This window comes from Paractinoplanes atraurantiacus (assembly GCF_900215205.1).
GTDB classification, from domain to species: Bacteria; Actinomycetota; Actinomycetes; order Mycobacteriales; family Micromonosporaceae; genus Actinoplanes; species Actinoplanes atraurantiacus.
Map to the genome: position 1 here is coordinate 269,708 of NZ_OBDY01000004.1, position 109,849 is coordinate 379,556.

Sequence of the window (109,849 nt, forward strand, 5' to 3'; positions counted from 1 at the left end):
CGACACTTCCACGCCCGCCATGCCCGCTTTTTTCATGGCCTCGGCGGCGATGTCGCGCGGCGGCCGGCCGAGTTCCTTGGCCAGCCCCAGGGCGACCCCGGACTGGAAGTCGGCGTGCTGCGACGCCCTCACCAGCGGATCGACCGGCCGCCCGGCCACAGCTTCGAAGGCCGCGGCGAGCCGCGCAGTGAGAAGAGCTTCAACATTCATGACCAGACCCATCGACGTACGGCGAAGACGGGTCGACCGGTCTCGTGAAACGATCCGGCGGGCTCGACCCGCCGGAAGAAATGCAGAGATCAGCGGCGGTCGTCGGAACGCCGGCGTCGCTCACTGAAGGTCTGCATGGCCGCCACTGTAACCGATCACGACCGATCTCTGCGGCGGCGCGGCCGGGATAGCAAGATGTGAAGCGTGAAGAAGCTCATCAACGACCCCGCGGGTGTGGTCGGCGAATCCCTGGACGGACTCACCCGGACGGCGGCGCCGGTGGCGCGGCTGGGCGGGTCGACCACCGCGATCCGCTCCGACGTCGGTGAGCTGCGAGACAACGGCCACGTCGCGGTGATCTCCGGTGGCGGGGCGGGGCACGAGCCGGCGCACGCCGGCTACGTGGGCGACGGCATGCTCACCGCGGCCGTGTCGGGTGAGGTCTTCACCTCGCCGTCGGTCGACGCCGTGCTCGAGGCGATCCGGGCCGTCGCGACGCCCGGCGGGGTGCTGCTGATCGTCAAGAACTACACCGGCGATCGGCTCAACTTCGGGCTCGCGGCCGAGCTGGCCCGGGCCGAGGGCATCGAGACGGCGATCGTCGTGGTCGCCGACGACGTGGCGCTGGCGGCGGGCGGGGCCGGGCGCCGGGGCATCGCCGGCACCGTGCTCGTGCACAAGGTGGCGGGTGCCGCGGCCGCCGCCGGGCTGCCGCTGGCCGAGGTGGCGCAGCGGGCCCGGCGGGTGGCCGACACGGTCGGGACGATGGGCGTGGCGCTGAGCGCCTGCACCGTTCCGGCGGCCGGGCAGCCGGGCTTTCTCCTCGACGGTGACGAGGTGGAGTGGGGTCTCGGCATTCACGGCGAGCCGGGGGTGGAGCGAGGGGCGCTTCTTCCCGTACGGGACACCGTGGCGCGCCTGGCGCAAGCGATCGTCGACGATCGCCGCGTCGCGTCCGGCGCCCGGGTGGCGGTACTGGTCAACGGCCTGGGCGCGACCCCGCCGATGGAGTTGTCCATCATGGCCGACGCGGCCGCCCGTGATCTCGGTGGCCGCGGCATCCTGGTCGAGCGGCTCTGGGCCGGCAACTTCCTGACCGCCCTCGACATGGCCGGGGCCTCGCTGAGCATCCTGCCGGTCGACGACGACCTGCTGGCCCTGCTGGACGCGCCGACGTCGGCCCCGGCCTGGCCCGTCGTGGTCTCCCGGCCCGGCCCGTCGACGATTCCCGCGCCGCCGGCCGCCGAGAGCCCGGCCGGCGAGCTGGGCGTGACCGATCCGCTGCGCCGCGCGCTGGAGGCGGTGGCCGAGACACTGATCTCGGCCCGTGACGAGCTGACCGACCTCGACCGCGAGGTCGGCGACGGCGACCTCGGCATCAGCCTGGCCCGCGGCGCCGCCGCCATCCTGGCCGAATGCCCCGGATATCCCGGCGCCGACGGCCCCGGCGCGGTCCTGCGCGCCGCCTCGGCCACGGTCCGCCGTTCGGTCGGCGGCACTTCGGGTCCGCTGTACGCCGTCCTGCTGCTCCGGGCCGCGTCGGCGCTACCCGGCTCCCCCACCCCGGCCGACTGGGCCCTGGCCTTCCGCGCCGGCGTGTCCGGCGTCCGCGAGGTGGGCGACGCCGCCATGGGCGACCGCACGATGGTCGACGCCCTGCAGCCCGCGGCCGACGCCTTCGCCGGCAGCCTGGAGGCCGGCAACGACTGGCCGGCCGCCCTGGAGTCCGCGGTGGAGGCGGCCAAGGTGGGCGCCACCGCCACCGCTGCGGTCCCGGCCCGCCTGGGCCGCTCCAGCTACTTGGGCGACCGGGTGCTCGGCCACCCCGATCCGGGTGCGATCGCCGTCTGGACCTGGCTGGCCACCCTGGCCACAACCCTGCGACCATGAGCCGATGGACATGGCCGTGGAGGGGCAACTGTGGCGGGCCGGTGAGGCGGGAGTGTTGCGGCTGCCCTCGGGGCGGCTGGTGCGGGGCCGTGGGCTTCGGGAGGCCATGCCGTCGGGGCATCCGCCCACGTTCGGGGTCTACCTGCTCGGGGGTGCGCCGCCCGAGTTCGGGTGGGAGAGCCGGTGGGTCCGGTGGCCGGATTTTCGGTTGCCGGCGGACAAGGCGTACGCGGAAACGGTCTTGATCGAAGCTCTTGACCGCAGCGCGCGGGACCGGGTCGAGATCGCCTGCGGTGGTGGGCGTGGGCGCACCGGAACCGCCCTGGCCTGGCTGGCCGTGCTCGACGGGGTGCCGCCGGACGAGGCCGTCGCCTTCGTGCGGGAGGGCTATCACCGGCGGGCCGTCGAGACGCCCTGGCAGAAGAGGTTCGTCGCACGGCTTTCGCCGCACAGCTGAGGCACGGAGCAAACCCAGGGCGATGATCAGAAGCGGCCATTACGCTAAGAGCCGCACGCCGAGGCCCTGGGGGGTTTGATGATCGTCGTGGAGCGCACCTTGGCCGTGACCGCCGCCGCCGGTCCGGTGCTCGGATATCTGACCGATTTCGGTAACACCGCTGCCTGGGATCCGGCCGTGCAGCGGACCACCCGGCAGGACGGCGGGCCGATCCGGCCGGGCGCGAGCTGGCTGCAGGTCTGCCGGATCCTCGGTCTCACCACCGAGATGGTCTACACGCTGGTCGCGGCCGAGCCCGGCCGCCTGCTCTTCCACGGGCGCAACGAGGGCGCCACCTGCACCGACGCGGTCACCGTGCGGCCGCTCGCCACGGGCGCCGAGGTGACCTACCGGGTGGAGCTGGAGATGCACGGCCTGGCCAAGCTGGCCACACCGCTGATGCGGGTCGAGTTCGAGAAATTCGGCACGGCCAGCGCCGTGGCGCTGACCGGTGCCCTGAACGCGCTGGCCGGCATGCGGACGGCCGAGGTGCAGTTCCCCCCGGCGCCGTCCACAGTGCTGGGCGAGCTACCGACGTAGAGCCACCACCTGCAGATACGTCGACGGGATCTTGCAGGTGCCGTCGGTGGCCGTGTTCGATCGGCCGGCCAGGGCGACCAGATCGTCGTAGAGCGGCTTGCCGCCGTCCGGGCCGAGCGCCTCGAACGCCTTCAGCGTCGGGCCGTAAACCTGCCGGAAGTAGTCGGTGAAGGCTTCCGGCGAGGCGAACCGGAAGACGAACGTCTTCACGGTCGCGGTCACGTCGGCCCGGTCGCCGAACAGCTCGCGCACCCGCGCTTCGCTGCCCCACTCGACCGGCCCGCGGATGCCGGGCGGCGGCGGAACCCGCCGGCCGACGGTGCGGAACATCTCGCCGATGAAACCGTCCGGCGTCCAGTTGGCCATGGCGATCGTCCCGCCGGGCCGGCACACCCGGGCCAGCTCGGCCGCGACCTTCTCCTGGTCGGGCGCGAACATGGCGCCGACCACGGAGAAGACGGCGTCGAAGCGGGCGTCCGGATACGGCAGGTTCTCCGCGTCCGCGACCTCGGTGGCGATCGGCAGATGCTCGGCCGCGGCCCGCTCCCGGGCCCGATCGAGCAGGGCGCCCACATAGTCGGTGGCGAGCACGTCGGCCCCGCAGCGGGCGGCCGCGATCGACGCGTTGCCCGTCCCGGCGGCCACGTCGAGCACCTTCGCCCCGGCCGACAGGTCGGCCGCCTGCACGGTCTCCTCGGCCATCGGATGGATGAGGGCCGCCACCGCGCCGTAGTCGCCGCTGGCCCAGGTCTTCTGCTGCTTGGCCTTGATACCTTCGAGTACGAGTTCTGTCATGCCTTCGACGCTAGGAACTTCCCTGGTCAGGCACATGGGGAGAGCTCCCTATGTTGGGTCTCGCAGCAACCCGCGCTCCCTAGCCACGGCGGCCGCCTTACCCCGGGAGCCCACCCCAAGCTTGCCCAGGACCGCCGAGACGTGGTGGTCGACGGTCTTGGCCGAGACGGTCAGGCGGGCGGCGATGTCGGCGTTGCTCAGGCCCTCGGCCAGCAGAGCCAGAACCTCGTGCTGGCGGGCGGTCAGGCCGGTCTCCGAGGGGCGGCGGGGGCCGCGCGGCACCGGGAGCCCGCGCTCGCGCAGGCCGGCGCGCAGCACGTGGGCGCGGGCGGCGGCGCCCAGCCGGTCGAAGATCCGGAGGGCCTCGGTGACGGCGGTTTCGTCACCGTGGGCGAGGGCTTCGGCTTGGGCGTACGGACAGTCACGCTCCCGCCAATACGCGGCGGCGCCGCGCCAGTCGCCGGCGATGAGCATCCGGAACGGCGTGGCCGCGCCGGCGATCTCCCCCGAACCGCAGCGCCACAGCCAGAACGCCAGCTCGCCGACGAACCACTGCTGACCGAACCGCTCGGCGACGGCCAGGCCCTTCTTGGCCTCGATCGCGGCCCGTTCGACATCGCCGGCCAGCCAGTGCGCCTCGGCCAGGGCGATAGCGGCCGGGCACAGGAACTGGGCCTCACCGGTCGGATAGCCGTGGTCGGCGGCCACCTGAGCGTCGTCGAGCGCGCCCGGCGCACCGCGCCGCGCCTTGATCACCGCCCGCACGACCATCGCCGGCACCACCGCGCCGCCCGGCTGGGGCGGCCCGTCCAGGGCCTGCTCGGCGTCGGCCAGGGCGGCGTCCCAGTCACCGCGGGCCAGACGCAGCCGGGCACGATGTCCGAGCAGGTGGCGCACGTAGCCGTCGAGGTCCCGGGCCACCAGGAACGGGATGATCCGTTCGAGGGTCTCCTCGGCGATCGTCAGCTCGTAGCCGTCGACGGCGAAGCTGGCCAGATTGACCAGCGCCCGCCCCGCGTGATCGTCGAGGCCGGCGGCCAGCGCCAGCTCATGCGCCCGCCGCAGCTCGGCGATGCCGTCGAGATCACCGGACAGCGTCTTGGCCGAGCCGATGTTGACCAGCGCGTGCACCTCGGTGTCGAGGTCACCGAGGCGCCGGGCCAGCCCGGTCGCGCGCACGCCCCAGCCGATCGCCCGCTCGACGTCGTGGCGAAGCATGAACAACTGCGAGAGATTGCTGTACGCCGCGGCAAGCTCCCGCCCTTCCGGCTGCGCCTCGAGAACTTCGACCGCCCGAAAACCGGCGTCCCGCGCCTCCCCCGGCCGCCCCAGCCACCAGCTAAGCCGCGAGATCCACCGCAGGTTCTCCCCCACCCGCACCTCGTCACCGAGCCCGGTCCGCAGGGCGAGCGCTTCCCGCCGCGCTTCGAGCGCTTCAGGAGTGAGCCCACCGTGATAGGCGGCCAAGGAGTACTCCTCAAGCATCGCCGCCCGATCCCGATCTCCTGTGGAGCCGGCGAGAAGCAGGGCCTGCTGGAAGTGGGCGGCGGCCTGGCGGTAGGCGCCCAGGGAAGCCGCTCGGCGGGCGGCGATCGGGGCCCAGTGCAGGACGGCGGCGGTGTCGCCCGCGTGGTGGGCGTGGTGGACCATGCGGGCCGGCTCGACGCTGGCGCGGCCCGCGTGGCCGGCCAGGATCTCGGCGTGCAGGGCGGCCCGGCGTACCGGGGAAAGCGACTCCTCCACCGCCCGCCGCAGCAGCTCGTGCCGGAAGGCGACACCGTGGCCGCGGGCCGTGAGGACGCCGCGGTCGATGCACTCCTCGACCGCGTCCAGGCGGTCGATCACGAAGCCCGCCTGTGACGGCACCACCGACACCAGATGGGCCACCTCGCGCGCCGGCGGGGACAGGGCGGAGATCCTGGACAGGACCAGATCGCGCACGGTCGGCGGCACCCCGGGCGCCGGGGCGGCCAGCACCTCGGTCACCAGCAGCGGGTTGCCGCCCGTAACGTCGTACACCTCGGAAGCCTGTCGCCCCGCCCGCCGGGCCAGCTCACCGACCGCCTCCGGTGTGAGAGGCGGCAGGCTGACCCGCCGGACCAGGCCCCGCGGCAGCCCGGCCAGGACGGCCCGCAGGCGATGGTCGGCGCCGATCTCCTCTTCGCGGTACGTGATCAGCAGCAGCGCCCGGCACAGCGCCAGCCGGCGGCCCAGGAACACGACCATGTCGAGCGTCGCCTCGTCGGCCCAGTGCAGATCCTCCAGGACGACCACCGGCCGGGCGGCCTGCGGCGGGCGGTCGAGCGCCTCGAGCAGCAGGTCGAACACCTCGGCCCGGGCGCCGGCGGTGATCCGCTCGCGGAGGGCGCCGCCGAGGCGGCGGGCGATGTCGTGCAGCGGGCCGAGCGCGCGCGGGGTGAGCAGCGGGTCGCACGCGCCCCACAGGGTCTGCGCGCGCGGGCCGGCCGCCTCGGCGAACGCGGCGGCCAGCGTGGACTTGCCGGCCCCGGCCTCGCCGCTGACCACGGCGACGCGCCCACCGGCGGCGGACTCCGCGAGCAGGCGGTCCAGCGCGGCGAGCTCGCTCGAGCGCTCGAGCAGGTCCGTCACGGCCCCAGGCTAAGTACGGCCCGCGGTCAGGCCAAGCGTTGAGTCGGAAGTCCGTCGTCGGATCTTGCGAACGACCAGACGGCGGGGAATCTGTCCTTCCTGACCCGAGGCCTAAGTTATCGAACGCATGTTCTGATTCGCTGGCCAGGGGGTGACGTTCATGGGGAACGAGGCACAGGTCGAGCGCCGCACTCGGGGCAAGTCGAAGTTACGAAACTGGCGGCGTGCGACAGACGCGGGAGCGGGAGGCTTTTGAACGGGCCGCGTACAAGATGATCGAACGAGCTGGGTGGCTGCGGCATCATCTGACCAAGGCGTGAGCCATGCATCTGGCCGACGAGGTGTGGCAGACCGTGCACAGACATCTGTTCGCCGATAAGTCCGGCCGCCGGCACGGTCGGCCGAAGGTCGGTGCGTGGTGGAATTCGACACGGGTCCCCGGCCGAGCTCGCTCGCACATGGCCGCGCGCAATGGGAGACCTTCCGCTTGCACGGAACTCTAGCCGGGCATCAGGGCGCCTACCCGGGTCACCAGGCCGGGTCCGCTCACAGTGGTGTTCACCGGCTGCGGCGATGAACTGATCCTGCCGGTCCGGTTGCCACAGGGCGCTGCCCGGCAGCCACGGCTGGAGCACTTTCTCGGCCGGCCAGAGGCTTGGCACAAGATCGACCTGGTCCGTCTCGAGGATCCAAGGGCTTGAGTTCCCCCCGTTTCGACGGAGCGGTGTCGATGCCCGCTGAGCCGGCCGTCGAGGCGGGGCTGCTTATTGATCAGGTCACCGTCACCGCGCAGCAGCGTGCTGCTGCCCAGAACGCCGCTGCCGTGGCCCGGCGTCGGCAGCGGGCGCTGGACCGGTCACGGCGCAACAACAACCGGGAGCAGTACCAGCCGTCGATCAGACAGCGGAAGCGCGCGAAACGCCGCGCGGACGCCGGCCTCAGGCCACGCACGGTCGACCAGCCCGGCGGAGCCCGTCTTGCCGACGCCGCCGGCCGTCCCAAGAAGGCATACCGGCGCGATAAGCTTTCGGCCACCTACCGTCGGACACGCGGTGAGCACGCGGCTGCGGCCCGGTCCGCGTCGCAGGCAAAACGGGCTCGCGCGCGAGATCTGGCCGCATACATCGTCGGCGTACATGGTCCGCACCTCGTGGTCGAGCACACCGACATCCGCTCCTGGACCCGGCTGTGGGGACGCGGGATCGCTCTTTTCTCCCCAGGAACCGCAGAATGTGCCGCAGCTGGCGGGCGGCTGCTACGGGCCGGGACACGGCAGACCGCATTGTCGCAGCAATGCCCATGCGGACGCCGGAGGAAGAAACCTCTTGGGCAGCGCACGCACACCTGTGAGGCCTGTGGCCTGATTGGTGACCGCGACTTGGTCGCGGCAGCAATGGCCGCTTGCGTCACTCTGACCGACTCGGACGATCCAGTATCAGCACGTATCGACGACGCAGCTCGGGCAGCACTTGCGGCCCGACTACAAGGGCAGCAAGCGGCCCTGATCCGGTCAACCGCGCCCACCAACTCAGGCCGTCGCGGCCGGAACATGGCAGGGACGGCAGCTCACTACGACACGCGCTTATATGACAGGAGTGGTGTGCCGGTCGACGGTGTTGAGGCCGAAGACGTCCTCGACCAGGTCGAGGGCCTTGATCCACGGGAAGTCGGCGTTGTTGCCGGGCACCCAGCCGTCGACCGGGCCGAACAGCACCCGGACGCCCTCGGCGCGCAGCTCGTCCAGCGAGCGGCGGAACGGGCGGCGGGCGGCCAGCGCCTCGTTGACCGCGGGCACGACCACGGTGGCCACGCCGCGGCCGATCACGTCGGCGACCGAGCTCAGCGCGTACGTGTCCGCGATGCCCAGGGCGAGCTTGTTGATGGTGTTGAAGGTCGCCGGGGCCACGATCAGCGCGTCGGCCGGCGGCGAGATCCTGGTGCCGTCGGGCGCGAACTTGTACGTGGTGCGCACCGGTTTTCCGCTGACCCGGGCGACCTGGGCCGGGTCGATGAACTCGAGCGCGTTCTGTGTCGCCGTGACGTCGACCGACCAGCCGCGCCCCATCGCCGTCTCGATCAGACCGAGCACACCCGCGGCCGCCGATCCGCCGCAAACCACCACCCGTAAGTCACCCATAGCTTACGATTCTGTCGGATGATCGGCATCCGCGGGCTTCGTATCGCCTTTCACGATTTCAGCTTTCGGGGTCTCGCCGTTCGGGGTCTCGCCCTTCGAGCTGTACGAGCGGTACGCCAGCCAGAGCGCGAAGACCGCGGCCACCGCGGCGGCCACACTGGACAGTTGGTCGGCCAGGCTCGTGCCGAGCGCCGCCACGAAGACGACCACGGTGAGCAGCACGAGCATCACCAGCAGGGCCGTACGCCACCAGCCCGGCAGCGACAGCTCGGGAAGCTTCTTGCGCAGCAGGTAGACGCCGGTCTCGATCAGAATGATGGCGGCGGTCACCACGATGCAGATCTGCCACGCCTCGATGCCGCTCATCGCAGCTTCCCCTGGATGTCGGTGATGAACTGCTGGGTGAGCTGCTCGCCGTCGTACAGGAACCGGTGCATGTGCCCGGCGAACGTCTCGGCGAACGCCGCGTAGTCGCGGTGCATGGGCCGCGGCCGCGACGACTCCACCCCGTTCCGGATGACCTTGAGGTGCGGCATCGTCTCGGTCACGACCGGGTCGATGTACGCGTCGAGGCCGGTGGGCGCGAAGCCGTACTTGGCCAGCAGCAGTTGGGCATGCGCGTCGGTGAGGAAATGGATGGCCTCCACGGCCTCGTCGCGATGGTCGCTGTCGGCCGACACGGCGAGGCTCTGCCCGCCGATGATGCCGATCGGCAGGCGGCCCAGGCGGATCTCGTCGGTGGTCGGCTTGGTGCGCTCGGCCCGGTCGATCGCCGGGTAGTAGACCGGCCAGTTGCGCATGTAGCGAAGGCCGTTGCGCTGGTACGTGCGGTTGGTGTCGTCCTCGCCGGCCTCGGCCCCGACACGGCGGCCCCGGATGGCGGCGGCCAGCGGGCCGAGCGCCGATCGCCACTGGCCGAGGCTGAAGGACAGCTGCCCGGTCTCGTCGAGGATCGCCTCGTCCTGCGCCAGCGCCTGCTCGAGCACGTTGACCAGGAACGCCTCGTCGGTCTGCGAGCCGACCGTGTCGAGCTGGCCGACGAAGCCGCGCGAGCTGCTCGACATGACCTGGGCCAGCGTCGGGTCGGGGCCGGCCTCGGACTTGTCGGCGATGCGCCGGTAGAGCACGCCGACGTCGGTGTTGAACGGCACCGCCCAGAAGTCGCCGGTGTCCTCGCGCACGCTCAGCCGCCGCACCGGCGGCAGCAGCGAGATGTCGTTGCGCGGGGTGATCGGCACGACCCTTTTCTCGGCCGCGAACTTGGGGATGTGGATGACGTCGAGGTTGAAGATGTCGGCCCGGCTGGAGATGAATTTCTCGTACTGGTCCCGGGTCGAGCTGTTGATCTCAACCGTTTCGATCTTGATGTACGGGCTGAGGTCGTTCCACATCTGCACCAGCAGCCGCCGCCCGCCGGTGGCGTCGGCGCCGGTGACCAGCGTCAGCTTGACCTCCTCACGACGGGTCAACAGGTAGCTGGCCGAGGCCGACACCATGCCGGCTGTGAGCGCCCCGGCCAGAAACGACCGTCGTGAGTAGAGCTCCGTCATCCGCGCCTCCGTTCGCGCTTACCGACGGTACTCGATGAATGTCGATCTCGTGATCCCGGTCACTCCCCGAACCTCAGCAGCAACAGCTGCCTCGTCTGCCGACCCGCACACGTGAGGGCGGCTTCGCGCCTAGGCTGGAGGGCATGCACGCGGTCGTCGACGTGGGCAGCCAGTTGAACCCGGACATCAGCTGGCCGGAAGGCGCTGCCCTGTCCATGTTCGCCGGCGAGCCGGTCCAGCTGATGCTCTTCCTGAGCCATCCGCACGAGCTCGAGATACAGGCCGTCTCGACGCCGCCGACCCAGTTCGCGTGGGTCGACGGTGAAGAGGTGGGCCTGCTGCTCTACCGCCTGGGGCCGCTGCTGACGTGGTCGTTCACGGCGTACAGCCCCCATCTGTTCGATCCGGCCGACGGCCTGCCCGGCGTCGACGCCGACCCGCTCGTGCAGATCGTCCTCGTCGACTGCGACACCAACGTCGTCAAGGCCCTGCACACGGTCCGCTGGCCCACCGACTTCGCCGCCACCGTGCGCGCCTCGGTCGTCAAGATGCGCGAGACCCCGTTCCACCAGATCGCGTACGACCACGCCCTGGCCGCCCTGCACCGCCGCTTCCCCACCCCGGAAGACCTGATCGTCGACCGAGCCGAGGCCAGCTGCACAGCCACCCCGGTCACCGACGGCGAGTGAGGTCAGCCGGCCGCCTCACGGCGTCGGCGCACCACCTGTAGCTGGTATCGGGCGTAGAAGTCGCCGGCCGCGTCCCGGCGCTGAAGAAACGCGATCGCTTCGTCGAAGCGGCCGAGCTCGGTCAGCAGGCGCACCAGCTCGCGGCCGGCCCAGCTGTCGCCGCTGTCGGCCGGCCGGCGCAGGACGGCCACCGCCTCGTCGAGGTTGCCACGATCGCGGAACAGACCGACCAGTTGGTCACGGGCATACGTGTCGCCGCCCGCCGCGAGGCGCCTGAGCTCGTCCACGCTTCCCCGCGCCCGCAGGAGCTCGAGCAGCCACCGGAAGCCGTAGATCCCCAGGCGTTTGTCGTGACGCAGCAGGTCGACCGCGGCGTCCAGGTCGCCCCGATCCTGAAGAAGTTGCACCAACTGTTCCAGCGCGAAATCGTCACCCTTGGCCGACAGCCGCCTGAGCTCGGGCTCGTTCCCCTGCTTGCGGAGCGACACCAGGAGTTGCTTTCGCTCGTCGTAGTCCTCCTCGTGCGAGCGGTGCTCCACCTCGACCACCCACTCGGGCAGGACGACCGGCGGGGCGGGCTGTTCTCCTCGCGGCCTCGACATGCCTTTCAGCCGGAGCTGTGCGTCGCCGTCCCCGAGGTCCGCCCTGCGCGTGAGGATCTCTTTAGCGGCCTCGGTGTCGCCCTGGTCGATGAGGAGCTCGGCCAGCTGACGCTCGGCGAAGTCGTCGCCCGCCGCCGCCAGGCTCCGGAGCACGGTGATCGCCTCGGCCTCGTCGCCCCGGTCCCGGAGCAACCTCACCAATTGCTGCCGGGCATACCCGTCGCCCCCAACGGCGCGCCGCCGCAACTCGGCCGCGTCGCCCATCTCCCGGAGAAGGTCGGCGACGCGGTGCCGCGTCCACTGCGCGCCCGCACCGAGCCGGGCCAACACCATGATCGCTTCGTCGTGCAGGCCCTGCTCGCGCAGCAGCTGGAAGGTGTTCTCGGTCGCTTCGAGCACGCCGGAACGGGCCCGGCGGCGCAGCAGATCGATCTGCGTGGTCCGCAACAGGTGGTCCTGGATGTTGGCGTGACGGAACTGCCAGGCCGTGCCGTTGACCCGCAGCGTGGCCCGGTCCGGGTCGGTGCCGTCGGTCAGGAACGCGATGAGACGCACGGGGAGAGCCGCCGGCGCCCGGCCGGTGCGTACCGCGAACAAGAGCTGGTAGACCCGGAACCGCAGCCATGTGTGTTCGGCCCCGGCCAGAGCCGTCAGCCCGAAGACGGCCAGGCCGGCGCCGGCCCAGCGGACGGGACCGGCCGTCGAGCCGAGGCCGGCCAGACCGAACACGGCGGCCGCGATCGCTGCCAGCCGGAGTGCCAGCATGGCGGCCGTGAGGTGATTCGCGGCCAGAGTGCCGCGCGGCCCGCCGGTCGAGCGGCTGCCCGGTACCGGCGCGATCAGCGACAGGGCGGCGCAGGCCAGCCCGGCCAGAGCTCCGCGGACGAGACCACCGGAGATCAGTCCGGTCAGCAGACCACCGGCCAGGCCGTAGAGGACGTGCCCCACCCGCCATCGGTCACCCGGCGGCGCGGGCTGGAAATCGTGCGCGAAGACGCGGCGCAGCGGCCCACTGGCCGACACCACGAGGAACGCGCCGGCGAACAGCCCCCAGACATGGCGGGCGAGCACGAAACCCGCCACTCCGGCCACCACCGTCGTGAAGAACGTCAAAAGGCTTCTCAGGCGCTGGGGCTGAACCGCCAGCTCGGGCCAGCGCAACTGCCACCAGCACAGGTCTCTCGTATCACCGAGATAGCCGAGGTAGGACAGGGAGCTCAGCCATCGCGCGGCCCGCCGGCTCTGGCCGCGATAGACGATGTCGACATAGCCGTCGATCAGCCGCTGCTCGATATCGAGGTGGGTGGTGAGACCGACGAGGACACCGGGGTCGCCCAGCCGGAAGGTGTCCTTGGCCAGGCCCGCCATCAGGGGCGACGCCAGCGTCGTGGCCAGGACCCCGGTGGGCCGTTCCCGCATCTCGGCGAAGACGGGTGCCCATAGACGTTCGCGCGTCTCGGAGGGATCGGCGAGGAACTCGGTCACCTCGTCGACCTCGAGCGGCTCCATCTTGACGACGGCCGCGCGCGCGAGGGCGCCCGCCTGCGACTCGGCCCACAGATATTCGCGGAGGCGGCAGGTCAGCACGACCGGGCGATCGGCGGCGGCGAACGCCTCCACACGTTCCAGTGCCCGCGTGTACAGGGCGGCGTCGATCTCGTCCAGTCCGTCGAGCACCGGCATGACCCACCATCGGCCGGAGGCGCGTGGATCGTGGGCGAGCTGCCGGGCGGCCTCCCGGTCGACGCCGAAATCCTCGGCGATGCGGCGGGCCACGAAGTCGGCCACCGATTCGGTGGCCGGATTCCACGAGGAGACGCTGAGCAGGATGGGGACAGGGTCCCCGTCGGGCCTGTTGTCGAGCAGCTGGTCGACCAGCATCATCGCCAGCACCGTCTTGCCGGCGCCGCGCTCGCCGATGACCACCAGCTGACGCCACGGCAGGTCGCGGAGCACCGAGGCTATCTCACCGACGTGACCGGTCAGGGGCGCCGCCTGCCAGGACTGTCCCGGCTCGCCGGTCACCGCGGGGCGGGTCGCGCCGGCGCCGCCGACGGTACGGAAGCGGACGCGCAACGGCATCGGCCGGTGAAGCCGGGCGCGCAGGGAACTCACGCGGGTCAGGGTCAGCATGCGGACGGCAAGCCGGTCGGCCAGCTCGGCCACGTCAGCGTGCGGGTCTCCGCGTGACCACAGGAGACCGACGAGTGTGGGCGCGAACGCCCCGGCGACGGCCGCTATCGCCGCCGTCACGACGGTCAGGCCGACCTTGTGATCGGCGATCGAGGCCCAGGAGGCGGCTACGGCCAGCCCCGCCACGATCAGCCCGGAGGACAGGCCCCGCCACAGTCGACCGGACACGCCGACACGATACTGCGGGCCGGCCCGGCCCGGGAGTCACTCGCCCGGGCCGGGCCGGTCACTGATCAGCGCGCGAGGGCGAGGCCCTGCTTGTCGGAGAACTTGCCGACGGCGATCATGATGAAGTCGATCAGGGTCCAGATGCCGAAGCCGCCGAGGGTGATCAGCATGAGGATGCCGGTGCCGACCTTGCCCACGTAGAAGCGGTGGATGCCGAGCGTGCCGAGGAAGAAGCAGAGCAGCAGCGTGGCGATCCAGGACTTGGAGCCCGTGGCCGCGGCGGTCTGAGTGGCGGTCATATCGCTATGTCTCCTCTATGGAGGGGGTATGCACAAAAATCGATGCACGATAGCGGATGCCCGGGCAACTATCATCACCAGGGTGGACATCCCGGTGATCGTCGACTGCGATCCGGGTCACGACGACGCGCTGGCCCTGCTGCTGGCCGCCGGCGACCCCCGGCTGCGGCTCCTCGGCGTCACCACCGTGGCCGGCAACCAGACCCTCGACAAGACCACCCGGAACGCGCTGCGGATCCTCGCCCTGGCCGGCGTCACCGGTGTGCCGGTGGCCGCCGGCTGCGACCGGCCCCTGGTCGGCGACCTGGTCGTGGCCGACGACATCCACGGCTCGTCGGGGCTGGACGGGCCCGATCTCGACGGCCCCACCGCCGAGATCGAGCCGGTGCACGCGGTCGAGTTGATGCGGCGGCTGATCGCCGAGTCGGGCGAGTCCGTGACCCTGATCGCGACCGGGCCGCTGACCAATGTCGCGCTGCTGCTGCGCCGGCACCCCGAGGTGGTGCCGGGGGTGCGGCGGATCGTCTTCATGGGCGGGTCGACCGAGCGGGGCAACACCACCCCGTACGGCGAATTCAATGTCGTCACCGACCCCGAAGCGGCCGACATCGTGCTGCGCTCGGGCCTGGAGATCACGATGATCGGGCTCAACGTGACCCATCAGGCCCTGGCCACCGACGAGGTCATCGCCGAGTTCCGTGGCATGGGCACGCGGGTGGGCGCGGTCTGCGCCGAGCTGATGACGTTCTTCGCTAGTACGTATCGTGGCGTCTTCGGTTTCGACCACCCGCCCGCGCATGATCCGATCGCCGTCGCGGCCGTCGCCGATCCGTCGATCCTCCGCACGGTCGCCGTGCCCGTCGCCGTCGAGCTGACCGGGAAGCACACCCGCGGGGCGACCGTAGTCGATCTTCATGACCGCAGCGGCCGTACGCCCAATGCCGAAGTCGCCGTGGGTTTGGATGTCGATGCCTTCTGGCGGATGTTGATGGCGGCCGTGGCGCGCGGTCAGCCCTGCTGAAGGACCCGGATCGCGTTGCCGGACGGATCCCGCAGGCCCATGTCGGTGCCGTAGAAGTGCTGGGCCGGCTCCTGGGTGAAGTCGGTGAAGCCGCGGGCCTTCAACGATTCGTACAACCCCTGAATGTCGTCGGTGTTGAGAACGAGCCCGTTGAGGGCGCCCTTGGCGATCAGCTCACGGAGTTGCCGGGCCGTCGCCTCGTCGTGCAGCGGTGCGCCCGGCTGCTCCAGCGAGATCTCGGTGCCGTCGCCGCCCGGCACCCGGACGGTCAGCCAGCGGTAGTCGCCCTGCTGGACGTCGTTGCCCTTCTCGAGCCCGAGCATGCCGACGTAGAAGTCCAGTGCCTCGTCCTTGTCGAGGACGAACAGGGTGGTGACGTTCAGCTTCGTAATCATGACCTCAGGCTAGGGAACCGGGCTCGGCGGCGGCTTCTCCAAATGTGCTTTCTTCGTGGTCCGGAAGCGACGCTGGTAGGCGGCCGGGCTGATGGAGAGGGTCCGGGCGAAGACGCGCCGCATGCTCTCGTAGCTGGGAAAGCCGGCCTGGGCCGCGGCCTGTGTCGCGGTGTGGCCCTGGTCGAGCAGCGCCCGGGCCAGGTCGAACCGGATGGTCTCGACGTAGCGGGCCGGTGTCGTGGACAGCTCGTCGTGGAAGATCCGGGTGAGCTGCCGGGTGCTGACGTTGAGGTGCCGGGCGAGCGCGTCGAGCGAGTGGTCGCCGCGCGGGTCGGCGGTGACCAGGTCGGTGATCTTGCGGAGGGCCGGTGAGCGGGGCGCCGGCCCCTGCAACGGCGCCGAGAACTGCGACTGGCCGCCGGCCCGCTGCATGTAGACCACCAGCATGCGGGCGACCTCGCGGGCCATGTCGGGCCCGTGGTCCTCCTCGACCAGCGCGAGCGCCAGGTCGATGCCGGCCGTCACCCCGGCCGACGTGTAGGTGGCGCCGTCCCGGACGTAGATCGCGTCGGGCTCGACCCGGCAGGACGGGCAGCGCGCGGCGAGCTCGTGGGCGACCCTCCAGTGGGTGGTCGCGCGTTTGCCGTCGAGGAGCCCGGCCGCGGCCAGGATGAACGCGCCGGTGCAGATCGACGCGACCCTTTTCGCCTCTTGACCGCGGGCCGCCCCGGCCAGCGCGGCCGGGACGGGCGTCCGCGGGAAGAGATCGGACCCGGGCACCAGGAGCGTGTCGGCGGGCGGGCCGGGCGGGCCGTCGACCGCCATCCGGAACCCCAGATTCGGCACCACGCCGGCGCCGTCCGGCGAGACGAGTGAGATCAGGTATTCGGCGCCGAACCGGTTCGCCTCTTTGAACACCTCGGCCGGACCGGCGACGTCCAGCAACGTCACCCCGTCGTAGACGAGAATCGCGACCCGATGCACCGTCTCTTGGTAGCACACGGCTGTCCGGATTCGAGTGGTTCCCGGCCGGACGAAGGCGGCGCCGGCCACCGCCCGGCGAGCACGATGAGGTCATGCCAGAAGTCATCGCGGGCCTGGCGGTCCCGGAGACAGCGGCGGCCGCCGAGGCCACCGAGCTGATCCGGAAGACCACCAGCCCCCTCATCTACCACCACTCCCGGCGGATCTTCTTCTTCGGCCTGATCCACGCCCAGCGGCTCGGCCTGGAACCGGACCCGGAGTTGCTCTACCTGTCGGCCCTGTTCCACGACACCGGCCTGTTCTCCGGCGGCGTCCAGCGCTTCGAGCTCGACAGCGCCGACACCGCGCGATCGTTCCTGCGGGAGCGCGGATTCCCGGAGGCCGCGGCCGAGACGGTCTGGACGGCCATCGCGCTGCACACCACGCCCGAGATACCGGCCCGGATGGGACCCGAGATCGCGGCCACCTTTCTCGGCGTACTCACCGACGTGATCGGTTTCGGGCATAAAGACCTAGAGCCTTCCCAGGTGTACGGGATTCTGGACGCTCACCCGCGAGGGGATTTCAAGAACGGGTTCCTTCAGGCGTACGTCGAGGGGATGCGGCACCGGCCGGAAACGGCGAACGGCACGGTGAACGCCGACGTCCTCGAGCATTTCGTCCCCGGTTTCCGGCGCACGACAACCGTCGAGCGCGTCCTCGACTCACCCTGGGCGAGCTGACATGCGAGCGATCACCGCACCCGGCCTCTCCCTCACCGAGATGCCTTATCCGTACGCGGCCGAGAACGACGTCATCGTCCGCGTTCACGCCGCCGGCTTCACTCCCGGCGAGCTGGACTGGCCGGCGACATACAAGGACCGCGCCGGCCGCGACCGGGCGCCGAGCATCCCGGGGCACGACCTGTCCGGGGTGGTGGCCGAGCTCGGCCCGGGAACCACCGGCCTGACCGTGGGCCAGCGGGTGTTCGGGCTGACCGACTGGGCCCGCAACGGCACCTTGGCCGAATACACCGCGGTCGAGGCCCGCAACCTGGCCCCGCTCCCGGCCGGCATCAGCCACACCGTGGCGGCGGCGCTGCCCATCTCGGGCCTGACCGCGTGGCAGGGGCTGTTCGACCACGGCCACCTGCGAACCGGCCAGACCGTCCTCATCCACGGCGCGGCCGGCAGCGTCGGCTCCCTCGCCGTGCAGCTGGCCCGCGAGGCGGGCGCCCACGTGATCGCCACCGGGCGGCCGGCCCATCGCGACGGCGCGCTCGGCCTCGGCGCGCACACCTTCGTCGACACGGCCGACCTGGAGAAGGCGGGCGAGGTGGACGTGGTGTTCGACGTCCTCGGCGGCGACGTCCTGGCCCGGTCGGCGGCCCTGGTCCGCCCGGGCGGGACAGTGGTCTCGATCGCCCAGCCCTTCCCCGGGGCCGTGTTCTTCATCGTCGAGCCGGATCGCGCCCGTCTGGCCGACCTGGCCGAACGAGTCCGAACAGGACGGCTCACGCCGCTGGTGGGCACCGTGCAGTCGCTCGCCACGTTCACCGACCGCGTCCGGGGAGTGGTCGAGGTGCTCGAGGGGACTTAACCCCACCGGCGGCCCGGGGGCCAGCGGGATGTCCCGGCCGAAGCCACCGGCCGAGACTGAGGGCCATGGTTGCAGACGTCCTGGTGGGCTTGCGAGCGGCACTTCTCGACCCGGACCACGCGCCGGCCCACGCACCCGCCCGGCGACGGCCTGCCCTCACCGTCGCCGCCGAGCGGGGGCCTGCCCTTTTCGTCGCCGCCCGATGGTGGCCGGGCGTCTCCGTCGCGGTCGCGATCTAGGTCCTCGCGGAGCCCTCACCCGCGCCGCCACTGGTTCGTCTCGTCCTGGCGGTGGCGGCGGCCGGGCCGGTGGCTCTCGTACACAGCAGCCCGATCATCGCCTGGCGTCTGGCCTTCCTGGCCACGCTGGTGACGGTCCCGCCCGAGGTCGTCCCCGGAGGCCTGGCGTGGCCGTGGCACCCGATCGAGCTGCTGGTGCTGCCGGGCACGGTCCTGGCCGTGGCGCTGCGGCATCGCCCGTCCGCGGTCTCCTGGGCGGCGGCCCTGTCGTGCGTGGCGATGCTCCTCCGGGTGTCACCACAGGATGCCGTGACGGTCATCGTGCTCATCACCTTGGTGGCCGTGACGGGCGTCCAGGTCCGCCGCCGAGTGGTGGCAAGGCAGACGGCCGAGCAGACCCGGCGGGCCCTGGCCGAGCAGCGCACCCTGCTGGCGAGAGAGCTGCACGACGTGGTCGGCCACCACATGTCGCTGATTGCGGTACGGGCCGAGTCGGCCCCCTACCGCCTGGACAGCCACCCAGAGGCCCGGAACGCCGAGTTCACCGCGATCGCCGGCGCTTCCCGCGACGCCCTGAACGACATGCGCCGCCTGGTCGGCCACCTGTCCACCACTTCTGATCCCGGCGGCGTCGGCTCGCTGGTCGACCGGGCCCGCGCGGCGGGCATGAAGGTCTCGGCTCATCTGGATTCCTCGGTTGAGTCCACTGTGGTCGCCGTCCGCGTCGTACAGGAGGCCCTCACCAACGCGGCCCGCCACGCCCCCGGCAGCGAGGTCACCGTCAATGTCGCCCTCGTCGACGGCGCCATCCACATCGACATCAGCAACACCGCAGCGACCCGCCCCGCCCTTTCAGGCCCACCCGGTGGGAACGGCCTGCCCGGCATGCGTCATCGCGTGACTTCGCTGGGCGGCACCTTCCACGCCGGCCCCACCTTCGAGGGCGGCTACCGAGTGGAGGTGATCGTCCCCCTGTCATAGGAGAATCATGGAACTAGGATCCGCGCTGCCCACCGCCGGGCCGCAGACCTCACCGGAGGCGATCGCCAGCGTCGGGCGGGAGGCCGAACGGCTCGGTTACGCCGCCCTCTGGACCTTCGAACGCCAGCTCCGCCCGATCGACAAGGTGGTGCTGTGTACGGGCGGCGAACCGCAGATGCTGCCCGAGTTCTACGCCTCGGCGCACGAACCGCTGGAAACCCTGAGTTAGGTCGCCGCCGTGGCCGACCCCGCTCACCCGCGAGCCGCTCGGCCGGGGCCGCCCCTTCCTCGGCGGTTCACCGCGCGAGGTGGCCGAGGATCTGCGAGTGGCCCACGAGATCGGCGTGACACAGGTCTACCTCGCCGGCGGTCAGGGTCTCGGCCTGGACGTGGGCCTGCAAGCCGCGGACATCGACCAGTGGCTCGACCTGCTCGGCGAGGTGATGGCTCTGGCGCCGCACGAGTTATGGTGCTAATAATACTAGCACCATGAGATGGACTGTTGATCATTCATCGCGGGAGCCGCTGTCGTCGCAGATCGAGGCGTGCGTCCGCTCGGGCGTCGCCTCGGGCGAGCTCACCGTCGGCGAGCAGCTGCCGCCGGCGGCCGAGCTGGCCGGCGCGCTGTCGGTCGACCGCAACACGGTGCTGGCCGCCTACCGGCACCTGCGCGACGACGGTGTCCTGGAGTTCCGCCGCGGCCGAGGGGCCCGGGTCGCCTCGGCCGTGACCGAGCCCCTCCCGGTCACCGAGGCCGCCCAGACCCTCGTCTCCGTCGCCCGCGCCCACGGCCTGGGACGCCAGGACCTGCTACGACTCATCGAGAGGCTGACGTGATGACCAGCTATTCGATCTACACCGGCCGCTCGGCCAACTGGCCGCTGGTGGCAGCCCTCAGCGCCGCCCTGCTGGCGCCGCTGCTGCTCCTGGGCGGCCTGTCCCACGGCAGCTGGCTCGACCCGGCCGGCCCCGCGCTCCCGGCCGCACTCCTGCTGGTGGTGGCCCTGACGGGTTTGAGCGTCCGAACGGCGGCCGGCCCCAACGGAGTCTCGGTCCGCTGCGGCATCGCCGGTTGGCCGCGCCACACGTACCGCCTGACCGAGATAGACGACGCCGAGGTGGTCGACTTGCAGCCTTCGCTGTGGCGCCTGCCCCTCGGCTTCTGGTGGACACCCAACGACACTTATTACGCCGTACGCAACGGCCCGGCCCTGCGGTTGACCCTGCGCTCCGGCCGCCGCGTGACCATCACCGTGCCGGACCCGCACGCCGCCCTCACGACCCTGCGCGAGGCTTCGAAGCACTGATTCACCAGTTCGAGGGCTCGAGATGCCGCCGCACCTCGGCGGAGAATCGGGGGGTGCCGATGGTGGCGTCGTACAGTCAACCTACGGCACCCGTTCGTGACCGTTGTCGCACTCGGAGGGCCGCCGCGCCGGCCGATGGCCCAGACGTGAACAGTCGTCTCGCCGGCCGCCTCGGCGGCATCATCCTCACCGCTGCCGCCGCTCTGGCCGCCACGCTGGCCGGGCCGGCCACCGCGGTCGCCGCCGACCCGGGGGCGCCGCTCAAGGTGATGCCGCTCGGTGACTCGATCACGTGGGGCAGCGGCAGCGCGGACTCGCGGGTCGGCAACCGGACCGGTGCGCTCACGGCCAGCGGCTACCGCATCGACTTGCGGGAGCGGCTCGAAGCCGCCGGCATGGACGTGGACTTCGTCGGCTCCCGGCAGGCCGGCCCGGCCGGGACGGACCGCGACAACGAAGGCCACCCCGGCTGGCGCATCGACCAGATCGCCGCGAATGTCGACGGCTGGCTCGACACCTATCAGCCCGACGTGATCCTGCTGCACATCGGCACCAACGACATGGCACAGAACCGGAGTGTCGACGCTTCGGCCGCCGGCCTGTCCGCGCTGATCGACCAGATCCGCGCCGCCCGCCCGGCCGCCGACCTCTTCGTGCAGCAGCTCGTCCAGGGCCACATCGAGCCGTACAAGAGCCGGATCGCCGCCTACAACAAGACGATCCCCGGCATCGTGGCCGGCAAGGACGCCAAAGTCCACCTGGTCGACCAGTCGTCGATCGGCGGCCTGTCCCTGTTCGACAACCTGCACCCCAACGACGACGGCTACGCCAAGATGGCCTTCAACCTCTACCAGGCCATGGCCGAGGTCCACGCCGGCTACAGCACGCGGCCCACCGGCACCGACCCGTACGCCGCCACCTCCGCCACCCTCTGCTTCCGCATCAACAAGACCGTCGCGGGCAAGCAGACCTGGCACGCCGAGTGCAGCCCATGGACGCTGCGCACGGTGTGGCAGCGCCCCGACATCGCTCCCGAGCACTACCTGGTCTACGTCAAGCCGCACTACACCACCAAGAAGGTCCACGGAACGGCCAAGGTCTGGATCAAGGGCCGATACATCAAGACCAAGAAGACCCGGGTGTGGGCGAAGCCCCACTACGAGACCCGGAAGGTCATCAAGACCGTCAGGGTCTTGATCGCGGCCCACTATGAGACCCGCACGCGCATCGTCGCCACGTGGCTGTCCGACGACCCGTACCTAACGAACGCCAAGAAATAGCACCGTGAGGTACTTTGGTACTTCGGTACCACGCACGGGAGGATGTCATGGCTGCGTCTGCTCCGATCAAGGTCGATGTCGACACCGACCAGCTGATCTCCCACGCTGCGCACTTCCTGGGCAAAGCGAAAAAGGACGTCGTTGAGGCAGCTGTTCGCGAGTACATCGAAGCCCACCGCGATGAGATCAACGAAGGCGTCCGGGCAGCCCTTGCGCAATTGGACGGCTCGTCAGCCTCCGCCATCTCGCTGCTTACCGACATACCGGTCGACCAACTCGAGGAGTACGGTGGGATGCCCGCGCCCGGTGACGACCCCCTGCCGACGCGCAGGTGATCCGCAGCTGACGATCAGCCGGATCCGGCTTGGATCCTGATCATCGCGCACACGCCGTCCGCCACCCTTCTAGAACTCTCCCTATGCTTTGGCCGATGAGCGGTGAGCCCTCTCCCGTCCGGCCGACCCGAGCCGCCCTGACGGATCTTGATCTACCTGTTCCCCCGATCAGCGAATCCCTGTGCAAACTTGATCATCCATTGGTCCGTGAGGCCCAACGGCTACCCGAAACCTATGCGGCCGGAGGCGCCGAGAGAGTCCTCGCCCTCAGAGATCGCGTGTGGTTCAAGGTCAAGACAAGGCGGTGGCGGGGCGCTTCGACCCGCCTGCCCGAGGCTGATCGCCTGGATGCGCGGGCCCAGGTCAGGCGGGCACCCTGGTGGCTCGGCGCCGCTGGGTATCGACGTGAGGGTGATCCGAGTGACTTCTACACCGCGCTGGCGTCCGCATGGGCCCGCGCCGGGGGCGACTCCCGCCAGTGGCTTCCGTCCGATTGGGACTGGAAGCGGATGGAACTCGAGGACGCGTATGGCTGGGAGTTCCGAATACGAGAAATCGTTCGCGAGCTGATCGGACGATCGATTCGCACCGGCCACCCCTATCAGGCGGAGTTTCACCATTACCGCGTGACCGCGCTCGCTCGTGCTCGCGGCGAGGAGACTTACCTCATCATCGGTACGGAGAACGTAGCCGACCCCAGAGTATTCGCCATCATTCTCAACGCCGTGCCCGGCGTGGAACACGACAGTTGGCTACCAGAGCCGAGCGAGGTCGTCGGCGTCCATCCCGGGCCGGGCGAAGTCGTCTGGTCAACGGTGTTGCCACTGAACGTAGTAGCCGAACTGCTCGACGCCGCTCCAGACGAGGACTAGGCAAGTGAGGCCGGTTGAAGTGGCCGCCGGGTCGAGCCCCAGCCACCCGCCACCTGGCGCCGGGCCGCCGAAGGGCGACCACGACACCGTGGGGTCCGGGGGTCGCCCCCGGAGTAGGTACGGTGGGGCGGGCGGGACTCGAACCCGCGACCGAGGGATTATGAGTCCCCTGCTCTAACCCACTGAGCTACCGCCCCTTACCGGCGGCGATCCTAACCCGTGGGCCCTGTTCACAGCCAGCGATCTCCCGAGCTTATGCAGCGCTGCATCATCGGGCGGCTCCGACGCCCGCGCCCAGCCAGGACAGGACGGCGCCGGCCGTGCGCCAGCCGCCGGCCAGGGCGCCCTGGATCGACGGGCTGTCGCGGTGGTCGCCGGCCACGAAGAGGCCGTCGCCCAGGTCGACCGGCTTGCGGAGATTGGCCTGCGGCACGCGGGCCGACGGGAGGGCGTTGGGGATGCTGATCACTTCGAGCAGGTCCCAGTCGTCGGTCGGGGTGCCGTAGAGGCGGGCCAGCTCGACCCTGATCACCGCCTCGGAGGCGCTGGACGGGGCCGAGACGCCGACGACCGAGGCCGCAATCAGGGATTTGCCGGTCGGCGCGTATTCGGGGGCCGCGTTGCTGACCACCACCGTGTTGGCGATGATCTCGCGGCGGTCGCCGTCGAGGACCAGTGTGGGCTCGTCGAGCGGGGCCTTGTCGGCGCCGAAGTAGAACGTGGTCAGGCCGTGCATGTCCGGCACCGGCAGCCGGCCGGGCAGCAGGGCCGCCGCCGCGGGCGGGTCCGTCGCGACGATTACGGCGCGGCAGTTGATCTGGCCGCCTTCGGTGACGACCATGCCGGGGCCGATGGACAGGGTTCGGGCGCCGATCAACAGCTGGGGGTACGGCAGTGGGCCCGCGATCGCCGCCGGGAACGCGGCCATGCCCGCGGCCGGCACGCCCATCCGCCCTCGCGCGAACGAGCGCAGGATCATGGCGAAGACGTGGCTCGACGTGTCCAGCGAGCGGTCGCCGAAGACGCCGGACAGGAACGGCCGCAGGACCTCTTCGATCATGCGGTGGGACATGCCCGCCTTGCGGAGGAACTCCTGCGTGGTCGTCTCGCGCGCCTCCAGCAGTTTGGCCGCCGGCACTGTCGCGCATTTGGTGGCCAGCGCGGCGAACTTCAGCCGGTCGCTGAGCGTGCCCACCCCGGAGGTCAGCGCCTGCGCCGCGGCCAGCGGGTCACGGGCCGGGTTTTCCAGGCGGTGCAGGTCTCCCCCGCGCCGCACCAGCACGCCGGGCGTGAAGTAGCGCATGTCGAGGGCGGCCACGTCGACCAGGGCCGGCACCCGCGGATAGGCCGTGTTGAGGATCTGGAAGCCGCGATCGAGGTGCCATCCGTCGACGGTGTCGGTGGTGACGCGGCCGCCGATGCGGTCGGACGCCTCGACCAGCAGCCACTCCACGCCGGCCCGATCAAGGCGGCGGGCTGCGGAAAGGCCGGCGAGACCGCCGCCGACGATGACGACGTCCACCTCAATTGGCTGCGACACGGGCACCTCACAAGGGGACGAACCAGGCAAGCTCAGACTAACGGCGGCGGTGGGTCCGGGCAGGCGATTCGGTCACGCTTGCGCTTGCCGTACGCACGTGGGCGCGTCCCAGCCGCACGCGAGCGGGACGTGCCTGTCTTACCCATCCGCCGCGACCTCACTCCCGCGGGAGGATTTCCGGACCGGATTCGCGATCTAGCGTGCCGGGCATGGCGGACGACGAACACGAGCGGCGGGAGCTGCAACAGTTCCTGCTCTATCTGGGCAGCGCCCTGACCGCCTGCGGCGAGGCCGTCAACCGGATCGAGGAGCGGCTCCGGCGCGTGGCCGCCGTCTACGGCGCGCCTCAGGCCCGGGTGAGCGTGCTCCCGACGTACACCGTCGTCTCTTTGGAACCCGGACGGCCCGCCACCCTCGAACCCACCCGTCAGCTCCGCGGGGGTTTGCGGCTGGATCAGACCGCCGCCGTGTATGACCTGCTCAAGGAGGCCGAACGGGGACAACTGGAACCGGTCGACGGGGTCGCTCGGATAGAGCAGATCCTCGCCATGCGGGCACGTTTCCGCCCGGCGATGCAGATCGGCTCGTACGCCGTGCTGACCGGCGGTATCTGCCTGGTCCTGCAGCCGACCTGGGGTGACCTGCTGCTGTCGATGATCTTCGGTGCCATGGTCGGCGCTCTCAAGCTGGTCGGCGCCCGGTGGGTCAGCGTTCAGATGATCATGCCGGTGGCGGCCGCGTTCGCGGTGTCGGCGGTGACGTTCCTGCTGGCCGACACAGGTTGGGCGCACGCCGACCTTCGGGCCATGGTCGCGCCGCTGGCGACCTTCCTGCCGGGCGCCATGCTCACGATGGGTGTGGTGGAGATCTCCGCGGCCGAGATGGTCACCGGCGCCAGCCGCCTGGTCACCGGGGTGCTCCAGTTGCTGCTGCTCGCGTTCGGCATCGTCGGCGCGGCGCAGACGGTCGGCCTGCCGAGGGTGGAGACCCAGACCGAGGCCTTCCAGCACTCGCTGGGCCCATGGGCGCCCTGGCTCGGCGCCTTGATCGTCGCGATCGGCAGCTACCTGGTGCATTCGGCGCCGCGCCGCTCGCTCGGATGGCTGTGCCTGGTCCTGTACGCGGCCTGGATCGGCCAGTATTTCGGAAACATCCTGCTCGGCGGCTATTTGAGCGGTTTCGTCGGCGCCCTGGTCCTGACCGTGGTCGCCTGCCTGGTGGAACGCCTGCCTTCGGGCCCACCCGCCCTGGTCAGCTTTCTGCCGGGCTTCTGGCTCCTGGTCCCCGGCGCCCTGAGCCTGATCGGCGTCACCGAGTACTTGGGCGCCGACAAGGCCCAGGCCTCCCAGGACCTGCTCAGCGCCTTGGCCTCCATGCTCGCCGTAGCCCTGGGCGTCCTCTGCGGCCACCCCGTCTACCGAGCCATAGCCCGCTCTTTGGACAACCTGCACCCAAGAGAAGTACCAACACCAAAGGCAAGGTAGCCGCACCCTGCCCGCTCACCGCAACCACGACGCCGTGGGGTTTCCGGGGCTCGGCCCCGGAGTAGATACAGAGGCGGGGTCCTACCGGTCCGCGCATTTTGCGGACAGGGGGACCCCGGGACTCGCCGCTCCCCCGATTGGACTCGAACCAATAACCTGCCGGTTAACAGCCGGCTGCTCTGCCAATTGAGCTACAGGGGATCGTGCCTGGCACCTGTGGTTCCTGGTGCCGGGGAACAGAGTACATGACGATCCCCGGTCTTCGCGAAGGGGATCCCCGGCTCGCCGCGACCGGGCGAATCGCCGGAATCAGGAATGAGTGACCGGCAGGATGGGTATGCACGGTCACATCGACGCAAGCGCGCGTCACGAACGGAAGGAGCCGCCATCATGCGCGGAAAGCTGATGTTCATCACCGGTCTCGCGGCGGGCTTCGTCCTGGGCAGCCGTGCCGGCCGGGAGAAGTACGAGGAGATCCGGGCCAACGCGAAGAAGGTGTGGGAGCACCCGACGGTGCAAGAGGCCGCCGGTGTCGCCCAGTCGCAGGCCAACAAGCTTTACTCGGAGAGCAAGGACAAGCTGCAGTCGTCGAAGCTCGGCGAGAAGCTGCACGTGACGGCGGAGTCGTCCGACTCGTCGACCACGCCCAGCAGCACCTCGACCACCGCTTCGACCACGTCCTCTTCGACGTACTGATTCTCATAGGAAACCGCCCCGGGCCTTCAAGGTCCGGGGCGGTTTCTTGTCGTACGGGGTCAGGACGCCGACGAGAAGGCGGCGTCGAACGCGGCCGTCGGGGCGTCGAACGCGAGCCGCCGGACGAACTGCAACGCCTCGGGCGCGCCGACCAGGCGGTCCATGCCGGCGTCCTCCCACTCGATCGAGATCGGGCCGTCGTAGCCGATCGCGTTCAGGGCGCGGAAGCAGTCCTCCCACGGCACGTCGCCGTGCCCGGTCGAGACGAAGTCCCAGCCGCGGCGCAGGTCGGCCCAGGGCAGGTGCGAGCTGAGCCGGCCGCGGCGGCCGTCGCCCGTACGGACCTTCGCGTCCTTGCAGTCGACGTGGTAGATGCGGTCCTTGAACTCGAGGATGAAGTTGACCGGGTCGAGCTCCTGCCACACGAAGTGCGACGGGTCCCAGTTGAGCCCGAAGGCGGGCCGGTCCCCGATCGCCTCCAGGGTCCGGCGGGTGGTCCAGTAGTCGTACGCGATCTCGCTGGGGTGGACCTCGTGCGCGAAGCGCACCCCGACCTCGTCGAACACGTCGAGGATCGGGTTCCACCGGTCGGCGAAGTCCTGGTAGCCGCGCTCGATCATGGCCGGCGGCACCGGCGGGAACATGGCGACGGTGTGCCAGATGGACGAGCCGGTGAAGCCGACGACGGTGTTGACACCGAGTTTCGCGGCGGCCCGGGCGGTGTCTTTCATGCGGTCGGCGGCCCTGGTCCGTACGCCCTCGGGCTCCCCGTCGCCCCAGATGGCGGCGGGCAGGATGTCCTGGTGGCGCTCGTCGATCGGGTGGTCGCAGACGGCCTGGCCGACGAGATGGTTGGAGATCGCGAAGACCTTGAGGTTGTACTTGGCGAGCTGCTCGCGCTTGCGGTCGACGTAGTCGGGCTCGGCGAGCGCCCGGTCGACCTCGAAGTGGTCACCCCAGCAGGCGATCTCGAGCCCGTCGTACCCCCACTCGGACGCGAGCCGGCACACCTCGTCGAAGGGCAGATCGGCCCACTGGCCGGTGAAGAGCGTGATCGGACGTGCCATTGCCGTTTTTCTCCCTCGGGCAGCCGTGAATTAGGCGGGCGGCGAGGGAGGCCGCCCAAGGTGGTGCCAACGCACGGCGTTATTGCGCCGGACCGGGATTGCGCCTCCCGATGACCGGCTCGCCATCACCGACTCTAGCCACCTCAGCGGGCGGCGCAAGGCTCGTTTTCCGGCTGCAGGCCGAGGGCGGCCAGCTCGGCCAGGAGGTACGTGACGTCGTTGGTGATCTGGTCGGGCGTGGGGGTGCCGCTGACCAGGGTGAGGTTCTCGGTGAGGGGACCCTCGGGGCCGAACAGCTGGCGGAGGCCGTCGCGCCAGCCGCTCGTGGTCGCGCCGGGGACGGCGACGACGCGAACCTCGACGATGGCCAGACCGGCGTCGGTGATGGTCTCGATGCCGGCGGCCGGGTCGTCCCAGGTGCGAGCGGCATGACCGAGGTCGAGGCAGACGCCGAGACGGTCCTTGTCGACGCGGCTGAGGGCGGCGACCGTCTGCTCGGGGCTGTCCAGCACGTACCCCTCGGCGGGCTGGAAGCCGACGCGGACGGCGCGGCCGTTCTGCCAGGCGAGGTCGGCCAGGCCGTGGGAGAGGCGGCGCAGGATGCCCAGGGCGGCCTTGTCCTCGGCTTCGGCCCAGCCCTCACGGGGCCCGAGACCGATGGTGCTGACCGTTCCCCGTACGGCGTCGTCGTCAAGAAGATCGAGCAGCACGCGAGCCAGGTCCAGCGTGTACTCGCGCCGAGCCGGGTCCGTCCAAGGTTTTTCGGCGGCCTCCGCCGCGCCGCTGTTGGGGGGAGCGGCGACGGCGGAGGCGCCCGCGGGGGAGGCACCCGCGTGTGAGTCAGGTCTTGAGGTCTCGCCGCCGCCCTCGGCGAAGGGCGCGCCGCTCAACGTGACGACTTCGAGCCGGCGGGCGTCGAGTTCGGCACGAAGCCGGGTGCGGGCGCGGCTCTCGACGGCGAGGGCGGCGGCGAGTGCGGGAGGAAGCCAGAGGTTGACGCCGAGCGCGTCGGCGCCGAGGCGAGCGCGAACCGCGCCGTAGGTATCGAGCTGCCGGACGATGCCCGGTAGATTGCTCGCCGATCCACTCGAAGATCGCGTGGCGATCTCACAACCGAGGTGCACGATCCGGCCGGAGGGGTGTCTCAGCCGCATACGAGTCCTCCCCGGACCAGAGCCCCGGCGCATCTGCACGTGCATCCGCACGTGCTCACCGGTCCAGTATGGACCATGCGGCCGCCGGTGCTCGACGCGCGCGTTGCCGGCCGTCGCACTGCCATGACGCCTCCATCCGTGGAAACTCCTGCCCTCGGATACGAGAGTCATGCGTCCACAGGATCAGCGGCGTACCCGTCGTGCGACGCGATGACCCGCACAAACATGATCTCGCCGCCGTCCATCAATCGGCGATCACCAATGCCTCAGCCCTTGGTGACCAGCCAGTAGACCCCTCGAACCCCCACCCCATGAGGTTCCCAAGGCGTTCATCTATGTGCGCCATATGCAATTTCGGGCATGCACGAAACGATCACCCATGCACCCGCACGCCAGGCTGCACCAGGCATTCGCCGCCCTGCCGCCTATGCCAGTCAGCATCGACGCGCCGTCGCCCGGACGAGTGCATTTTCAGCGCCACGCATAGATGAACGCCCTTGTGAGCCTCGGCTTGTCGGGAAGAGGCCGCTATGACCGGGAACCGAGATCGCCCTCCCGCGGCGGGCCCGGAGACGACGGAACGCACCCTGACCGCCCCGGCCACGGCAGCCATACGGGCCGCCCGGATGGGCCGGACAACGTGGCCGAAGCGCAGGAGGAGGTGGTCGCAGGGCTCTCGGCGACGGGCCGCCGAGCCCGGACCGCGAGCACGGGAGCTGGAGCGGACGGCGTGGATACTCGACGCCGGGTCGGCTGTTCCCCGTTTGGTGACCATCTCATTCCCGTAGCGGAGGCGCTGTGGAGCTGTACGACACGGTCCGGCTACTGGTGGACCTGCCCGAAGAACAGCTGAAGGCCGGTGCGGTAGGCGCCGTGGTGCACGTGTTCGACAGGCCCCGGCTGGCCTACGAGGTCGAGTTCACCGACGGCGACGGCCGGACGGTAGCCCAGGTGGCACTAACACCCGACCAGGTCCAGTTGATCAGCTGATCTCGTGGCAAGTTGACAGAAGGTTGCCACGGTCGGTGAGGGCGGGCTGCAATTGGGGGAACGACGGCAGCGTTCCGGAGTGGGCCGAGCATGAGTGGTGATCTTCGAGGGTTTGCTGATGATCTCAGGCGGCTGCGGGTTAAGGCCGGGATCACCAGTCAGCGGCTTCTGGCGCCTCGGGCGTTTCTTTCTCATACGACTGTGTGGGCTGCTGAGCGTGGCGAGGAGTTGCCCTCGCTCGATGTGACTCTGGCGATCGTCAAAGCGTGCGGTGGCGATCAGGAAGAGTGGGATCGGCGGTGGCGGCTGGTCTATGCGGCCGGGCGGGAACGTGCCGCTTCGCCGTGGCCCGCTCAGGATGTGGCCGATGGCAGCGATCCGGTGGATGCGGGATGTGACTCGGATGCGGTCACTGTGCAGGTGGCGCGGATCTCGCTGGCCGCGAAGCGCCAGATCATCGGGCGGATCGAGTTGCGGTACTCGCCCGGGTCGCATGCCGCTTGGGGGCGGTTCGAGGGGGAACGAGGGCTGGACTGGCTGGCGGCGCATCGGCATCGGGTGGATCTCACGGTCGGTGTGGGGCGCGAGGCCGATGACCGGCGGCTGGGGTTCGAGACCGAGTACGGGGCCGACAGCCATTGGGGCGACATTCTGATCACCGGGGATGGGGCTTTCTTCGCCTGGACGGCCGTGCGTTTCGACGGGGACGAGGTCGCCTATCGGGAGACGGAACGCGTCGTGCTTGATTGATGGCAGGCGATTGGCAAGTGACAGCGGAACCCTGGCGGCGGAATTCGGGCGTGCTCAGCCTGGAGACAGACCGTGCGCGAAAGGGGCCCGTGACATGCGACGTCTGGCAGCCATCGTGACTTTGACTCTCCTCGCCGGGTGCGATCTCGGCAGCACCCCTCCGGAGGACGTCGACTGGGGTTGGGTCCGCCAGGCGGACGTCAGTTGCGCCGGACCGGCGAAAGCGGAGGCGAGTTTCCACGACCTGAACAAGGACGGGAAAGCCGAGATCTTTCTGATCATGCGGTGCCAAAACCCGGCCGATGTGCACGGTGAGCAGCTCGAATTCATCACCGGGGGCTCGGAACCGGAGTCGGCCCGGCCCACCAAGCTGGTTCTGCAACTGCCGACTCCGGCCGACGTCAAAGGGTTGCACTTCGTCGGGCGGTCCGCTTACTACCAGGTCACCGGCCGCGGTGAGCCTACCTTCCACGAGGTGAAGTGGGACGACGACAAGGGGACGCCGGTGAATACGGTCTTAAAGACTTCCGGGTGTGCCGACGCGGCGTAAGTCGTCCTGGAGGCGGCGCAGGCGGCGGCGTAGGTCGGCGGTCGTCTCGGCCGCGGGCACGCCCTCTCGGGTGGTGACAGAGCGGCGGAGCTCGGCCAGCAGCAGGTCTTCGAGCATGTCGGGCATCATGTGCTCCTGTCAGCGGCCGCAGTACGCCGGCGCGGACCACAGGTCCGGCCGGGTCAGGTCGGTTGTCCTGACGGTGTGCAGGTGAGCCCCGGTGAGCAGGGGCGACAAAGGACGGTCAGGGTCTTTCATCCATCGGCGTACGGCGGCGACGGCGGCCACCGGCGCAAGACGGTCCTCGACCAGGTGCAGGTGGAGCATGAACAGCGCCAGCGCGGCCACCGGCGGGGGAACCGGGCGCAGCCAGCCGACCACCCCGGTGAAACCCGCGTCCAGCAGCGACGGGTCGGCCGGGCCCTCGCCGAGGATCAGCACACCGCCCTCGGCGTGCAGGGTCGCCAGGTCCAGCAGCGAACCGTCGGCCAGTTCCGCCTCGGTGCCGTTGACACCGCACGCCAGGTGGGTCAGCCCGGCCGTGGGCAGGTGCTTGAGCACGTCCTCGGCGGTGCCGGGAACATCGACCGGTTCGAGGGCGCGCCCGGCGCAGAGGGACTGCGGGTAGAACAGCCGCCGTATCGCCATGATCTCGGGCATCGCCGGATCGCGGTCGCCGCGCGGGTTCACCACGAAGAGAGGGTCACCGGAGGCGACCTCCCGGGTGGCCAGCCGGATCGTCTGGGCGCCGGACGAGACGTACGAAATCTCGGAAGCAGAAGGGTGCGGCAGAAGACCAGCCACCAGAAGCTTTTCCGCGGGAACGGAATCCGGCACGTCGAGCCGGGCGGTGGCGGCGTCGAGGCGCAGCAGGGTGCCGGACGGATGCGCGTAGAGGAGCGCCGCCGCACCCAGCTTCCGCACCGCGGCCGCTACCTCGTCCGGGGTCGGCGCCGGAGTCTCGGGCTGGGACGACGGCGTGACGCCGGTGACCGCCGCGACGGCGTCCAGGGCGGCCGGGTCGGGCATCGAGATCTCGAAGGCGGTGAAGGCGTCCCGGGCACGGCCTTCGCGGGCGAGCTTCTCCCAGGCGAGGGCCGGCTTACGGCGTACATCAGCAAGCAGTTGGCAGTGTGAAGCCGCGGTGGTCAGCATGGCGTGCCACGGGTGGGCGGCCGGCACGGTGACCTGGAAAGGCTCGCGGCGGCAGAGCGCCGCGAGATCGGCTGCGGCGGGGGTCAGGGAGGAGATCTTTTCCGCGTACGAGGAGATCTCCGTGATCGCCCCGGCCAGCGGGCGCTCCCCGTCGAGCACTCCCCCGACGGCCTCCACCACCACGACCGCGGCCGGATGGTCGGGCGGCACGTCGGCCATCGCCGCCCTGAGCTCGGCCCGGGCATCGTCGAAGGCGCTGTCGTCGGCGTCGCCCCAGCCGTTGCCGTCGCGCTGCTCGCGCAGGGACAGGCCGATCGCCAGCAGCAGCCGGTCGACGCCGCCGCCCGCGGCCGCGTTGGCCGCCGCGCCGACGAAGGCGTCCAGATCGCCCGGCGCCACCGCCGACGGGCCCGCCAGCAGCAGGTCGCGGGCCTGATCCCACACGGGCCGGCGGGGATCGGGCACCAGCGACGCGAGCCGGTCGTGGGCCGCCTGACGAGCCGAGCCGGGCTCCGAGCGCGGCGCCGGCGAGTCGGGTTGCAAACGCGGCGGCGGGTCGGACTCGGAACGCGGCGCCGGCACTGGAGAGGACCGGCGCGGCGGGACCGTCGGCGGCTGGTGGACCGGCGCGTCCATGACCGTGGTCGGATAGGTGAGCGGGTCGCCGACCGTCCAGTTCATCGTCGGCATGCCCTGCTGCTGGAGCCGTTGCAGCACCGCCATCGACTCCATGAGCTTGCCGATGTCGAGGCCGGCCGGGTTGCCGCCGAGCAGCGGCCCGAGCGCCTCGGCCATGGTGAGCAGGGTCCGTGTCATGGCGGCGATGTCCTCGCTGATCGCCGGCCCGGCGAGGACCTCGCGGAACAGCCGGGCCGCGCGGTCGGCGTCGTCGCCGGCGCCGGTCGGCGCGCCGTGCAGGAAGCCGCCGCGGGCCGCCGCCGGGCTCATCGCCTCGGTGGCCCGTCCCAGGTAGAGCTGCCCCAGGTAGATCCGGGCCATGGCGATCTGCGCCGGCGGGACGCTCGGGAACTTCAGGGCTTCATCGAGTACGAAGATGCCGGTGTCCCGATCCTTGACGGCGCCGCCGTGTGCGCCGTGCCGGACCGCCAGGTACGTGCCGAGCTGCGCCGCCATCTGCCCCCGGGCGGGATCGCCGGGATCCAGGAGCCGGTAGGCCTCGTCCCACACCTCGATCGCGGCCGACAGGTGCGGCAGGGAGGCCGGCTGTCCCGGCCCGGCCGTCCAGTAGCGCTTGTTGAGCATCGATCCGAGCTCGGCCAGCTTCGGCAGCCGGGCCGGCCCGTCCAGCCGGGACAGCTCGTCCCGGAGTCTCGCGATGTCGTCGTCCACGGTCTCGCCACCCTTTCGAGAAGTCACTGGCCCCAGTGGACGAAGCCCGCCCACGCCACGACGCGCGCCGGCTCGGTGTCCGCGAGCATGCGGCGCAGCGGGGACGGCATGCCCTCGGGCGGCCGCCGGTCGTCGTCGAGCATCCACATCTGTGCCTGGCGCAGCGCGTCCCACGGCGGGCGGCCCTCGGTCGTCAGGAAGTGGTGGAACATGTACATGAGCAGTGAGGTGTCCTGGTCGGGGATGCTCCACTGGGTGGACAGCACCGAGCGGGCGCCGCCGGCCAGGAACATCGTGCCGAGGCTGTACGCCTCGTCGTAGCCGTGTATCGACCGGCCGGTGTGGCAGGCGGCCAGCACGACCAGCGCCACCTCCCGCTGGACCGAGGCCATCACGCCGACCAGTTCGGAGGCGGTGAGGTCGCCGCCGGCCAGCAGCAGGTGCGACGACGCGGTGGCCCGGTCGGTGGTCATGACGCCGTGCGAGGCGAGATGCAGCATGGTGCCGGCCTCGCTGCTGTCGGCGCGCAGCCACCGGCGTACGTCATCAGCAGTGCCGGCACCGGAGAGACTGACCCGCCCGTCCGGCCTCCGGCCGACGTAGGTCGCGCCCGGATAGAAACGGCGGTGGATGGCGTACGCCTCGAGCCGCGCCGACCGCAGATCGGGCGCCCGGCCGCCGGTGTCCGGATCGGCCAGCACCAGACCGGACGGCGTGACCGGTACCGGTTCGGCGGCGGCGCTGTCACAGAGCATCCGGGCCGAGGCCGCCTGCGACAGGGCGACCCGCTGCACCACGTACGTCCCGCCGGGGTCGCGCGCCGCCTGCCACGGCACCCTGGCCAGGTCACCCATGGGGATCAGCACCAGCCGCGGCACCCGGTCCCCGGCCGGACAGGAGGCCGACAGCGGGCCCATCGCGGCCTTCCAGGCCCACTCGCACAGCGCGCCGAGGCTGTCGTCGAGCGGCTCGTCGTCGTCCTCGCCCACGTCGCGGGTCGCGGCCGCGGTGAGATGGACGCCCTCGGACAGGACGAGATGCGGCAGCGGTACGTAACGAGCGGGCCCCCCGGCCGGCGCGATCACCGCCCAGCCGGGCGCCGGCGCGTCCGCGGGCACGAGGTAGACCAGCGCGTCGGCGCCGAGCCGGCCCAGCGCACGCTGGATCTCGTCCAGGTCGGGCGGGTCGAGCAGGCCGGTGCCGCGGGCCAGCACCTCGAGGACCTGCTCGCGCAGCCGCGGCGACGGGTCGGTGGTGGCCCGCCAGCGGTCGGCGAGATCGCGGTGCCCGGCGTCGATCAAGCGGGTGCACGGGTCGCGGAGCTCCGTGGTGGCGAACAGCATCAGCCCGCGCCCGGCGTCCAGGGCCCGCAGCGCGTCGGCGGGCTGATGGTCGATCAGGCAGCGGCTCGCGGCGGCCATGGCCTCCTGAGCCGCCTCGGCCGCGACGGCACGGGCCGACGCCGGGTCGGGCTGGAGCAGGATCCGCCAGGTATATCCGCGGAGGCCCTCGAGCGCGGCCAGCCGGGCCGGCGCCGAGTCGCCCCGCCGGCGGTGCAGCCCGGCCAGCATCTCGTTGATGAACGACCAGTGCTGGTGCTCCGGGCCGCCGGCCTCGCGCCGGGCGTCGGTCAGCAGGCCGATCGCCTCGTCCACATCGGCCAGCGAGCCGCTCGCCTCCGACCGGCGATACAGGGTCAGCGCGAGCGAGGCCAGGCAGAAGGGCCGCTGCGGGTGGCCGGGCGGCGTTAGCTCCAAGGCCCGCCGCAGGTCGGCCACCCCGGCGCCGGGGTCGGCGTCCCGGCCACCGTTCGCCATCAGGTGGAACGCCCGCTCGGCGTCGCTCGCGCCGGGTGGCGGCTCCGGCAGGGCGGTGCCCGTCAGCATCGCGTTCAGGGCCGGCGCCACCTCGGCCATCGCCTCGCGCAGGGGGTTGCCCGCGGGCAGGTCGCCGGATCGGGCCAGCACCTCGGAGAACCGCGCCGCCGCGGCCAGGTCGTCGCCGTTCTCGTGCGCCTCGATCGCCGCGAGGTAGTCGGGCATCAGGTCCATCATCGGCGCCACGCCGGGAGCGTTGCCCGCCAGCGCACCGAGGCGGCCCAGCGAGTCCCGCATCGAGGCGGCGTCGGTGGCCGACATCGCGGAGTGCATGGTGTCGAACAGCGTCCGCAGCCGCGGGTCGGCGCCGTACTCGTCGGCCATGCTCGCCAGCTCGGCCTTCACCCCGTCCGTGTCGACGGGCCCGCGTCGCGCGACCGCGGCCATCAGCGCGTCGAGCCGCGCGGTGACGTTCTCGTCCGGTCGCGTCATTGCTCTCCCCCTCGTCGTGCGTCTTCTTGGTTCTGACGGACGACGTCCCGGGTGGCTAACGCTCTTCGTCTGTACGCAGGATCTCGAGCACCGTCGACACGATCCGCTCGAGTCCTTCGGCGTCGCCGAGCACCCGCTCGACGGCGCCGGCCGGCTCGTCCGGGTCGGCGCCGAACACCGTCGTCAGCACGTCGACCACGACGACCCGGGCCGCCTCGCCACGGGCCAGCCGGGCCCGGATGAGCTGCACGGCCCCGTGGGCCAGGGCTGTGAGCAGGCGTTCGTGCTCCTCGGCGGCGTCGGTGGCGGGCTCGCCCCGGCCCTCCAACTGCGCGGCCGACACGACCGGCGGCTGCTTGTGGCCGAGCGGCACCTCCACGTACTGCTCGTACCAGTGCGGCCGCTTGTTCATGGCGCCGAGCACAGCCCGGATGTCGGCCCGCACGTCGGACTCGCCGTACGACGACCACCCACCGTGGCGCTCGCAGCGCCGCACCATCCAGCTCTCGACCGGCCACAGGTCGTGGCCGGCGGTCGTGGGGGTGCCGACCCAGATCAGCATCTGGGTGGCCAGATCGATCAGCCACGTGTCGCCGCCGAGCTCGGTGGCCAGCCAGGCCGGCACCCGTGGGCGCTGCAGGGCGCCGTTCGCGCCGCGCCGGCGGCGGTGCCCGTCCACGGTGGCCGGCACCAGGCGGCTGGCGATCCACCCCTCCAGGTTCTCGATCGGCGTGCTCGCCTTGCGGGTGACGTCCTCGACGACCGCCTCGACGTCGTTCTCGAAGCGGTCCAGGCACTCGGCGGCCAGGCGGCTCACCGAGGACGCGCAGCCCGGGTGCCCCCGGCCCAGCTCGATCTTCTGCGTGAGCCGCCGGTACACGACCGGCCAGACGATGGCGTACGTGGCGCCGGTCAGCCGCAGCCGGTCCGGTCCCGACGTGCTCGCGATCGTGGCGGCCAGCAGGCCCCGGCGCGCCAGGTCGCGTACCTCGTCGACGCCGTTCGTGTGGAGCGTTCCGAGCACCGCGCCCTCCCAGGAAATCTCAAGGTGACTCACCCTGACCCAGGAAGTTGCTGACAGTGAACAGCGACATGTTTTGTTCTGGCCGCCGGTCAGGCAGCGCGATCACCGGCTCAGAGGAGCCATTCCGGCAACATGGTCCACAAGAGACCGTCGGAAGGAGGATGGCATCGGGTGAACGAACTAGCCCGCAAGTGTGAAAACCTGGAGTCATGAGCAGCGACGAGCCGGCGCCGGACGCCCTGTCCGACTACCTCCGGGAAGAGCTGCGCGCGGCGAACGTCGACCTCGCCGGCCGCCTCCGTCTTATTGAGCAGATGTTGGCCGATTTGCCGGGATCGACGCGAGACGCGACAAATCCTCGTTATTCAGAGCCCGGTCCGGAGAAGACTGACGAAGGCAGTTCTTCACTTCTGGACGGAGGCAACGATGCCAGGAAACCGAGCAGTGGTGTATGAGGGCCCAGGCCGGGTCGCGGTCCACGAGATCGACTATCCGACGTACGAGCTGAAGGACGGGCCGGGCGTCAACAAAGCGAACATCGGGCGCCAGGCACGGCACGGCGTCGTCCTCAAGACGATCGCCAGCAACATCTGCGGCAGCGACCAGCACATGGTCCGCGGGCGGACCACCGCCCCCGAGGGCCTGGTGCTCGGTCACGAGATCACCGGCGAGGTGGTCGAGGCGGGGCCGGACGTCGAGTTCGTCAAGGTCGGTGACGTGTGCTCGGTGCCGTTCAACATCGCCTGCGGCCGGTGCCGCAACTGCAAGGAGGGCAAGACCGGCATCTGCCTGAACGTGAACCCGGACCGGCCCGGATCGGCGTACGGCTACGTCGACATGGGCGGCTGGATCGGCGGTCAGGCGGAGTACGTGCTGGTGCCGTACGCGGACTGGAACCTGCTCCGGTTCCCCGACCGCGACCAGGCGCTGGAGAAGATCCTCGACCTGACGATGCTGAGCGACATCTTCCCCACCGGCTATCACGGCTGCGTCAGCGCCGGCGTCACGACCGGTTCGACGGTGTACGTGGCCGGCGCCGGCCCGGTCGGCCTGGCCGCGGCCACCTCGGCCCACCTGCTGGGCGCGGCCGTGGTGATCGTCGGCGACCTGAACGAGGAGCGGCTGGCCCAGGCCCGCAGCTTCGGCTGCGAGACGATCAACGTCGCCGACGGCGACCCGACCGACCAGGTGCGCCAGCTCCTCGGCCACGACGCCCCGGCGATCGGCGAGCCGCTGGTCGACGCGGCGGTCGACGCGGTCGGCTTCGAGGCCCGCGGCCACGGGCAGAACGCGCAGACCGAGATGCCGGCCACTGTCCTCAACAGCCTGATGACGATCACCCGCGCCGGCGGCGCGATCGGCGTGCCGGGCCTTTACGTGACCGACGACCCGGGCGGCGTGGACGAGGCGGCCAAGGAGGGCTCGCTCTCGCTGCGGTTGGGCCTGGGCTGGGCGAAGTCCCACTCGTTCGTGACCGGCCAGTGCCCGGTCATGAGGTACAACCGCAACCTGATGATGGCGATCCTGCACGACAAGGTGCAGATCGCGAAGAACGTCAACGCCACCCCGATATCCCTCGACCAGGCCCCGCAGGGCTACCAGGAGTTCGACAAGGGCGCGGCCCGCAAGTACGTCCTCGACCCGCACGGCGTCGTGGGCAAGCGAGCCGCCTGATCACCCGGCCTGCCCGCCCTCTAATCGAAGTCGGCGGGCAGGCTCAGCCCCTCCGCCGCGAGGTTCTCCTCCAGGTGCTCGATGCTCGCTGTGCCGGGAATGGGAACCATGACCGGCGACCGGCGCAGAAGCCAGGCGAGCGCGACCTGCGTCGCGGTGGCCCCGATCTCGGCCGCGACTGTGGCGATCCGCCGCGTCTCCCCCGACGTTCCGGCCGCCACCGGCCGCCACGGCAAGAAAGCGATGCCGGCCCGCTCGCAGGCGGCAAGCACCGGTTCGTGCTCGCGGTCGAGCAGGTTGTACCGGTTCTGGACGCTGGCCACCTCGACGATCCGCCGGGCCTGGCCGAGCTCGGCCACGGTGACCTCGGAGAGCCCGATCCGGCCGATCTTGCCAGCGTCGCGAAGATCCCGCAGCGTGCCGAGCTGGTCGGCCAGGGGCGTCTCCGGATCGATCCGGTGGAGCTGGAGCAGCTCGATCCGCTCGACGCGCAGCCGGCGCAGCGCCCCGTCGACCTGGGCCCGCAGGACGGACGGGCGGCCGTCGAGCCGCCACTCGCCGCCGGGACCGGATCGCTCGACGCCGACCTTGGTCGTGATGACCAGGCCCTCCGGATAGGGGTGTAGAGCCTCGGCCAGCAGCTCCTCGTTGGCGCCACCGCCGTACAGATAAGCGGTGTCGATCAGCGTGACGCCCAGCTCGACCGCTCGACTCACCACGGCCAGGGCGGACCCGCGGGCCGCGGCCGGCGCCGCCGGCAGATGCATGGCGCCGAAGCCGAGGCGCCGCACCTCCAGGTCGCCCCCGATGCGGAACGTCATCGCGGAAAGGACTCGCGGATCGCGGCGTCGACCGGGCGGCCGGTGGGTGGCTCGACGAAGAGGTCGCTCAGGAACAGATCGGCGGCGTACGAAGGATTGACGCCCGACTCTTTGTGGGTCGCCTTCTGGAGAGCGCCACCGGCGCTCAGGGCGGCTTTCACCACGGCCGACGGCAAGTTCCGAACCGGCCTTTTGTGGTCGGCGATGCGGGCGATCATCTCAGCCCATGACAGGTTTTCGTCGGCTATCGGGATGTCGTCGCCGCTGCGGGATTCGAGGGCGTCGACGGCCGTCTCGGCGACGTTTCGGGCGGTTGTCACGGCGGTGCCACCGGCCGGCGCCGCCAAAGGGAAACGGGAGCGGGTCCAGCGGTCGAGCGGGCCCGACCAATTGGGGAGGCGGTCGCCGGCGCGGCCGAAGACGAAAGGCAGTTCCAGCACGGCCACCGGCAAGTCGGGGCCGGCCGCGGCGCGGCCCTCTTGCGCTTGTTCGCGACGGCAGCGGACGTACGTGTGACGCTCGACCAAACGCCACTGAGGAAGCAGCCGGTCGAAATACGTGTAGTACGAGCCCATTAGGACGCCGCGGGTCAGGCCCTCCTCGCGGGCCGCGGCGAAAAGGCGTACCACCGGATCGATCATGTCCCGCCGAAAGGCGGGGTAGATGGGCTTGGGCAACGGTTTCTGCTCGTCGGTGCGCGTGGCCAGGACCACGCCGTCGCAACCGGACAGAATGCGGCGCGGGTCATCGCTCTTGGCCTCGAAGACGTGGTCGACACCGGGGCGCGGACTGCGTGCCGCCGTCGTCGCCGTGTGCCCGCGCTCGCGCAGCACCTCCACCACATGAGCACCGATCAGGCCGCTTCCACCGACGACGAGAATTCGCACGTACGCATCGTCGCGCGCCCGTCAAGCCTTCGGGTTCACCGCGTACAGGCAACCGGCGCTCTTGCCGACCAGGCGCAGACCGACCAGATCCCCGGCGCCCCAGGTCGCCTTCTTCGTGGTCAGCATCGGGTACATGATCTCGTACTTGTCGCTGATTTTCGGGTGGTCGAGGCCCACCGCGTGACCGATCTCGTGCATCAGCAACTGACCCGTGGTGCCGCCCCGGCCGGCCGCGAATCCGCGGGCCATCTTCTTGGTGAGGGTGGCGTTGAGGACGACGCGGCCCTCGGTCATGCTCCACGCCTGGGCGCCGGACGCGGTGAAGGCGCTGCGGGCCATGTAACCGCCCATTCCGGCGGTGGTGGTGGTCTTTCCGAGCATGCTGCTGTGCACGCCGGGAGTGACCCAGGAAATCACGATCTCGGTGCCGGCGGGATAGACGCCGTTGTACCCCTTGTTCGCCGCGGGAATGGCGGTGGTCGTCCCGGCGTACCGGAAAGTCAGGCCCGTCGCCTTGGCGACGTTGGCGAAGGCCGTCTTCACCTCGGGCAGCGAGTTCTGCGGGGCGCGCGTGAGATTGACGCGGTAATCGATCGGACCGGCGCACGGATTCCAGCGGGCGACCGGCCCCTTGCCGTCGGTCTGGCTGAGCAGTTTGTAGGCCTTCGCGTTGCCCGCGGCCTGCGCGACGCCCGGCTGCATGATGATCAAGGGCAGGGCGGCGACGACGGCGAAGGCGGCACGGGACCAGCGAGGCATGGGGGACTCCGATTCTGGGACGGACCCCGAAGATCGGCAGCTCAGGCCCCGATCCGAGTTGCCGTTCGGTAGTTGTCCACAGGCCCCGCACGATCTTCCGCGGCTTCGGTACTGTCGGGCGATCGAACGGAGGTCAAATGCGCAGAAACAGTGATGAAACACGCCCGCAGTTGGCCGACGAGACCGTCGACCAGGCGGTCCAGGCCGCCCGCGCCGGCCGGCTGCACGAGCTCGAACACCGCCTGATGCTGCTCACCGGCCCCCTCGGCGAGCAGGAAGTCAACCGCGCCCTGCTCACCGCGCTGCTCGGCGCCGTCCAGCGCTGCTGGAGCCAGGGCTGGCAGCCCGCCGAGCTGGCCCGGTGCGCCCGCCGCGACCATTCGGCGCGCCACGCCAAGCTGATGGGCGACGCGATCGCCGCCGAGATGCGCGCCCACGCGGCGGCCACCACCGACCACAGGTGGCAGGCGCAGATCAGCGACCTCGGGGCCACGGTCTGGTGGAAACACGACGACCTCTACCTGAGCGAGTGGGCCGAGCGGGAATCCCTCCCCCGCCTGACCGCGATCGTCACCGTGATCGAGGCGCTGTGCCTGCTCGCGTCCCTGCCCCCGATCGAGCAGATCATCCCGCCGCCGGGCGCGCCGTCGTCACCGGTGGCGGCGGCCGACCTCGACCAGCGCACGCTGGGCAAGGTGCGCGCCCTGCTGGCCAAGGCGGAGTCCACGGACTTCCCCGAGGAGGCCGAGGCGTGCACGGCCAAGGCGCAGGAGCTGATGGCCCGCCACCGCATCGACCACGCCCTGCTGACCGCGAAAAGCGGCAGGCGGGACAGGCCGGCCAGCCTGAGGGTGGCCGTCGACAGCCCGTACGAGGCCCCGAAAACCCTGCTCCTGCAGGTGGTCGCCGAGGCCAACAGCTGCCGCGCGGTGTGGACGAAAAGGTTCGGCTTCTCCACCCTGATCGGCTTCCCGACCGACCTCGACGCCACCGAGATCCTGTTCACGTCCCTGCTGGTCCAGGCCACCAGGGCGATGACACACGAGCGTTCAAGCGCCCGCTCCTTCCGCCAGTCGTTCCTGACGGCCTACGCCTCCCGCATAGGCGAACGCCTGAAGGCGGCCGTGCAGGAGGTGACCCCATCGGCCGACCTGCTGCCGGTGCTGGCCGCCCGAGACGACGAGGTCAGATCCGAGGTGGACAAACAGTTCCCCCAGTTGACCCACAGAACAACAACGGTAAGCAACCGAGCGGGTTGGCTCTCAGGCCGAGCCGCCGCCGACAGAGCCGCCTTGCACGGCCGCCACGAGGTGACAAACACCTGACCAGATAGATGGACGTCCCTTGTTAGCGTCGGGAGCCATGACCGCCAAACCCAAGTCGCCGGGCGGCGGTGATTCCCCACATCGCGCGAGGGGCCCCGGCTCACACAGCGCCGAAAGCGTGGCCGGCGCCCAGAATGCGGTGGCGTCCGCCATCCAGGCGGGCACCCCCCATCCCGACGGAGCCGGCGCCATTGCGGCCCGAGCCACGCCGGATACGAGCGACCCCGAACTCAGTCGCGTCATGGACGTCTACGAGAGGCTCGGCGCAGACCCACCCCGGTTCAGAATCTCGGCGAACGACGCCGCCCATGAGGGACACGGCGCCCACACCATCGAACGGCACGGCTCACAGATCCCCCTCGAACGAGCAGACCCCGGCTCGGACATCCGGACGGTCGAAGGACGAATCTACGGCGACGATCCCTGGGGAAAGACCGAGAACAAGTCGTTCAAATGGGACGACCCGACGATCATGACCCGAGAGGTCAACGAACACGTCCAGCGGAACTGGGAGGCCATCCGCAGCGACCTGGCACTGAAAGGCTTCTACGAGGGAACCTACGAAGCCGGGCATCGCGTCGGCCACGGCTACTACAACAGCGGGATGTTCGGCTTCGGGCCACGTCAGGCCGAGTACGCGACGGTCAGCCGTGTCGTCGTCCGCATTCGGCTCGCGCCCGGATCGGATCCACCCGAGCCGTTCCTCGTCACGGCGTTCCCTTCCGGTTTCCCGACGCAGCTAGGGTGAGGTCGTGGACTCGTCTCAGCTCCCCGAGCCCCTCCGCGCGCGCATGGCGGAGCAGGCTTCCCGCTCGTCGCTGGAGAAGGTCCGTTCGCTGATTCGCGGCCACGTCGCCGACACCGACGGCATCGACGAGGTCCGCTCCCAGCTCCGGATGACGGCGGCGCACACCACGACGTACCTACGGCAGGATCTCGACGCCATCGACGCGGTCCTCACCGAGCCGCTGCCGCCGAACACGTTGCTCTACCTCGTAGCCGGTGACGGCGGCTGGCCGCTGGACGACGACCCGACCGACGCCGGCGCGTCCGCCTTCCTCCGCGAGCTGGCCCGGATGATCCGCGAGATCATCGACGAGGCCGAGCGAGCACGGCACTGACGCGCCGCATGACGGAGCCCGGCGCTGGTCGTTCGATGGAGAAGGTGCGCCTGTTCCTGGGCATCGAGGTAGCCGACGCCGCGAGCCTCGACGAGGTTCGCTGGGAGGCCCAGCAGGTCGCTCTGACCACGACGCGGGGTGTCCGCCAGGACCTGACCGCGATCGAGTCGGTCCTGGCGGAGCAGCACGCACCCGGCGCCCTGCTCCACCTCGTCGAGGGGTACGGCAACCGGCGCCTCCCGGAGAGCACGGACGAGGCCGCCGCGGCCTTCCTCGCTCAGGTCGCCGGGATTCTCCGGTCGGTGATCGCCGAGGCCGAACAGCGGACCACATGACCGACATCGGCAGCTCCGGCCTCCCCGAATCGCTTCGGGCGCGTATCGCGGAGCGGTCGGCGCTCTCGCCCATCGACAAGGTGCGCGCGCTTCTGCACGGCTACGTCCACGACGCGGACAGCTTCGACGAAGTCCGCGAGGAGCTTCGGGACACGGCGGAGACCAGCACGCTCTTCCTCGAGCAATATCTGGTCGCCTTGGAGACCATCCTGTCCGAGCCCCAGCCCGAGGGAACGCTTCTCCGTCTCGTTGCCGGCGACGGCAACCGTGGTCTCGACGACCCGACGGACGCCTCGGCCGCCGCGTACCTCCGCCGGCTCCTCGAGACTCTCCGCTCGGTGATCGCCTCGGCGAAGGGGTAGCACCCAGCCCGTAGCATCCATAGGCATGACTGGCGCTCTCGGTGAAAGCGACTTCCTCACCCCCGAAAGCTCGCGCGCCTATCTACAGGACTGGAAGCAGCGCATCGACCGGAATGCCGCCAATGCGCAAGCCATGAGTGATCGGCTCGGTGAGCTGCGTACCACCGGGCGGGACGGCAACGACCTCGTTGAAGTCACCATCGACGCCTCCGGTGTTCTGCGGGACATTCAGTTCACCGACCGGATCCACCGCTTCGCGCCTGACGTCGTCGGGCGGGCCGTCATGGCCGCCCTGCGCGAGGCGAAACACGAGGCCACCAGGCAGAGCCAGGCGATCATTGTGGACACTGTCGGGCCTGACTCTCTGGCCGGGCGGGTCATCGGGGAACGGCTGGAAGATCATGGCTGACGGCTTCTCGGTCGACGCCGAGCAGATCAGGGGGCACGCGGCCAAGGTCGACGCCGTTCAGGAGCGGTTCGCCGCGGTCAAGGCGGCCAGTTCCGCCATCACTCAGGACGACGCCGCGTACGGCCTGCTCTGCGGCTGGATCTCCGGCATCCTGGAGTCGCGGCACGCGCGGCAGGACCAGTTGATCGCGTACGTCGAGGAGAACCTGCGTCTCGCCGGCGACGCCCTGCGGCAGACCGGCGCCGGCTACGACCAGGCCGACGATGCCGCCGCCCAGCGGCTGCGAAAGGCGGGCAACCTGTGAGCACCTCGCTGGTGGCCAACGTCATCAACCCCGGCGGCAGCACCACCGGCGCCTCGCTCGTCGACAGCTTCCAGGGCCTGCACCAGTCCGTGAGCAGCGGCAACTGGATCGACGGCGCCCTGGCCGGCGGCGCTTTCGCCCTCGAGGCCACCGCCACCGTGCTCGACCCTTTCAGCGCCCTGCTGGCCAACGGCCTCGGCTGGGCCATGGAATATTTCGAGCCGCTCCGCGAGGTCCTCGACAAGCTGGCCGGCATCCCCGACCGCGTAGCCTCCCACGCCGCCACCTGGCAGAACATCTCCGGCGAACTCCAGTCGATGTCCGCCGACCTGCGGGGCCACCTGGCCGCCGACCTCCCCGACTGGCAGGGCCCGGCCGCCACCACCTACCAGTCCTTGATGGCCAACAACGTCGACGCGCTCGGCGGCCTGAGCGTCCTCGCCGCCACCATGTCCTCCGCCACCGAGGCCGCCGGCAACCTGGTCACCTTCACCCGCGACATCGTCCGCGACCTCATAGCCGACCTGGTCGCCCGCGTCATCGTCTGGGCCGCCGAGGCGCTACTGGTGATCACCATCCCCATCGTCGCCGCCCAGATAGCCTCAGCCGTCGTCAAATGGGCCGGCCGCATCCTCGGCTACACCACAGCCCTCATCACCAGCCTCACCAACCTGACCCGCTTGATGCAGGGCTGAAAAACCACACCGCAGAGGTACGGGATCAGCCACTCCCCGCCAAAGCCCACGCAGAACCCGCCATAAAGCGCGACCTCCGAGCAACGAACGGCCATAACGCGCCTTTCGCGTTATTGCATGGCCGGGCCAATCCCACGCCCGCCACGAGGAGCAAGCTCCATGCCAAAACGGAAAGGACCGGACGACAACGACGGGCCAACGCCGCACGGCCGGGGCGGCGACCCCGACAACGTATCCGCTGCCGAGGAGCACCTCGCGGCCAAGGCGGCGCAAGGCCGGGCCGGCTCCGGCGAACGCCGATCCGGCCCCGACGATTCGGCGGCGATCGAGACCGCGGGCATCGATCCCACGGCGGCACGGGCATTCGTCGACAACATCACCGAGAATCCCCGCTCGCTGGTCGGACGCTCGGCGGAGGACATCGCCGACCATTTCACCGCGGCCGGGTTTCCGGCCAGCACCGTGCGAACCCAGAGAAGGGGCACTTCCGGCAACGCCGTGCAGGTACGCATCCACAACCACCCCGAGATCACTAACATCCAGGTACATCCCGGCGGTGGCCGCCACACGCCCGAGGGTTCCCCATATTGGAAGATCTCGACGAGTACGGCGGGCAAGACCTGGGTCGTTCCGGGGAACTTCCGTGGCGCCGATGAGCTGGGCGGGAAAGTGGTTCGCTATGACGAATAAGCTGTTCAAGATCGATCGGGTGCGTTCGGTGGAAGAGGCCGTCGAGGTCGACCGGCTGGGGGCCGACCTGATCGGGGTGGCGATCGATCGTGATCCCCGGTTCGACGACGGGCGCTATGTCCGGGCCGAGGAGGTCGCCTCGATCGCGGCGGCGGTTCGGCAGGCCGAGGTTGTTGTGATGATGGACTTGCTCGACGATCCGGGGCGCGTTCTAGACATCGTTCGGATGGCCGAGGTGCGTTCCGTGCAGCCGATCGCCGGGCGGATTCCGCCGCTCGCCGTTCGGGGGGCCCTGCGGGAGATCGGGGTCGGCATCGTCTACGGCGGGATCGAGATCGCGCACGATGACGCGCCCGAATGGGTGTTCGACCTGCACGATGCGACACCGCAGCTTGATGTGGAGTTCTTCCAGGTCGATCTGTTGCCGGAGTATCGGGACTCGTGGGCGTTCCTGCGCGATCGGTCGCCGGAATTTCCCGAGGAGTTTCAGGTCGCCGATCTGAACGCGTTCGCTCGGGATCGGCCGTTGCTGATAGGGCTCGACTTCACCGTGGACAACATCGGGGAGATCTCGGCGGCGCTTCCGGAGGTCCGGGGGTTCGCCGTGACGATTGGGGATGGCGCTACGCGGTCCGGGGTGCACTCACACTCGTACAACCAAAGCCTGAAGGTTCTGCAAGCGAGGCCGCGAGCCTGAGAAGGGCGCGGCCTCGTGTGATGTCAAGGGCGGGAGCGGGCGCCCAGCAGGGCGCTCAAGCCGCCGGCCCGCTGGAGTTTCTGCCAGCCCAGGCGGATGCCGCCCAGGGCGGCCAGCGTGGACTGGATCAGGACCAGGTACATGAGCTGGCGGTAGACGAACTGTTGCAGCGGCACGGCCCAGATCGGTTTCAGGGACTCCTTGTCCAGGCGGAAGGCGTAGACCGTGCTCGCCATCTGCACGGCCAGCATGGCGAACCAGGCGATCAGGGTCTCGGCGGGGTCCAGGAAGATCAGGCCGTAGATCAGGAAGACGTCGATCAGCGGGGACAGCAGGGGCATCAGGGTCTGGAACAGGGCCAGGTTGATCAGGCCTCGCCGGCCGAACTTGCCGCCCGGGCCCCGTTCGATCAGGGCGCGGCGGTGTTTCCACATCGCCTGCATGGTGCCGTAGCTCCATCGGTAACGCTGGCGCCACAGCTGGCGGATGGTTGTCGGTGCTTCGGTCCAGGCCCGCGCCTTCTCCTCGTAGACCACGCGCCAGCCGGCCCGGATGATGGCGATCGTCAAGTCGGTGTCCTCGGCCAGCGTGTCGTCGCTGAGGCCGTTCACCTGCTTCAGCGCGGTGCGGCGGAAGGCGCCGATCGCCCCGGGGACCGTGGCCATGCAGCGCATCTCGTCGTAGGCGCGGCGGTCGATGCCGAAGCCGACCACGTATTCGATGTGCTGCCAGAGGGCGATCATGCCCTTGCGGTTGGCGACCTTCGCGTTGCCGGCGACCGCGCCGATCGACTCGTCGGCGAACGGCTGGACCAGGTGGCGTACGGTGTCCGGCTCGAAGACGGTGTCGCCGTCCATCATCACCACGACGTCGGTGCCGGCGGCGGCTATGCCGGTGTTCAGGGCGGCCGGTTTGCCGGAGTTGGGTTGCCAGATCACTGTCACGTTCGGGAAGCCGAGGCCGTCGGCGATCTCGGCCGTGCCGTCCGTCGAGCCGTCGTCGACGACGATGACGCGGATCGGGTGGGTGCTGGCGGCGAGCGATCGGACGGTGTCGGCTATGCATTCTTTTTCGTTGTACGCGGGTACGACCACCGTCACCGGTTTGTCGTAGCGACGGGGGCGACGGCGACGGCGGACGTGGCGCCGGCCCAGGGTCAGCATCAGCACGAGGCGGGCGATCGTCAGGACGCCGAAGACCACCAGCAGCCAGGTGAACCAGTGGGTGACGAGCTGGGCGATCCGGACCGCCAGCACGATGCCGCCGCCGAGGATCCTCGAGTCGACCGGGGCGGCCGGGTTGACCGTGGACATGCCGGTCACCTTGGCGACCGTGGTGAAGCTGTAGCCCATCTTGATGAGCTCGGGGATGACGGTGGCCAGGGCCGACGCCGTACGGGACCGGTCTCCTCCGCCGTCGTGGAAGAGCAGGATGGCGCCGTCGTCGCCGTCGGGGGTGACCGCCTTGATGATGTCGTCGATGCTGACCGAGGGTTCCCAGTCGCGGCTGTCGAGGTTGTTGACGACGGTGAGGTAGCCGCGCTCCCCCATGTCCTGGATGACGGACCAGTTGGTGTTGTCGAGCGCGTCGACGGTCGACGAGTACGGCGGCCGGAAGATCACGCTGGAGACGCCGGCCGCGCCGGCCAGGGCGAGTTGGGTCTCCCGCATCTCGACGGTGCGGCGCCACTCGTTCTTGGTCGACATCTCCGGGTGGGTGAACGTGTGGATGCCGATCTCGTGGCCCTCGTTCTTGACCTGCCGTACGAGATCGGGGTACTTGGCGATCTCCGAGCCGATCATGAAGAACGTGCCGGGCACGTGATACCGGGCCAGCACCTTGAGGATCTCCGGCGTGTACTGCGGGTCGGGGCCGTCGTCGAAGGTCAGCACGATCTGCTTGCTGGGCGCGCTGACGGTCTTCGTGGTGGTGCCGTCGGTCTGGATGATCGGGCCGCCGTCGAGGGCCGCGGCCGGCACCTGGCCGGTCTCGGCGGTCGACTCGGCCGCGCCGTCCTGGGTGAACTCGCCCGTCACCAGGCCGTTGACCAGCAGCATGCTGGCGAACAGGCTCACCACCACGGCGAAGACGATCCAGCGCGGCTCCGGCACGCGGAGGCGGCGCTTGACCGGCTCCGGGGCCGGCTCCGGCGCCGGCGGTGGTGGCTTACGAGAGGTGTAGACGGTCACGACCAGCCTTTCCATTTGTGACTTAAACCGCAAAAAGCGATTGATTACGTACGCTCTACGTCCGATTCGCGGCGAATAGCGCGCCCGCCCCGCCGGTCCGATTTAAGCGGCTTAATGCGGATAGTTAGGCGTCGATCACAGGGATAAATGCCAAGATCTCGGGCATGAATCCGAAACGCCGCTCGTTGGCCTGCCTCACCGCGGCCGCGCTGATGCTCGCCGCCGGTTGCAAGGCGAGCGACGCGGCCGACGCGAGCCCCATCGCCACCACGACCACCGCGGTCGCCCCCAACCCGTCCGCGACCGCCCTCACGTCGGCATCCGCAGCCGCCGGCGCAAGTTCGTCCACATCGGGCGCCACCGAAGGCAGCGCAGCAGCATCGGGCGCGGCCGGAACCGGCTCGTCCGCATCGGGCGCCGCCGCGATCGGCGCGTCGCCGACGGCCGCCGTCCAGAGGAAGACCCCGGCCGTGGCGCCGTACATCGATGTCACCAGCCCGACCACCGACATCGCCACCATTTCCGCCAAAACCGGAATGACCGATTTCTCCCTGGCCTTCATCCTGGCCAAGAGCACGACGGCCTGCACGCCCACCTGGGGCGGCACGAAAGCACTGACCGACAGCACCGTCCAGGCGGCGGTCAAGAAGATCACCGCACTCGGCGGCAAGGTCGTCGTCTCCAGCGGTGGCGCCACCGGGACGTACCTCGAAAGCGTCTGCACTTCCGCCCAGCTCGCGAAGGCGTACGCCCAAGCCCTCGACGCGACCGGAAGCAACGCCCTCGACGTCGACATCGAGCAGACCGTCGCGCCGGCGACCGTGGCCGCGGCGCTGAAAGCCCTGCAAGCCGCGCGTGGCACCGCGATCAGCCTGACCGTGCCGGTCGGCGGCATGACGGCCGGGCTCACCGACAAGAGCATCGCCCTGCTGCGCAGCGCCAGGAACGCCGGCGTCGAGGTCACCGTCAACCCGATGATCATGAACTTCGACGCGAGCGGCGGCTGGGGCGCCGCGATGATCGCCGCCACCGAGGCCGTGCACGCCGACCTGAAGGCGATCTGGACCGGCCGCACCAGCGCCCAGCTCTACGCGATGCTCGGCATCACCCCGATGATCGGGGTCAACGACACCGGCCCGGTCACGACCGTCGCCGATGCCAAGACCTTGCTGACGTACGCCGAGCAGAAGAACCTGGCGTTCATCAGGTTCTGGTCGATCAACCGCGACAACGGCAAGTGCACGGCGGGCAGCCTGAGCGGCACCTGCAGCGGCATCACCCAGAGCGACTACGCCTTCACGTCCCTGTTCTCCGGCTACGGGAAGTGACACCCGGTCAGCGTTCGGAGGCGGGCGTGGAGATCGTTCCCTTGGTCGGCAGATCCGCCGACGGCGCCTGCACCACGCTCATCGCCACCACGCCGATGTAGACGACCGCCGCCAGCGCGGCCGCCACGCCCGACATCACGAGCAGCCTCTTGCGCCGCCCCGTCGCATCCACGAAGACCTTGGCGCCATCGTTCTCGTGCAGCCGTGCCGACGCGTAAATCATGATCGTGGTTCCCTCCGAGCGCGGGCGGGTCCCAGGTAGCGGACCCGCCATCGCCCAGCAAAGTAGGAGCCGTTTCTAGGGGGAACCTATGTCTGGTCCTCGAACGTTCTGTGTCTGCCCAGCTCGGCGGGCTGCCTGTAAGACCTCCTCGACGGTCAGCGGGCTGTGCGGGTGGTGGCTCAGCGACAGGGGCGTTCGGATCTTGGCGGGAGCCTGGCCCTCGGCCGCCAAGTAGAACTCGCCGACGGTCAGGCGAGACACGTCCGGGACGTCGCCGCCCTTGGCCTTGGCCATGTCCCGGGCCGCCTCGATCTGGATCGGACTGTTCAGCAGGCCGTAGAGCTGCGTCGCCGCGTTGCCGGGGATCCGGTTGTGCAGGCCCTTCGGCGCCTGGGTGGCGAAGATCAGCCCGAGGCCGTACTTGCGGGCCTGCGCGGCCAGGGCCAGTGTGCTCTGGGTGCAGGCTGTCATGGCCCCGGACGGCGCGAAGGTCTGCGCCTCGTCCATGACGAGCAGGCCGAGCAGTGGGCGGTCGCCCGCGGGATTCCTCTTGATCCAGGCGAACAGGGCCATCTGCAACTGGTTGACGAAGCTCTGCCTGGTCTCGTCCGACGGCAGCCCGATCAGGCTGATGACCGAGACCCGGGCGCGTTTGCCGGGGGCCGGCGTGAGCAGGGTTCCCGGGTCCATCGGGGTGCCCTCACCGCCGAACAACGGGTCGTTGACCATGGCCGCGGTGAGGGTCTGGGCCAGGCCGAGCGCGATCTTGTCGGCGCCCTCCAGGTCGATGATCCCGTCCGGGAAGGTGTGCAGGGTGTCGATCAGTCCCTTGAGCCCGGTGCCACCGCGCCGGCCGTAATGCTCGACCGCCTTGCGGAGAACGGCGAGTCCCAGATGGGCCTTGGTGGCGCGCCCGGCCACCATCGCCCGCGGCGCGAGCGAGGCGACGGCGGCGTCCACAGCTTCGTCGAACTCGTCCGGGTCGTCCACCACACCGCGGAAGTCCGGCAGCGGCTGGAAGCTGAGGGGCCGGCCCGACATCCGCCGCGGCGTCCAGACGACGACGTCCGTGTTGGCCAGGTAGTCGGCCGCCTTGGCTGGGTCGTCGGCTCGCCACTGCGGTGGTGGTTCGGGCCAGCCTTCGCCGAGCCGGGCCAGGTCGTTGTTCGGATCGAGGACGATGCTGGAGACGCCCTGCAGAGCACACTCCTCGACGATCCGGCGGATCAGCACGGTCTTGCCCGACCCGGACCCCGCGAAGATCGTCATGTGCTTACGAAGCGAAGCCAGCCCGAGCGACGCGGGCGCCTGCGAGTCATACCCGTGCCCAATAGTGAAGGACTCGCTCGGCCCCGACAAAACGGACGGGAGAGCAATGGGCGCGGGCACCGCGGGCCCGGGCGCAACCGGCCCGGGCGCAGCAGGCGCGGACAAAACGGGTGATAGCGAGGCGGGCGGAGGCGAAGCCGACGCCGGTGAGGAGAGGGCCGGCGTTGGCGACAGCGCGCGCCCTACAGACGGAGCCTCACCCTGCCAACCGCCGTCGGTGTCGGACAAAGCCTCGTTTATCAGGCGGATTTCCTTGGTCGGCCGGCGATCGGCCAGCCAGGATTGGAGGTCGATGCTCTCCTCGGCAAGCATGACGTGCAGCGCCGAGAGCACCCGCAGATCCTCGGTGTCGAAGGTGAGAACTCGCCCGCCCTCGGCGCGCAGGCTGTCCAGAGCCCGCAGCGTCGCCGGGCCCGACCAGCCGCCGTTGCGCAGCAGGAACAGCTTGCGCTTGGGCACGCGACTGTCCAGGCCGGTCGCCATCGCCGCCTTGCGCAGCCGGGACAGCGCGGCGTTGGCGTGATGACCGTCGCTGATCGCCCGGAAACACCAATGGACCTGGTCCTCGGTGCTTTCGTCCAGCGTGAACCGCAGCCGGGCGTGCAGGGGCGGGTTGGTGCTCGGCGGCGGATCGACCGAGAACGCCTCGCCGGCGTCGCCCCGTTCGAGGATCCACGCCGTGAGCCCGGCCGCGAGCAGCTGCGGCACGGTGCCGTCCTCGCCCGTCTTCTCGAGCGGGGTGACGACGTCCGCGTTCTTCCTGAGCTCGGCGAAGCGGGCGTCGAACCTCTCCATCTCGCCCATCGTCACGTCCGGTGCGACCGGGCGCGGCTCGTGCGTCTCGGCCGCCGGGGGCGTGCCGAGCCGGTCGAGCTCGCGGACCTCGTCGTCGCCGATGCACTCACGGATGTGGGTGTCGATCTCGATCAGCAGCTGCCGCGGGGTGTAGTCACCGGCGGAGGTGAAGGCCTCCGGCCGGACCGGCCACGAGGGATAGGGAGGGACGAACCCCGCCTCCCCGTACCGGACGGTGAACCTCTTCTCGATGATCGCCCGCGCCAGCACGTCGTCCTTGATGACCTCGAGCGGCGGCGCCAGGCGGAACCGGTCGGCGACCGTGTCGGAGGCCATCGCTTTGATGGTCGCCCAGGAGTCCGGGATGCAGGCCACGACGGTGAGCGTGCGGCGGGTGAACTGCCGCAGCGCCATCAGTCCCTCGGCGATCTGGCTCAGCATGAGGGCCTGTTCGGGACTGACCTGCGCTGCCTTCTGCGCCCAGGAGCCGGCGGCGATCGAACTCTGCGCGATCAGGGTGTCGATCTGGTCGATGGCGATCACCGACGGGCCGGTCAGCGCCAGGAGCCACGACAGGTCCTGCACGATCTGCTGGGCCCGCCGCGGCGCCCGGCGCATGCCCCACTCCGCGCGCTCACCCGGCTCGGACTCCTCGCCGGAGAGGAAGTAGTTCTCGGCCAGGTCGCGATGACCGACGTCCTCCGAGGCACTGAGCGCGAGCGCCCGCGCGGTGTCCTGACTGGCCCGGGCCACCTGCCGGTCGAAGGCGCCCAAGCCTTCGATGAACGCGTCCAGGGAGGGCCGGGTCAGCTCGGTCTCGCCCATGACGGCCCGGCGCGCCGTGCGCGGGGCGCCGACCATCGCCGACAGCCGCCGCAGCAGGAGCACCGACTGCGTCTGCTCACTGCCCGGGACCGTACGGGAAAGGCCGTCCAGCATCGCGGCCAGCACGCTGTCCCAGAACCCGGCCGCGTCGAGAAGCCCGACCAGGAAGAAATAGCCCTCCTGCTCCTGCACCTGCTGCCGGACCCAGCCGAGCAGATGTGTCTTCCCGGAACCGCGTTGCCCCTGCACCACGAGGCCGATCGGGCTGCCGCCGTCGCTGGCCCGAGCGTCCGACACCCCGTCGAGCACGTCGCGGGCCACCGTCGTGTGCAGGCCGTCGACGTGGAACGGCATGGGCCGCCAGACGTCGTCGGGTACCGGGGCCCAGTTGAACCTCAGCGCGGCCAGGGCGGCGCGCTCGCGCTCCTCCATCACACACCCATCGAGAGGACGTGCTTGTCCTGACCACCGATGTGCAGGGCCGCATCGTGGTCGGCCTCGGTCAGCACCTTCTGGTTCGACTGCGGGGCCAGGGTGACGCCGGGCTCGCGGCTGACCTGGCGAAGAGCGTCGTCCAGGGCGGCGCGCGGCACGTCGGCGAAGCACAGCCGCAGGCGGGTGAGGCTGACCCAGCCCCGCGGCTCGTCCTTGAGGGCGTCGTAGGTGCCGATGATCCGCCTACGAAGGTCCGGGACGCTCGCGGGACCGCGCACGTCGCTCAGCGCGAAGAGTTCGGCGAAGGACTCGCACCCGCTGCGGTCGAGGACACGGTCACGCAAGCTCGTCAGGACGGCCGACACGGCCGCGGCCTGCGCGGTGGAGCCGTTCGACCGGAAGTTCAGCTCCTCCTGGACGTGCACCCATCCCTTGTCGTCGAGTTGCAGCGCGTAGGTGCGCCCGCTCTTGCGGCTGGCCACGTACTGCTTGCGGCCCAGCTTGTCCCGGCTCGGCTTGCGCACGTCGAGGCCGTACACCGCTGTGAGCTCGGTGTTGAGGATCTCCCGCGCCTCCGCCATGAGAACGATCAAGATGGCGTTCTCGGCGGGAGAGAGGTCGTCGCCGGCCATGGTCATGGTCCTTTCACTGTTTCGCGCCGCCGGCCCTGGAGGTAGGTGCCGATCTGGTGCACGACAGCGCCCACGTCGTGGACGACCCGTGCGTTGGTGAACCGGAGGACGGCGTAGCCGTCGAGTTGCAATTGGACGTCACGCTGCCGGTCGGCCTCGAAGCGCACCGGGTGGCAATGCTCCGGGCCGTCCAGCTCGACGACGCATCGCTCGTCGGGCCAGAGGAGATCGAGCCGGATCGGCGCGCTGAGCGCGGTCGACCGGTAGGTGTGGTTCCAGCGCCGGCCGGTGGCCCAGCTCTGCGCGGCGAGTGCGGCCTCCAGGGCCGACTCGACAGCGCTGGCCGGATGAGGCTTGCCGATCGGCGCCGGGCGCCCAGGCGGGAGGCCGTCCACTGTCACGACCGGCACCCGGTCGGCGTGGAGCGCCGATGTGCCCAGCAGCCAGACGGCGACCTTGGCATTGTGGGTGAGCCACTCGCCGCCGGCCACGATCGCGTCGCGCTGCTCCGCGGTCACCTCCGCGGGAACGGGCACCAGCAGGACACAACGGGTGCGCCCGAAGGCCTCCGCGACCAGGCGGGCGAGCTGGGTGACACGCGCACGGGCGGGCACGCCGCGGTCGCCGTCCCGATGTCCGGTCGCGGCCAAAACGGCCAGATCGATCAGGAACGAGCGGCTGTAGTGGGCCCGCGAAGCCCGGGCCGCGGCCATCATCCGGATCGCGGCCACGCCACCGAGGTCGGTCCGGCTGATGTCGGAGGCGTCCGGCAGCCATGCGGGAAGCAGCTGAACGGCGACGTGTTCGAGGTCGTCCAGCATCGCGCCGGCGAACTCACGAGGGGTCGACCAGCCCGCGCCGGGGCGCGTCACCACCGCGGCGAGGCCGGCGCTGTGCTCGGCGACGGAGCGGGCGAGGTCGTCGGCCCGCGCACCACGGACCTCGACGACCCGATCGGCCGGCACGCCGTCGAGTTGGTGAGTGGTGGTCATCGCTGGAGAAGGCTACGAAACACCGTGGACAGACGCCATAGGGCAGCGGCGCTCCCAAAGATGGCCATTCGTCGGATTCCGGAGCCGGCGTGGCTCCGCCGCGGATCGGCTGGTGCGGGGCGCAACCGCACCATCCCTCGCCGATCCGCGGCGGACGACCAGATCGGTCAGACCGGCTCCAGGGCCGGTTTCACCTCGCACCACTGGGACGACTCGGCCGACCGGGAGACCGCGTCGAGCACCAGCTGGACCTGCAACGCGTCGGCGAACGACGGTGTGGGCTGGGTGCCCGTGGCGATCGCCTCGATCAGGTCGCGGACCTCGTGGGTGAAGGTGTGCTCGTAGCCGATGCCGTGGCCGGCCGGCCACCACGCCGACATGTACGGGTGGTTGGGCTCGGTGACCAGGATCGTGCTGAAGCCCTGCTCCTCCGGCGGCAGCGCGCCGTCGTAGAAACTGAGCTCGTTCATCCGCTCGAAGTCGAAGACCAGCGAGCCGAGCGAGCCGTTGAGCTCCACCCGCAGCGCGTTCTTGCGGCCGGTGGCGAAGCGGGTCGCCTCGTACGTGGCCACCGCCCCGCCGTCGAGCCGGGCCAGGAACAGCGCCGCGTCGTCGACGGTGACCTCGCCGTACGACGAACTGCCGGAGGCGGACAGCCCGGCCGACGCCGACGGCAGCGGCCGGGACTTGACGAACGTCTCGGTCAGGGCCGACACCGCGGCGATCGACTGGCCGGTGACGAACTGGGTGAGGTCGACGATGTGCGCGCCGATGTCACCCAGTGCCCCCGATCCGGCCACGTCCTTCTGCAGGCGCCACACCAGCGGGAACTCCGGGTCGACGATCCAGTCCTGCAGATACGTCGCCCGCACGTGGTGCAGCTTGCCGATGCGGCCGGCGGTGACGAGCTCACGCATGAGCGCGACCGCCGGCACACGCCGGTAGTTGAAACCGCACATGGCGAACACGCCACGGGCGTTCGCCGCCGCGGCGGCCATCTCCTGGGCCTCGGCCACCGTGTTGGCCAGGGGTTTCTCGCACAGGACGTGCTTGCCGGCGGCGAGCGCGGCCAGCGCGATCTCGCGATGGGTGTCGCCCGGCGTGCAGATGTCGATCAGATCGATGTCGTCCCGGTCGATCAGCGACCGCCAGTCGGTGGTGTGCTCGGCCCAGCCGAGCTTGGCCGCGGCGGCCGCCACCGCGCCGGAGGAGCGGCCGGCCACCGCGGTCATCCGTGCCGACAGCGGCAGGTCGAACGCATGGTTGACCGTGCGCCACGCTTGCGAGTGCGCGGCCCCCATGAACGCGTAGCCGACCATGCCGACCCGCAGCTGTTCCGACATCTACAACCCCTTAGAAACCGAGCTTCGCGTACTGCGAAGCGTTGTCCTTGGTGATCGTCTCCGAGGCGAGCGTGATCTCCTTGGGCACCTGCAGCTCGACCAGGTCGCTCATACCCTTGCCCTGCCCGATGAGCCGGGCCAGCGTGATCGCCGACGAGGCCATGGACGGGCTGTAGGTGACCGTCGCCTTGAGCACGCTGTTGTCGGCCGAGATGGCGTCGATCGCCTGCTTGGATCCGGCGCCGCCGACCATGAAGAACTCGCTGCGGTTGGCCTGCTTGATCGCGGCCAGCACGCCGATGCCCTGGTCGTCGTCGTGGTTCCACAGGGCGTCCATCTTGGGCAGCGCCTGCAGCAGCGCGGTGGCGGCGGCCTGGCCGCTGTCGGCCGTGAACTCGGCCGGGCGGCGGTTGGCGACCTTGAAGCCGTGCGCGGCGAGGGCGTTCTTGAAGCCCTCCGAGCGTTCCTGGGTCAGCTCGAGCGAGTCGATGCCGGGGATCTCCCCGATGATCGGTGCGCTGACGCCCTTGGCCTTGAGCTGCTGGGCGATGTAGTTGCCGGCGGCCAGGCCCATGCCGAAGTTGTCGCCCTTGATCTGCAGCCGGTAGGCCGCCATGGACGGGAACGCGCGGTCGAGGTTGATCACCGGGATGCCGGCGGCCATGGCCTCGATGCCGGCCGAGTTCAGCTCCTTGCCGTCGTGCGGAAGCATCACGATGACGGTGGGCTTCTGCGAGATCAGCGTGGAGATGGCGGCCCGCTGGGCGGCGGCGTCGGCGCCGGCCTCGACCGGCTTGAACTCGACGTCAGGGTACGCGGCGGCCTGCGCCTTGGCGTTGTTGGTGATCGCCGCGATCCAGCCGTGGTCGGCGGCCGGCGCGGAGAACCCGATGACCACCTTTTGGCCGGGGGCGGCGTTGGGGTTGGCCGACGCGTCGGTGTTGGTGTTCACCTGGGCGTTGTTCTCGGGGGTGTTGCTTGTGCACGCGGTGAGAAGCGCTCCAGCACCGACGGCAGCACCGCCGAACAGAACGCGCCTACGGGACAAAGCGGACATGAATCCTCCCAAGGGGGAACCCGGAAGAGCGGACCGGGCGAAAGATCAGCGCTTGAGGAGTTGCGTGACGGAGCGGAAACGGAACTGCTGGATCAGGACGGCGAGCACGATGATCCCGCCCTTGACCATGTTCTGAACCTCGGTGGAGAGATTGTTGATCGCGAACAGGTTCGTGATCGTGGAGAACACCAGCACCCCGAAGAGGGCGCCGATGATGGTGCCGCGACCGCCACTGAGCAGCGTGCCGCCGATGATCGCGGCGGCGATCGCGTCGAGCTCGTACAGGTTCGCCATGGCGGCCTGAGCACTGGTCGCCTGGGACGTCAACATGATGGCGGCGATGCCGCAGCAGAGCCCCGACAGGGCGTACAGCAGAAGGGTGTGCCTCTTGATGTTGATGCCGGCCAGCCGGGCCGCCTCGGGGTTGCCGCCGACCGCGACCGTACGGCGGCCGAACGTGGTGCGGTTGAGCAGCACCCAGCCGGCCGCCACGACCAGCGCCAGGATCCACACCAGCAGCGGGATGCCGAGCAGTTTCGTACTGGCGATGTCGTTGATCGTGGTGTTGGCCGACACCTGGGTCTGCTTGCCCGAGATCTGAGCCGCGAGACCGCGGGCGGCGACGAGCATCGCGAGGGTCGCGATGAAGGGCACCAATTTGCCGTACGAGATGAGCACGCCGTTGACGAGCCCGACGCAGATGCCCACCACGAGCGCGGTGAAGATCATGCCGGCCGCGCCGTAGCTCTGCGTCGCCAGCGTGGTCGCCCACACCCCGGCCAGGGCGATGATCGCGCCGACCGAGAGGTCGATGCCGCCGCCGATGATCACGAAGGTCATGCCGACCGTGACCACGCCGATCGCCGACGCCTGCTGCAGGATCGTCAGGAAGTTGTTCTTGACCCAGGTCGGGTCGCTGTAGAGATCGGGCTTGGTGATGATGCCGACGACGATCAGCAGGATCAGGACCCCGACCAGGCCGAGGTTGCGGATGACGTTGTCGTCGATGTGCCGGCGTTGCGAGCGTTTTTGCACCTCGGGAGGCGCAGTTTCGGTGATCATGCTGGCTCTCCCTCCATCAACGACCCCGCCATCACGAGGTCGAGCACGGTGTCCTCATCGATCTGGTCGGCCGGCGCCTCACGGATCATCCGGCCCTCGCGCATGACCAGCACCCGGTCGGACAGGCCGAGCACCTCGGGCACTTCGCTCGAGACGAGCAGCACGCCCACGCCGTTCTCGGCCAGGCCCTGGATGACCTGGTAGAGCTCGGCCCGGGCGCCGACGTCGACACCGCGGGTCGGCTCGTCGAGCAGCAGCAGCCGGGTGTCGCCGAGCAGCCACCGGCCGACGACGACCTTCTGCTGGTTGCCGCCGGAGAGCGTGCGCACCGGGCGCATCACGTCGCGCGGCCGCAGCTCCAGCTGGTCGGCCGTGCGCTCGGCCGCCTTGCGCTCGCCGGCCGCGTCGGTGAAGCCGGCCCGGGCGAACCCGGAGAACGACGAGAGCGTCATGTTCTTGTAGATCGGCTCGTCGAGGAGCAGCGCCTGACTCTTGCGCTCCTCGGGGGCCATTCCCATTCCCTTGCGTACGGCGGTGCCCAGCGACCGGATGCGCTTGCCGTCCAGGGTGATCGTGCCGCTGTCGGGTCGGCGGGCGCCGAAGATGGTCTCCAGCAGTTCGGAGCGGCCGGAACCGACCAGGCCGGCGATGCCGACGATCTCGCCGGGGGCCACGGTCAGGCTCACGTCGGCGAACTCGTGCTCCCGGGTGAGGCCGTCGACCACCAGCAACGGCGGCTTCTCCTCCAGCGTGCGGCGCGGCGGGAAGACGTACTCGATGGTCCGGCCCGTCATCTTGCTGACCAGGTCGCGGGTCGGCGTGGTGCGCGCCGGAAGGTTGGCCGCGGTCGTGCGGCCGTCCTTGAGCACTGTCACCCGGTCGCCGATCTCGCGGATCTCCTCGAGCCGGTGCGAGATGTAGATGACCGCGATGTTCTCGGCGGTGAGCTCGCGGATGATCCGGAACAGGTTTTCCACCTCGTCATGAGCGAGCACGGCGCTGGGCTCGTCCATGACGATCAGCTTGGCGTCGTGCGACAGCGCGCGGGCCATGCTGACGATCTGCTTGCCGGCCGCCGGAAGGCTGCGCACGGCCTGCCGCGGCGGGATCTCGCCGTGCCCGAGCCGGGTCAGGATCTCTTTGGTCCGGGACGCGGTGGAGCGCCGCTTGGTGAAGCCGAACCGGGTCTGCTCGTGGCCCAGGAACGCGTTCTCGGCGATCGACAGGTCGTCGACGAGGTCGAGCTCCTGATAGATGGTGGCGATACCGGCGCGCATGGCGGCCTGCGGGGTGGCCGGGGCGAACGGCTCGCCGAGCCAGGTGATCTCGCCGCCGTCGGCGTGGTGGACGCCGGCCAGGGTCTTGATCAATGTGGACTTGCCGGCGCCGTTCTGCCCCAGGAGGCAGTGCACCTCGCCCGCCCGGACCTCGAGTTGCACGCCGTCGAGCGCGCGCACGCCGGGGAAGGTCTTGACCACATCGGTGAGTCGGAGGACGACGTCTTCGGAGGATTCGCGTGGTGCGGGAATCGTCATGAGGCCTGCTCGAATGCCGTGTCGCTGGCCAGCACCGCGGCGCCGGTGACACCGGCTCGGCTGCCCAGCTCGCTGAGGACGACGGGTAGGTTGCCGGTGGCCAGGGGCAGCGACCGGCGGTAGACCACACTGCGGATCTCGGCGAGCAGCACATGACCCAGCTGGGCCAGGCCGCCGCCGATGACGATCATCGAAGGGTTGCTGAAGGACACCAGGGTGGCGAGGACCCCGCCGACGCGGCGGCCGCCCTCTCTTATCAATCGGATGCAGGTGACATCACCCTCGGCAGCGCCGTCCGCGACGTCGCGGGCGGTGATGGTGATGCGTTCCTCGAGGGCTTCGTAGTCGGCCCCCTCGGTCTCGGCGGCGCGGCGGGCCGCGGCCTGATAGGCGGCGAGGCGCTCGGCCAGCGCGGGCGACTCGCCGGAGCGGGCGGCGGCGAGCGCGTCGCGGGCCAGGGCGGCGCCGCTGAACAGCGCCTCGAGGCAGCCGGTGTTGCCGCAGGAGCAGACCGGACCGTTCGGGTCGACCTGGATGTGCCCGATGTCGCCGGCGCAGCCGTCCACCCCGCGGTAGACGGTGCCGCTCAGGTGTATGCCGCAGCCGATACCCGTGCCGATCTTGACGAAGAGGAAGTCGTCGACCGAGTGGGCGACGCCGCCGTGACGCTCGCCGATCGCCATGATGTTCACGTCGTTGTCGACCACGGCCGGGCAGCCGTGCTCGCGGGCGAGGAACTCGCGCACGGGGTAGCGGTCCCAGCCCGGCATGATCGGCGGGGAGACGGGCACGCCGTCGCGGAAGCTGACCGGGCCCGGCACGCCGATGCCGACCGCGTCGAGCCGGTCGAAGGCGCCGTCGGTCTTCGCCTTGGCGAGCAGCTCGCCCACCCGCTGGAGGATGACCCGCGGCCCCGAGCGGATGTCGGCCGCCTCCTGATAGAGCGCGACCGGCTCGAGACGGCCGTTCGTGACCTCGATGTCGATGGAGCTGGCGCCCAGGTCGACCGCCGCGAACCGCAGCCGCGGGTGCAGCTCGACCAGGGTGGAGCGGCGCCCGCCGCGCGAGGCGGCCATGCCGGCCTCGGCGATCAGGCCGGCCGCGACGAGCCGCTCGACCTCGGCCAGCAGGCGCGGGCGGGTGAGCTCCAGACGATCCCCCAGCTCCGCGCGGGACACTGGTCCCTCATCGCGCAGCAGGCGCAGAATGCGCAGGTGGGGAGCATCGGACAGGTGCACGGAGACCTCCGGGGGCGCTTCACACCGCGGTAACCGTGCGGTGTTGTGCCCGTCACAGTAGGCCCGTTCCGCCTCGGGAGTCCATACCTTCTCGAAGATCATTCCTAACTTTTGTCTATATGAGCAAAAGTGATCCGCTCCGGGACAGGAAAAAGCGCCGGGCTTTCGTGCCCGGCGCTCCGTTCCTTCCGCTTCGCTCCCCCAAGATCAACTGCTGCTGAGGCCCTGTTCGCTGCCCTTCTTGAGCTTGCGGTCGTCGCGCAGCTCGAGGAAAGGCTCGTCGGAAGGGTCGTGACCGGCGGCGATGGCCCGGCCCCGCTCCAGCTCGGCGTCGAGCTCGGCGCCGAGCAGGATCGCGATGTTCGAGATCCACAGCCAGACCAGGAAGGCGATGACACCGCCCAGGGCGCCGTAGGTCTTGTCGTAGTTGGCGAAGTTGCCCAGGTAGATCGCGAAGGCGCCGGAGGCGACCAGCCACAGCACGACGGCGAAGATGCCGCCCGGGCTGACCCAGCGGAAGCCGCCGGTCTTGGCGTTGGGCGAGGCCCAGTAGAGGATGGCGAACATCAGGCTGACCAGCAGCACCAGCACCGGCCACTTGGCGATGTTCCAGGTCATCACGGCGGCGTCGCCCAGACCGATCTTCTCGCCGACCACCCGCGCCACGTCGCCGGTGAACACGACGATGAAAGCCGAGATGATCAGCATCAGGCCGATGACGGCGGTGACGCCGACCCGGATCGGCAGGGTCTTCCAGATCGGCCGGCCCTCGGGCACGTCGTAGACGGCGTTGGAGGCCCGCATGAAGGCGGCGATGTAGCCGGAGGCCGACCAGAAGGCCAGGAGAAGACCGATGATCGCGGCGAAGCCGGCCTTCCCGGTGCTGCCGACCTGGCTGAGAACGGTGTCGGCGAGCTCCTTGATCTGGTCGTTCCCACCGGAGATGTCGTCGATCGTCTGTGTCACGGTGGCCTTGCCGTCGCTGCTCAGCATGCCGAGGATCGACACCAGCACCAGGGCCCCCGGGAAGATCGACAGCACGCCGTAGTAGGTGAGCGCGGCCGCCCAGTCGGAGATGTTGTCCTCGGAGAACTGCTTGAAGGTGCGCTTGACGGCGGCGAAGATGCCCTTGCCCTTGAGCTCGGCCGGGCTGTCCGGCCCGGCCTCCGGCGGCACCGCGCTGAGGTCGTTGTCCCGGTCCTCACCGGTCCGCGTGGTGGCGACGTCGTAGTCGTGGGCACCCTTGCGGCGCGCCGACGCCGACTCGGGGTCGTCCCGCCCGGCCCGCGCGTTGGCGGCCTCGCCGTGCCCGTCCTTCACAGAGGCGGCCGTCGCCGTCTCCTCATCATGCTTGTGAAAAAGCTTCATCGCCGTACCTCCAGGCGCGGGCATCGCTGTAGCGCACGGCCGCCGTGCGCGACCTGCAACAGTGATGCCCGCCACCGAGGTGCCCTAACCACCTTCACCCGACAGGAACTTGCCCCAGCGCAATCATTCACGGCCGGCCGTTACCGCGAAGCCGGGACTCAGGGCGAGACGCTGTCGCCGCTGAAACACTCCTGCCAGTAATAGTCGCTGTCATCCCAGGTCAAGGTCAGACACCCGTGCGCCGTGAAAAACCTGCCGGCGCTGTCGGTGTCCAGAATCCGGGTCTTGTATTCGATGTTGGTGCCGATGGCCGGGTCACACCCACGGATTTCGCGCGGCGTATCCCACTTGCTCTCGCCGAAACCCCGCACGCTCACCCACCCGGTCATGATGCAGTGATCGGCGGAGGTCGCCGCCGGTCCGATCGAAACGCGCATGTCGAAGCGGACGTGCGCGTAAGCGGGCGCAGGGAGATACGTCGTCTGAATGACGGTGCAGAGCTGGAGGCGGCCCGGCATCCCGCCGCTTCCATAACTGCCACAATTGTGAGCCGATGGATTCGGCACCGCCTGAGCCGGGACCGCCAAGGTCACCAGCACAGCGGCACCGACACTGAGAACGGCGAGGGCTTGCCGGAGGAGCCGGCGCAGCGTTTTCCGCATGGAATCTCCCAGAGATCATCCACCGCCCGCCGACACCATAGTCATAGATGATCGTCATTTGCAAAGCAGGCGGGACATGCGGCGGCCGGCGATGGTCAGGCCCACGGTGAGCAGGGCCAGCAGGTACAGGACGTCGAGGAGCTGGGGCCAGCCGGCGGTGCCGGTGCTCAAGGCGCGGATCAGGTGGACCGAGCGGTAGAGCGGAGTGATCTCGACCAGCCAGCGCAGCACCGCCGGGTAGGCGGCGAGTGGGACGAAAGTGCCGGAGAACAGGAACAGGGCGAACTGGCCCGAGGCGATCAGGTCGAAGTCCTGCCAGCTGCGGATCAGCGTCGAGACGGTCATGCCGAGCGCGCCGAACGCGAACCCGACCAGGATCGTCGCCGGGAACATGGCCAGCGCCCGCGGCCAGGTGGTCAGATCGAGCACCACCATGATCACCAGGAAGGCGGCCGAGTAGAGAGCGCCGCGGACCATCGCCCACAGCAACTCACCCAGCGCGATCTCGATGGGGCGGACCGGCGTGGCGAGGATCCCCTCGTACAGCCGCATGAACTTCATCTTCCCGAAGAAGTTGAAGGTGGTCTCGGACAGCGCCCCGGTCATCGCCGACGCGGCCAGCATCGCCGGCGCCACGAACGCCGCGTAGCCGACCACCTCGCCGCCAGGCAGCGTGATGTCGCCGATGAGGCCGCCGACGCCCACACCGATCGAGAAGAGGTAGAGCACCGGTTCCAGGAAGCCGGACACCATGACGATCCAGTAGGCCGAGCGCAGCGTCGCCACATTCCGCTCGGTGACCGACACGGACCGGCGGCCCATCCCCGAGGACACCAAGAGCCGCGTCACCATCTCAGATCACCAGCCTTCGGCGGTAGCGCCGATGCGCCAGCCAGCAGCCGGCGGCGCACCAGGCGATCAGATAGGCCGCGTGCACCAGGCCCAGCCATCCCGGGTCCAAGCCGAGCGTGGCGTCGCGCGACAGGTCGACGCCGTGCCAGAGCGGCAGCGCGTACGCGATCCAGCGCAACACCACCGGCAGCGACTCCACCGGGAAGAACACGCCCGAGAACAGCGACATCGGCAGGACCGCGAACCGCAGCAGAATCGCCAGATAGCTGTCGCTGCTGATGGTCGCCGCGTAGGCGGCCGTCGGCGCCGCCACCGACAGGCCGACCAGCATGGCCACGATCAGGGCCACCGGCGACCACCACGAGTGCAGCGTGCCGAAGGCCAGCGCGATCGCCAGGAAGGCGACCGCGCTGATCAGCACCCGGAACAGCATGAAGGCCAGGTGGCCGCCGAGGATGTCGGCAACCCGCAGCGGCGCCGCCGCCTGCGCGAAATAGGTCTTCAGCCACTCGAAGGCGCTCAGCACCGGCCACGTCGACTCGCCGATCGCCGTCTGCATCGCGGTCGAGGCGATCAGGCCGGGCACGATCCAGTCGAGATATGACACACCGTCGACGCCGCCGGCCACGTACGACCCCACGCCCACGCCGAAGCCCAGCATCGTCAGCAGCGGCAGCACCAGCGACGACAGCGCGCTCCCCCGCCACGTACGGCGGTAGTTGACCAGGTGATATTCGAGGACGGCCAGCATCACTCGACCAGCGTCCGTCCGGTGAGACGCAGGAAGACGTCCTCGAGGCTGCTGCGGCGCACCAGCACGCTGGCCGGGCTCAGCGAACGCCGGTGAACCTCGGCCACCGCCTCGTCACCGTCGGCCACATAAAGCAGGACGCGGTCGGGCAGCACCTCGAGCCGCTCGCCGACGCCTTCGAGCTTCGACGCATAGGGCTCCTGAGACTCGGCGTTGAAGCGCAGCTCCACCACCTCACGCGTCGAATAACGCTCGATGAGCTCGCGCGGCGACCCCTCAGCCGCGATGCGGCCACCGTCCATGACGACGAGACGGTCGCAGAGCTGCTCGGCCTCGTCCATGTAATGGGTGGTCAGCACCAGCGTCACGCCCTGCTGCTTGAGCCGGAACAGCCTCTCCCACACCAGATGGCGGGCCTGCGGGTCGAGGCCGGTCGTCGGCTCGTCGAGCAGCACGATCTCGGGCTCGTTGACCAGCGCCCGCGCGATGGTCAACCGGCGTTTCATGCCGCCCGACAGCGGCTCCACCTTGCTGTCGGCGCGCTCGGTGAGCTGAACGAACTCGAGCAGCTCATCGGCGCGGCGGCGGGCCACCTTGCGCGCGATACCGAAGAAGCGGGCATAGGTGGTCAGGTTTTCCCGCACGGTCAGCTCGATGTCGAGGTTGTCGAGCTGCGGGCAGACGCCCAGCTTGGCCCGGATGGCCGGCCCGTCGCGCACCGGGTCGAGCCCCAGGATCTCGAGCACTCCCCCGCTCGGCGGCGACACACAGCCGATCATGCGCATGGTGGAGCTCTTGCCCGCCCCGTTGGGCCCGAGGAAGCCGAACGCCTCCCCCCGGCGCACGTCGACGTCGATGCCGTCGACCGCCGTGAAGTCGCCGAACCGCTTGATCAGGCCACGCGCGCGAATAAGTGATGCCACGCACAGGACCCTAGGACGGGGGTACGACAAAAACGGCTCTTGTGGTTGATGTGTGGGTGGTTTCGGGGTCATCGGTTGGGTAATTCTGGCCGGTGACCGCCGAGGGTGAGCATGGCCAGGGCGATGATCGCGTGGGCTGAGTGGAAGCCGAATCCTCGGCGGATGATGAGCCGGATCTTGGTGTTCGTTGATTCGACCAGGGCGTTGGACAGCCGGTTGGTGATGGCCGCGATGATCGCGTCGTGGTCGCGGGTGATGCTTCGGGCGAGTTTGACGAACTGGGGTAGCCGGCAGCGGCGGGCCCAGTTGATCCACCGGTCCAGGGCTTCGATCGCTTCGCCGGGGTCGCGGTGGGCGATCGCGATGACGGTGCGCAGGCCTTCTTTCAACGCCCAGGCGCGATGCAGGGCGGGGTGAGTCTTAGCGATCCAGGCCAACTGTTCATGTGGGCGTTCGGTCAGGTTCTCGGGGTTCTTCCAGAGTGCCCAGCGGGCGCGTTTGAGGGGTTTTCACGTCACCGCGCAGGCGGTGGTTGCGGTTGTTGGCGCGGGTGGTGCCCCGTGCGTTGCCATGGGCCTGGTTCCAGACGGTGCGGCGTTGTTCGTCGAGAGCATCGGTGGTTCAGGCGACCATGTGGAACGGGTCCGCGCAGCGGATCGCTTGCGGGCAGTGTTCGGTGACGGCTTCGCGGATCCAGCCGGCGGTGTCGCTGGAGATGTGGGTGATCGCCGCGCGGTGCTCGGGCCCGAGCCGGGTGAAGAAGGCGGCCAGGGCTGCCTTGTCCGCGCCGGGCGCGGCCCAGACCAGGCGACCGGTGTCGTGGTCGACGACCACGGTCAGGTATTTGTAGCCTTTGCGGTAGGAGATCTCGTCGATGCCGATACGTTTCAGTCCGTCGGGTAGGTCGACCTGCCGGTCGGTGTCGGCCCAGACCCGGCTGATGATCGTGCCGACGGTGCGCCAGGCAATCCGCATCAACTGGGTGACAGCGCTCTTGGCGCAGGTCGTGGCGAGCCAGGCCACGCTCTGGTCGAAGCCACGGGTGTGCCCGGCCCCGTGCCGGGCCCAGGGCACCGCGGCGACCACCACGCCATGCTCCGGACACGAGACCCGGGGCGCGTCCGCTTCGACGTAGGCGACAGTCGTGCCCAGGTCCAACGCCCGCCACCGACGCCGGCCCGAGCCCTGGTCGTAGCCAGGACAACGACGCCGGCACAGCCCGCACCGGCGTCGCTGACCTCGAGCCGGACGGACCGCCGCAACGAGGATGTCCTGCTGCTCGTCGAACTCGACACGCTCAACGACTGCTTTCCGAAGTCCGAGCAGCCGAGCCCATACCCTGGCATTACGCACGCTGTTGTCCCGCTATCTACCGTTCTGACCTTCGACAAGCCAGAACCTAAGCGGGACAACGGCGTGCGCTGTCGTTACCGCCTGAAACCACCCACACAAGCGTCAGTAGAACGACAAAAACGGTTCCGATGACGCTGGTGTGGGTGGTTTCAGCGGCTCAGGTTCCGGCGTCGGTACGGCGGCGGTGCCCTGGGCCCGGCTTGTTGCCTGGTTTGCGACCACATGCGCCAAGTCCGCGGTCACCCAGTTGACGCGGATCGCCAAGACTCGACCGGCGCTACACCGCGCCTGGGCGCTCAAAGAAGACCCGTGCACCGTCTTCTCGAAGCCCGCCTGCCCGGCTCGCCACAAAACCTCTACTCCGGGCCGGCCATGCCCTCCTGAGCGGCCGAGACGAGAGTGGCGGTCACTTCGATCACCGTCTGGTGGGAGACCGGGGTGCCCGAGTCGTAGCGGACCGCCCACGACAGGCCGTCCCGCCCGCTCACCCGCCGCCCCACGATCCGCACGCCGCCGACCAGGAACGGCTTGTCGGGGCGGTTCGTCGACACCTGCACGGGGTGGTGGTTGGTGTAGGCCACCGACTTCGACACCCGCATGCGCACCTGGTCGGGCACCTGACCGGGATCGAGCAGCAGGACGGTGTGCACCGGCCCGTCGACCATGACCGTGTAGCCGTCGCGCTCCTCGGCCACCTCGGCCGGGGTGATCCGCAGCTCGCGCCCCGACCAGCCCGCCTTGTGGATCTCGTGCCAGCCGAGCCGCTCTTTCACACCCGGCAGGAACAGGCCGTGGTTGGTGACCACCACCGCCTGCTCCGGCTCCACCGCGGCCCAGGCCACCACCCGCTCGTCGGGAGCCAGCGCGGGCTTGAGCACCGAAGGGAGCGACGGACGCCGCCGGAACAAGCTCACAGTCCACCTGCCGCCTGGTCACGCAGGGCACGCGCCTGCTGTTCGAGGGAGAAGAGCTCACCCGCCAGAGCCAGGTATTCGTCCTTGTGCGCGACCGGGTTGAGCCGCTGCACCTTGGACTTCAGGTCCCGGATGCGGGTGGTCACATAGCCGACCTGCAACCGGGCCAGGGTGATCTGCACGTAACGCGGGTCGACGACGCCGTCCACGTACAGCGGCTCCACCGCGAGCTCGGAGATCAGGCCCTGCCCGGCCAGGTCGTCGCAGCTGTCCCGGACCTTCTCGATCCAGACCACGCCGCCGGACGACACCGAGGAGGCGCCGCCGGCCGCGGTCACCGCCGAGCGGATCGCCGCGTAGACCGGGTCGGCGTAGTTCTCGGCGCCCAGCGAGTCGAACATCGGGCCCGCCATGACCGGCTCCTGCAGGGCCAGCTTGAGCGATTCGCGCTCGACGAGCCGCTGCGGCGAGTCGGGCGCGGCCTTGGTCCTGGACGACGGCGCCGGCTCGTCCTGCGCGCCCCGCAGGGCCGAACTTACCGCCCGCTGCACCGGCTCGAGGTCCATGCCGAGATCGGCCGCGAGCTTACGGGCGTACTCAGGCCTCTTCTCCCGGTCTTTGATCTTGGCGACGAGAGGAGCCGCGCGGCGCATCGCCTCGACCCGGCCCTCGACGGTGTCCAGATCGAAACGCCGGATCGTGTGCCGCAACGCGAAGTCGACCAGCGGCTCCCGCCCGGCGATCATGTCGCGCACCGCGAGATCGCCCTTGGCCAGGCGCAACTCGCACGGGTCCATGTTGTCCGGGCTGACCGCGATGAACGTACGGCCGACGAACCGCTGGTCCTCCTCGAAGGCGCGCAGCGCCGCCTTCTGACCGGCCGCGTCACCGTCGAACGTGTAGATGATCTCGCCGACCACGCTGTCGCTGTCGAGCAGCAGCCGCCGCAGCACCCCGATGTGATCGACGCCGAACGACGTGCCGCAGGTGGCGACGGCGGTCGGCTCGCCCGCCTCGTGACAGGCCATCACGTCGGTGTAGCCCTCGACGATGACCGCCCGCCCGCGCTTGGCCATCTCCCGCTTGGCCTGGTCGATGCCGTAGAGCACATGCGACTTCTTGTAGAGCGGCGTCTCGGGCGTGTTCAGATATTTCGGCCCGTCGTCCTCGTCGAACAGCTTGCGCGCGCCGAACCCGATCACATCGCCGGACAGGTCTTTGATCGGCCACAGCAGCCGGCCCCGGAACCGGTCGATCAGAGAGCCGGAGCGGGCCGGCTTGGTCAGCCCGGCCGTGTTCAGCTCCTCGGCCGTGAAGCCCTTCTGCCGCAGATGCTTGGCCAGCGAGTCCCAGGTGTCCGGCGCGAACCCGCACCCGTACCTCTCGGCCGCGTCCCGCCCGAACCCACGCTGGGCGAGGAACTCCCGGGCCTTGCGCGCCCCCGGCGTCGACAGCTGCCCCTGATAGAACTCGGCCGCCGCCACATGGGCCGCCAGCAGCCGCTGCTTCTGCCCGGCCTGCGGCCTGGGCGCACTGGGCCGCGAGTCATCGGTCTCGTACCGCAGCTGAATGCCGGCCCGCCCGGCCAGCCGCTCGATCGACTCGATGAACGACAGATGCTCCGCGTCCATCAGGAACTTGATGGCATCGCCACCCTGACCGCAGCCATGGCAATAATAGACATTTCGGGCGGGCGCGACGGTGAAGGACGGGGTCTTCTCGTCGTGGAAGGGGCACAGGCCCTTGAGGTTGCCGCCGCCCGCCGGGCGCAGCGTCACCGACTCGCTGATGATGTCTGCGATCGAGGTCCGGTCACGGACCAGCGCGATGTCCTCGTCCTTGACCCTGCCCGCCACGGCATACATCCTGCCTCGCCTCAGGCACGAGCCGCCACCAGGGTCCGGTGCCAGGCCACGGCGGCCGGGTCGGTGAGCGACGCGACCTGGTCGATCACCACCCGCAGTGCCTGGGCATCACTCTCCGCAGCCTCGAACAACGGGGCGAAGACCGGGTCAAGAGCTTCGGGTGTACGGGTGAGAGCGTGCACAAGCTCGGTGAGGATCGTCCGCTGCTCCTCGTACCAGGACTCGGCCGCCCGCGCCCTCATCACGTAGCGCAACGCCATGCCCTTGAGCAGGGCGCATTGGTTACGCACCGTGCGCGGCACGATGAGGTCGGCGTCGTAGCGGCGGACCTTCTCGATCCCGTACCGGCTCTGTGTGGCCCCGACCGCCGAGGCGACGAAGCGGCCGGTCAGGACGCTGGTCATCCGTTTGAGGGCGACCTGGGCCCGATAGGTGCCGTCGTATCCGGCGACCTCCGTCACGACCGGGTCGGCCAGCAGCTGGTCGAGGGCGCCGGCCAGCTCGTCGGGGGTCTCGTCGGAGTAGGTGGCCGCGACGTCGGCGCAGAGGGCGGCCCGCTCGGCCGGGTCGGACAGCAGCCGGCGCAGGGCCAGATAGCCGCCGTGCACACCGTCCTCGACGTCGTGCACCGAGTAGGCGACGTCGTCGGCCCAGTCCATGACCTGGGCTTCGAGGCAGCGCCGTTCGCCCAGCTCGGCCGGGCGGACCCAGTCGAAAACGGCGCGATCGTCCTCGTACACACCGAATTTGCGTCTTCCCGGCTCCCGCGGCCAGGGATATTTGCAGCTGGCGTCGAGCGAGGCGCGGGTCAGGTTGAGGCCGGCGCCGGGCACCTTGGCCTCGAGCCGGGTCAGCACGCGCAGGGTCTGCGCGTTGCCCTCGAAGCCGCCGCACGGCTCGGCGACGACGTGCAGCGCGTGTTCGCCGTTGTGGCCGAACGGCGGGTGACCGAGGTCGTGGGCGAGCCCGGCCACGTCGACCACGTCGGGGTCGCAGCCGAGGCGCTCGCCCATCTCGCGTGAGATCTGCGCGACCTCCAGCGAGTGGGTCAGCCTGGTGCGCAGGAAGTCGTCGGAGCCGGCCGTGTGGACCTGGGTCTTGGCCGCGAGCCGGCGGAAGCCCGCCGAGTGCAGCACCCGCGCCCGGTCCCGTTGGAACGGGGTACGCCCGTAGCCGCTGTCCTTAGCCGGCTCAGCGACGAACCGCTGGGCGTCGAACGCCGTCATGCGACCAAGATTAATCGGCTTTCCGGGAGGACAGGACGCAGAACTCGTTGCCCTCGGGGTCGGCCAGCACGACCCAGGTGACGTCGCCGCCCTGCCCGACGTCGGCGTGCCGGGCGCCCATGTCGATCAGGCGCTCGACCTCGGCCTCCTGGTCGTCCGGGCGCAGGTCGATGTGGAGGCGGTTCTTGACCGTCTTGGCCTCGGGCACCGGCGTGAACAGCAGTCCGGGCAGCTGATCGGGGCTCTTGCGGATCTCCACCTCGTCGGGCTGGTCGGTCACGATGACCCAGCCGCCGAGGGCCTCCGCCCACCACCGCGCCAGGCGCCCGGCGTCCTGGGCGTCCACCACGATCTGCTCCCACTGCAACGCCATATGGCGCCTCCTTTATCGAAAAGTGGCGATCATGTTACGCGCACCCGACCAGCGTCGCTAAGCCGTCGAACATGACGCACACGGGGTGCGACTGCCCCCCGCAGGGTCGCCGGAGGATGGCCCACGGTGACGGCGAGCGACGTTCGGCCGCCACCGATCCGGAGGTTCGCCGGTGGCCGCGGCAACGAGGCACGGCCCGGCGGCGGCAGCACAGCGCTGAGGAGAGAAGTGCCCGGCGTCGACCACTGTCTACAGGAGGCCATGGCGATTCCTGGCGCGGTCGGCGCCAGCATCGTCGACTACACCACCGGGTTCCCGGTCGCCACGACGGGAGCCGCACCCAACAACGACCACGAGGCGGCGGCCGCGGGAACCGCGGACGTCGTCCAGGCCGCGACGACCCGATCGCTCTACGTCTCGGCCCTACCGCACGACCTGCTCGAAGACCTGATCATCACGACCGCCGGCGGTTATCACCTGCTGCGGCCGGTGCAGACCGACTTCGACAGCCGGCTCGTCCTCTACCTCTGGCTCGACCGGGTCCAGGGGAACCTCGCGGTGGCCCGGCGCCGCATGCAGACCCTCGCCGACGAACTCGTAGCCACGTAACGATGCCAAAGGGGAAAAGGTGACAACCTTGCGGACGGCCGCACCGTCACGCCTGCTCACGCAGGTCACGGGCGAGCGGCAGACCGGCACCCTGGTGGTCGGTGGCCACCCGGGCGGCGCGGTCTACGTCCTCGAGGGGCGGGTCATCTACGCCGAGTCGCCGGCCGCGCCCGGTGTCGGCGAGCTCCTCACCGCGTCCGGCCGGCTGGCCGGGCGCACCTGGCAGAACGCGCTCGACCTGGGCACCTCCACCGCCCGGGTCGGCCGGCTGCTGGTCGAGCAGGGTCATCTCACCCAGGGTGAGCTGGAGCTGTGCGTGCTCGGGGCGACGTACGACGCGGCGTACTTCGCCCTGTCGGCGCCGGAGGCGCCGATCGACTTCCTGCCGGGCGCGACCCACTGGCTCGGTCCGGTCGCGCACATCGACCCGGGGGCGATAACCCGGGAGGTACGGCGGCGGGTGCGCCTGCTCGACGAGATCTTCCCGGACGCGCGGGTGGACACGGCGCCGGTCATCCCGGTGCCGCGCCTGCCGCGCGAGCGGGTGCCGATCACGGCGCTGCAGTGGGAGCTGCTGATCAACGCGGACGGCCAGCGCACGCCGGCCGATCTGGCCCTGCTGCTCGGCAAGGCCGGCTACGCGACGATCCAGGAACTGCGCCGGATGGCCGCGCTGGGACTTCTGGAGCTTCCGGAGGTACGGGCGGTGGAGGCCCCCGAACTGGTCCGGCTGCCCCGGGCGCGCGGCACCGCGGTGAACATCAAACGCCCGGTCATCAGGGCGGACGACGCGCCGACAGTGCCGGTGCTCAAGCCGGGCGAGGCGCCGCCGACGGTGCCGGTGGTCAGCGGCGCCCGGGCGGCGGTGCCGGCTCCCCCGCCACCACCTCCACCACCATCTTTGCCTGAGGCGCCTCCGCCCGCGGAGCCGCCGCGCAACTCGCTTTCCCCGCCCCGCCTCGCCCGGCGCAAACCCGGGGCCAAGCTTCCCAAGGAAGTCGCCGGCGAACCACCGCCACCGGTGCATCCGGGCACCGATGAAGTCCTGCTCAAGCGCATCCGTACGGCATTGCGAGCCTTGCGGTGACACGCGCACCCCCGTTCGCAGAAAGAGAGGCCGAGGATGACGGTGGATCCGGCGGTGCTCGAGGAGCTCGACCGCCTGAGAGGCCGGGTGCCGGAGCTCTCCGGCAGCGTCCTGGCCTCCACCGACGGTCTGGTGATCGCCCACGACGCGCACGGCATCGAACCGGACAGCATCGCGGCGCTGGCCGCCGCGCATCTGGCGCTGGCCCGCCGCTTCGCGCACGCGGTGAACCACGGTGACCTGCGCGAGTCGGTGGTCGAATGCGACCGGGGCTACATCACCTCGTACACCGCGGGCCCGACCGCCCTGCTCACGGTGGTCACCTCGGGCGACGCGAACCTCGCCATGGTGCATCTGGAGGCCCGTCGATGCGTACGGCGGCTGGTCCGAATCTTGAAATTGGAGACCAAGCCGCAGCACCGCCCGGAGATCCCGCAACAGCCGGGGCCGGCGGCGCTGACCCGGCGCACCCCCTTGCCCACCCTCACGACCAATGCTCGTCGTCGGCAGGCGGCGGGTTGAGAAAACGCGGCACCCGCCGCGACCGAACGGCGCCGCCGGATGTTCCGGCGGCCCGCCATCCCACCGCAACGGAGGACCCATCCATGGGCGACATGGACACCGCACTCAAGGAAATCATGGAAATCGACGGCGCCTTCGGCGTCGCGCTGGTCGACCACACGAGCGGCATGGCCCTCGGCACGGTCGGCGGCGGCAAGGAGCTCGACCTGACGGTCGCCGCGGCCGGCAACACGGATGTGGTGCGGGCCAAGCTCCGGGCGATGGAGATGCTGAACATCACGGAGAAGATCGAGGACATCCTCATCACTCTGGACACGCAGTATCACCTGATCCGCCCGCTGACGAGCCGGGCCGGCAAGGGGCTGTTCCTCTATCTGGCCCTGCGCCGCGACCGGGCGAACCTGGCCATGGCGCGGCATCAGCTCAAGCGCATCGAAAGCGACCTCGACGTCTGAGTTTCGCCTGGTATCTGGCGTCACTGCGGGGAGGGCCGATCTCGGCCCTCCCCGTCGTCGTCGGTACCGTCGTCGTGTGTCAGTGGAGGACGTCGTCCGTGAGGTGGTCAGCGGGGCGATCGGGTACGAGGCGGGTCTCGACGCGCTGACCGTGGCGCCGGCGGGCGAGGTGGACGCCGCCCTCAGCGCCGCGTTGCGGGACGCCTTCGACCGGCTCTTCCAAGGCGGGTGGCAGCCGTCCGAGCTCTACCGGGTGATCGCTCGCTTGGGGGATCCGCTCAAGGCGGACATGGTGACCGCGGCCGCTCTTTCTTACGCGGGACGGTTCACCGAGGTCGATCCGCGCTGGACCTCGCAGGCCGCGTCACTACCGGCGCCCGGCCGCCGCCCCGATCGGATCACGCTTCTGGACGTGTCCCTCGGCCTGCTCACCTCACTGCGGCAGCTGCCGCCGATCGAGGTGCTCATCCCACCGCCGGGCACCGTGTCTGATCTGTCGCACAAATCAGACAACAGGATGCTTGATCGCGTACGGGCTCTGCTGGCGAAAGCCGAGGCGACGGACTTCCCGGCCGAGGCGGAGGCCTACTCGGCCAAGGCACAGGAGCTCATCGCCCGGCACAGCATCGAGGAGGCACTGACCACGGCGGGGCGCGCCGAAGTGGTGCCGTTCGCGCGCCGGATCGGGGTCGACCATCCGTACGAAAGCGAAAAAGCCTCTCTGCTCGACGCGGTGGCCCGGGCCAACCACTGCCACACGGTGTGGTCGCCCGAGCTCGGCTTCTCCACGATCTTCGGCTACGACGCGGACATCGACGGCGTCGAACTGCTCTACACGTCGCTGCTGGTGCAGGCCAACCGCGCGATGGCCCGCGACGAGCCGGCCAAGGGCAAGGCCAGGATCAAGGCGTTCCGCCGCAGCTTCCTGGTGGCGTACGGCGTCCGCATCGGCGAGCGCCTCTCCCAGGCCACCCGGCACGAGATCGAGCAGCACAGCGACCTGCTGCCGGTCCTGCGCAACCGCGAGATCCAGGTTCGCGAGGTCATGCGGAAGGCGTTCCCGCGTACGGTCCGGGCCCGCGGCAGCCGCATCGACAGCCTCGAAGGCTGGGAGTCGGGCCGAGCGGCCGCCGACGAGGCCCAATTGCGTTGACGGGTGCGGCAGACTGGGTTCATGCATCCGGTTTGACGCTGAAACCTCACTGAGCCCCTCTTATTTGGGGTCCGGGCCCTCTCCGAGGGCGTGCCGCTCTACCCGGTGTACGCGCTGCTGTTCGCGGACGCCGGCCTCACCACGCCCCAGGTCTCCTCACTGTTCGTGATCTGGTCGGTGGTCGCTTTCGCGGCCGAGATCCCGTCCGGCGCGCTGGCTGACACGTGGTCGCGCAAGAGGCTGTACGCGATAGGCGAGACCCTGACGGCGGCCGGCTACGCCACATGGTTGCTGTGGCCGACCTACCAGGGCTTCACAGTGGGTTTCATCCTGTGGGGCTTGGGCGGCGCACTGGGCTCGGGCGCCTTGGAGGCCTTGGTCTACGACGCCGTCCCGGAGGAGAACGCCTACGCCCGCCTGATAGGCCGCGCCGAAACCGTATCAATCCTGGCCATGCTGGCCGCCACGGTGCTGGCCACCCCCGCCCTGCACACCGGCGGCTACATCTTGGTGGGCAGCCTCAGCGTCGCTGTCAAGCTCGCCGGCGCCCTACTGGCCCTGCACCTGCCCGAGAGCCGCCCCGCCACCGCCCCACCCTCTCTCACCACACCGGCCGCCCCCGCACCGCCACCACCCTCCGCGCGACGCCCACCCACCGCGCCCATCCCACCACCCTCGCCCACCGCGGCCACCGCGCCGCCCACCCCCACCGCGCCGCCCACGCCCACGCCCACGGCGCCGTCGGCGACTAACGCTGCGCCCACCCTTACCGCAACCAACGCGTCGTCCACGCCCACCGCGGTCGCTGCGCCCACGGCGCCAGCCGCGCCGTCCATAACCGCCACCGCGCCGCCGACGGCCACCTCAGCCACCGCTTTGCCCACACCCACCGCGACCACCGCGCCGCCTCCGCCCACCGCAACCACTGCACTCACCGCACCGCCCACGGCCACCGCGATCACCGCAGCGCCCACGGTCACCGGGATCACCGCCGCAGCCGCGCCGCCCGCGCTCATCGCCGCCACTCCGACGCCCCAGCCCACCGCGCTCACCTCGCCACCCACACCGACAGCCACCGCGCCGCCCACACCCACTGCCGTCACCCCGCCACCCCATCCGTCTGCGCTCACCACGCCGCTCACAGCCGCCGCGATCACTGCGCCCAACGCGCCGCCCACAGCCGCCGCGCTCACCGCGCCGGCCGCGCCGCCCACACCCACTGCCGCCGCCGCGCCCATCGCCGCCACCGCGACTACCGCCGCCACCGCGACTACCGCCGCCACCGCAACTACCGCCGCCACCGCAACTACCGCCGCCACCGCGACTACCGCCGCCACCGCACCCACTGACGCCGCTGGCATCTATTCCGACATTTCCGGAAAATCGTATTGGCACACTCTGCGGAGTGGCGTGCGGGAAGCCGTCGGGACGCGCGTGGTTGTGCGGGCGCTGCTCGTGGCGGCGCTTGTGCCCGGGTTCAGTGCGCTTGACGAATACCTGCCGCTTCTCGCGCGGGACAAGGGAGCGCCGACGGAAGCCGTACCTCTGCTGTTTGGTTTGACCGCTTTGGCCATGGCGGCCGGAAGCGCCCTCGCCGGACGGGGCCGCGGTCTCTCCTGGGCGCTCGGCGGGGCGGCCGTTCTGCTCGCGGTCGGCGCCCTCACCCCGTACCTCATCGGAATGATCGCTGTTTCCGCTGCCTTCGGCCTGCTGCAATACGCGATGATCCGTGCCGAGGCCCGCCTTCAGGAGCGGATCACCGGGCCGGCCCGGACCACCGTCCTCTCCGTCGCCGGCTTCGCGAGCGAGGTTGTCGCCGTCCTGCTCTATCTGAGCTTCGCGGTCGATCTTCCGCTGGCCGTGCTCTTCGCCCTCTGCGCGGCACCTCTCGTGCTCACCGCCCTAATCGCCCGCCGGGGATGAGGGCGGCGAGCACCGATGTCGGCGACCATGCCGTCATGACGACCTTCACGGTGTGGAAGTTCGACACTCCCGACGGCGCCGAACGTGCCGGCTCTCAACTCCGGACCGCCCAGTCCGACGGGCTGATCAAGATGCTCGACCACGCGATCGTGACCTGGCCCTACGGGGAGAAGCAGCCTCGCACGCTGCACGGTCACGACGCCGCCGTGCGCGGTGCCAGCTGGGGCGCGCTGTGGGGCGTGGTGGCCGGCGCGCTCTTCCTGGTGCCGATCCGTCGGCGGCGTCGTCGGGGCGGCCGTCGGCGCGCTCAGCAAGGCGACCGAGGCTGCCGGCATCACCAAGGAGCAGCTCACGAAGATCCGTACCGAGGTGACCGAGGGCACGTCGGCCCTCTTCCTGGTCACCGAGCACGCCGACCTGGACCGGCTCGGCGAGCGCTTCCACGGCACGCACAGCACCCTGATCGCCACGAACCTGACCGACGACGAACGCAACGTCCTGCTCGGGACGTTTGCCGCCTGAGAAGCCCTAGCCTCCGCTGTTCTCCATCTCGGCGCCCTCGGGGACGCTTTCATCGTCGCGGCTGTCGAGCCAGCCGTACGGCAGAGAGACCTTGCCCGGCGCGTTGACGCGGCCCCGCGGCTTGCCGAGCTCCTCCTCCGGGAACGGCACCGACGGGTCGAGCTTGCCGAGCAGGTCGTCGAGCTCGGCCAGCGACGACACCATCGACAGCGCCCGGCGCAGCTCACCGCCGACCGGGAAGCCCTTCAGGTACCAGGCGATGTGCTTGCGGAAGTCGGCGCAGCCGTGCTTCTCGTCCTCGAGCGCGTCCACCAGCAGTTCCGCGTGCCGCGACATGATCTTCGTGACTTCGCCCAGCGCCGGCAGCACCGGCTTGTAGTCGGCGCCCTGGGTGAAGGCGGCCTCCAGGTCGGCGAACAGCCACGGCCGTCCGAGACATCCGCGCCCGACGACGACGCCGTCGACGCCGGTCTGCTCGACCATGCGCAGGGCGTCGGATCCTTCCCAGATGTCGCCATTGCCGAGAACGGGCACGTCGAGCGCCTGCTTCAGGGTCGCGATGGCATCCCAGTCCGCGTTTCCGGAATACCTTTGCTCGGCCGTACGGGCGTGCAGCGCGACCGCGGCGACACCGGCTTCCTGCGCGATGAGCCCCGCCTCGACGTACGTCAGATGGTCGTCGTCGATGCCCTTGCGCATCTTGATCGTGAGCGGGATGCCGTACTCGGCGGCCGCGTCGACGGCCTGCTTCACGATCCGGCCGAACAGTTTGCGCCGCCACGGCAGAGCCGACCCGCCACCGCGCCGGGTCACCTTGGGCACCGGGCACCCGAAGTTGAGATCGACGTGATCGGCCAGGTTGTCCTCGCCCACCATCCGCACGGCCCGGGCGGTCACGTCGGGGTCGACCCCGTAGAGCTGAAGACTCCGAAAGTCCTCGTCCTCAGCGAACGCCACCATCTTGAGCGTCTTGGGGATCCGCTCCACGAGGGCCCGGGTGGTGATCATCTCGCAGACGTAGACCCCGCCACCCTGCTCACGGCACAGCCGCCGAAACGCCACGTTGGTGATGCCGGCCATGGGCGCCAGCACGACAGGCGGATTGACGGCGCGCGGGCCGAGCATGAGGGGTGCGATGGTCACGCCTTCGAGCATGCCATGCCCCCGGGAATCACCCGAAATCCCGCCCGCTCAGTCGAGCATCCGCCGCCACCAGGATCGCCCTCTCGGCCGAGGCTCGGGCGGGCCGTCCTGGTACAGGACGAGGGCCTGAGGTGAGGCCGTCCGCACCCAGAGCGGAGCGCCCACGACGATCCGGTCGTAGGGCGGGTAGTCGATCTCCTCGTCGAGGTAGGCCTCCATCAGCCACTCGCCGTGCTCACCGATGTGCCCGTACGTGAAGCCCCGCTTCTCCCCGTCGCCGATGTCGCCGCCCTGATGGGTCAGCAGGTTTATCGCCTCCCGCGCGATCTCCTCGCGGTCGCTGCCGGACGCCACCGTGCGGCCGAACGAGGAGATGAAACCGAAGATGTGGTTGGCGGCCGACGAGGACCAGCCCGTGTCGGTGGTCTGCGCCCCCGCGATGATGTCGGCCAGGTTGTCCTTGCTGCCGAACATGCCGACCGCCACGTGGGTGCCGTCGCTCGCGGTGCAGTCCGTGAAGATCGAGACGATGTTCTCCAGCTTTCCGAAGTTCACGAACTCGGCGAAGGAGAGGGTTCCGAGACCGGCGGCGAACCGCACCGGCGGCGGCGTGACGAAGTCGCGGACCGTGACGCCGGCCAGGTGCCGCTCGATCCGGTCCGCGATCTCCGGGCGGCTCATCGCCGGGCGCGGGCGATCGACCTCCACGCCGGGCAGGAACGGCCCGGTCGGAGACTTCATCTTGGTCGAGCCGGTTCGCTGGATCGTGATCCGGTTGTCCTCGGCGATGCGGTCGATCCGTCGTTGGGACCAGTAGAAATACCGCGCGACGTCCGCCGGCGTTCCGGTCACAGCCCGCTCACCTCGATCACTTGAGTCTTCGCGCCGCCGCAGTAGGGGCACCGGGCCTTGGGCAGGGTCCGCACCGGATGGGTGAAGCCGGAGCCGCACCGCCACCGGCGGCACCGCAGTTTGGCCTCGGCCTCCGGATGCGTCGCCCGGGAGGCGCCGGTCAAGGCGTTCACCGTCCGCACGCCCAGGCCGGTCAGCACGGCGGCGCTGTAGTCGGCGGCGTGCCAGCGGCGGACGGGACCGCACACCATCGCCTCCAGGCCGGCCAGTGACAGGTCTTCGGTTGTCGCCGGGTCTCCCGAGACCAGTCGCGCCGAGTCGGAGTCGCCGGCCGCCCGCTCGAGGTCGAGGCGCGACTCGTGCCGTTCGCTGTAGGACGCGTACTCGGCCGGGAGGTAATGCACCCATTCCGGTGACTCGGCGGCGATCAGGGGCGCGCGCTCGCGCAGCTCGGCCAGGTAGGCGCCGGGATCTTCGAGCAGACCCGGCGAGTGATAGTCGGCCAGCTCACCGATCAGCGCCACCGGCGGCCGGCCGGCGGGACGGAAAAGGCGCAGGTGTACGGCGCACGCGTAACGGCCGGGACGGAAGACCAGCAGGAACTGGTCGGCCAGGGTGACGGCGTCGCGGGTGGGCGGCACCGGCGGCTCGGCCGCGGGCGGGCCCGGCCACTCGATGCCGGGCAGGACCTCGTCCAGCGCCTCGTAGGCCGCGGCCACGGCCGGATGCTCGAGCAGGAGGCCCGCCTCGTCCACCGCGATGGCGCCGGCCGCCGTCTGGAGCCGGCGCAGGGCGGCCCGGAGCCGGTGCCGCACGCGCGGGTGCGGCTTGCCCCCGCGCCACGGCTCGATGCCGGCGACGAGCCGCCGGATCCGCAGCGCGGCCAGGACGAGCTCGTCGGCCGTGGTCATGTCGGGCCGGCGGTGGCCGAGCCGGGCCGCCGTGTCCAGCTCGATCAGGGCGGTGAGCTCGTCGGCGGCCGTCTCGTAGAGGTGCACGGCGCGATCGATCTCCGAGTCGCGAACGGCCAGCTCCGCCACGTCCACCTCGGCCCGCACGCCATGACCCGCGGCCCAGGTTCGCAGCACCTCGTGGAGACGAACCGCGTAGGACACCCTGCGTCGCCTCTCGATCACCCGGACGGACACCTGCAATCTCGCATCGATGACGATGCGGCGCAACGCCGGGCCCGGGTGGCAGAGTCGGTGACGTGAGCGATGAGAAGAAGGCCGCGCTGAGTCCGCGCCGGCTCGTGGTGGTGTTTCAGTCGGCCGTGGGTGAGGCGATGCTGCGGCTCGGTCTCGATCTCGGGTTTCAGACGGTGCTGGTGGAGCCGGATGAGACGCGGCTGCAAGGGCTGCCCAAGGCGCACGGGGACTCGTTCGTGCACGACCTCACGGCGGCTCGGCTCGATGAGCACACCGATGTGGTGCTGAGCGACCATCACCGAGCCGAGATCGGCGACGTGTTGCAGGAAGCGCTCGCCGCGGAGACCCGGTGGATCGGGATCGTCGGGAATCCCAAGGTCGAGGGGCCTCACGTGGCCGCGCTGCGGGAGCGCGGCGCCGGTGAGGAGCAGATCAAGCGGGTGCACCGCCCGATCGGCCTGAACATCGGGTCGCGGACGCCGGCCGAGATCGCTGTGGCGACCCTGGCGGGGCTGATCGCGGACCGGAACGGCCGACCGGGCGGGTTCGAGTTCTAGGCCCCCGGGAGGCGCTTGAGGAGGTAGTCCTCGATCTGGGACAGGGCGACCCGCTCCTGCTTCATCGTGTCGCGGTCGCGGACCGTGACCGCGTCGTCGGTCAGGGTGTCGAAGTCGACGGTGACGCAGAACGGGGTGCCGATCTCGTCCTGGCGGCGGTAGCGGCGGCCGATCGCCTGCGAGTCGTCGAACTCGACGATCCAGCGCTTGCGCAGGTCGGCGGCCAGGCCCCGGGCTTTCGGGGACAGGTCGGGGTTGCGCGAGAGCGGCAGCACCGCCACCTTGATCGGGGCCAGGCGGGGGTCGAAACGCATGACCGTCCGCTTGTCGACGCCGCCCTTGGTGTTCGGGGCCTCGTCCTCGTCGTACGCCTCGAGCAGGAAGGCCAGCACCGCGCGGGTGAGGCCGGCGGCCGGCTCGATCACGTACGGCACCCAGCGCTCCTGCTTCTCCTGGTCGAAGTAGGAGAGGTCGACGCCCGAGTGCTTCGAGTGGGTCGACAGGTCGAAGTCGGTGCGGTTGGCGATGCCCTCGAGCTCCGCGAACTCCGTACCACCGAATTGGAACCTGTATTCGATGTCCACGGTGCGCTTGGAGTAGTGCGACAGCTTCTCCGCCGGGTGCTCGAAGAAGCGGAGGTTGCTCTCCGAGAGTCCCAGGTCGCGGTACCAGTTCCAGCGCTCCTGGAGCCAGTAGTCGTGCCACGTCTCGTCGCTGCCGGGCTCGACGAAGAACTCCATCTCCATCTGCTCGAACTCACGCGTGCGGAAGATGAAGTTGCCCGGCGTGATCTCGTTGCGGAAGCTCTTGCCGATCTGCGCGATGCCGAACGGCGGCTTCTTGCGGGCGGCCTGGGCCACGTTGTTGTAGTTGACGAAGATGCCCTGCGCGGTCTCGGGCCGCAGGTAGTGCAGGCCCTCGGCGCTCTCGGTCGGGCCGAGGTAGGTCTTCATCAGGCCGTTGAACATCTTCGGCTCGGTGAAGGTGCCCTTGTTGCCGCAGTTCGGGCAGTTGAGCTCCTGGAGCGAGGCCGGCGGCGAGCCGTGCTTGGCCTCCCACGCCTCCTCGAGGTGGTCGGCGCGGAACCGCTTGTGGCAGGACTGGCACTCGGTCAGCGGGTCGACGAACGCGTCGAGGTGGCCGGAGGCCGCCCACACGTCGCGCGCGAGGATGACGGCGGAGTCGAGGCCGACGATGTCGTCGCGCTGCTGGACCATCGTGCGCCACCACTGGCGGCGGACGTTCTCCTTCAGCTCCACGCCCAGCGGACCGTAGTCCCAGGCCGAGCGGGTTCCTCCGTAGATCTCACTGGAGGGGAAGACGAAGCCACGGCGCTTGGCCAGGCTGACGACGGCATCGATACGGTCGGCGGGCATGTTCCTCCTACGCCGGCTGGGTGTCGGCGGGGACATCAGTATGGATCGGGACGAACAGAGAATTTACTCCGCGAGCTCGCACAGCTCGAACTCGCCCGTGGACGTGCTCTGGTCGAGCTCGGCGGTCAGCTGCTCGACGTCGCCGCCGGCGTAGGTCGCCTCGACGGGCACCGAGATGTCGTAGGTCAGGTCGGCTTCACCGAGACGCCACGAGACGATCGGCTCCTCGGCCGAGACCCGGGCGCGGAAATCGGCCTGGGACTCCCGGCGCCGGGCGCTTTCGCAGAGATCGTCGTACGCCGCCGCGTAGTTCCCGGCCTTCAGCGCGTTCAGATAGTCGTCGACCGCGGCGTGGGCCTGCTCCTGGAGGGCGCTGGACCCGGCCGAGACGAGGCCGATGAGCGCCGCGACGCCGCCGCCGCAGACCAGCACCATCACCGTGCCGGCGATGCCGAGGCCCATGCCGATGCGCCGGCCCTTTCCCTCGACCGGCGGCGCCGGGAAGGGCGGCTGCACGCCGGGACCCCGAGGGGGCGGCGGGACGAAGGGCGGCGCCGTGGTCATGTCGGCAACAGTAGTCGTCAGCGCCAGGGCTCGGAGGCCCGGTCGCTCTCCGCCTCGACCACCGGTGAGCCGGGCGCGGCCGAGGCGAGCGTCTCGAACGCGGACGGCTCGTCGAGCGAGCGGGCGAGCAGCGGGGTGGCGTTCACCTTCACCTCGAAGGCGCCCAGCGCGCGCCGGTAGGCTCCCACCGACTCCCATTCGGTGACGAGCGTCCATCGGGTGGGGTCCTCGAGCGCGCGGGCGAGCCGCCCGGAGAGATATCCGGGTCGCTCGGCCAGGGCGGCGAGGGCGGCGTGGGCCTGGGCGACGAATTCCTCGCGCGTGTCCGGTGGCACGTCGAAGCGGTTGAGCACCAGCATGGCGACAGGGTACGAGAGGCGAGACAGGGGTGACGCGGTGACACCGTCCGACAATGTGCTGCGCCGGCTGGCCCGGGTGAGCCCGACCACGGCCTTCATCGTGGCGCTGGCCGTTCTGATGGCGGGCCTGTTCCTGCCCGGCATCGTCGGGGCGGCCTTGTTGTTCCTGCTCGGGGCGGGCCTGGCCACGCTGACCTTCACGACCTGGCCGGTGCAGTCGCCGTCGACCCGCGTCATCCGGGTGATCATGCTCGTTCTTCTTCTCGCCGCGGCGATCGCCAAGGCGCTGTGACGCGACCCATGCGCTTTTGACAATCATTATCATTGTCGGCGACAGTAGATGCTATGCGCCGCCGCCTCTTCGCCCTCCTGCTCCCACTGGCATTCGTGGCGGGCTGCGGCAGCGGCTCCGCGACCGAGGACGGCAAGCTGGCCGTGGTCACCGCCTTCTACCCGCTGCAGTTCCTCAGCGAGCGCATCGGCGGCGACCAGGTGAGCGTCTCCAACCTCACCAAGCCCGGCGCCGAGCCGCATGACATCGAGCTCACCCCGCGCCAGGTGGGTGACGTCGCGGGCGCCGGCCTGGTCGTCTATCTCAAGGGCTTCCAGCCGGCGGTCGACGAGGCCGTCGCCCAGGAGGGCAAGGACCACGCGTTCGACGCCGCCTCGGTGGTCAGCCTGCTGGCCGCGACCGAGGACGACGACCACGAGCACGAGACGGCCGAGGGCGGCATGGACCCGCACGTCTGGCTCGACCCGGTCCGCTTCGCCACCATCGCCGACAAGCTCGGCGAGCGCCTCGGCCAGGCCGACCCCGAGCACGCCGCCGACTACAAGGCCCGGGCCACGGCCCTGCACGCCGAGCTCGACAAGCTGAACACCGAATACGCGACCGGGCTCAAGACCTGTGCGCGCCGGGAACTGGTGACCAGCCACGAGGCGTTCCACTACCTGGCCGACCGCTACGACCTCACCGAGGTCGGCATCACCGGCATCTCGCCCGAGGCCGAGCCCTCCCCGCAGCGTCTGGCCGAGGTGGCCAGGACGGCCAAGGAGACCGGCACCACCACGATCTTCTTCGAGACGCTGGTCAGCCCGGCCGTGGCCGAGACCATCGCCCGCGAGGTCGGCGCCAAGACCGCCGTCCTCGACCCCCTGGAAGGCCTCACCGACAGCAACGCCGATTACTTCTCCGTGATGCGCGCCAACCTGACCGCCATCACCACCGCACTGGGGTGCACAGCATGAGCATCGTCGACGTACGCCATCTGGCCGTCGGATACGAGGGCCGGGAGATCCTGCACGACGTCTCCCTGAGCGTCGACCAGAAAGAGGTCGTCGCCATCCTCGGCGCCAACGGATCCGGCAAGTCCACGCTGATCCGCACGATCCTCGGCCTGGTACCGATCGGCCGCGGCGAGATCGACCTGTTCGAGACGCCGCAGCGGCGCTTCAAGCAGTGGGCCCGGGTCGGCTATGTGCCGCAGCGTCTCGGCGCCGGCAGCGGGGTGCCGGCCACGGTCGGCGAGGTCGTCGCCTCGGGCCGCCTGGCCCGCCGCGGCATCTTCCGGCTGCCCGGCGCGGCCGACAAGACGGCCGTGCGCGACGCGCTGACCGATGTCGGCCTGCTCGACCGCATCAACGACCCGGTCTCCACGCTCTCGGGTGGGCAGCAGCAGCGTACGTTGATCGCCCGGGCCCTGGCCGGCAAGCCGGACCTGCTGGTCCTGGACGAGCCCACCGCCGGTGTCGACGCGGCCAGCCAGGAGGCGTTCGCGGCCGCGCTGGGCCGCTTCGGCGACGGCGGCGGCACGATCCTGCTGGTGGCGCACGAGCTCGGCCCGCTGCGCCCGCTGATCGACCGGGCCGTCGTGGTGCACGAGGGCCGCATCGCCTTCGAGGGCGCCCCGCCCGAGCCGGCCGGCCATCACGCCGAGCCCGATCACGACCACGTGCATCCGCACGCCGTCCAGCCCACCGCGGGCATCTGCGAGTGGGCGCCCACAGACCGCATGGCGGCGAACTGAAACCATGCCCGTCCAACCACCCCACCACCGCCCTTCAAAGGACTAAAGGCTGTGGATCTTTTCCAGTACGACTTCATGATGCGTGCCCTGGCCGGCGCGCTCATCATCGGTTTGGCCGCCCCGTCGCTCGGCATCTACCTGGTGCAGCGGCGGCTGTCGCTGATCGGCGACGGCATCGGCCACGTCGCCCTGACCGGCGTCGGCGTCGGCCTGCTGCTCAACCAGTCCCCCGTGCTGGCCGCCGTCATCGTCTCGGCGGCCGGCGCGATCGGCGTCGAGCTGATCCGCGAGCGCGGCCGCACCTCGGGCGACCTCGCCCTGGCCCTGCTCTTCTACGGCGGCATCGCCGGCGGCGTGGTGCTGGTGTCGCTCTCCGACGACGCGAGCAGCAACAGTCTGATCCAATACCTGTTCGGCTCCCTCATCACGACGTCGCCGACCGACATCGCGCTGATCGCCGTCCTGGGCGCGCTGGTCCTGATCGCGATGCTCGCCTTCCGGCCCGCGCTGTTCGCGGTCTGCAACGACGAGGAGTACGCCCGGGTGAGCGGCCTTCCCGTCCGTACCCTCAATCTCCTGATGGCCGTGACCACCGCCGTCACCGTGACCATCGCCATGCGGACCGTCGGATTGTTGCTGGTCTCGGCCCTGATGGTCATCCCGGTGGCCGCCGCCCAGCAGGTGACCCGCGGCTTCCGCAGCACGATGGTGGCGGCGATGCTGATCGGCGTCGGCGCGGCCGGCGCCGGCGTGGTCTTCTCGGCCGAGGTGGACACCCCGCCCGGCGCGACAACGGTCATCCTGGCCCTGGCCATCTTCGTCGCGATCGCCGTCGGCGGCGCGACCTGGCGGATGCTGCGCCGCCGGTCCCATCCGCCGCGCGAGGTGGAGCCCCCTGACGTGGTTCTCCAGGAGGCGTGACAATGGGTTACGAGGCATTCGAGCCGGCCGGCGAGCTGCTGCGGGCGCTCTCCGCGCCGATCCGCGTGGCGATCGTCGCCGAGCTGGGCGCCGGCGAGCGCTGCGTTCATGAGCTGGTGGAGAAACTGGGGGCGCCGCAGCCGCTGGTGTCGCAGCATCTGCGGGTGCTGCGCGGCGCGGGCGTGGTGCGAGGTGCACGACGGGGCCGGGAGATCGCATACTCCCTGGTGGACGACCACGTCGCCCACATCGTCGCCGACGCCGTCAGCCATGCGAGGGAGGTTCGTTCGTGAGCACCGAGAGTCAGCAGCGCAACACCAAGCAGCGCAGCGCGGTCAGCGCCGTGCTGGCCGAGACCGAGGGCTTCAACAGCGCTCAGGAGCTGCACGCCATCCTGCGCGAGCGGGGTGAGCGGGTGGGGCTGACCACCGTCTACCGCACGTTGCAGGGCCTGGCCGACGCCGGCGAGATCGACGTGATGCGCCCGCCCGGCGGCGAGCACCTCTACCGCCGCTGCAGCCAGGGACACCATCACCACCTGGTGTGCCGCTCGTGCGGCCGCGCGGTCGAGGTGGAGGGCCCGGCCGTGGAGTCGTGGGCCGACAAGGTAGCGGGCAAGCACGGCTTCGTCGACGTCTCCCACACGATGGAGATCTTCGGAACCTGCCCCGAGTGCGCGGCCAAGCGCTAGGACTGAGCACATGGGACCCTGACGGCGTGAAGCTCTATGCCGACAGGATCCCCACCGCCGTCCGCCAGCTGATCACCGACATCGTCGTGGTGATCTGGGTCTACCTCTGGGTTCGCGCCGGCCTGTGGGTGCACGACATGGTCGAGAAGCTGGGCGTCCCCGGCGCCAAGCTGGAGAGCGCGGGCGGCGGCATCGCCGACAACCTGGCCGACGCCGGCGGCAAGGTCGGCAAGGTGCCGCTCGTCGGCGACCAGCTGGTCAAGCCGTTCACCGGCGCCGCCGACGCGGCCCGCAACCTGGCCGAGGCCGGGCGCCAGCAGCAGGAGATCGTCGACCAGATGGCCGTCATCATGGCCCTGGCCGCGGTCGCCGTGCCGCTGGCGCTGGTGCTCTTCGTGTGGCTGCCGCTGCGGATCCGCTGGATCCGCCGGGCCGGGGTCGCCACCTCCGTACGCAATGATCCGGCCGGCCGTGACCTGCTCGCCCTGCGTGCCCTGGCCGGCCAGCCGCTGAACCGGCTGGCCAAGATGGGCCCGGACATCGCGCAGAGCTGGCGCAACGGCGACCCCGAGGCGGTCGACGCCCTGGCCGAGCTGGAGCTCAGTCGCCTCGGCCTGAAAGGCTCTCGTCGCTAGCCTCGGCGTAGTCCTCCTCGGCGTCCTCGTCGTCCTCGTCGATCCAGTTGCGGCGCAGCCACGGGATCCCGGCCCAGAAGGTCAGGAAGAACAGGGCGGTGAGGGAGCTGAAGATGAAGGCGATCGGGCGGTCCAGGATGAAGTCGGTGACCAGCAGGACGCTGGCCGCCATCGAGACCAGCAGGAACGCGAGGCCGCCGGTCGCCATCCGGTGGGCGTAACGGACCAGCTCGGGCTTGCGGCCCTGGCGGAACAGCGCCCGGTGGAAGGCGACCGGCGCGATGATCATCGCGGTGGCGCCGGCGGCGGCGAGCAGCGCCACCACGTACGTGTCCTTCTGGAACTGGGTGACCTTGGGGAAGCCGTTGCTGAACGGCAGGGTCAGCAGGAACGCGAACAGGATCTGGATGCCGGTCTGCGCGACCCGCAGCTCCTGGAGGAGATCGGCGAAGTTGCGGTCCCAGCGTTGTTTCTCCGACTCGTGCTTCATCCGCGGCTTCTCGGGTGGCATGCCGCGACGAGTACCCCGAGATGAACGTGAATCAAACTCCCTGGATACGTGTAATGGCCGCCTCGGACAGGGCGGTCGCCGCCTGTTCCGGCACCCAGTGGCTGATACCACGCATAGCGACCATCTGATAGTCGGCGTCGACCCAGTCGCGGGTGCGCAGCGCGGCGGTCAGCGAGACCACGCCGTCCTTGTCACTCCAGACGTACGTGGTGGGCACGCTGATCAGGCGTACGTCCTTGAGCTGGTCGAACGTCAGGGCCCGGTACCAGTTCAGGCCGCCGGTGAGCCGGCCCGGCTCGCGGTTGGCCTCGACGTAGAGCTCGGCCCGCTCGCCGATCGGCTTGAGCATCCAGCGCAGGGCGGCGGCGTCGTTGGCCAGCAGCAGGCGCTCGGCGGCGGCCGACTGGAAGACCTTGAAGTACGCCAGCCGGGCCCGTTGGGCGGGGCGGGTCCGCAGCGCGAGTTGCAGCGCCTTGGGGTGCGGGACGGAGACCGCGGTGAGGGTGCGGACCCGCTCGGGGTGCCAGGCGGCAAGCATCCAGCCGACGTTGGCGCCCCAGTCGTGGCCGATGACGTGGGCCGACTCCAGGCCGAGGGCGTCGAGCACGCCGACCGCGTCGGCGACGGCCTCGGTGATCCGGTACGCGCCGACGTCCGCCGGGCGGGCGCCCGGGGAGACGCCGCGCTGATCCATGGCGTACGTCCGCAATCCCGCCTCGTGCAGTTTCGGCGCGAGAAGGTCGAACTCGCGGTGGTCCTGCGGGAAGCCGTGCAGCAACAGAACCGGGTCGCCCTCGGACGGGCCGCCCTCGAAGACGTCGAACGTCAAACCCCGGGCCTTGATCTCCATGTGTGATCACCCCTCGGTAGGCGGAATGAAAAAACCGGTGTTAGCGTCATCGAAACTAATGCAAGCCGACAGGGGAGCGCACAGCGCTGAGAGTGCGGGTGACACCGCAGACCCTCGTACCTGATCTGGGTAATGCCAGCGCAGGAAGCTCGGGAGGAACCACATGTCATCTCGATGGCGCACCATCGACATCGTCATCGCCTCGATCATCGCCGTCGCCTTCGGCGTGATCTTCTGGGCGTGGGGCCTGCTCTGGAACGGCCCCGCCGACGCCATCCCGCTACCCGGCCGGGCCGTGATCTACGGCGTCTGGCTGGTGCCGGCCGTCCTCGGCGCCCTGATCGTCCGCAAGCCGGGCGCCGCCTTCTACACCCTCACCCTGGCCGCGCTGGTGTCGGCCGCGATCGGCACCAGTTGGGGCTGGACCCTGGTCATCCAGGGCCCGCTCGAGGCCCTGGGCGCCGAGCTCGTGTTCGCCGCCTTCGCCTACAAGGTCTACAACCTGCCGGTGGCCCTCATCGCGGCCACCACGGCCGGGCTGGTGGCCTCGGTCTACGACGCCTTCGTCTGGTACGGCGGCACGTCGTGGGCCACCATGCGGATCTGGTACATCGTCATCACCGCGCTGTCGGCGCTGGTCATCGCTGGTTTCGGCAGTGTCGCGCTGACTCGCGCCCTGGCACAGACCGGCGTTCTCGACCGGTTCCCGGCGGGCCGGTCGCGCGCACTGGTCTGATCTGTTCTCATTCCCGACATGAGCGAGGTCGTTCTCCGCGGTTTCGGCTGGCGGCACGCGGGCCGTCGCGCCTGGGCCGTCCGCGAGGTCGACCTGCGGATCGCGCACGGCGAGCGGGTGCTCCTGCTCGGTCCTTCCGGGGCCGGCAAGAGCACCCTGCTGGCCGCGCTGGCCGGCCTGCTGCCGGAGGACTCGGGCGAGTCCGAGGGCACCATCGAGATCGACGGGCTCGACCCGCGCAAGGCCCGTGACCAGGTCGGCATCGTCTTCCAGGACCCGCAGACCCAGCTCGTGATGGCCCGCAGCGGCGACGACGTGGCGTTCGGCCTGGAAAATCGCGGTGTGCCGCCGGCCGACATCTGGCCGCGGGTCAGCGACGCGCTCGACCGGGTCGGCTTCCCGTACCCGATCATCCGCTCGACCGCGGCGCTCTCCGGCGGCGAGGCCCAGCGGCTCGCGCTGGCCGGGGTGCTCGCCCTGCGCCCGCGCCTGCTGCTGCTCGACGAGCCGACGGCCAACCTCGATCCGGACGGGGCCGTCCTGGTCCGCGAGGCCATCTCCGCCCTGCGCCTCGACGCCTCCATGATCATCGTGGAGCACCGGGTGGCCGAGGCGCTGCCGCTGGTCGACCGGGTGGTCGTGCTCGAGCCGGGCGGGGGTGTGCGGGCCGACGGCGCGCCCGAGGTCGTGTTCGCGGCCTACGGCGACCGCCTGGCCGAGGAGGGCGTCTGGGTTCCGGGTTTCACGATTCCCCCTCTCAAATCAAGGTCAACGGCCGGTCCTTCCCTCGTACGCACGGAGCAGGCCACAGTCGCAGGACGCCTGGCCCCCGTGTCGCTCGGCGTGGGTGGGGGCGAGGTCCTGGCGGTGACCGGCCCCAACGGCGCCGGCAAGTCGACGCTGGCCCTGCTGCTGGGCGGCCTGCTGGCACCGACCGCGGGCCGGGTGCGCGCCTTCGACGATCCGAAGCCGCCGCACCGCTGGCGGGCGGCCACGCTCACCGGCCGGATCGGCTCGGTCTTCCAGAATCCGGAGCACCAGTTCGTCACTTCGCGGGTCGTCGACGAGCTGGCCCTGGGCCCGCGGCGGCTGGGCCGCTACGACCAGCAGGTGATCGACGACCTGCTGGAGCGGCTGCGCCTGACGAAGCTGGCGGCGGCCAACCCGTACACCCTCTCGGGCGGCGAAGCCCGCCGTCTCAGCGTGGCCACCGCCCTGGCCACGGCGCCGAGGCTGCTGGTGCTCGACGAGCCCACGTTCGGCCAGGACCGCCGCACGTGGATCGAACTGGTCACCCTGCTGGCCACGCTGCGCGACGACGGCCACGCGATCGTCGCGGTGACCCACGACGACGACTTCGTGCAGACCGTCGCCGACCGCACGTTCCCGCTGGGCACCCCGCGCCTGCCCGACCCCCTCCCCCGCCGGCGGCGCCTGTGAGCCTCCTTCCGCGGCGCGCCTTTTACCCTCGGCGGCGCACATGAGCTTCGTCCTTCAGCCGGTGGCCGATCCGGCGGCTCCCCTGGCCCGGCGCAATCCGGTGGCCAAGCTGGCCGCGGCGCTGCTCTTCACGCTGCCCCTGCTGTCCACTCTCGACCCGCTGACCCCCGCGATCGCCCTGGCGATCGAGCTGGCGGCGCTTCCCTTCTTCGGCGTACGCCTGTCGGTCCTGGCCCGCCGAGCCTGGCCGCTCCTGATCGCCGCGCTGGGCCTGCTGGCCACGATGGTCCTGTTCGCCGCCGACCGCGGCGGCCGCCTGCTGCTCGACCTGGGCCCGTTCGACATCACCACCGGCGTGCTGGTGTCGGCCCTCGGCCTGATCCTGCGCCTGTTCGCCATAGCCGTCCCCGGCGTGATCGTCTTCGCCACCACCGACCCCACCGACCTGGCCGACTCCCTGGTCCAGAACGCGAAGGCCCCACCCCGCTTCGCCATCGGCGCCCTGGCCGCCTTCCGCCTGCTCCCGTTGCTGGATCAGGAGTGGCAGATGATCACCCTGGCCCGCCGGGCCCGCGGCGTGGACGCCGGCCGCAACCCCGTAGCGGCCTCACGTCTGTTCATCTCGACGGCATTCGCCCTGCTGGTGGGAGCCTTGCGCCGAGGCGGCCGGCTGGCCGTGGCCATGGACGCCCGGGGCTTCGACTCCGGCATCCCCCGCACCTACGCCCGCCGCCAGATCTTCACCCCCGCCGACACAGCCCTCCTGATCGGCGCCACAGCCTTGTCCGCGACAGCCCTCGGCATCAGCATCGCCCTGGGCTTCTTCCGCCCGATCATCGGCTGAGCCGTCAGGCGATCGCCTGGCGGAGGGCGGTGAGGGCGTCCTCGATGATGGTGATGAGGGTGCGGTCGCCGGGCTGGTCGAGCCACTCGTCGAAGGAGACGAAGAGCAGCATCACGGCGGTCTCGGCCAGCAGCGCGGCCCGGAGCGGGTCGATGCCGCGGGCTTGGAAGCCGGCGCTGATGGCGAGCCTCAGCGAGTCTCTTTTGCGCAGGTCGCGCTCGCGGAGGCCGGGGTCGGAGCGGACGATCTCACGCCGTACGCGAAGCTCGTCGCGCCGGCCCTCGAAGCGCGCGGCGGTGACCGCGCGGAGGCCGTCGAGGATCACGGTCATCGGGTCGTCGCCGGCCGGGGCCTGCTCGATCATGCGGGTGGCCATGCCCGGGATCTCGTCGCCGCCGAAGAGCACCTCGCGCTTGTCGGCGAAGTGCCGGAAGAAGGTCCGGGTGGTCAGCCCGGCCCGCGCCGTGATCTGCGGAACCGTCGTGGCCGCGAAGCCCTGCTCGACGAAGAGCTCGATGGCCGCTTCCTCGAGGCGCTCACGCGCGCCGGGCCGCCATCTGCTCACACCCACCATCCTACGTGATGACATCACGTGTCATCACGAGCTACTGTCATGACACGCCATGTCATCGCAGTAGGGAGCACCCTCATGACCGCCGAAGTCTGGATCCTGGGCGGCACCGGCCGCAGCGCCCGGGCCATCGCCACCGAACTCCTGCGCCGAGGCATCGCCCCGACGCTGATCGGCCGCGACGCCACCCGCCTGTCCGCGGCCGCCGCCACCATCGGTGGCCGCGTTCATACGGTCGTCGCGCGCTCGCTGGAGGAGGCCGCTGACGAGATCCGGCGGCGCCGGCCCGCTGTTGTGATCAACACGGTGGGGCCGTTCGGTGCGACAGCGGAGCCGATCATTCGGGCCTGTCTGCCGGCGAGTCACTACGTCGACCTGGCCAATGACGTCGGGGCCGTCTCGGCCGTACTCAATCTGCATGAAGCCGCCGTGTCCGCCGGGCGTTCGCTGGTGACCGGCGCCGGTTTCGGCGTCACCGCGACGGAAAGCGTCGTGGTCAAGCTCTGCGCGGACCGTCCCGCGCCTTCGGACGTACGCGTCGACATGGTCCCGTCGTTGGCGATCGAGGCCGGCCGACTGGGCGAGGCCCTCGCCGCCACGATCCTCGAAGGCCTCCCGGGCGTCGAGGGTGGCGGACGGTTCGAGGGCCGCCGCTACCGTGACGGGCGCCTCGCCCCCGCCCGTCTGGCCGGCGACGCCCTGACCCTGACGCTGCCCGACGGCTCCTCGGTGACCACGGCCGGCATGCCGCTCGGCGAGCTCGTCGCCGCCCAGCGCGCCAGCGGCGCCCCTTCGGTGATCGCGGCGTCGAGCGAAGCACCCACCGCGCCGATCGCCCGCGCTTTCCTGCCCTTCGCCGCGTCGCTGCTGTCCATCGCCGCGCTGCGCTCGTTCGCCGTCCGCCGCCTGGCCGCCGTGCAGGTCAAGGCCCGCCCCCGCCCGCGCGAGCACTCGTGGGGCCACGCGCGGATCACCTGGCCCGACGGCACCGTCCGCGAGGGCTGGCTGCGCCTCGGCGACGCCCAGGACTTCACCGGCGCCGTCCCGGCCGAGGTCGCCCGCCGCCTGCTGGCCGGCGAGGGCCGGCCCGGCGCCTCGTTCCCCGCCGCCCTGTTCGGCCCCTCCTTGGCCGAGTCCTGCGGCGCCGACTACGTCCTCGCTGGGTTACCGTCGGCGTGACCACGCCGAGAGGGGATTTGCCATGCGGATCGCGGTGGCCGGGGCCAGTGGGAACATCGGCGCTCGCGTCGTCGCGGTTCTGGAACGGGACGGCCACGAGGTCGTACGGATCAGCCGGTCCCATGGCATCGACCTGCTCAAGGAAGACGGGATCGGCGACGCCCTGTCCGGTGTGGACGCCGTCGTCGACACCCTGAACGGGCCGGCGGTCGACCCGATGGAGGCCATCACCTGGTTCACCACCTCGACCCGCAACCTGCTCGCGGCCGAGGAACGGGCCGGCGTCCGCCACCACGTCCTGCTGTCGATCGCCTGCCTCTACCGGGTCGGCGGCAACGCCCACTACGCCGCCAAACGCGCCCAGGAGCAGGCCGTCATCGAGGGCCCGATCCCGTGGACCATCGTCCCGGCCACCCAGTTCCACGACTTCGCCGCCATGGTCGCCGACCGCACCGAGCGCGACGGCGCCGCCACCCTCGCGCCGCTGCTGCTCCAGCCGATCGCCCCCGGCGACGTGGCCGAGGTCCTGGCCGAGATCGCCCTGGGCACCCCTCAGGGCCGCTACGCCGACCTGGCCGGCCCCGAACCCCAGGACATGGTCGACATGGCCCGCCGCACCCACCAGGCACAGGGCCGCACGGTGAAACTGATCCCCACCTGGGACGGCGCCTTCAGCACCGAGATGGCCGGCAAGGTCATGCTCCCCGACCCGGGCAACGTCCGGATCGCCCCGACCACCTTCGACCAGTGGCTGGCCGAGCTGGAATGACCTTCATCGGGTGCGCGCCGTGCCGTGTGCCGCGAACGACGTGCGGTCGCCCCGCCAGCCTTCGCGGGGCACCGCCGCGTCCAACGCCGCCAGGTCTTTCTCCGCGAGCCTGACGCCGGCCGCCGCCGCGTTCTCCGCGACCCGCCGCCGGCTGCGGGTGCCAGGAATCGGCACCACATCCGGGCCGCGCGCCAGCAACCAGGCCAGGGCGAGCTGCCCGGGCGTGACACCGTGCGCCTCCGCCACCTCGGCCAGCGCCCGCACGAGAGCGAGGTTGGCCGGCAGATGCTCCGGCCCGAACCGGGGGTCGGCGCGGCGGAAGTCACCCACCGGGAACGGCCCGGCCGGCAGTGTTCCGGTCAGAAGCCCACGACCGAGCGGGCTGTACGGCACCAGCCCGGCACCGATCCTCCGGGCCGCCGGCACCACGTCGTCCTCGGGCTCGCGCCAGGCCAGGGACCACTCGAACTGCACGGCCGCGATCGGGTGCACCGCCGCGGCCTGGTCGAGCTGGGCCGGGTCGACCTCCGAGAGGCCGAGGTGACGGACCTTGCCCGCGGCGACGAGCTCGGCCATCGCGCCGACAGTGTCGGCGACCGGCACGTCCGGGTCGACCCGGTGCAGGTAGTACAGGTCGATGTGGTCGGCGCCGAGCCGCCGCAGCGACGCCTCGCAATATCCGCGCACGTTCCCGGGGCGCCCGTCGAGCCGGGTGCCGTGCTCGCCGCGGACGATGCCGAACTTGGTGGCCAGCACGACCTCGTCCCGGCGGCCGGCGATCGCACGGCCGACCAGCGTCTCGTTGTGCCCCTGTCCGTAGCTCATCGCCGTGTCGATCAGGGTGATGCCGTGATCGAGGGCGTCGCGGATGACGGCGGCCGACACCTCGTCGTCGGCCGGGCCGTAGGCCTGGGAGAAGCCCATGCAGCCGAGCCCGATCGCGGAGGTCGCCGGCCCGGTGGTCCCGAGCGTCTTCTGTTCCATGACGACGAGCCTCGGCCGCTCGCACTGATATGTCGAAGACTCATTGCCGCTGGCATTCATCGCCGTCCAAGATGAATCGATGGAGTTGCGCCAGCTGACCTACTTCGAGGCGGTCGCCCGCCACGGCGGTTTCACCCGGGCCGCCGAGCATCTGCACGTGGCCCAGTCCGCGGTGTCCGCGCAGATCCGGCTGCTCGAGGCGGAGCTGGGCGCCGAGCTGTTCGCCCGCACGACCCGGCGGGTCGCCCTCACCGAGGCCGGCGAGCTGCTGCTGCACCGCGTACGCCGGGCCTTCGGCGAGCTCGACGGCGTCCGGTCCGAGCTCGCCGACCTGGCCGCCGTGCTGACCGGCCGGGTGACGCTCGGCGCGACCGCGGTGCTCGGCGGCTTCGACCTGCCCAGCGCGCTCGCCGGCTTCCACCGCCGCTACCCGGGCGTCACCCTGAGCCTGCGTTCCGGCCTGATCGCCGACTTGCTGACCCGCCTCGACGACGGCACGGCCGACCTGGTGGTCGGCCCCCTCCACGCCGACCTGCCGTCCCGCTTCTCAGCCCACCCGATAGCCCACGAGAGCGTGGTCCTGATCGCCCCACCCGGCCACCGCCTGGCCCTCACCCGGGCGATCATCCCACCTCGAAGACGCCGGCCCGGCACGCCCCACGGTCGCCCGACAGACCTGGCCCAGAACCCCCGGGCTGACACAACCCGCGGGCGCCCGATAGACCCGACCCAGGCTGACACGACCCGCGCGCGCCCGATAGACCCGACCCGGGCTGACACGACCCGCGGGCGCCCGATCGACCTGGCCGAGGCGAGCGACGAATCGTTCGTCTGCCTTCCCGCCGGCAGCGGACTGCGGGCCATCCTGGACGAGGCGGCGGGCGCGGCCGGCTTCACCGCCCGGGTGCCGTTCGAGTCCCACAGCCCCGGCAGCATCCGTGAGCTGGTGGCGGCCGGCCTGGGCGTGGCCTTGCTGGCCCGCACGGCCGCCGAGACGCCCGGCCCAGCGGTGGCGGTCGTGCCACTGACCAAGGCCCCACCGCATCCGGCAATCGGCGTCATCCACCATCGCGAGCGCCGCCTCAGCCCCGCCACTCGAGCCTGCCGCCACCACCTGATCGAGATCGCCGCAAGCCACCCGCCCACCACCTGATCGACACCCTCACCATCCGAAACGCCCACCAGTTGATCAGCGCCGCCACCAACCCATCCACCCGCAGCCGATCGACACCACCGCCAACCAACGTCCGCCAGTCGATCGGGGCCACCAACCAACCGCCCGCCTGCCGATCGGCGCCCGCCACCAACCCACCGTCCGCCAGCCGATCGGCGCCGCCACCAACTGCTGCCCCGGCTGATCGGCACCCCACCAACCCACCACCCGACGGCCGATCGGCGCCGCCACCGGCCACCGCCCGGCTGATCCGCACCCCACCAACCCACCACCCGACGGCCGATCGGCGCCGCCGCCAAGCCGCCGCCCCGGCTGATCGGCGCCGGCGGGGCTCTGACTTTCGGCAGTAGTGGGTCGTGCAGGCGCGTCGATAGCCTGGTTCGATGCTCAAGCGGGACGTGCTTCTCGGGGTGGTGCTGGCCGCGCCCGTCGTGGCCCATCAAGCCACGCGCGGCAGCGTGGCCGGCTGTGTGGCGGCCCTCGTGACGGCGGTCGCGGCGACGGTGAGCGCGCGGCGGTGGCCGCTCGCCGGGTGGCTCGTCGTCATGCTCGCGACCATTGTGGACGGCAACTTCTCGTTCGGGATCCCCGTGCTGAGCTATCTCGTGGGGTTGCGGACCGAGCGGATCCGGCCGGTCGCCGTCGCCTTCGCGGCGATCGCGGCCGGTGGCACCGCGCTCAACCTCGGCGTGCTCGGTGTCGGGCCGGCCGAGTGGTTCGAGCTGGCCATGTTCCTTCTGCTGCTCGGCGTGTTTCCGTGGCTCGCCGGTCGCTATCAGGCGCAGCGCCGGCGTCTGGAGTCGGCCGGCTGGGAGCGGGCCGCCCGGCTCGAGTCGGAGCGGCGGATGGTGGTGTTGCGCGAACGGTCGCACATCGCCCGGGAGATGCACGATTCGCTGGGGCACGAGCTGGCGCTGATCGCGCTCGGGGCCGGCGCCCTGGAGACGAGCCCGGATCTGCCGGAGGAGAAGCGGGCGGCCGCCGCGAGGATCCGCGAGTCGGCGGCCACCGCGACCGACCAGCTCCGCGAGATCATCGGGGTTCTGCGGGAGGCGAACGAGGCCGCGCCGCTGGAACCGGCCGACGAGCCGGTCGAGGATCTGGCCGGCCGGGCCCGGGCGGCCGGCATGGAGGTGACTGTCGAACGCACCGGAGCCGGCGCGCCGCCCACCGTGGAGCGTGCCGCCTGCCGCGTCGTGCGGGAGTCCCTCACCAACGCGAGCCGCCACGCGCCCGGCGCCCCGGTCGCCGTCGGCATAAGGCACACTGCGGCCGCCACCACCGTCACGGTCGTCAACGCCCCCGCCGGCTCCACCCAGAACGGCACGGCCAAGAACGCCAGACAACCGGCCACCAAGAACGCCGGCAAAACGGCCGACAAGAACGCAGGACATCCGGCCACCACGAGCACCGAAAACACAGCCACCAGAAGCGCCGGACACACAGCAACCCCGAGCGCCGGACATACGACGGCCACGACCATCGGACACGCGGTATTTACGAGCACCGGACACACTGCGGCCACGAGCATCGCGCACGCCGCGGCCACGAGCGCCGGAAACACAGCAACCACGAGCGCCGGGCACGCGGCGGCAGGCGGCGCCGGGCACGCGGCGGCAGGCGGCGCCGGGCACGCGGCGGCAGGCGGCGCCGGGCACTCCGCCGCCGGGGGTACCGGGATCGTCGGGCTGCGTGAACGCGTACGTCTGACCGGCGGGACCCTGACCGCCGGGCCGACCCCGGACGGGGGTTTCCGGCTGGAGGCTGTCATCCCGCACCGGGCCGCCCCGGCCCCCGAGGCGGCCGAGATGGTGCACGCGCGGCGGCAGGTGCGGCGCAGCCTGGCCGCCGCCATCGTGACCCCGGCCGCGCTGGCCGTGGTCACCTCGGTCGCCTACTACTCCTTCGCGTCCGGGGGCTCGGTGCTCGACGAGGACGCCTTCGCGCGGATCACCCTCGGCACCCCTCGTGCCGAGCTTGCGGCCGTTCTGCCCAGCCGGCAGGCCTGGACCCGCGACCCGGAGTCCTCCTGTGAGTACTACAGCGACGGCAGCTTCCCCTTGGCCGGCGCCGCCTACCGGCTCTGCTTCGCCGACGGCCGGCTGACTCGGAAGGACAGGCTGGAATGACGATCCCTGTGCTGATCGCCGACGACGAGGCGATGATCCGGGCCGGCATCCGCGCGATCCTCGCCAACGACCCTGGTATCGAGGTGGTCGGTGAGGCCGGTGACGGCGCCGAGGCGGTCGAGGCGGTTCGCCGGCATCGGCCGGCCGTGGTGCTGATGGACATCCGGATGCCGCGTCTGGACGGGCTGGCCGCGACCGCCGAGATCCGCCGTCTGGCCCCGGAGACCGGCGTGGTCGTGCTGACGACGTTCGGCGAGGACGAGTACATCGTCAAGGCCGTCGCCTCCGGCGCCGCCGGTTTTCTGCTCAAGGCGGGCGATCCGCGTGAATTGACCGCGGGTGTACGGGCGGTGGCCGCGGGCGCCGCCTATCTGTCGCCGCGCGTCGCGCATCGGGTGATCACCGAGCTGGCCGGCCCTCGCCTGCACGCGGGCGCCGCCGCCCGGGACCGGGTGGACGGTCTGACCGAGCGCGAGCGTGAGGTGCTGGCGCTGGTCGGCGCCGGCCTGTCCAACGCCGAGATCGCCCGCCGCCTGTTCCTGGTCGAGGGCACCGTGAAGGCGTACGTGAGCTCGCTGCTCAGCCGTCTCGGCGTCCGCAACCGGGTCCAGGCGGCGATCCTGGCCTACGAGGCGGGCCTCGTTTAAGCGTCGCGCCGCTGCAACACCCGCCATCCGGCAACGACCGCGAGCACAGCCCATCCCATCAAGATCAAAAGACCCACGGCTTGGGGGTACGGATTGGAGTCGCCGGACAAGAAGTGATCACCCGCGACACCTGGGAACGTGTCCGCGATGCCGTTCAAAACGGAAATGTCAGGAATCTGCAACAGGGGCGGGACAACGACGATCCCCATGAGCAGCACGACCAGCGTGACCACCGGCCCGCGCAGCGCGGCCGCAAGCCCGGTCGCGAGCACGCCAAGGAGCATGAGATAAATCCCGATTTTCACGGCGCCGCCGGTGATATCGGACGCGTCGTCGACGATGCCCGCGGCGACCACGCCGCCGAGCAACCCGGCCAACACCCCGCCGGCGAGCGTGACCGCCGCGACCACTGCGATCTTCGCCGACAGCAGCCTCCCGCGCGACGGAACCCAGCTCAGCGTGGCCCGGATCGTCCCGGCCGAATACTCGCTGGTCATCACCAGCATGGCCAGCGCCACAAAGGCGAGCTGGGCGATCGCCACCGAGAGCACCGCCACGTCACCCGCCGACGTCGCCGGCACGTCCCCGTTGTTCACGTAGAACGAGTTCTGCCCGGCCGCCGCCGCCATCAGCGTGAACGCCGCCAGCAGCGCCCACCAGATGGTCCGCGTCGTCCACAGCTTCGTCCACTCCGAACTGATCGCCGCCCTCATGCCGCACTCTCCGTCAACTCGTAGTAGGCGTCCTCCAGCGAGCCGTGCCCGCCCAGCAGGTCGTCCATCGGCGCGTCGGCCAGCAGCCGCCCCTTGGCGATCACCACGAGGTGCGACGCCGTCATCTGCATCTCGGTCAGCAGGTGGCTCGACACGAAGACCGTCCGCCCCTCGGCCGCCAGATCGCGCAGCAGCCGCCGGATCCAGCGCACCCCGTCCGGGTCGAGCCCGTTGACCGGCTCGTCCAGGATCAGCACCCCTGGGTCGCCGAGCAGCGCTCCCGCGAGCCCGAGCCGCTGCCCCATGCCGAGCGAGTACGTGCCGAACCGCTTCCCGGCCGCGTCGCCGAGCCCGACCATCCCCAGCACCTCGTCGACCCGCCCGGCCGGAATCGCGTTGCTGCGTGCCATGGCCAGCAGATGGTTGCGCCCGGTCCGGCCCGGATGCGCGGCCTTCGCCTCCAGCACCGCGCCCACTTCGCGCAGCGGCCATTGGTAGTCGGCGTAGGGGCGACCGTTGACCAGCGCGCGCCCCGAGGTGGGCCGGTCCAGGCCGAGCACCATGCGCATCGTCGTCGACTTGCCGGCCCCGTTCGGCCCGAGGAACCCCGTGACCCGGCCCGGCCGCACCTCGAGGTCGAGACCGTCGACCGCGAGCGTCCGCCCGTACGTCTTAGTCAGTTTTTGCAGCGTTATCGCCATGACCGGAACGCTATGAGCGGGGGTGGGCCCAGCACCCGACACCAACGGCAGCGATCGACCTTACGAAAGTAATTTCCCCGTACGTCACTAGATCGACAGCGGGCGTTGGCGTGATCAGGCGAACGTGTGCCAGGTAGAGCATGTGTCTGTCTTGCGAGTGGGAGAAACATCGTTATGGGTCACGGCCACGACCACGATCACGACCACACCCACGAGAGCGCCGGAGGCGACGTCGCCCCCGCCCTCGACCTGAGCATCCCGGACAGCGAGCTCTCGCCGTCCGACGTCTCCCGGCGCGGTTTCCTGCGCGGGGCGGGCCTGCTCGGCGCCGGCGCCGCCGCCTCCGTGCTGGCCGTGCCCTCGGCCGCGCAGGCCGCCGGCCTGCCGCACTCGCACGGCCCGGTGGGCGGCGGTGCGGACAAGGGCGGGTTCAAGTGGCTCGCCGGCGACCACCACATCCACACGCAGTACAGCTCGGACGCCCAGTACCGGGTGATCGACCAGGCCGGGCACGGCCGCGCGTTCGGCCTCGACTGGGTGGTCATCACCGACCACGGCAGCGTCGCGCACGCCAAGATCGGCGTGGAGAAGGTCAACCCGGACATCGTCAAGACCCGTGAGACGTACAAGGACCTCCTGACCTTCCAGGGTCTGGAGTGGAACATCCCGGCCGCCGAGCACGCGACGGTCTTCGTGACCCCGAGCCGGAACGAGGTCTCGGTTCTCAAGCAGTTCGAGAACGCGTACGACGGCAACCTGCTGCCGGCCACCAACACGACCGAGCAGAACGAGGCGGCCGCGATCGCCGGCATCAAGTTCCTCGGCTCGCAGGTCCGCGCCCGCAAGATCGACGGTGCGCTGTTCCTGGCCAACCACCCGGCCCGTCGCGGCATCGACTCGCCGCACGAGATCCGCAACTGGCGTGACGCCGACCCGTCGGTGGCCGTCGGCTTCGAGGGTGCGCCCGGCCACCAGGCCGCCGGCATCCCGGCCCCGAACGGCCGCGGCGGCGCCCGAGGCTACTACGACAACAACCCGTCGGCCGCGTCGTTCCAGGGTTACCCGCTGGAGAGCTACCGCACGTGGGGTGGCTTCGACTGGATGACCGCCACCGTCGGCGGCCTCTGGGACAGCCTGCTCGCCGAGGGCAAGGCGTGGTGGATCACCGTCAACTCGGACTCGCACGTCAACTACCTGGACCAGTCGGACCGGGGACCGGACAGCAACTTCGACGCCAACGGCAAGTACAACGACCCGGTCTACACGGGCAAGACGCTGACCACGGCCGGCGACTTCTGGCCGGGCTTCTACGGCCGTACGAACGTCGGTGCGACCTCGTTCGGCTACAAGGCGGTCATGGACGGCCTGCGCGCCGGCCGGGTCTGGGTCGACCACGGCCGTCTGATCAAGGGCCTGGACGCCCGGGTCCGCACGGCCGGCGACCGCCGCCCGTCCACCGGCACCCCGCTCGGCGGCGTGCACCAGGTCAAGCGGGGCACCAGCACCGAGCTGACCCTCGAGATCGACCTGCAGGACGTGCCGAACTGGGCGCAGTTCGTGCCGGTCCTCAAGCGGGTCGACGTGATCGTCGGCACCATCACCGGGCCGGTGAAGGACAAGGACGCGTTCCAGGCCCCCGACACCAAGGTGGTCAAGTCCTTCGAGATCAGCGCGGGCGCCAAGAAGGTGTCGCTGAGCTTCTCGCTGGGCCGTCTGGACAAGCCTTTCTACGTACGTGTCCGCGGCACCGACGGCAAGCGCACGCAGCCCGGCCTGCTCGGCCCGTCGATCGACCCGTTCGGCCCCAAGCTCGACGTGGTCGGCGACGCCGACCCGTGGGGTGACCTGTGGTTCTACACCAACCCGATCTTCGTCCTCCCGTCGGGCCGGTGACGTTGTACCGCTCAGTGGCGTCCACGCCGTCGCCGGTGACCGGGGTCAGCCTCGGCCACCGCACGACGGCGGAAGCCGACCACTGGATCCTGTCGCTGGACCCGGCGCCAGCGCTGGCCTGCACGCACCTGGTGCAGAGCCCGTTCCCGCACGTCGCGATCAGCATGACCGGGGTTTTCGACACTCCGGCCGAGCTTCAGACCGCCGCCGACGACGCCTTGTCCGGAAAATTCGGACGTGCCGTGATTTTTCCAGGCGTTGATCAGCTGGTCGGCCGCCTCACGGTCGGCGAAGTGATGAAAATCAGCGCGATCGACCGGGTGGAAGTGCTGGGCTCCGGCTTGGCGGATGATGCTGACATTTTGGACACGCGGGACTTCGTACGACCGCAATATCGCAACGGCGATCTGGTGCTGACCACGACACCGGCCGCCGGCGGGGTGCTCGTCCCGTTCGAAACGCGGGATCCGACCCCCTGCTGCGCCGACCACTGACCAGCGCTTTCTACGCTGGTCGGATGTCTCTGCAGTCCAAGCTCGAGCAGGCCACGGGCGGGGTGATGCTTTTCGGCGTCACCCCGCCCCGCCGCAGCGCCACACCGGAGAAGGTCAAGGAGATCGCCGAGGTCACCGTGAAGCGGCTGGCCGGCCTCGATCTCGACGGCCTCATCCTGTACGACATCGACGACGAGTCGGACCGGAACCCGGACGAGCGCCCGTTCCCGTACCTGCCGACCATGGACCCCGCGGTCTTCTACTCGGATCATCTCGCCGCCTGGGACAAGCCGGTGGTGATCTACCGCTGCGTCGGCAAGTACACCCCTTCCGCGCTCGGCGAGTGGCTGTCGGAGGCCGACTCGAACGTGTTGAGCGTCTTCGTGGGTGCCTCCTCGGGCGACAAGGAGGTACGCACGACGCTGCGCCAGGCCCAGGAACTGCGCGCCGCCGTACGCCCGAATCTGCCGTTGGGTTCCGTGGTCATCGGCGAACGCCATGCCCGCAACGGCGACGAGCACCACCGCATGATCGCCAAGCAGCGCCGCGGCAGCACGTTCTTCGTCACCCAGGTCATCTACGACCTGAACGAGACGAAGAACCTGCTCACCGACTACTACTACGAATGCCAGGCGCTCGGCCTGACCCCGCGCCCGGTCGTCTTCACCCTGTCCCTGTGCGGCTCGGAGAAGACCCTCGAGTTCCTCAAGTGGCTGGGCGTGGACGTGCCGCGCTGGCTCTCCACCACATTGAGCCACTCGTCGGACCCGCTGGCCGACTCGTACCGCGAGACCTTGGCCATAGCCCGTGACCTGCACGGCTTCTGCACCCGCCTGGGCCTGCCCTTCGGCTTCCACGTCGAAAGCGTCTCCATCCGCCGAGCCGAGATCGAGGCGGCCACAGACCTGGCCACCGAGGTGGCCGCCCTCCTACGCGGCTGACTCCCGCTCGGCGCGGCGCCGCCGCACCGCCGCGCCGAGCGCGGCCGGGTCGCAGGCGGCCAGGTGGTCGCGGATCAGCAGGTGAACGAACCGGTGGCCCTCGTCGGTGGCGACGAGCAGGCTGCGGTCGGCGGCGAAGCGCAGCAGGCCCGCCCGCCAGGGGTAGGGCTCGCCCACTGCTGTCATCGCGACCCAGGCCAGCACGCTCGGCGCCGGGATCCCGGCGAGGAACGCGCCGAAGACCAGGCCGACGAACAGGCCGGCCGCGAAGCCGCCGAGCACCGGCCGGGAGGCCGCCGTCCACCAGGTGGCGGTGGCCAGCGGCGGGGCGGCGACGATGGCCAGGACGGCCAGCCTGGTCGGCAGGTGCCGGCGCTGCGGGGGCCCGGCCGGGAAGGTGCCGGCGAGTGAGAAGAGCAGGACGTTCGTCGCCGTCAGGACACCGATGACCAGACCGGTCCGGCCGTCGGCGGCGGCGAGGCCACGCCACGCGACCAGCGCGGCCGCGACGACGCCGTAGGCGAGGAGCAGGACGAGGATCCACCGTTTGAGGTGTCCGGCCCGGGCCAGCATGACGACGCCGGTGAGGGCGATCAGGATGTCGACGACGGTGGCGACGTCCCATGATCCTTCACTGTGCCGGGCCCACAGCGCCAGGACGGCCGCCACGGCACAGCCGGTCACCGCCACCGCGACCGCATAGACGATCACGACGGACCACCGGAAGCGCCATCGCGTCCACGCCGGGTCGGGACGCCACCGGACGAGAGGCGCCACCGAGACGGCGGCGACCACCACGCCCGGCACCCAGCCGGCGGCCAGAGCCATGGTCACCGCGCAGATGACGGCGCCGATCGTGAACCCGATCGGCAGCAGCCGGCGGCGCGCGACCTGGGCCGCCGGCTCGTCGAGCGCCTCACCGAGCGTGACGGCGTCGAGACGGGCCACCCGGGCGCCGGCGTCGAGGCGCATCGACGCGCGGGCCAGCGCCCGCACGGCTCGCAGAGCCCGCTCCGGTTCCTCGGTCTCCCCCGCCCGGCGGCGGGCCAGCATCTCGACGACGTACGCGTCGAAGAGCGCTCCCGGCTCGCGGCGCCCGCGGGCGATCCGCTCGATGTCGAGCATGAGCGGTGTGCCGAACAGGCCCGGAGCCAGCGGGCGGATCGCCACCGCGCCCTGCAGGCTCAGGCGCTCGGTGAGCCGGTCGTAGTCGGCCTCCCGGCTGCAGACGACCACGCTCGCCGGCGCCAGATTGTTGATCTCGGACACGCAGCGGTCGCGCGCGGAATCCCGTACCTCGTCGAGCCCGTCGAAAAGCAGCACGAAACGGCCCTCGTCGAGCCAGGCCCGCGCGACCAGGGCCGGGATCCGGTAGCGGTCGTCCAGTTGCGCCTCGAGCCAGCCGCGGAAATGGTCCGGCGCCCGGTCCGGGCGGCGCCACGACCACCGCGGCTGCGACCAGTCGGCCAGGTCGAGCACCACCGGGATCCGGTCGCCCCGGGTGGCCAGCTCGGCCGCGAGGTCGAGCAGCAGCGTCGTCTTGCCCGAGCCGGGAGCGCCCAGGATCAGCATCGACCCGTCCATCGCGTCGAAGACGTCGAGCACGCCCGTGTGGTCGTCGAGCCGGAACTCCGTACCGCCGATCCGCTGGACCAGATGCAGCGGCCGCCGCACCGCCTCGGGCCGCTCGTCGAGCGTCAGCGGAATGCGCGCCGAGAGCAGCCCTCGCCGCCGCTGATCGACGTAGTGCGTCACCCGGGCCAGGGCCAGACCGGCATTGCGCGGATCGTCGGGCCGCAGGTGCCGCCGCCGCTCGCCCGGCCGGAGAACGAGCAGGAGAACGAGGCAGAGCGCAGCCGCGGGCCACAGCAGAATCTCGTACGGCCGCAGCGGCCCGGGCAGCTTCCCGCCGGTGGCCACGTTGACCGCGAGCGGCACGATGACCAGCCCGCCCACCACGCCGACCACCACCTGCGCGGTCGCTCGGCCCATCAGCGAATGATGTCAGAGCGCCGCCAATTCGTCCGCCGTCAACCGGATCGCCCCGGCCGCGATGTTCTCCCGTAGATGCCGCTCGTCGCCCGTACCGGGAATGGCCAGCACGTTCGGTCCTTGATGGAGGGTCCAGGCGAGCCGGATCTGATGCGGCGTGACCCCATGGGTGCGCGCGACCCGCCGTACGGCCTCGTCATGGTCTTGATGTGCGCCGTCCTCGCGCCGCGGCCCGGCGATCGCGAAGAACGGCACGAAGGCGATGCCTCTCTCGGCCAGCGCCGGCACCATTTCGTCGTCGCGCCGCAGGTCAAGGGCATAGCTGTTTTGTACGCAGACCACGGGCGCGATCGCGGAGGCCTCGTCGACCTGATCGAGCGTGGCGTTGGACAGCCCGAGGTCACGGATCAGCCCCTCGGCCCGCAGGTCGGCCAGCGCCCCGAACCGCTCCGCCACCGACCCGCCCCGCCGGGTCAGCCGCAGGTTGACCAGGTCGAGCCGTTCCACTCCGAGCCGCCGCAGGTTCTCCTCGACGTGCGCGCGCAGGTCGGCCACCGTCTCCGCCCACGGCCCGACCTTGGTCGCCACCACCAGGCCTTGGGGGTACGGGCTGAGCGCCTCCCGAATCAACTCGGTGGCATAGCGCGGGACCCCTTCACCGACCTCGAGAACGCCACCGGGCGAGACGTAGAAGGCCGCCGTGTCGATGTGGTCGACCCCCAGCTCGACCGCCGTCCGCAACACCTTGATCGCCACCGAGGTGTCCTGCCGTGGGGTGAGCCGCATCGACCCGAACCCCATCCGGTTGACAACGCTGTCCCCGAGTCTCCACGTGCCCGCCACGTCCGCTCTCGTCACAGTTTCTCCAGTTCACTGCTACTTTTTCATGGTCGGAATCAATCGCGATCTGCGAAGGTTGTCGCGAGGTATGACGACTATCGGATTCATCGGCAGCGGCTACATCGGCGGCACCGTCGCCCGTCTGGCCGTGGCGGCCGGCTACGACGTCGTGGTGAGCAACTCCCGCGGCCCCGAGACGCTGAAGGCCCTGGTCGACGAGCTGGGCCCGAAGGCCCGCGCCGCCACCGCAGTCGAGGCCGCCGCAGCCGGCGACATCGTCGTGGTGAGCGTCCCGTTCAAGGCGTACACCAAGCTCCCCGCAGCCGAACTGGCCGGCAAGGTGGTGCTCGACACGAACAACTACTACCCGCAGCGCGACGGCAACGTCGAGGCCCTCGACACCAAGCAGACCACCAGTGCTTCCCTCGAGCAGGCCCACCTGAGCGGCGCCAAGCTGGTCAAGGTCTTCAACAACATCAACTTCAAGCACCTGGCTTCCCTGGCCCGCCCCGCCGGCTCCCCCGAGCGCTCAGCCCTCCCGATCGCCGGCGACGACGAGACGGCAAAGAAGACCGCCACCGATTTCCTGGCCGCCATCGGCTACGACGCGGTGGACATCGGCCCCCTCTCCGAGTCGTGGCGCCAGGAGCCCGGCCAGCCCGTCTACGGCCCGCCCTACGGCACCTATGAAGACCCGGTAGGCACCCCCGCCGGCGCCGCCACGATCCGCGACGCGATAGCCGCCGCCAAACGCTGACGGCGGCTCACCAGTCAGTCGATGGAGCCGCGCTTCGCCAGCCAACAGTGCGGCTGTTTGGTGAGGGCAGCGACGCGCTCGAAGTCGGCGTCGTAGTGGAGAAGCTCCAGACCGTGCTGCCGGGCGGTAACGGCCGTGAGCAGATCGACGGGCCCGGCGGAACGGTGGGTGCCCGCCAACGTCAGCGACTCCTGGAGTTCTTCCGCCTCCTTGAAGACCTTCTCCGGCATCACCACCCAGCAGAACGCGTCCAGCAGCAGTTTCTTCTGCCGGACACGTTCTGTCATGGACCTGACGGTATACAGCAGCTCGATCTCGGTTACGGTGCACGTCGCCACCAGCCCGGCGTTCACCCGGCTACTCCAGGCCTGCGACACAGCGGGGTTGGTCAACAGGCGTACCAGCGCGCTGGTGTCAGCCAGGTATTTGGCCGGGATCGTCGCGGCCTTCTCGTCCGAGGGCTCCTCACTCACCGGGGCCGCCTCTTGACGAGAAGTTCGTCGAACTGGCCCGTCTTGCCGATCTCGACCAACTCCGCGAAGGCTTTCGCG

General features: G+C 70.4%; 116 protein-coding genes, 2 tRNA genes, 3 pseudogenes and 1 riboswitch (2 of these 122 cut by a window edge). Of the genes and pseudogenes, 62 read left to right on the top strand and 59 right to left on the bottom strand.

Features of this window, described 5'->3' with window-relative positions; translation table 11 throughout:
- Nucleotides 1–210: the 5' end (the start) of an arginine--tRNA ligase gene (gene argS, locus CRP55_RS13155; RefSeq protein WP_097320351.1), read on the bottom strand. It extends 1,395 nt beyond the left edge of the window; 210 of the gene's 1,605 nt are visible here — the first part of the coding sequence; the start codon lies at nt 208–210; its stop codon lies off the left edge, out of view.
- A 204-nt stretch (nt 211–414) separates the two neighbouring features.
- Here argS and dhaL point away from each other — a divergent pair, with 204 nt between their 5' ends.
- From dhaL to CRP55_RS13170, 3 genes are all read left to right on the top strand, one after another.
- Nucleotides 415–2,100, top strand: coding sequence for a dihydroxyacetone kinase subunit DhaL (dhaL, locus tag CRP55_RS13160; RefSeq protein WP_097320141.1), 1,686 nt, complete (start codon nt 415–417; stop codon nt 2,098–2,100).
- Nucleotides 2,101–2,104: 4 nt separating this feature from the next.
- Nucleotides 2,105–2,557: a protein phosphatase gene (locus tag CRP55_RS13165; protein ID WP_438865784.1), complete on the top strand. Its 453-nt coding sequence runs from the start codon at nt 2,105–2,107 to the stop codon at nt 2,555–2,557.
- A gap of 78 nt (nt 2,558–2,635) precedes the next feature.
- A complete protein-coding gene (locus CRP55_RS13170) occupies nt 2,636–3,136 on the top strand; it encodes an SRPBCC family protein (protein WP_097320142.1) in 501 nt (166 codons plus the stop codon).
- Here CRP55_RS13170 and CRP55_RS13175 read toward each other — a convergent pair.
- Nucleotides 3,125–3,931 carry a class I SAM-dependent methyltransferase gene (locus tag CRP55_RS13175; RefSeq protein ID WP_097320143.1) on the bottom strand — a complete coding sequence of 269 codons (807 nt, stop codon included), beginning with the start codon at nt 3,929–3,931 and terminating at the stop codon, nt 3,125–3,127. The genes CRP55_RS13170 and CRP55_RS13175 overlap by 12 nt on opposite strands.
- A 48-nt stretch (nt 3,932–3,979) precedes the next feature.
- Complete coding sequence (locus tag CRP55_RS13180; RefSeq protein ID WP_097320144.1) at nt 3,980–6,541, bottom strand: ATP-binding protein; 2,562 nt, start codon at nt 6,539–6,541, stop codon at nt 3,980–3,982.
- Between the two features lie 730 nt (nt 6,542–7,271).
- Here CRP55_RS13180 and CRP55_RS56205 point away from each other — a divergent pair.
- A pseudogene (locus CRP55_RS56205) lies at nt 7,272–7,919 on the top strand (hypothetical protein); the annotation flags it as partial.
- A 204-nt stretch (nt 7,920–8,123) separates the two neighbouring features.
- On the opposite strand, the gene CRP55_RS13185 reads toward CRP55_RS56205, so the two are convergent.
- Genes CRP55_RS13185 through CRP55_RS13195 form a run of 3 tightly spaced genes read right to left on the bottom strand, consistent with a single transcriptional unit; the run spans nt 8,124 to nt 10,228 of the window.
- Nucleotides 8,124–8,678 carry a flavoprotein gene (locus CRP55_RS13185; protein ID WP_097320145.1) on the bottom strand — a complete coding sequence of 185 codons (555 nt, stop codon included), beginning with the start codon at nt 8,676–8,678 and terminating at the stop codon, nt 8,124–8,126.
- A gap of 3 nt (nt 8,679–8,681) precedes the next feature.
- Complete coding sequence (locus CRP55_RS13190; RefSeq protein ID WP_097320146.1) at nt 8,682–9,044, bottom strand: hypothetical protein; 363 nt, start codon at nt 9,042–9,044, stop codon at nt 8,682–8,684.
- Nucleotides 9,041–10,228, bottom strand: coding sequence for a type 2 periplasmic-binding domain-containing protein (locus tag CRP55_RS13195; RefSeq protein ID WP_179855148.1), 1,188 nt, complete (start codon nt 10,226–10,228; stop codon nt 9,041–9,043). Before CRP55_RS13195 ends, CRP55_RS13190 begins: the two co-directional genes overlap by 4 nt.
- Before the next feature lie 143 nt (nt 10,229–10,371).
- Here CRP55_RS13195 and CRP55_RS13200 point away from each other — a divergent pair, with 143 nt between their 5' ends.
- Nucleotides 10,372–10,917 (top strand): hypothetical protein, encoded by a 546-nt coding sequence (locus tag CRP55_RS13200; RefSeq protein ID WP_097320147.1) that lies wholly within the window; start codon nt 10,372–10,374, stop codon nt 10,915–10,917.
- Nucleotides 10,918–10,919: 2 nt separating this feature from the next.
- On the opposite strand, the gene CRP55_RS13205 is transcribed toward CRP55_RS13200, so the two are convergent.
- Both CRP55_RS13205 and CRP55_RS13210 read right to left on the bottom strand, forming a co-directional pair.
- Nucleotides 10,920–13,880 carry a tetratricopeptide repeat protein gene (locus tag CRP55_RS13205; RefSeq protein ID WP_097320148.1) on the bottom strand — a complete coding sequence of 987 codons (2,961 nt, stop codon included), beginning with the start codon at nt 13,878–13,880 and terminating at the stop codon, nt 10,920–10,922.
- Between the two features lie 65 nt (nt 13,881–13,945).
- Entirely contained in the window at nt 13,946–14,179 is a 234-nt protein-coding gene (locus CRP55_RS13210) for a TM2 domain-containing protein (RefSeq protein ID WP_097320149.1), read from the bottom strand.
- A gap of 82 nt (nt 14,180–14,261) precedes the next feature.
- Between CRP55_RS13210 and CRP55_RS13215 the strand changes: the two genes are divergently transcribed.
- A complete protein-coding gene (locus tag CRP55_RS13215; RefSeq protein ID WP_179855149.1) occupies nt 14,262–15,200 on the top strand; it encodes a nucleoside hydrolase in 939 nt (312 codons plus the stop codon).
- On the opposite strand, the gene CRP55_RS13220 is transcribed toward CRP55_RS13215, so the two are convergent.
- Both CRP55_RS13220 and CRP55_RS13225 read right to left on the bottom strand, forming a co-directional pair.
- Nucleotides 15,188–15,595 carry a VOC family protein gene (locus tag CRP55_RS13220; protein WP_097320150.1) on the bottom strand — a complete coding sequence of 136 codons (408 nt, stop codon included), beginning with the start codon at nt 15,593–15,595 and terminating at the stop codon, nt 15,188–15,190. The genes CRP55_RS13215 and CRP55_RS13220 overlap by 13 nt on opposite strands.
- Nucleotides 15,596–15,604: 9 nt before the next feature.
- Nucleotides 15,605–16,579, bottom strand: coding sequence for a GlxA family transcriptional regulator (locus CRP55_RS13225; RefSeq protein ID WP_097320151.1), 975 nt, complete (start codon nt 16,577–16,579; stop codon nt 15,605–15,607).
- A 92-nt stretch (nt 16,580–16,671) separates the two neighbouring features.
- Here CRP55_RS13225 and CRP55_RS13230 point away from each other — a divergent pair, with 92 nt between their 5' ends.
- The 11 genes from CRP55_RS13230 (at nt 16,672) to CRP55_RS13270 (ending at nt 23,171) form a co-directional block, all read left to right on the top strand.
- The gene (locus CRP55_RS13230) at nt 16,672–17,301 is read left to right on the top strand and encodes an HD domain-containing protein (RefSeq protein ID WP_097320152.1); all 630 of its coding nucleotides are present in this window, start codon (nt 16,672–16,674) and stop codon (nt 17,299–17,301) included.
- A 1-nt stretch (nt 17,302) separates the two neighbouring features.
- Nucleotides 17,303–18,157, top strand: a complete 855-nt coding sequence (locus tag CRP55_RS13235) for an NADP-dependent oxidoreductase (protein ID WP_097320153.1) — start codon at nt 17,303–17,305, stop codon at nt 18,155–18,157.
- A gap of 65 nt (nt 18,158–18,222) precedes the next feature.
- A complete protein-coding gene (locus CRP55_RS52950) occupies nt 18,223–18,396 on the top strand; it encodes a hypothetical protein (RefSeq protein ID WP_179855151.1) in 174 nt (57 codons plus the stop codon).
- A 51-nt stretch (nt 18,397–18,447) separates the two neighbouring features.
- Nucleotides 18,448–19,377 (top strand): sensor histidine kinase, encoded by a 930-nt coding sequence (locus tag CRP55_RS13240; protein WP_097320154.1) that lies wholly within the window; start codon nt 18,448–18,450, stop codon nt 19,375–19,377.
- 7 nt (nt 19,378–19,384) lie between these two features.
- Nucleotides 19,385–19,606 carry a hypothetical protein gene (locus CRP55_RS13245; RefSeq protein WP_097320155.1) on the top strand — a complete coding sequence of 74 codons (222 nt, stop codon included), beginning with the start codon at nt 19,385–19,387 and terminating at the stop codon, nt 19,604–19,606.
- 97 nt (nt 19,607–19,703) lie between these two features.
- Complete coding sequence (locus CRP55_RS52955) at nt 19,704–19,853, top strand: hypothetical protein (protein ID WP_179855152.1); 150 nt, start codon at nt 19,704–19,706, stop codon at nt 19,851–19,853.
- Nucleotides 19,854–19,866: 13 nt separating this feature from the next.
- Complete coding sequence (locus CRP55_RS13250; RefSeq protein ID WP_097320156.1) at nt 19,867–20,214, top strand: GntR family transcriptional regulator; 348 nt, start codon at nt 19,867–19,869, stop codon at nt 20,212–20,214.
- On the top strand, nt 20,214–20,684 hold the full coding sequence (locus CRP55_RS13255) for a hypothetical protein (protein WP_097320157.1): 471 nt from the start codon (nt 20,214–20,216) through the stop codon (nt 20,682–20,684). Before CRP55_RS13250 ends, CRP55_RS13255 begins: the two co-directional genes overlap by 1 nt.
- Nucleotides 20,685–20,830: 146 nt before the next feature.
- Nucleotides 20,831–21,964: an SGNH/GDSL hydrolase family protein gene (locus CRP55_RS13260; RefSeq protein ID WP_179855153.1), complete on the top strand. Its 1,134-nt coding sequence runs from the start codon at nt 20,831–20,833 to the stop codon at nt 21,962–21,964.
- 47 nt (nt 21,965–22,011) lie between these two features.
- Nucleotides 22,012–22,299 carry a hypothetical protein gene (locus CRP55_RS13265; RefSeq protein ID WP_097320159.1) on the top strand — a complete coding sequence of 96 codons (288 nt, stop codon included), beginning with the start codon at nt 22,012–22,014 and terminating at the stop codon, nt 22,297–22,299.
- Nucleotides 22,300–22,394: 95 nt separating this feature from the next.
- Nucleotides 22,395–23,171: a hypothetical protein gene (locus CRP55_RS13270; protein WP_143234586.1), complete on the top strand. Its 777-nt coding sequence runs from the start codon at nt 22,395–22,397 to the stop codon at nt 23,169–23,171.
- Nucleotides 23,172–23,294: 123 nt separating this feature from the next.
- On the opposite strand, the gene CRP55_RS13275 is transcribed toward CRP55_RS13270, so the two are convergent.
- Nucleotides 23,295–23,368 (bottom strand) — tRNA-Ile (locus CRP55_RS13275).
- Between the two features lie 71 nt (nt 23,369–23,439).
- Entirely contained in the window at nt 23,440–24,711 is a 1,272-nt protein-coding gene (locus tag CRP55_RS13280) for an NAD(P)/FAD-dependent oxidoreductase (protein ID WP_097320161.1), read from the bottom strand.
- A 209-nt stretch (nt 24,712–24,920) separates the two neighbouring features.
- On the opposite strand from CRP55_RS13280, the gene CRP55_RS13285 reads away from it, so the two are divergent.
- Nucleotides 24,921–26,195 (top strand): threonine/serine exporter family protein, encoded by a 1,275-nt coding sequence (locus tag CRP55_RS13285; RefSeq protein ID WP_097320162.1) that lies wholly within the window; start codon nt 24,921–24,923, stop codon nt 26,193–26,195.
- 128 nt (nt 26,196–26,323) lie between these two features.
- Here the strand turns inward: CRP55_RS13285 and CRP55_RS13290 are convergent.
- Nucleotides 26,324–26,396, bottom strand: a tRNA-Asn gene (locus tag CRP55_RS13290).
- 189 nt (nt 26,397–26,585) lie between these two features.
- Here CRP55_RS13290 and CRP55_RS13295 point away from each other — a divergent pair.
- Nucleotides 26,586–26,891 carry a hypothetical protein gene (locus CRP55_RS13295; RefSeq protein ID WP_097320163.1) on the top strand — a complete coding sequence of 102 codons (306 nt, stop codon included), beginning with the start codon at nt 26,586–26,588 and terminating at the stop codon, nt 26,889–26,891.
- A 59-nt stretch (nt 26,892–26,950) separates the two neighbouring features.
- Here the strand turns inward: CRP55_RS13295 and CRP55_RS13300 are convergent, their stop codons facing one another.
- Together CRP55_RS13300 and CRP55_RS13305 are read right to left on the bottom strand one after the other, a co-directional pair.
- A complete protein-coding gene (locus tag CRP55_RS13300; RefSeq protein ID WP_097320164.1) occupies nt 26,951–27,958 on the bottom strand; it encodes a sugar phosphate isomerase/epimerase family protein in 1,008 nt (335 codons plus the stop codon).
- Between the two features lie 143 nt (nt 27,959–28,101).
- On the bottom strand, nt 28,102–29,112 hold the full coding sequence (locus CRP55_RS13305) for a sugar phosphate isomerase/epimerase family protein (protein WP_097320165.1): 1,011 nt from the start codon (nt 29,110–29,112) through the stop codon (nt 28,102–28,104).
- Nucleotides 29,113–29,910: 798 nt separating this feature from the next.
- Here CRP55_RS13305 and CRP55_RS13310 point away from each other — a divergent pair.
- The 3 genes from CRP55_RS13310 to CRP55_RS13320 all read left to right on the top strand — a co-directional run bounded on the left by CRP55_RS13310 (nt 29,911) and on the right by CRP55_RS13320 (nt 31,402).
- Nucleotides 29,911–30,102: a DUF4926 domain-containing protein gene (locus tag CRP55_RS13310; protein WP_097320166.1), complete on the top strand. Its 192-nt coding sequence runs from the start codon at nt 29,911–29,913 to the stop codon at nt 30,100–30,102.
- A 90-nt stretch (nt 30,103–30,192) separates the two neighbouring features.
- On the top strand, nt 30,193–30,852 hold the full coding sequence (locus CRP55_RS52960; protein WP_097320167.1) for a helix-turn-helix domain-containing protein: 660 nt from the start codon (nt 30,193–30,195) through the stop codon (nt 30,850–30,852).
- Nucleotides 30,853–30,946: 94 nt separating this feature from the next.
- On the top strand, nt 30,947–31,402 hold the full coding sequence (locus tag CRP55_RS13320; protein ID WP_097320168.1) for a hypothetical protein: 456 nt from the start codon (nt 30,947–30,949) through the stop codon (nt 31,400–31,402).
- Here CRP55_RS13320 and CRP55_RS52965 read toward each other — a convergent pair.
- Genes CRP55_RS52965 through CRP55_RS13335 form a run of 4 tightly spaced genes read right to left on the bottom strand, consistent with a single transcriptional unit; the run spans nt 31,370 to nt 37,240 of the window.
- On the bottom strand, nt 31,370–31,519 hold the full coding sequence (locus CRP55_RS52965) for a hypothetical protein (protein ID WP_179855154.1): 150 nt from the start codon (nt 31,517–31,519) through the stop codon (nt 31,370–31,372). The genes CRP55_RS13320 and CRP55_RS52965 overlap by 33 nt on opposite strands.
- Nucleotides 31,520–31,540: 21 nt before the next feature.
- On the bottom strand, nt 31,541–33,907 hold the full coding sequence (locus CRP55_RS13325) for a hypothetical protein (protein ID WP_097320169.1): 2,367 nt from the start codon (nt 33,905–33,907) through the stop codon (nt 31,541–31,543).
- A gap of 23 nt (nt 33,908–33,930) precedes the next feature.
- Nucleotides 33,931–36,216, bottom strand: coding sequence for a CHAT domain-containing protein (locus CRP55_RS13330; protein WP_097320170.1), 2,286 nt, complete (start codon nt 36,214–36,216; stop codon nt 33,931–33,933).
- Between the two features lie 55 nt (nt 36,217–36,271).
- Nucleotides 36,272–37,240, bottom strand: a complete 969-nt coding sequence (locus CRP55_RS13335) for a hypothetical protein (RefSeq protein ID WP_097320171.1) — start codon at nt 37,238–37,240, stop codon at nt 36,272–36,274.
- Nucleotides 37,241–37,449: 209 nt separating this feature from the next.
- Here CRP55_RS13335 and CRP55_RS52090 point away from each other — a divergent pair, with 209 nt between their 5' ends.
- Together CRP55_RS52090 and fdhA are read left to right on the top strand one after the other, a co-directional pair.
- Nucleotides 37,450–37,695 carry a hypothetical protein gene (locus CRP55_RS52090; RefSeq protein WP_143234590.1) on the top strand — a complete coding sequence of 82 codons (246 nt, stop codon included), beginning with the start codon at nt 37,450–37,452 and terminating at the stop codon, nt 37,693–37,695.
- On the top strand, nt 37,688–38,914 hold the full coding sequence (fdhA, locus tag CRP55_RS13340; RefSeq protein ID WP_245922962.1) for a formaldehyde dehydrogenase, glutathione-independent: 1,227 nt from the start codon (nt 37,688–37,690) through the stop codon (nt 38,912–38,914). The genes CRP55_RS52090 and fdhA overlap by 8 nt, the downstream gene beginning before the upstream one ends.
- Nucleotides 38,915–38,934: 20 nt before the next feature.
- Here fdhA and CRP55_RS13345 read toward each other — a convergent pair whose 3' ends face one another.
- The 3 genes from CRP55_RS13345 to CRP55_RS13355 are packed head-to-tail and all read right to left on the bottom strand — an operon-like array spanning nt 38,935 to nt 41,381.
- Nucleotides 38,935–39,735, bottom strand: coding sequence for an aldo/keto reductase (locus CRP55_RS13345; protein WP_097320173.1), 801 nt, complete (start codon nt 39,733–39,735; stop codon nt 38,935–38,937).
- The gene (locus CRP55_RS13350) at nt 39,732–40,622 is read right to left on the bottom strand and encodes an NAD-dependent epimerase/dehydratase family protein (RefSeq protein ID WP_097320174.1); all 891 of its coding nucleotides are present in this window, start codon (nt 40,620–40,622) and stop codon (nt 39,732–39,734) included. Before CRP55_RS13350 ends, CRP55_RS13345 begins: the two co-directional genes overlap by 4 nt.
- Nucleotides 40,623–40,643: 21 nt before the next feature.
- Nucleotides 40,644–41,381: a matrixin family metalloprotease gene (locus CRP55_RS13355; protein WP_097320175.1), complete on the bottom strand. Its 738-nt coding sequence runs from the start codon at nt 41,379–41,381 to the stop codon at nt 40,644–40,646.
- A gap of 137 nt (nt 41,382–41,518) precedes the next feature.
- On the opposite strand from CRP55_RS13355, the gene CRP55_RS13360 reads away from it, so the two are divergent.
- From CRP55_RS13360 to CRP55_RS13405, 10 genes are all read left to right on the top strand, one after another.
- On the top strand, nt 41,519–42,706 hold the full coding sequence (locus tag CRP55_RS13360) for a DUF2786 domain-containing protein (RefSeq protein WP_097320176.1): 1,188 nt from the start codon (nt 41,519–41,521) through the stop codon (nt 42,704–42,706).
- A gap of 37 nt (nt 42,707–42,743) precedes the next feature.
- Nucleotides 42,744–43,454, top strand: a complete 711-nt coding sequence (locus tag CRP55_RS13365) for a hypothetical protein (RefSeq protein ID WP_143234592.1) — start codon at nt 42,744–42,746, stop codon at nt 43,452–43,454.
- 4 nt (nt 43,455–43,458) lie between these two features.
- Nucleotides 43,459–43,827: a hypothetical protein gene (locus tag CRP55_RS13370; RefSeq protein ID WP_143234593.1), complete on the top strand. Its 369-nt coding sequence runs from the start codon at nt 43,459–43,461 to the stop codon at nt 43,825–43,827.
- 35 nt (nt 43,828–43,862) lie between these two features.
- Nucleotides 43,863–44,162, top strand: coding sequence for a hypothetical protein (locus CRP55_RS13375; RefSeq protein ID WP_097320179.1), 300 nt, complete (start codon nt 43,863–43,865; stop codon nt 44,160–44,162).
- Nucleotides 44,159–44,524 (top strand): hypothetical protein, encoded by a 366-nt coding sequence (locus CRP55_RS13380; protein WP_245922963.1) that lies wholly within the window; start codon nt 44,159–44,161, stop codon nt 44,522–44,524. Before CRP55_RS13375 ends, CRP55_RS13380 begins: the two co-directional genes overlap by 4 nt.
- 25 nt (nt 44,525–44,549) lie before the next feature.
- The gene (locus CRP55_RS13385; protein ID WP_097320180.1) at nt 44,550–44,933 is read left to right on the top strand and encodes a YbaB/EbfC family nucleoid-associated protein; all 384 of its coding nucleotides are present in this window, start codon (nt 44,550–44,552) and stop codon (nt 44,931–44,933) included.
- The gene (locus tag CRP55_RS13390; protein ID WP_097320181.1) at nt 44,926–45,237 is read left to right on the top strand and encodes a type VII secretion target; all 312 of its coding nucleotides are present in this window, start codon (nt 44,926–44,928) and stop codon (nt 45,235–45,237) included. The genes CRP55_RS13385 and CRP55_RS13390 overlap by 8 nt, the downstream gene beginning before the upstream one ends.
- Nucleotides 45,234–45,932 (top strand): WXG100 family type VII secretion target, encoded by a 699-nt coding sequence (locus CRP55_RS13395; protein WP_097320182.1) that lies wholly within the window; start codon nt 45,234–45,236, stop codon nt 45,930–45,932. The genes CRP55_RS13390 and CRP55_RS13395 overlap by 4 nt, the downstream gene beginning before the upstream one ends.
- 117 nt (nt 45,933–46,049) lie before the next feature.
- Nucleotides 46,050–46,622, top strand: a complete 573-nt coding sequence (locus CRP55_RS13400) for a hypothetical protein (protein WP_143234595.1) — start codon at nt 46,050–46,052, stop codon at nt 46,620–46,622.
- Entirely contained in the window at nt 46,612–47,319 is a 708-nt protein-coding gene (locus CRP55_RS13405; RefSeq protein ID WP_143234597.1) for a beta/alpha barrel domain-containing protein, read from the top strand. The genes CRP55_RS13400 and CRP55_RS13405 overlap by 11 nt, the downstream gene beginning before the upstream one ends.
- Before the next feature lie 23 nt (nt 47,320–47,342).
- Here CRP55_RS13405 and CRP55_RS13410 read toward each other — a convergent pair whose 3' ends face one another.
- Together CRP55_RS13410 and CRP55_RS13415 are read right to left on the bottom strand one after the other, a co-directional pair.
- On the bottom strand, nt 47,343–49,523 hold the full coding sequence (locus CRP55_RS13410) for a bifunctional polysaccharide deacetylase/glycosyltransferase family 2 protein (RefSeq protein ID WP_097320185.1): 2,181 nt from the start codon (nt 49,521–49,523) through the stop codon (nt 47,343–47,345).
- 109 nt (nt 49,524–49,632) lie between these two features.
- Nucleotides 49,633–50,070, bottom strand: coding sequence for a hypothetical protein (locus CRP55_RS13415; protein ID WP_143234599.1), 438 nt, complete (start codon nt 50,068–50,070; stop codon nt 49,633–49,635).
- Between CRP55_RS13415 and CRP55_RS13420 the strand changes: the two genes are divergently transcribed.
- Nucleotides 50,045–50,836: a glycoside hydrolase family 18 protein gene (locus CRP55_RS13420; RefSeq protein ID WP_143234601.1), complete on the top strand. Its 792-nt coding sequence runs from the start codon at nt 50,045–50,047 to the stop codon at nt 50,834–50,836. The genes CRP55_RS13415 and CRP55_RS13420 overlap by 26 nt on opposite strands.
- A 7-nt stretch (nt 50,837–50,843) precedes the next feature.
- Here the strand turns inward: CRP55_RS13420 and CRP55_RS13425 are convergent, their stop codons facing one another.
- From CRP55_RS13425 to CRP55_RS13515, 19 genes and pseudogenes are all read right to left on the bottom strand, one after another.
- Nucleotides 50,844–51,059: a hypothetical protein gene (locus CRP55_RS13425; RefSeq protein WP_097320188.1), complete on the bottom strand. Its 216-nt coding sequence runs from the start codon at nt 51,057–51,059 to the stop codon at nt 50,844–50,846.
- 75 nt (nt 51,060–51,134) lie between these two features.
- Nucleotides 51,135–54,440, bottom strand: coding sequence for an ATP-binding protein (locus CRP55_RS13430; RefSeq protein ID WP_097320189.1), 3,306 nt, complete (start codon nt 54,438–54,440; stop codon nt 51,135–51,137).
- The gene (locus CRP55_RS13435) at nt 54,440–55,075 is read right to left on the bottom strand and encodes a hypothetical protein (protein WP_097320190.1); all 636 of its coding nucleotides are present in this window, start codon (nt 55,073–55,075) and stop codon (nt 54,440–54,442) included. Before CRP55_RS13435 ends, CRP55_RS13430 begins: the two co-directional genes overlap by 1 nt.
- A 2-nt stretch (nt 55,076–55,077) precedes the next feature.
- The gene (locus CRP55_RS13440) at nt 55,078–56,067 is read right to left on the bottom strand and encodes an endonuclease domain-containing protein (protein WP_245922964.1); all 990 of its coding nucleotides are present in this window, start codon (nt 56,065–56,067) and stop codon (nt 55,078–55,080) included.
- Between the two features lie 167 nt (nt 56,068–56,234).
- Nucleotides 56,235–57,410, bottom strand: a complete 1,176-nt coding sequence (locus CRP55_RS13445) for a Gfo/Idh/MocA family protein (RefSeq protein WP_097320191.1) — start codon at nt 57,408–57,410, stop codon at nt 56,235–56,237.
- A 10-nt stretch (nt 57,411–57,420) separates the two neighbouring features.
- Complete coding sequence (locus CRP55_RS13450; protein ID WP_097320192.1) at nt 57,421–58,467, bottom strand: substrate-binding domain-containing protein; 1,047 nt, start codon at nt 58,465–58,467, stop codon at nt 57,421–57,423.
- 45 nt (nt 58,468–58,512) lie between these two features.
- On the bottom strand, nt 58,513–59,529 hold the full coding sequence (locus CRP55_RS13455; protein ID WP_097320193.1) for an ABC transporter permease: 1,017 nt from the start codon (nt 59,527–59,529) through the stop codon (nt 58,513–58,515).
- The gene (locus CRP55_RS13460) at nt 59,526–61,064 is read right to left on the bottom strand and encodes a sugar ABC transporter ATP-binding protein (protein WP_097320194.1); all 1,539 of its coding nucleotides are present in this window, start codon (nt 61,062–61,064) and stop codon (nt 59,526–59,528) included. Before CRP55_RS13460 ends, CRP55_RS13455 begins: the two co-directional genes overlap by 4 nt.
- Nucleotides 61,061–62,302 carry an ROK family transcriptional regulator gene (locus tag CRP55_RS13465; RefSeq protein WP_097320195.1) on the bottom strand — a complete coding sequence of 414 codons (1,242 nt, stop codon included), beginning with the start codon at nt 62,300–62,302 and terminating at the stop codon, nt 61,061–61,063. The genes CRP55_RS13460 and CRP55_RS13465 overlap by 4 nt, the downstream gene beginning before the upstream one ends.
- A gap of 207 nt (nt 62,303–62,509) precedes the next feature.
- On the bottom strand, nt 62,510–63,670 hold the full coding sequence (locus CRP55_RS13470; RefSeq protein WP_179855155.1) for a YihY/virulence factor BrkB family protein: 1,161 nt from the start codon (nt 63,668–63,670) through the stop codon (nt 62,510–62,512).
- 158 nt (nt 63,671–63,828) lie between these two features.
- On the bottom strand, nt 63,829–64,332 hold the full coding sequence (locus CRP55_RS13475; RefSeq protein WP_143234603.1) for a hypothetical protein: 504 nt from the start codon (nt 64,330–64,332) through the stop codon (nt 63,829–63,831).
- Nucleotides 64,333–64,386: 54 nt separating this feature from the next.
- Nucleotides 64,387–65,184, bottom strand: a complete 798-nt coding sequence (locus CRP55_RS13480; RefSeq protein ID WP_097320197.1) for an ABC transporter permease — start codon at nt 65,182–65,184, stop codon at nt 64,387–64,389.
- A 1-nt stretch (nt 65,185) separates the two neighbouring features.
- Nucleotides 65,186–65,935 (bottom strand): ABC transporter permease, encoded by a 750-nt coding sequence (locus CRP55_RS13485; protein WP_097320198.1) that lies wholly within the window; start codon nt 65,933–65,935, stop codon nt 65,186–65,188.
- Nucleotides 65,935–66,858 (bottom strand): ABC transporter ATP-binding protein, encoded by a 924-nt coding sequence (locus CRP55_RS13490; RefSeq protein ID WP_245922965.1) that lies wholly within the window; start codon nt 66,856–66,858, stop codon nt 65,935–65,937. The genes CRP55_RS13485 and CRP55_RS13490 overlap by 1 nt, the downstream gene beginning before the upstream one ends.
- 68 nt (nt 66,859–66,926) lie before the next feature.
- Nucleotides 66,927–68,211, bottom strand: a pseudogene (locus CRP55_RS13495) (ISL3 family transposase).
- Nucleotides 68,212–68,567: 356 nt separating this feature from the next.
- Nucleotides 68,568–69,125 (bottom strand): hypothetical protein, encoded by a 558-nt coding sequence (locus CRP55_RS13500; RefSeq protein WP_097320200.1) that lies wholly within the window; start codon nt 69,123–69,125, stop codon nt 68,568–68,570.
- The gene (gene dnaG / locus CRP55_RS13505) at nt 69,122–70,990 is read right to left on the bottom strand and encodes a DNA primase (protein ID WP_097320201.1); all 1,869 of its coding nucleotides are present in this window, start codon (nt 70,988–70,990) and stop codon (nt 69,122–69,124) included. The genes CRP55_RS13500 and dnaG overlap by 4 nt, the downstream gene beginning before the upstream one ends.
- Nucleotides 70,991–71,001: 11 nt before the next feature.
- Nucleotides 71,002–72,216 carry a deoxyguanosinetriphosphate triphosphohydrolase gene (locus CRP55_RS13510; RefSeq protein WP_097320202.1) on the bottom strand — a complete coding sequence of 405 codons (1,215 nt, stop codon included), beginning with the start codon at nt 72,214–72,216 and terminating at the stop codon, nt 71,002–71,004.
- A gap of 10 nt (nt 72,217–72,226) precedes the next feature.
- Nucleotides 72,227–72,589 (bottom strand): VOC family protein, encoded by a 363-nt coding sequence (locus CRP55_RS13515; protein ID WP_097320203.1) that lies wholly within the window; start codon nt 72,587–72,589, stop codon nt 72,227–72,229.
- A 126-nt stretch (nt 72,590–72,715) separates the two neighbouring features.
- Here CRP55_RS13515 and CRP55_RS13520 point away from each other — a divergent pair, with 126 nt between their 5' ends.
- The 7 genes from CRP55_RS13520 to CRP55_RS54515 all read left to right on the top strand — a co-directional run bounded on the left by CRP55_RS13520 (nt 72,716) and on the right by CRP55_RS54515 (nt 78,860).
- Nucleotides 72,716–73,198, top strand: coding sequence for a roadblock/LC7 domain-containing protein (locus CRP55_RS13520; protein WP_245922966.1), 483 nt, complete (start codon nt 72,716–72,718; stop codon nt 73,196–73,198).
- A gap of 19 nt (nt 73,199–73,217) precedes the next feature.
- Nucleotides 73,218–74,285 (top strand): DUF4388 domain-containing protein, encoded by a 1,068-nt coding sequence (locus CRP55_RS13525; protein WP_097320205.1) that lies wholly within the window; start codon nt 73,218–73,220, stop codon nt 74,283–74,285.
- Nucleotides 74,286–74,321: 36 nt separating this feature from the next.
- A complete protein-coding gene (locus tag CRP55_RS13530; protein WP_097320206.1) occupies nt 74,322–74,807 on the top strand; it encodes a roadblock/LC7 domain-containing protein in 486 nt (161 codons plus the stop codon).
- Between the two features lie 83 nt (nt 74,808–74,890).
- Nucleotides 74,891–75,262, top strand: coding sequence for a hypothetical protein (locus tag CRP55_RS13535; protein ID WP_097320207.1), 372 nt, complete (start codon nt 74,891–74,893; stop codon nt 75,260–75,262).
- 76 nt (nt 75,263–75,338) lie between these two features.
- Nucleotides 75,339–76,415: a DUF2786 domain-containing protein gene (locus tag CRP55_RS13540; RefSeq protein WP_097320208.1), complete on the top strand. Its 1,077-nt coding sequence runs from the start codon at nt 75,339–75,341 to the stop codon at nt 76,413–76,415.
- A 90-nt stretch (nt 76,416–76,505) separates the two neighbouring features.
- Nucleotides 76,506–78,338 carry an MFS transporter gene (locus tag CRP55_RS54510; RefSeq protein WP_245922967.1) on the top strand — a complete coding sequence of 611 codons (1,833 nt, stop codon included), beginning with the start codon at nt 76,506–76,508 and terminating at the stop codon, nt 78,336–78,338.
- 213 nt (nt 78,339–78,551) lie between these two features.
- Nucleotides 78,552–78,860, top strand: a complete 309-nt coding sequence (locus CRP55_RS54515; protein WP_245922968.1) for a DUF1269 domain-containing protein — start codon at nt 78,552–78,554, stop codon at nt 78,858–78,860.
- Nucleotides 78,861–78,866: 6 nt separating this feature from the next.
- Here the strand turns inward: CRP55_RS54515 and dusB are convergent, their stop codons facing one another.
- From dusB to CRP55_RS13565, 3 genes are all read right to left on the bottom strand, one after another.
- Nucleotides 78,867–79,985 (bottom strand): tRNA dihydrouridine synthase DusB, encoded by a 1,119-nt coding sequence (gene dusB, locus CRP55_RS13555; protein ID WP_097320358.1) that lies wholly within the window; start codon nt 79,983–79,985, stop codon nt 78,867–78,869.
- Nucleotides 79,986–80,051: 66 nt separating this feature from the next.
- A complete protein-coding gene (locus CRP55_RS13560; RefSeq protein ID WP_097320209.1) occupies nt 80,052–80,855 on the bottom strand; it encodes a hypothetical protein in 804 nt (267 codons plus the stop codon).
- The gene (locus tag CRP55_RS13565; RefSeq protein WP_097320210.1) at nt 80,852–81,970 is read right to left on the bottom strand and encodes a hypothetical protein; all 1,119 of its coding nucleotides are present in this window, start codon (nt 81,968–81,970) and stop codon (nt 80,852–80,854) included. Before CRP55_RS13565 ends, CRP55_RS13560 begins: the two co-directional genes overlap by 4 nt.
- A gap of 95 nt (nt 81,971–82,065) precedes the next feature.
- Between CRP55_RS13565 and CRP55_RS13570 the strand changes: the two genes are divergently transcribed.
- Nucleotides 82,066–82,560, top strand: a complete 495-nt coding sequence (locus tag CRP55_RS13570; protein ID WP_245922969.1) for an XdhC family protein — start codon at nt 82,066–82,068, stop codon at nt 82,558–82,560.
- Here CRP55_RS13570 and CRP55_RS13575 read toward each other — a convergent pair.
- From CRP55_RS13575 to CRP55_RS13585, 3 genes are all read right to left on the bottom strand, one after another.
- Nucleotides 82,557–83,936, bottom strand: coding sequence for a glycine--tRNA ligase (locus tag CRP55_RS13575; RefSeq protein WP_097320211.1), 1,380 nt, complete (start codon nt 83,934–83,936; stop codon nt 82,557–82,559). The two genes, CRP55_RS13570 and CRP55_RS13575, sit on opposite strands and share 4 nt — an antisense overlap.
- Nucleotides 83,937–83,999: 63 nt before the next feature.
- Nucleotides 84,000–84,500: an Rv0361 family membrane protein gene (locus CRP55_RS13580; RefSeq protein WP_097320212.1), complete on the bottom strand. Its 501-nt coding sequence runs from the start codon at nt 84,498–84,500 to the stop codon at nt 84,000–84,002.
- A 17-nt stretch (nt 84,501–84,517) separates the two neighbouring features.
- On the bottom strand, nt 84,518–84,859 hold the full coding sequence (locus CRP55_RS13585) for an antibiotic biosynthesis monooxygenase family protein (RefSeq protein WP_097320213.1): 342 nt from the start codon (nt 84,857–84,859) through the stop codon (nt 84,518–84,520).
- 37 nt (nt 84,860–84,896) lie between these two features.
- Here CRP55_RS13585 and CRP55_RS13590 point away from each other — a divergent pair, with 37 nt between their 5' ends.
- From CRP55_RS13590 to CRP55_RS13620, 7 genes are read left to right on the top strand one after another with little or no spacing between them, the layout of a single operon-like run.
- Entirely contained in the window at nt 84,897–85,151 is a 255-nt protein-coding gene (locus CRP55_RS13590; RefSeq protein ID WP_097320214.1) for a DUF6703 family protein, read from the top strand.
- A gap of 53 nt (nt 85,152–85,204) precedes the next feature.
- Nucleotides 85,205–86,107 (top strand): metal ABC transporter substrate-binding protein, encoded by a 903-nt coding sequence (locus tag CRP55_RS13595; protein ID WP_097320215.1) that lies wholly within the window; start codon nt 85,205–85,207, stop codon nt 86,105–86,107.
- Nucleotides 86,104–86,886, top strand: a complete 783-nt coding sequence (locus CRP55_RS13600; protein ID WP_097320216.1) for a metal ABC transporter ATP-binding protein — start codon at nt 86,104–86,106, stop codon at nt 86,884–86,886. Before CRP55_RS13595 ends, CRP55_RS13600 begins: the two co-directional genes overlap by 4 nt.
- Nucleotides 86,887–86,937: 51 nt before the next feature.
- Nucleotides 86,938–87,807, top strand: a complete 870-nt coding sequence (locus CRP55_RS13605; RefSeq protein WP_097320217.1) for a metal ABC transporter permease — start codon at nt 86,938–86,940, stop codon at nt 87,805–87,807.
- Nucleotides 87,808–87,809: 2 nt separating this feature from the next.
- Complete coding sequence (locus CRP55_RS13610; protein ID WP_097320218.1) at nt 87,810–88,100, top strand: ArsR/SmtB family transcription factor; 291 nt, start codon at nt 87,810–87,812, stop codon at nt 88,098–88,100.
- Complete coding sequence (locus CRP55_RS13615) at nt 88,097–88,498, top strand: Fur family transcriptional regulator (RefSeq protein ID WP_097320219.1); 402 nt, start codon at nt 88,097–88,099, stop codon at nt 88,496–88,498. Before CRP55_RS13610 ends, CRP55_RS13615 begins: the two co-directional genes overlap by 4 nt.
- A gap of 26 nt (nt 88,499–88,524) precedes the next feature.
- A complete protein-coding gene (locus tag CRP55_RS13620) occupies nt 88,525–89,133 on the top strand; it encodes a hypothetical protein (RefSeq protein ID WP_097320220.1) in 609 nt (202 codons plus the stop codon).
- On the opposite strand, the gene CRP55_RS13625 is transcribed toward CRP55_RS13620, so the two are convergent.
- Together CRP55_RS13625 and CRP55_RS13630 are read right to left on the bottom strand one after the other, a co-directional pair.
- Nucleotides 89,099–89,623: a DUF6328 family protein gene (locus tag CRP55_RS13625; RefSeq protein WP_097320221.1), complete on the bottom strand. Its 525-nt coding sequence runs from the start codon at nt 89,621–89,623 to the stop codon at nt 89,099–89,101. The genes CRP55_RS13620 and CRP55_RS13625 overlap by 35 nt on opposite strands.
- 52 nt (nt 89,624–89,675) lie before the next feature.
- Nucleotides 89,676–90,494, bottom strand: coding sequence for an alpha/beta fold hydrolase (locus CRP55_RS13630; protein WP_097320222.1), 819 nt, complete (start codon nt 90,492–90,494; stop codon nt 89,676–89,678).
- Between the two features lie 60 nt (nt 90,495–90,554).
- Nucleotides 90,555–90,659, top strand: a riboswitch (TPP riboswitch).
- Between CRP55_RS13630 and CRP55_RS13635 the strand changes: the two genes are divergently transcribed.
- The 3 genes from CRP55_RS13635 (at nt 90,658) to CRP55_RS13645 (ending at nt 93,514) form a co-directional block, all read left to right on the top strand.
- Nucleotides 90,658–91,230: an ECF transporter S component gene (locus tag CRP55_RS13635; RefSeq protein ID WP_097320223.1), complete on the top strand. Its 573-nt coding sequence runs from the start codon at nt 90,658–90,660 to the stop codon at nt 91,228–91,230. It overlaps the preceding riboswitch by 2 nt.
- Before the next feature lie 18 nt (nt 91,231–91,248).
- On the top strand, nt 91,249–92,670 hold the full coding sequence (locus CRP55_RS13640; RefSeq protein ID WP_097320224.1) for an ABC transporter ATP-binding protein: 1,422 nt from the start codon (nt 91,249–91,251) through the stop codon (nt 92,668–92,670).
- A 40-nt stretch (nt 92,671–92,710) separates the two neighbouring features.
- Complete coding sequence (locus tag CRP55_RS13645; RefSeq protein ID WP_097320225.1) at nt 92,711–93,514, top strand: energy-coupling factor transporter transmembrane component T family protein; 804 nt, start codon at nt 92,711–92,713, stop codon at nt 93,512–93,514.
- Nucleotides 93,515–93,518: 4 nt separating this feature from the next.
- Here CRP55_RS13645 and CRP55_RS13650 read toward each other — a convergent pair whose 3' ends face one another.
- Nucleotides 93,519–94,088 (bottom strand): TetR/AcrR family transcriptional regulator, encoded by a 570-nt coding sequence (locus CRP55_RS13650; RefSeq protein WP_438865790.1) that lies wholly within the window; start codon nt 94,086–94,088, stop codon nt 93,519–93,521.
- Nucleotides 94,089–94,163: 75 nt separating this feature from the next.
- On the opposite strand from CRP55_RS13650, the gene CRP55_RS13655 reads away from it, so the two are divergent.
- Both CRP55_RS13655 and CRP55_RS13660 read left to right on the top strand, forming a co-directional pair.
- On the top strand, nt 94,164–95,264 hold the full coding sequence (locus CRP55_RS13655; RefSeq protein ID WP_097320226.1) for a saccharopine dehydrogenase family protein: 1,101 nt from the start codon (nt 94,164–94,166) through the stop codon (nt 95,262–95,264).
- A 22-nt stretch (nt 95,265–95,286) separates the two neighbouring features.
- Nucleotides 95,287–96,033: an SDR family oxidoreductase gene (locus CRP55_RS13660; protein WP_097320227.1), complete on the top strand. Its 747-nt coding sequence runs from the start codon at nt 95,287–95,289 to the stop codon at nt 96,031–96,033.
- Nucleotides 96,034–96,036: 3 nt separating this feature from the next.
- Here CRP55_RS13660 and CRP55_RS13665 read toward each other — a convergent pair whose 3' ends face one another.
- Nucleotides 96,037–97,017: an aldo/keto reductase gene (locus tag CRP55_RS13665; RefSeq protein ID WP_218854392.1), complete on the bottom strand. Its 981-nt coding sequence runs from the start codon at nt 97,015–97,017 to the stop codon at nt 96,037–96,039.
- Between the two features lie 79 nt (nt 97,018–97,096).
- Here CRP55_RS13665 and CRP55_RS13670 point away from each other — a divergent pair, with 79 nt between their 5' ends.
- The 3 genes from CRP55_RS13670 (at nt 97,097) to CRP55_RS13680 (ending at nt 100,967) form a co-directional block, all read left to right on the top strand.
- Nucleotides 97,097–98,170 (top strand): LysR family transcriptional regulator, encoded by a 1,074-nt coding sequence (locus tag CRP55_RS13670; RefSeq protein ID WP_097320228.1) that lies wholly within the window; start codon nt 97,097–97,099, stop codon nt 98,168–98,170.
- A 404-nt stretch (nt 98,171–98,574) separates the two neighbouring features.
- Nucleotides 98,575–100,320, top strand: coding sequence for a histidine kinase (locus tag CRP55_RS13675; RefSeq protein ID WP_097320229.1), 1,746 nt, complete (start codon nt 98,575–98,577; stop codon nt 100,318–100,320).
- Nucleotides 100,317–100,967 carry a response regulator gene (locus tag CRP55_RS13680; RefSeq protein WP_097320230.1) on the top strand — a complete coding sequence of 217 codons (651 nt, stop codon included), beginning with the start codon at nt 100,317–100,319 and terminating at the stop codon, nt 100,965–100,967. The genes CRP55_RS13675 and CRP55_RS13680 overlap by 4 nt, the downstream gene beginning before the upstream one ends.
- Here the strand turns inward: CRP55_RS13680 and CRP55_RS13685 are convergent.
- Complete coding sequence (locus CRP55_RS13685; protein WP_097320231.1) at nt 100,964–101,680, bottom strand: ABC transporter permease; 717 nt, start codon at nt 101,678–101,680, stop codon at nt 100,964–100,966. The genes CRP55_RS13680 and CRP55_RS13685 overlap by 4 nt on opposite strands.
- 50 nt (nt 101,681–101,730) lie before the next feature.
- Nucleotides 101,731–102,381, bottom strand: a pseudogene (locus CRP55_RS13690) (ABC transporter ATP-binding protein); the annotation flags it as partial.
- Nucleotides 102,382–102,555: 174 nt separating this feature from the next.
- Here CRP55_RS13690 and CRP55_RS13695 point away from each other — a divergent pair.
- From CRP55_RS13695 to CRP55_RS13705, 3 genes are read left to right on the top strand one after another with little or no spacing between them, the layout of a single operon-like run.
- On the top strand, nt 102,556–104,274 hold the full coding sequence (locus CRP55_RS13695; RefSeq protein WP_097320233.1) for a twin-arginine translocation signal domain-containing protein: 1,719 nt from the start codon (nt 102,556–102,558) through the stop codon (nt 104,272–104,274).
- A gap of 35 nt (nt 104,275–104,309) precedes the next feature.
- Nucleotides 104,310–104,768, top strand: a complete 459-nt coding sequence (locus tag CRP55_RS13700; protein ID WP_245922970.1) for a hypothetical protein — start codon at nt 104,310–104,312, stop codon at nt 104,766–104,768.
- Between the two features lie 23 nt (nt 104,769–104,791).
- Nucleotides 104,792–105,709: a 5,10-methylenetetrahydrofolate reductase gene (locus tag CRP55_RS13705; RefSeq protein WP_097320235.1), complete on the top strand. Its 918-nt coding sequence runs from the start codon at nt 104,792–104,794 to the stop codon at nt 105,707–105,709.
- Here CRP55_RS13705 and CRP55_RS13710 read toward each other — a convergent pair.
- A complete protein-coding gene (locus tag CRP55_RS13710) occupies nt 105,698–107,701 on the bottom strand; it encodes a hypothetical protein (protein WP_097320236.1) in 2,004 nt (667 codons plus the stop codon). The two genes, CRP55_RS13705 and CRP55_RS13710, sit on opposite strands and share 12 nt — an antisense overlap.
- A 12-nt stretch (nt 107,702–107,713) precedes the next feature.
- Nucleotides 107,714–108,559: an aldo/keto reductase gene (locus CRP55_RS13715; protein ID WP_438865785.1), complete on the bottom strand. Its 846-nt coding sequence runs from the start codon at nt 108,557–108,559 to the stop codon at nt 107,714–107,716.
- Between the two features lie 70 nt (nt 108,560–108,629).
- Here CRP55_RS13715 and CRP55_RS13720 point away from each other — a divergent pair, with 70 nt between their 5' ends.
- Nucleotides 108,630–109,298 (top strand): NADPH-dependent F420 reductase, encoded by a 669-nt coding sequence (locus CRP55_RS13720; RefSeq protein WP_097320238.1) that lies wholly within the window; start codon nt 108,630–108,632, stop codon nt 109,296–109,298.
- A 14-nt stretch (nt 109,299–109,312) separates the two neighbouring features.
- Here the strand turns inward: CRP55_RS13720 and CRP55_RS13725 are convergent, their stop codons facing one another.
- Together CRP55_RS13725 and CRP55_RS13730 are read right to left on the bottom strand one after the other, a co-directional pair.
- Nucleotides 109,313–109,771 (bottom strand): PIN domain nuclease, encoded by a 459-nt coding sequence (locus CRP55_RS13725; RefSeq protein ID WP_218854394.1) that lies wholly within the window; start codon nt 109,769–109,771, stop codon nt 109,313–109,315.
- Nucleotides 109,768–109,849, bottom strand: the end of a protein-coding gene (locus tag CRP55_RS13730) for a type II toxin-antitoxin system VapB family antitoxin (protein WP_097320363.1). 125 nt of this gene lie beyond the right edge of the window; the window shows 82 of its 207 coding nt (coding positions 126–207); its start codon lies off the right edge, out of view — the gene reads right to left on this strand; its stop codon occupies nt 109,768–109,770. Before CRP55_RS13730 ends, CRP55_RS13725 begins: the two co-directional genes overlap by 4 nt.

Excerpts from the sequence above, each read along its gene's own strand:
- CRP55_RS13710 (WP_097320236.1), bottom strand. The coding sequence starts at position 107,701 with ATGGGCCGAGCGACCGCGCAGGTGGTGGTCGGCGTGGTGGGCGGGCTG.
- CRP55_RS13170 (WP_097320142.1), top strand. The coding sequence starts at position 2,636 with ATGATCGTCGTGGAGCGCACCTTGGCCGTGACCGCCGCCGCCGGTCCG.
- CRP55_RS13580 (WP_097320212.1), bottom strand. The coding sequence starts at position 84,500 with ATGACCACGGCGCCGCCCTTCGTCCCGCCGCCCCCTCGGGGTCCCGGC.
- CRP55_RS13360 (WP_097320176.1), top strand. The coding sequence starts at position 41,519 with ATGCGCAGAAACAGTGATGAAACACGCCCGCAGTTGGCCGACGAGACC.
- CRP55_RS13210 (WP_097320149.1), bottom strand. The coding sequence starts at position 14,179 with ATGACCGCCACTCAGACCGCCGCGGCCACGGGCTCCAAGTCCTGGATC.
- CRP55_RS13285 (WP_097320162.1), top strand. The coding sequence starts at position 24,921 with ATGGCGGACGACGAACACGAGCGGCGGGAGCTGCAACAGTTCCTGCTC.
- CRP55_RS52960 (WP_097320167.1), top strand. The coding sequence starts at position 30,193 with ATGAGTGGTGATCTTCGAGGGTTTGCTGATGATCTCAGGCGGCTGCGG.
- CRP55_RS13695 (WP_097320233.1), top strand. The coding sequence starts at position 102,556 with ATGGGTCACGGCCACGACCACGATCACGACCACACCCACGAGAGCGCC.
- CRP55_RS13655 (WP_097320226.1), top strand. The coding sequence starts at position 94,164 with ATGACCGCCGAAGTCTGGATCCTGGGCGGCACCGGCCGCAGCGCCCGG.
- CRP55_RS13405 (WP_143234597.1), top strand. The coding sequence starts at position 46,612 with ATGACGAATAAGCTGTTCAAGATCGATCGGGTGCGTTCGGTGGAAGAG.
- CRP55_RS13300 (WP_097320164.1), bottom strand. The coding sequence starts at position 27,958 with ATGGCACGTCCGATCACGCTCTTCACCGGCCAGTGGGCCGATCTGCCC.
- CRP55_RS13250 (WP_097320156.1), top strand. The coding sequence starts at position 19,867 with ATGAGATGGACTGTTGATCATTCATCGCGGGAGCCGCTGTCGTCGCAG.
- CRP55_RS13390 (WP_097320181.1), top strand. The coding sequence starts at position 44,926 with ATGGCTGACGGCTTCTCGGTCGACGCCGAGCAGATCAGGGGGCACGCG.
- CRP55_RS13680 (WP_097320230.1), top strand. The coding sequence starts at position 100,317 with ATGACGATCCCTGTGCTGATCGCCGACGACGAGGCGATGATCCGGGCC.
- CRP55_RS13235 (WP_097320153.1), top strand. The coding sequence starts at position 17,303 with ATGCGAGCGATCACCGCACCCGGCCTCTCCCTCACCGAGATGCCTTAT.
- CRP55_RS13660 (WP_097320227.1), top strand. The coding sequence starts at position 95,287 with ATGCGGATCGCGGTGGCCGGGGCCAGTGGGAACATCGGCGCTCGCGTC.
- CRP55_RS13720 (WP_097320238.1), top strand. The coding sequence starts at position 108,630 with ATGACGACTATCGGATTCATCGGCAGCGGCTACATCGGCGGCACCGTC.
- CRP55_RS13185 (WP_097320145.1), bottom strand. The coding sequence starts at position 8,678 with ATGGGTGACTTACGGGTGGTGGTTTGCGGCGGATCGGCGGCCGCGGGT.
- CRP55_RS13330 (WP_097320170.1), bottom strand. The coding sequence starts at position 36,216 with ATGACGCGACCGGACGAGAACGTCACCGCGCGGCTCGACGCGCTGATG.
- CRP55_RS13450 (WP_097320192.1), bottom strand. The coding sequence starts at position 58,467 with ATGTCCGCTTTGTCCCGTAGGCGCGTTCTGTTCGGCGGTGCTGCCGTC.
- CRP55_RS13270 (WP_143234586.1), top strand. The coding sequence starts at position 22,395 with ATGAGCGGTGAGCCCTCTCCCGTCCGGCCGACCCGAGCCGCCCTGACG.
- CRP55_RS13425 (WP_097320188.1), bottom strand. The coding sequence starts at position 51,059 with ATGATTTACGCGTCGGCACGGCTGCACGAGAACGATGGCGCCAAGGTC.
- CRP55_RS13480 (WP_097320197.1), bottom strand. The coding sequence starts at position 65,184 with ATGGTGACGCGGCTCTTGGTGTCCTCGGGGATGGGCCGCCGGTCCGTG.
- CRP55_RS13190 (WP_097320146.1), bottom strand. The coding sequence starts at position 9,044 with ATGAGCGGCATCGAGGCGTGGCAGATCTGCATCGTGGTGACCGCCGCC.
- CRP55_RS13640 (WP_097320224.1), top strand. The coding sequence starts at position 91,249 with ATGAGCGAGGTCGTTCTCCGCGGTTTCGGCTGGCGGCACGCGGGCCGT.
- CRP55_RS13575 (WP_097320211.1), bottom strand. The coding sequence starts at position 83,936 with ATGCCCGCCGACCGTATCGATGCCGTCGTCAGCCTGGCCAAGCGCCGT.
- CRP55_RS13430 (WP_097320189.1), bottom strand. The coding sequence starts at position 54,440 with ATGGAGGAGCGCGAGCGCGCCGCCCTGGCCGCGCTGAGGTTCAACTGG.
- CRP55_RS13400 (WP_143234595.1), top strand. The coding sequence starts at position 46,050 with ATGGCCGGGCCAATCCCACGCCCGCCACGAGGAGCAAGCTCCATGCCA.
- CRP55_RS13530 (WP_097320206.1), top strand. The coding sequence starts at position 74,322 with ATGACGGTGGATCCGGCGGTGCTCGAGGAGCTCGACCGCCTGAGAGGC.
- CRP55_RS13455 (WP_097320193.1), bottom strand. The coding sequence starts at position 59,529 with ATGATCACCGAAACTGCGCCTCCCGAGGTGCAAAAACGCTCGCAACGC.
- CRP55_RS13445 (WP_097320191.1), bottom strand. The coding sequence starts at position 57,410 with ATGTCGGAACAGCTGCGGGTCGGCATGGTCGGCTACGCGTTCATGGGG.
- CRP55_RS13220 (WP_097320150.1), bottom strand. The coding sequence starts at position 15,595 with ATGATTACGAAGCTGAACGTCACCACCCTGTTCGTCCTCGACAAGGAC.
- CRP55_RS13630 (WP_097320222.1), bottom strand. The coding sequence starts at position 90,494 with ATGGAGATCAAGGCCCGGGGTTTGACGTTCGACGTCTTCGAGGGCGGC.
- CRP55_RS13265 (WP_097320159.1), top strand. The coding sequence starts at position 22,012 with ATGGCTGCGTCTGCTCCGATCAAGGTCGATGTCGACACCGACCAGCTG.
- CRP55_RS13415 (WP_143234599.1), bottom strand. The coding sequence starts at position 50,070 with ATGAAGGCCAGGGAGAAATCGGTCATTCCGGTTTTGGCGGAAATGGTG.
- CRP55_RS13320 (WP_097320168.1), top strand. The coding sequence starts at position 30,947 with ATGCGACGTCTGGCAGCCATCGTGACTTTGACTCTCCTCGCCGGGTGC.
- CRP55_RS13355 (WP_097320175.1), bottom strand. The coding sequence starts at position 41,381 with ATGCCTCGCTGGTCCCGTGCCGCCTTCGCCGTCGTCGCCGCCCTGCCC.
- CRP55_RS13385 (WP_097320180.1), top strand. The coding sequence starts at position 44,550 with ATGACTGGCGCTCTCGGTGAAAGCGACTTCCTCACCCCCGAAAGCTCG.
- CRP55_RS13380 (WP_245922963.1), top strand. The coding sequence starts at position 44,159 with ATGACCGACATCGGCAGCTCCGGCCTCCCCGAATCGCTTCGGGCGCGT.
- CRP55_RS13485 (WP_097320198.1), bottom strand. The coding sequence starts at position 65,935 with ATGCTGGCCGTCCTCGAATATCACCTGGTCAACTACCGCCGTACGTGG.
- CRP55_RS13420 (WP_143234601.1), top strand. The coding sequence starts at position 50,045 with ATGACCGATTTCTCCCTGGCCTTCATCCTGGCCAAGAGCACGACGGCC.
- CRP55_RS13685 (WP_097320231.1), bottom strand. The coding sequence starts at position 101,680 with ATGAGGGCGGCGATCAGTTCGGAGTGGACGAAGCTGTGGACGACGCGG.
- CRP55_RS13535 (WP_097320207.1), top strand. The coding sequence starts at position 74,891 with ATGGGCGACATGGACACCGCACTCAAGGAAATCATGGAAATCGACGGC.
- CRP55_RS13435 (WP_097320190.1), bottom strand. The coding sequence starts at position 55,075 with ATGGCCGGCGACGACCTCTCTCCCGCCGAGAACGCCATCTTGATCGTT.
- CRP55_RS13625 (WP_097320221.1), bottom strand. The coding sequence starts at position 89,623 with ATGAAGCACGAGTCGGAGAAACAACGCTGGGACCGCAACTTCGCCGAT.
- dnaG (WP_097320201.1), bottom strand. The coding sequence starts at position 70,990 with ATGTATGCCGTGGCGGGCAGGGTCAAGGACGAGGACATCGCGCTGGTC.
- CRP55_RS52965 (WP_179855154.1), bottom strand. The coding sequence starts at position 31,519 with ATGCTCGAAGACCTGCTGCTGGCCGAGCTCCGCCGCTCTGTCACCACC.
- CRP55_RS13645 (WP_097320225.1), top strand. The coding sequence starts at position 92,711 with ATGAGCTTCGTCCTTCAGCCGGTGGCCGATCCGGCGGCTCCCCTGGCC.
- CRP55_RS13230 (WP_097320152.1), top strand. The coding sequence starts at position 16,672 with ATGCCAGAAGTCATCGCGGGCCTGGCGGTCCCGGAGACAGCGGCGGCC.
- CRP55_RS13245 (WP_097320155.1), top strand. The coding sequence starts at position 19,385 with ATGGAACTAGGATCCGCGCTGCCCACCGCCGGGCCGCAGACCTCACCG.
- CRP55_RS13650 (WP_438865790.1), bottom strand. The coding sequence starts at position 94,088 with ATGGTGGGTGTGAGCAGATGGCGGCCCGGCGCGCGTGAGCGCCTCGAG.
- CRP55_RS13705 (WP_097320235.1), top strand. The coding sequence starts at position 104,792 with ATGTCTCTGCAGTCCAAGCTCGAGCAGGCCACGGGCGGGGTGATGCTT.
- CRP55_RS13670 (WP_097320228.1), top strand. The coding sequence starts at position 97,097 with ATGGAGTTGCGCCAGCTGACCTACTTCGAGGCGGTCGCCCGCCACGGC.
- dusB (WP_097320358.1), bottom strand. The coding sequence starts at position 79,985 with ATGCTCGGCCCGCGCGCCGTCAATCCGCCTGTCGTGCTGGCGCCCATG.
- CRP55_RS13510 (WP_097320202.1), bottom strand. The coding sequence starts at position 72,216 with ATGACGGCGTTCGACGCCCAGCGGTTCGTCGCTGAGCCGGCTAAGGAC.
- CRP55_RS13365 (WP_143234592.1), top strand. The coding sequence starts at position 42,744 with ATGACCGCCAAACCCAAGTCGCCGGGCGGCGGTGATTCCCCACATCGC.
- CRP55_RS13585 (WP_097320213.1), bottom strand. The coding sequence starts at position 84,859 with ATGCTGGTGCTCAACCGCTTCGACGTGCCACCGGACACGCGCGAGGAA.
- CRP55_RS13255 (WP_097320157.1), top strand. The coding sequence starts at position 20,214 with ATGACCAGCTATTCGATCTACACCGGCCGCTCGGCCAACTGGCCGCTG.
- CRP55_RS13375 (WP_097320179.1), top strand. The coding sequence starts at position 43,863 with ATGGAGAAGGTGCGCCTGTTCCTGGGCATCGAGGTAGCCGACGCCGCG.
- CRP55_RS13515 (WP_097320203.1), bottom strand. The coding sequence starts at position 72,589 with ATGGCGTTGCAGTGGGAGCAGATCGTGGTGGACGCCCAGGACGCCGGG.
- CRP55_RS13460 (WP_097320194.1), bottom strand. The coding sequence starts at position 61,064 with ATGACGATTCCCGCACCACGCGAATCCTCCGAAGACGTCGTCCTCCGA.
- CRP55_RS13600 (WP_097320216.1), top strand. The coding sequence starts at position 86,104 with ATGAGCATCGTCGACGTACGCCATCTGGCCGTCGGATACGAGGGCCGG.
- CRP55_RS13475 (WP_143234603.1), bottom strand. The coding sequence starts at position 64,332 with ATGCGGAAAACGCTGCGCCGGCTCCTCCGGCAAGCCCTCGCCGTTCTC.
- CRP55_RS13345 (WP_097320173.1), bottom strand. The coding sequence starts at position 39,735 with ATGACGTTCCGCATCGGGGGCGACCTGGAGGTGCGGCGCCTCGGCTTC.
- CRP55_RS13175 (WP_097320143.1), bottom strand. The coding sequence starts at position 3,931 with ATGACAGAACTCGTACTCGAAGGTATCAAGGCCAAGCAGCAGAAGACC.
- CRP55_RS13165 (WP_438865784.1), top strand. The coding sequence starts at position 2,105 with ATGGACATGGCCGTGGAGGGGCAACTGTGGCGGGCCGGTGAGGCGGGA.
- CRP55_RS52090 (WP_143234590.1), top strand. The coding sequence starts at position 37,450 with ATGAGCAGCGACGAGCCGGCGCCGGACGCCCTGTCCGACTACCTCCGG.
- CRP55_RS13635 (WP_097320223.1), top strand. The coding sequence starts at position 90,658 with ATGTCATCTCGATGGCGCACCATCGACATCGTCATCGCCTCGATCATC.
- CRP55_RS13610 (WP_097320218.1), top strand. The coding sequence starts at position 87,810 with ATGGGTTACGAGGCATTCGAGCCGGCCGGCGAGCTGCTGCGGGCGCTC.
- CRP55_RS13195 (WP_179855148.1), bottom strand. The coding sequence starts at position 10,228 with ATGACGGAGCTCTACTCACGACGGTCGTTTCTGGCCGGGGCGCTCACA.
- CRP55_RS13410 (WP_097320185.1), bottom strand. The coding sequence starts at position 49,523 with ATGGAAAGGCTGGTCGTGACCGTCTACACCTCTCGTAAGCCACCACCG.
- CRP55_RS13440 (WP_245922964.1), bottom strand. The coding sequence starts at position 56,067 with ATGACCACCACTCACCAACTCGACGGCGTGCCGGCCGATCGGGTCGTC.
- CRP55_RS13675 (WP_097320229.1), top strand. The coding sequence starts at position 98,575 with ATGCTCAAGCGGGACGTGCTTCTCGGGGTGGTGCTGGCCGCGCCCGTC.
- CRP55_RS13305 (WP_097320165.1), bottom strand. The coding sequence starts at position 29,112 with ATGCGGCTGAGACACCCCTCCGGCCGGATCGTGCACCTCGGTTGTGAG.
- CRP55_RS13470 (WP_179855155.1), bottom strand. The coding sequence starts at position 63,670 with ATGAAGCTTTTTCACAAGCATGATGAGGAGACGGCGACGGCCGCCTCT.
- CRP55_RS13295 (WP_097320163.1), top strand. The coding sequence starts at position 26,586 with ATGCGCGGAAAGCTGATGTTCATCACCGGTCTCGCGGCGGGCTTCGTC.
- CRP55_RS13595 (WP_097320215.1), top strand. The coding sequence starts at position 85,205 with ATGCGCCGCCGCCTCTTCGCCCTCCTGCTCCCACTGGCATTCGTGGCG.
- CRP55_RS13665 (WP_218854392.1), bottom strand. The coding sequence starts at position 97,017 with ATGGAACAGAAGACGCTCGGGACCACCGGGCCGGCGACCTCCGCGATC.
- CRP55_RS13200 (WP_097320147.1), top strand. The coding sequence starts at position 10,372 with ATGCACGCGGTCGTCGACGTGGGCAGCCAGTTGAACCCGGACATCAGC.
- CRP55_RS52950 (WP_179855151.1), top strand. The coding sequence starts at position 18,223 with ATGGTTGCAGACGTCCTGGTGGGCTTGCGAGCGGCACTTCTCGACCCG.